Genomic DNA, 112,937 nt, shown 5'->3' with positions numbered 1-112,937 from the left:
GCTGAAACGCCGCAAACCATCTCCGTGGTGACCAAGGCCGCCATCGACGACTCCGGCCTGACCGACCTGAAACAAATCCTGGGCGCGCAGCCCGGCGTAACCCTGGGCACCGGCGAAAACGGCAACGCCTTCGGCGACCGCTACATCATCCGTGGCCAGGAAGCCCGCAGCGACGTCTTCGTCGACGGCCTGCGCGACCCCGGCATGAGCACCCGCGAAAGCTTCGCCATCGAGCAGCTGGAAATCTCCAAAGGCCCAAACTCGAGCTTTGCCGGCCGCGGCACCGCCGGCGGCGCCATCAACGCCATCACCAAGCAGGCCACGCTGGACCACGACTTCACCCGCGTTTCCGCCGCCGTCGGCAGCGACAGCCACCACCGCGTGTCGACCGACATCAACAAGGGCTTCGGCGAAAACTTCGCGCTGCGCGCCAACCTGCTGGACGCCAAGGAAGACGTGCCTGACCGCGCGCCGTCGAACCGCCAGCGCCAGGGCGTGGCCATTTCCGGCCTGTACGAAGCGAGCAAGGACCTGTCCGTCACGCTGGACTACTACGGCCTGCGCACGCACGACAAGATGCCGGACCTGGGCACCTACCTGAGCGGCACCGTGCCCAACCGCGTGGCCGTGACCAACATCCCCGTGTACGCCCAGCAGAGCGACTTCCTGAAGTCCGACGTCGACACCGGCACCGCCCGCATCAACTGGACCATCCAGCCCGCCCTGAAGCTGACCAGCCTGACCCGCTACGGCAAGTCCAGCAACGCCTACGTCACCACCGGCGCCTCCGGCGGCACCCGCTACGACGGCGCCACCGGCACCGGCTACACCACCTCCTACATCGACAGCGGCCACACCGGCTGGCAGGACATCGACTACTTCGCGCACCAGAGCAATCTGCGCTGGGACAAGCAGCTGGGCGGCCTCAAGCATGAATTCATCTTCGGCCTGGAATACACCGACCATCAAGTCGTGTCCGGCAACTACGCGCTCAACAACAGCGGCTTCAACTGCAAATCGACCGCCGGCAAGGGCGCCAACAACGCCCTGTGCTTCACCAACAGCGCCGGCGTGCCGGTGGCCAACCTGAGCACGCTGGCCGTGCGCAACGTCCAGCGCCTGGGCTGGAACCAGGACTGGCGCGTGAAGACCACCTCGCTGAGCGCGATGGACACCGTGGACCTGAGCGACAAATTCACCGCCTTCGGCGGCCTGCGCGCCGACTACTTCGACCTGTCGCTGGTCCGCCGCAACAACACCACCGACGTCATCACCGGCAGCTACGGCTACAACGACACCCTGGTCAACGGCCACTTCGGCCTGAGCTACAAGGTGGCCAAGGACGCCATCGTCTACGCCAGCGCCGCCACCGCGCAGGACATCAACGGCGGCGAGGCCGACGCCGGCACCGCCAGCGGCTACGGCGGCGCCGTGCTGTACAACAACCAGATCGCCGGCGCCAAGCCGGAGACCTCGACCAATCTGGAACTGGGCACCAAGTGGGACCTGTTCGACCACAAGCTGCTGGCCACCGCCGCGCTGTTCCAGACCACCAAGAAGGACGTGATGGAAGGCGCCAACTACGACACCATCGGCACCTTCAACACGGGCAAGAACCGCGTGCGTGGCATTGAATTCGGCCTGGTGGGCAACTTCACCGAAAACCTGTCCGGCCAGCTGGGCGGCGCCTTCATGAACTCGAAAGTACTGGCCTCGGCCACCGCCAGCAACCTGAACAACCCGCTGAGCAACTTCGCCAAGCAGACCTACTCGGCCCAGCTGAAGTACCAGGCCACCGACGCCTTCTCCTTCGGCGGCACGGCGCGCCATGAGAGCGACCGCTGCGGCGGCCAGCCCGACACCGGCGCGGCCGTCACCGGCGGCGTGTGCCAGCAGCCGGTGCCTGCCTTCACCGTGTACGACGCCTTCGCCAGCTACCGCTTCAGCCGCCGCTTCGACCTGCGCCTGAACGTGCTCAACCTGAGCAACAAGGACTACTACACCGCCGTCTACCGCGCCGGCTTCTTCATGTACAAGGGCGATGCGCGCGCTGTGCGCCTGACCCTGAACTACGAGCTGTAATCAAGGCGCAGTCCGACGTTCACCGTAGGGCGGGTTAGCGGGCTTTGCCCGCGCAACCCGCCAAAGCGGGCGTGCCGGCGGCGCTGGCGGGTTACGTGCCTGCGGCCCTAACCCGCCCTACAGTAGTTCAGCGTCAGCTACAATGCCGGGTCACGACCCGGCATTTTTTCATTCATGAGCCATTCCATTCCTCCCGACATACGCTGCGCGCAGGACTACGAAGCGCTGGCGCCGCGCCACCTGGCCGCGCCCACCTTCGCCTATGTGGCCGGCGGCAGCGGGCACGACCTCACTGTGGCGGCCAACCGGGCCGCCTTCGAGGAGTGGCATATCGTGCCGCGCCTGTTGCGCGATGTCGGCGCCGGCCATACCCGCATCACACTGGCCGGCGAGGACTACGCCCATCCACTGTTCCTGGCGCCGGTGGCCTTCCACAAGCTGGTGCACGGCGCGGGCGAAATCGACACGGCGCGCGCCGCCCACGCGGTGGACGCCTGCATGATCACCAGCACGCTGGCCTCCTGCACGCTGGAAGACGTGGCGCGCGCGGGCGGGCCGCAGCGCTGGTTCCAGCTCTACTTCCAGCCGCAGCGCGAAGCCACGCTGGACCTGCTGCGACGCGCCGAGGCCGCCGGCTACGGCGCCATCGTGGTGACGCTGGACGCACCCATCCAGGTAGCCAGCCGGGGCGCCCTGGCGCTGGACTTCCGGCTGCCGCCGGAATGCGTGGCGGCCAGCCTGGCGCCCTACCCCGCCGCCGCCCCGGCCCAGCTGGCGGACGGCGAGAGCCGCATCTTCCAGGGCGTGATGCGCAGCGCCCCCACCTGGGACGACCTGGCTTGGCTGCAGGCGCAGGCCCGCGTGCCGGTGTGGGTGAAAGGCGTGCTGCACCCGGACGACGCCACCGCCCTGCGCAGCGCGGGCGTGGCCGGCATCGTGGTGTCCAACCACGGCGGCCGCAGCCTGGACGGCGCGCCTGCCAGCCTGGACGCCCTGCCCGCCATCCGCGCCGCGCTGGGACCGGATTTTCCGCTGCTGTTCGACGGTGGCATCCGTTCCGGCGCGGACATCTTCAAGGCGCTGGCCCTGGGCGCCAGCGCCGCCGCCGTGGGCCGCCTGCAGCTGTACGCGCTGAGCGTGGCCGGCGCGCTGGGCGTGGCCCATATGATGAAACTGCTGCTGGAGGAACTGGAAGTGTGCATGGCCCTGGCGGGCTGCGCCACGGTGGACCAGATCACCGCCAGCGCCCTGCAAGCGAAAAGGACGCCATGCTGATTACCATAGACAATGTGCTGAGCAAGGACGAAGTGGGCCAGTTCCGGGCCTGGCTGGACCGCGCCGAATGGCAGGACGGCGCCACCACCAGCGGCAGCCAGGCGCGCCGCGTGAAGCACAACCTGCAGCTGGCCGACGGCGTGGAACCGGCCGTCAGCCTGGGCAACCATATCCTGCGCGCGGTGGCCAGCCATCCGCTGTTCGTGTCGGCAGCGCTGCCGCGCCGCATCTACCCGCCCAAGTTCAACCGCTACCAGGACGGCGGCACCTACGGCACCCACGTGGATAGCGCGGTGATGCAGCTGCCCGGCGGCGGACACGCGCTGCGCAGCGACCTGTCGGCCACGCTGTTCCTGGCCGAGCCGGACGAATATGAAGGCGGCGAATTGGAAATCGAGGGCGAGTTCGGCGTGCAGGCGGTCAAGCTGGCGGCGGGCAGCCTGGTGCTGTACCCGTCGTCCAGCCTGCACCGCGTGGCGCCGGTGACGGCCGGCGCGCGCCTGGCCTCCTTCTTCTGGATCGAAAGCCTGGTGGCGGACGACGGCGAGCGCAGCATGCTGTTCGACCTCGACCAGTCCATCCAGCGCCTGACACCGGCGCTGGAGCAGCATCAGCGGGAACTGGTCAAGCTGACCGGGATCTACCATAATCTCTTACGGCGCTGGGCCACCACCTGAAGCAGCGCCATACATAACATTCCAAGGACAAGCCATGAAATCGAAAATCATCCTGCCGCTGCTGCTCGCACTGGCCACCAGCGGCGCCTGGGCGCACGGCGACGTGAAATGCACCAAGGCTCCGAAAACCGAGTGGAAATCGCACGAGGAACTGGCGCAGAAACTGACCAAGGAAGGCTGGCAGATCCGCCGCATGGAAGCCACCACTTCCTGCTACGAGGTGTACGCCAAAGACCCCAAGGGCAAGCGTGTGGAAGCCTTTTTCGACCCTGTGACTTTCGCCCGCGTTGAAGAATAAGCTGAAAATCTGGGACCTGCCGGTGCGCCTGCTGCACTGGCTGCTGGTATCGAGCATCGCCGCCGCCTGGTACACCAGCGAGGACATCGGCCCGCTGCACGAGTACTGCGGCTACTCGGCCGCGTTTGCCGTCGCGGCGCGCTTGCTGTGGAGTTTTGCCGGCAGCAGCTATGCGCGCTTTCCGCAGTTCGTGCTGGGCGCGGGGCCGACCATGGCCTATCTGCGCCAGGTGCTGGCCGGCACGGCGCCGCGCTACCTGGGCCACAATCCGCTGGGCGGATGGATGGTGGTGGCGCTGCTGTCCTGCGTGGGCCTGGTGGCGTTCACCGGCTGGCTCACCACCACCGAGCTGCTGTGGGGCTACGCCTGGCCGGTGCGCATCCATGAAAGCCTGGCCTGGCTGCTGGTGGCGCTGATCGCTGCCCATGTGGGCGGTGTCATCTTCACCAGCTGGCAGCACCGCGAGAACCTGGTTGCCGCCATGTTCAGCGGTAATAAGTCCCCCGAAGAGTCCCCCGAAACGCCCGCCGACTAGCCGCCGCCGGTGCGCGACTGCTTGGGCAGCGGCGTGCCGACTTTCCACGCGGCCGACAGCGCCTGCCCTTCCTCGATCTGCTCCGGCGTCATCTTCCGCACCACGGCCGCGCGCTGCTCGGCCGCGTTCATGGAGCCGCTGGCGGCCGCCAGGTTCCACAGCATATAGGCCAGCACGTTATCCTGCGGCATGCCGCCGATGTGATAGCGGTACATCAGCCCCAGCGTCTGCTGCGCATCCGGGTGGCCCTGCTCGGCGGCCTTGCGGAACCAGATCACCGCCTGCTTGTGGTCCTGGATCACGGCGTTGCCGGTGTAGTACATGGCGCCCACCACGTATTGCGCGTCCGCCTTGCCCTTCACGGCCGCCTTGCGGTGCCAGTTCAGCGCCTGCTTGTAGTCCTGCGGCACGCCGCGGCCCATGTAATACATCAAGCCGAGCAGGTGCTCGGCGTCCGTGTTGCCGTTGCGCGCCAGCGGTTCGATTTCCTTGTACGCCAGGCTGTAGTTCCGGTTGTTGTAGGCCGTGGCCCCTTCCGCGAAGCCGGCCTGCGCGGCGCCTTGGGCGCCCAGCACCAGACCGATCGCGATCATCGCTAGTAGTAGTTTTTTCATGTTGCTCAAGAAATGGGTACTTGTATCCGTACTTGTGTTTTATTGCCGCGCCAGCGCGCGGCACCATTTACTTCCAGCTGACTTTGCCCAGGCCGTCCACGCTGACATTGCGGCTGGCCGGCTTGCCATAGACTGTGACCGAGCCCAGACCGGAGAGGTTCAACGTGGCGTTGTCGCGCGCGGTGACGGTGGCGTTGCCCAGGCCGCTCAGCTCCAGGTTCACGCTGTCGGCCTGGAACTGCTGCGCGTTCAGGCCGCCCAGGCCGCCCAGCGTGGCCTTCAGCATCTTGCTGCGCCCGCCGATGGTGACGTAGCCGGCGCCCTGCAGGTCCAGTTCCACGCTGTCGTTCTCGCTGGCCCACACGTGCATGCTGCCCACGCCGCCCAGGTTGACGCGCATCGTTCGGTAGTCACACACCACCTTCATGCTGCCGGCGCCCTCCAGCGTCAGCTCGATGTCGTCGCCGCTGAAACCCGTCACTTCGGTCGTGCCCACGCCGTCCGACACCACCTGGCGCAGATTCGGCAGCACCAGCTCGGCGCGCACCAGGCTGTGGTTGAACTTGAAGCTGCGCACGTCCGACTCCAGATGCAGCGTGTCGCCCGACTGGGCGCTGGTGATTTTGCCCATGTAGCGCTTGTCGGCGATGATGGTGAGCGAAGGCGTGTCGCCTCGTCGCAGTTTCAGGTCCAGCACCCCATCCAGCTTGACCCGCACCACGCGCGCATCGACGGCGCGGCTCTCGGTGACGGTATCGTCGGCGGCGCGGGCGCCCGGCAGCAGCAGGCCGAAAGCGGCCAAAATCAGGCCCAGGCGGAACAGAATACGGGAAGAAATGGTCATATCAGGAATCCTCGGTAGGCGGGATGGCCGCGCATTATCGGTATTCCAGCACTATACCCAAGCCGATGCCGCCCCGGCCGCTTTTGCGACGAACTGCAAAAAACGCGGGGCAGATTACAGTTCAGGTCACCCAGTCTGCTGGGGCGCAGCCGGTGCGGAGGTGCCGCAGGCGTGGCAGAAGCGGCTGAAGGCGCTCTTGCGGGTCTGGCAGTGGCCGCAGTGGTCGAACAGGCCAATGCCGCAGTGCGGGCAGAAGTCGATGGACGGGTCTTTCAGGTCGACCTTGCGCTCGCAGCCGGGGCACACGCTTTTGGCCAGCCGCGCCAGCGCCACGTCGTATTGCAGCGTTTCGCGGCGTTCGCGGTCCGGCATGGCTTCGGCGGCCTTTTGCCGCTCCAGGTAGCGCTGCAGCGAGACTATCGCCTGCCGCCCCACCAGCACCGTCAGCGCAATGCCCACGATGTAGCGCACATAGCCGCCGTAGCTGGGCAGATAGGGCACAAGCTCGACGAAGAAGGCGAATCCGGCAAAGATGATGAAGCCCCACACGAAAGGCCAGTACTTGCCCTTGCGCCGGGTCTTGAACAGCCAGCCCGCCAGCGCCAGCAGCGGCAGCGTGAGCAGCAGGCGATAGCCGAACACGCGCAGCTCCCTGGCCCGCAGCGCGTCGCCGTAGGGTTCGCGCGCGGCCTCCTCCAGCTCCTGCCATTGCGCCTGCGCCTTGTCGGTGGCCTGGCTGGCGTCCAGGTAGGCCTGCTCCTGGGCCTCGACCAGCGCCAGCGCCTGGCGCTCGGCGCCGGCCAGCCCGTCCAGTTCGCGGGTGCGTTTGATCACTTCCGGATCCTGCTCCGAGCGCGCGGTGACGCTGCGGGTGGCCAGCCAGTTGTCAAAGGTCTCGCGCGCGCTGTGGCTGTTGGCGACCGCCACATGGTGCTTCTGGCGCGCCTGCAAGAGGGCCGCGTTGGCCTCGGCCTGACGCTGGCGCTGATGCGCCAGCGTGGCCTTGAGCTGGCCGGCGCGCGGCTGCTGCATGAACTGCTCCACCGTCAGCGTGTCCTCCACGCCGCCCAGGTTGCCGACGATCTTGCCACCCAGGCCGATCAGGAACCACGCAAACGCCAGCGCCACCAGCCACAGCCCGCGCTGGAACCATTTCTCGGACAACCGCAGTGATTTGCTCATGCCTGCCTTTCAAAGTGGAACGAAGGCGCCGCCCGGCAAAACGATGGTGGCGCGGAAGCCGCCGCCGGGGGCGTTGGCCAGCAGCAGTTCGCCGCCGTGCGCCTGAACGATACCACGGGCGATGCCCAGCCCCAGTCCCATGCCGCTGCTGTTCTGGCTGCGCCCGTGTTCCAGCCGCACATACGGTTCGCACAGGCCGGCCAGCGCGGCCTCGGGCACGCCGGGGCCGTGGTCGCGCACCTCGATTTCAATATTGCCTGACCGCTCGCGCACCGCCAGTTCCACCTTGTCCCCGTAGTGCAGCGCATTGTTCAGCAGGTTGCCGATGGCGCGCTTGAGCGCCAGCGGCTTGGCTGCCACGCTCAGCCCGGAGGCGCTGAACAGCACCGCGTGCCCGGCCAGCTGCGCGTCGCGCACCATGCGGCCCAGCAGCGCGTCCAGCCGCACCTCGGTGGGGTTCTCGTGGATGTCGCTGTCCTTCACGGTTTGCAGCGCGCCCTTCACCATCATGTCCAGTTCGTCCAGGTCGTCGTGGAATTCGCTTTGCATGGCCTCGTCGTCCAGCAGTTCGGTGCGCAGCTTGAGCCGCATGATGGGCGTGCGCAGATCGTGCGAAATGGAGACGAACAGGCGTTCGCGGTCTTCGATGTAGCGCTGGATGCGCTGGCGCATGGCCTCGAAGGCGCGCGCCGTGTTGACGAACTCGCGGCTGCCCGTCTCCGGCAGCGCGGGACCGTGCTCGCCCTTGCCGAAGGCGGTAGCCGCTTCGGACAGCGCGGCCAACGGCCGCGTGATCCAGCGCACCACCATGATGGACAGCAGCAGCACCGCCGCCAGCGACAGCGCCTGCAGCAACAGCCGGTCGCGCGTGAGCGGATTGCCGGTTTCGAGGAAATAGGGATTGGGCATCAGCGTGGCCAGGTAGAGCCAGTGGCCGGGGTCCATTTCCACCTGGATCAGCAGCACCGGCGCCGGCTTGGTCAGCATGATGTGCTGCACCCAGGTGTCCGGCAGGTCGGCGATGGTGGCGCCGTTGTCACCCACCGGCAGCTTGTCCGGCCAGGCAAAGGCCAGCCGCACTTCCGAGATATTGGGCAGGTCTTCCTTCAGCGTGGCGCGCACCTGCTTGAGCGCGGCGTCCGCCAGTTCCTGGCCCGCAATGGCGCGCGCCGGCACCGGCGCCTGGTTGATGTTGACCAGGAAGCGCGTGCCGCCCATCTCGCGGAACTGCTGGATGATCAGCGGCCGGTAATTGGGCGGCAGGCTGAGAAAGAAACGCACCGCGCTGGAAGCACTGTGCGCCAGGTGCTGCGCGGCGGTGCCGGTTTCGCTGAGCGCCTCCGCGCGGCGCTGCGCGGCCCAGATGAAGTTGCCCACCAGCTGGGTCAGCAGCACGCCGATCACCATCACCAGCGTGAGGCGGCCTTGCAGGGATTGCGGCAGCAGGCGCGCCAGGAATTTAGGCATTGGAAGCGGTAACGTCGGCCGAGAACACATAGCCCGCGCCGCGCACCGTCTTGATGAGCAGCGGATTGCGGCCGCCGTCGTTCAGGCGCAGGCGCAAGCGGCTGATCTGCACGTCGAGGAAGCGGTCCAGCGGCCCGGAGTCGCGCCCGCGCGTGCCTTCGCACAGCGCGCTGCGGTCCAGGATGTCGCCCGCGTGCTCGACGAAGTATTTCAGCAGCTGGAAGTCCAGCCCCGTCAGCGGCACGATCTCGCCGTCCGCGCCGGTGACGGTGCGCGCCACCGTGTCCAGCGTGAAGCCGACAAAGCGGTAGTAGCGCGGCGCGGCCGCGTTGTCCATGCCTGTGCGGCGGTGGATGGCCTTGATGCGCGCCAGCAGCTCGCGCGGGCTGTAGGGCTTGGACACATAATCGTCCGCGCCCAGTTCCAGGCCCACCACGCGGTCGGTCTCGTCCGAGCTGGCGGTGAGCATGATGATGGGCACATTGGAGCGGCTGCGCACCGCCTTGCACAGCGCGAAGCCGTCCGTATCGGGCAGCATCACGTCCAGTATCACCAGCGACAATTCGTCGGCGTAGCGGTTGAACTCGGCCATGAAGGTCTGGCCGTCCTGGGCCAGGCCGACGTCGTACTGGTTTTTCTCCAGGTAGGCCTTCAGCAGGGTCCGCGTTTTTTGGTCGTCGTCGACGATCAGGATCTTGCGCATGATGAGCTTCTATTTTGTCTTGGTAAAAGTGCGGGCGATGGCGGCCAGCCTGCGCTGGGTGTCGGCCACACCGGCATTGTCGTCCAGGAAGTAGCGGTGCACCTCGGCCACGATGGCGTCGCGCACCACTTCCTCGGTCGCCATGCGGTGCACCAGGCTGGGCACCAGCGCTTCCGGGCCGCTGTTAAAGAGCTTCCACGAGGCGCGCGCGCACACGTCCATCTTCGCCAGCGCAGGATTGCGCAGCACGGGGATGGAGCCCTTGATCTGATTGTAGTCGTTCTGCACGGCGGGCGACATGATGAGCGCGGCCAGCTTTTCCTGCGCCATGCGGTGCGGCTCGCGCGTGGCCAGCATGCCCAGCGTGTCGATGTTGTACAGGTGGTAGCTGGCGGTGCCGGGCGCGGCGGCGCAGCCGAAGCCCTCCTCCACCGTCAGCCCGCGCGACACCAGTTCGCCCTTGGCCCAGTCGCCCATCACCATGAAGGCGGCGCGGCCGTCCGCCAGTTCGCGCACGCCCTCGTCCCAGCTGCGCTCGACGATGGGGCTGCCCATCCATTTCTTCAGGCCGCGCAGGCGCTGCAAGGCCGCAGCCAGGCGCGGGTCGGCATAGGCGGCGGCATTGCGGCGCTGGAACAGGTCGCGGTGGAACTCGGCGCCTTCGGACAGCACCAGCGCTTCGAACAAGGTGGTCACCTGCCACGGCTCGCTGCTTTGCGCCAGCGGCACCACGCCAGCCTGGTGCAGCCTGGCGGCGGCCTGCTCGAACTGCGCCCAGGTCTCCGGCACGGCCAGGTTCAGGCGCGCCAGCAGCTTGCGGTTGTAGAACATGGTGTTCATGCGGTGGACGCCCAGCGGCGCCGCATACACATGGCCGTCCGACTTGATGGCGTCGGCCACGGTGGGCAATAACTGTTTATCCCATTTTCCGGCCGCAGCCACGGCGTCCAGGTCCAGCAGCAGGTCCAGCCTGGCCCAGTCACGGATGACGATGCCGTTCACCTGCGCCACCTCCGGCGCGTCCTTGGCCAGCATGCGGCTGCGCAGCACGATGCCGGCGCCCGCGCCCGAGCCGCTGGGGATCATGCTGTCGCGCCAGCCGATGTCGGACTCCGCCAGCCGCAGCGCGATCAGGTCGACAGCACGGCGCTCGCTGACGGACTTCCACCAGTGCAGTACCTGCAGGGACTCCGCACGCGCACCGGCACACGCCATGATCGATAGCAGAATGGATAGCAAGCAGGCGGCCAAGCGCAGCTTGTGGCTGATGGTTTCCGTCATGTCTCTGAGATTTTTTTGTAGCCATTCCAGGATGGCGTTTTGTGTGCCCAGACTATAACCCAAAGCATTCTTGAAACGATGGTAAGGATGCAAAGCATTTTGCAAGAAAGCGTATGGATTTATTGCGAAATGTTGCAGCCGCTGCGGCGCAGCACACTGGGGCTGTGTAAGTTTATGTTAGCGCCGCGACTGCGGCGAAAGTACTATTTTTCATAAAAATCAACTACTTAAGTAACACTTTCCTGCCCTCCGTGCGCCTGCTGGAATCACATTTCGGCCGGTGCTACTGTCCGTCCCGGTAGCAAAAAACACAAAACAAACTTATACCGGAGACCTGACCTTATGATGACCCGATTCGTCCGCCTTTCCCTGCCCGCCGCCATTGCGCTGGCCCTGTCCTGCGGCGCCGCTTACGCCGGCGACCATGAAACCGAAGGCTTCCACGGCTATCTGCGCGCCGGCGGCGGCACCAGCAACCACGGCGGCACGCAAAGCTGCTACGGCCTGGGCGGCATCACCATGTCCTACCGCCTCGGCAACGAGTGCGACAGCTTCACCGAGCTGGGCTACACCAAGGAGCTGGCCAAGTCCGCCAACGGCGCCAGCTTCGTCGGCACCTTCTGGGCCGACGCTTACAAGAACAGTTCCGACTTCGGCGACGCCAAGCTGGGCGTGTCCAAGGCCTATATCGAAGCGAAGAACCTGCCCTTCATGGACGGCGGCATCGTCTGGGTCGGCAAGCGCCATTACTACCGTCCTGATATCCACATGCTGGATATGCAGTACATCAATATGAACGGCACCGGCGGCGGCATAGACGGCTACCCCCTGGGCGCGGGCAAGATCAGCTACGCCGTCTTCAAGGACAACGACTTCAACACCACCGACCCGGCCACCGGCAAGGTCATCGACTCGCCGTCCGCGCTGCGCCAGAACCTGGTGTACGAAGGCCTGCCGGTCAACCCCAACGGCACGCTGGACTTCGCCGCCTCCGTCATCTCGGCCCAGGGCCAGGACAAGACCACGCACGACGGCTGGCAGCTGTCGGTGTTCCACCGCCAGGCCAAGGTCTTCGGCGGGGGCAACACCGTTGGCGTGCAATACGGCGTCGGCCCCGGCACCGGCATCAACGGCCCGTGCTGCGCGCGCATCGGCCCGTCGGGCAGCACGCTGCTGGGATCGGACTACACCCGCCTGCGCATATTCGACGACGTGGTGATACAGCCCACCCGCGACTTCAGCATGGAGTTCGTGGCCCTGTACCAGCGCGACAAGAACGACAAGGACGGCGCCACCACCTGGACCACCGTCGGCGCCCGCCCCGTGTACGCGCTGGCCGAGAACTTCAAGCTGCAGGCCGAACTCGGCGTGACGCAGCTGAAGGCCGACAAGACGCCCGGCACGCAGCGCCTGACCAAGCTGACCATCGCTCCCACCATCAGCCTGGCGCGCGACTACTTCGCCCGTCCCGAGCTGCGCTTCTTCGTCAGCTACGGCAAGTGGAACGACGCGGCCAGCAAGTCGGTCAACGCGTCCAACAACTCCGGCGCGGTGTACGGCAGCGACACCAGCGGCGTTTCCTACGGCATCCATATGGAAGCCTGGTGGTAAGCGCTGGCAGTAAGACCCGGCACCAAGACCTTCACTCATAAAATTCAACAGGAGACACACAATGAAACTGCATCCACTGGCGCTGAGCGCGCTCGCCTTCGCCCTGAGCACCGCCACCCTGGCCCAGGCCGCGCCGCAAGTCGAAGTACTGCACTACTGGACCTCGGGCGGCGAAGCAAAGTCCATCGCTGAACTGAAGAAGATGATGGAGGCAAAAGGCGTGGCCTGGAAAGACTTCGCGGTGGCGGGCGGCGCAGGCGAGAACGCCACCACCGCGCTGAAGGCGCGCGTGATGGCGGGCAGCGCCCCGGCCGCAGCCCAGATCAAAGGCCCGGCCATCCAGGAATGGGGCCAGGAAGGCGTGCTGGCCAATATCGACGCGGCCGCCGCCGAGGGCAAGTGGGAATCGGTGCTGCCGCCGGTGGTCACCAATGTGATGAAGTACAAAGGCCATTACGTGGCGGTGCCGGTGAATGTGCACCGCGTGAACTGGCTGTGGGTGAACCCGGAAGTACTGGCCAAGGCCGGCGCCAAGGCGCCCACCAACTTCGCCGAGTTCTTCGACGCGGCCGACAAGATCAAGAAGGCAGGCCTGGTGGCCGTGGCCCACGGCGGCCAGCCATGGCAGGACGCCACCGTGTTCGAGTCCGTGGTGCTGGGCGTGGGCGGCGCGGACTTCTACCGCAAGGCGCTGGTGCAGCTGGACCAGGCCAGCCTGTCCAGCCCCACCATGATCAAGTCCTTTGAAACGCTGGCCCGCATCAAGACCTACATCGACAAGGACGCGGCGGGCCGCGACTGGAACCTGGCCACAGCCATGGTCATCAACGGCAAGGCCGGCATGCAGTTCATGGGTGACTGGGCCAAGGGCGAATTCACGGCTGCGGGCAAGGTCGCGGGCAAGGACTTCCTGTGCGTGCCGGCGCCGGGCACCGGCAATGCCTACACCTTCAACATCGACTCGCTGGCCATGTTCAAGGTCAAGAGCGCGGAAGAGCAGAAGTCGCAGCTGACGCTGGCCGGCGCCGTGATGAGCCCCGAGTTCCAGGAAGTGTTCAACCTGAACAAAGGTTCGATTCCGGTGCGCTCGGGCGTCTCCCGCGCCAAGTTCGACAGCTGCGCCACCCGCTCGATGGACGACATGGCGGCCACCAGCAAGGCCAACGCGCTGCTGCCGTCGCTGGCGCACGGCATGGCCATCGACAGCGCCAAGGCCGGCGCCATCCAGGACGTGATCGCCAAGTTCATGAACTCGAACATGACGCCGCAAGCCGCCGCGCAAGCGCTGGCCAAAGCCGCCAAAACCATGTAAGCCGCCGTACCGAGGCAAAGCAACACCGTAGGGCGGGTTAGCGCGCAGCGCGTAACCCGCCGGCGCCGCCGCAACGCACGCACAGGCGGGTTACGCGTTCCGCCAACCCGCCCTACGGATACCGCCTCACGCTCTGGAGAATTCGCATCATGTCCGCCATACCGCTTCACCCTGTTTCACCCGCCGCGCGCGCCAAACAGCGCGCCGCCAGCCGCTTCGGCGCGCTGGCCGACGCCTGGCTGCCGCGCCTCGTGCTGTCCCCCACCATCATCGCCTCGCTGGTCTTCGTCTACGGCTTCATCGCCCTGACTGCCTACCTCTCGCTGACCGAGTCGCGCATGATGCCCAACTTCGAGTACGCCGGCTTCGCCCAGTACGAACGCCTGTTCGGCATCGAACGCTGGTGGGTTTCGGCCAGCAATCTCGGCCTGTTCGGCGCGCTGTTCATCATCGGCTGCCTGATCATCGGCCTCACCATGGCCATCCTGCTGGACCAGCGCATCCGCCACGAAGGCGCGCTGCGCGCCATCTATCTCTACCCAATGGCGTTGTCCTTCATCGTCACCGGCGCGGCGTGGAAGTGGATACTGAACCCCGGCCTCGGCCTGGAAAAAATGATGCACGACTGGGGCTACACCAATTTCACCTTCGGCTGGCTGGTGGACTCCGACATGGCCATCTACACCGTCGTCATCGCCGGCGTGTGGCAGTCGTCCGGCTTCGTCATGGCCCTGTTCCTGGCCGGCCTGCGCAGCGTGGACGACAGCATCATCAAGGCCGCGCAAGTGGACGGCGCCAGCCTGCCGACCATCTACCGCCGCATCGTCATCCCCTCGCTGCGGCCTGTGTTCTTCAGCGTGCTGCTGGTGCTGGCCCACATCGCCATCAAGAGCTTCGACCTTGTGATGGCATTGACCGCCGGCGGCCCCGGCACCTCGTCCGACGTTCCGGCCATTTTTATGTACCAGTTTTCCTTCACGCGCGGCCAGCTGGGCCTGGGCGCCGCCTCGGCCATGATGATGCTGGCCACCGTGCTGGCCGTGCTGGTGCCGCTGATGTACCTCGAAACGAAAGGAGCGCGCCATGGCCGCTGACCTGAACCACGACGGCAGCCGCGTCACGCCCGGCCGCCTGATGCTTTATGCTTTACTGGTGCTGGTGGCGCTGTACTACCTGGCGCCGCTGTACGTGATGCTGACCACCTCCGTGAAAACGCTGGACCAGATCCGCGACGGCAACCTGCTCGACTTCCCGCTCGCGCCCACCACGGCGGCCTGGGGCAAAGCCTGGTCGCAAGCCTGCACCGGCGTGCGCTGCGAAGGGCTGGCGCCCTACTTCTGGAACTCGGTCCGGATGGCGATACCGGCCGTGCTGATCTCCAGCCTGATCGGATCGCTGAACGGCTATGTGCTGGCGCACTGGCGCTTCCCCGGCCACAACGCCGTCTTCACCGCGCTCATGGTGGGCTGCTTCATCCCCTTCCAGGTGGTGATACTGCCGATGGCGCGCCTGCTGGGCATGGCCGAACTGGCCAACACCACCAGCGGACTGGTGGTGGTCCACATCATCTACGGCATCGCATTCACCACGCTGTTTTTCCGCAATTACTACGTGACCGTGCCGGAGGAACTGGTGAACGCCGCGCGCATCGACGGCGCGGGCTTCTTCATGATCTACCGCCGCATTATCTTCCCGCTGTCGCTGCCCATCTTCATGGTGTGCTTCATCTGGCAGTTCACGCAGATCTGGAACGACTTCCTGTTCGGCGTGGTGTTCGGCGGCTCGGACGCGCAACCCGTGACGGTGGCGCTGAACAACCTGGTCAACACCTCCACCGGCGTGACCGAATACAACGTGAACATGGCGGCGGCCATTATCGCCGCGCTGCCCACCCTGCTGATCTACCTGGTGGCAGGCAAATACTTCGTGCGCGGCCTCACCGCCGGCGCCGTCAAAGGTTAAGGAGACTCTCATGGCAAGCTTATCTATCCGCAATGTGCGCAAGGTGTATCCCAACGGCGCCGAAATCCTCAAGGGCATCGACCTCGATATCGAAGACGGCCAGTTCCTGATACTGGTGGGCGGGTCCGGCTGCGGCAAGTCCACCCTGCTGAACATGATAGCCGGCCTGGAAAACATCTCGCAGGGCGAAATCCGCATCGGCGAGCGCGTGGTGAACAATGTGCCGCCCAAGGAGCGCGACATCGCGATGGTGTTCCAGTCCTACGCGCTCTACCCCACCATGACGGTGCGCGAGAACATCTCTTTCGGCCTGGGCATCCGCAAGGTGCCCAAGGCCGAGCAGGAGATCATCGTCAACCGCGTGGCAGAGACGCTGCAGATGAAGCACCTGCTGGACCGCAAGCCGGCCATGCTGTCCGGCGGCCAGCGCCAGCGCGTGGCCATGGGCCGCGCCATTGCGCGCGATCCCTCGCTGTTCCTGTTCGACGAACCGCTGTCCAACCTGGACGCCAAGCTGCGCGTGGAAATGCGCGCCGAGATCAAGCTGCTGCACCAGCGCTTGGGCGCCACCATCGTCTACGTGACGCACGACCAGATCGAGGCGATGACCCTGGGCGACCGCATCGCCGTCATGCGCGACGGCGTGGTGCAGCAGTTCGGCAGCCCGCAGGAAATCTACGACCAGCCGGACAATCTGTACGTGGCCGGCTTTATCGGCTCGCCGTCGATGAATTTCCTGCGCGGCAAGCTGATGGCCCACGCTGCGGGCGCAGCCTTCGCGCTGGAGCACCAGGGCACGACCACGCTGCTGCCGCTGCCGGCCAACCACGCCGCCGCCGGCCACTTCGGCGCCTGGCTGGGCCGCGACCTGATCCTGGGCATCCGCCCCGAGCACGTGACCGACGCGCTGAGCGCGCGCCGCGCCGAAACGCCGGAAGGCTACCACCCGATGGAAGTGCCCTGCACCATAGAGATGACCGAGCCCACCGGCCCGGACACCCTGGCCTTCGCCTGGTTCAACGGCGTGCGCGCCACCTGCCGCACCCACCCGCGCGCAGGCGCCGAGCCGGGCGCGAGCATTCCGCTGGCCTTCGACCTCTCCAAAGCCATCCTGTTCGACCCGGCCTCGGAGATGCGCCTGGGCGCCTGAGGCGATGCACCTCCGTTTTACCGCTGTACCCTCTTTTGACCGGCAAACGCCGGTCTTTTTTTGCCCTGCTCTTCTCCCGGCTGATACATTTTGATACTTACCACACAAATGAATTTATCGATGCAGATGTCGAGAAAACGCCGCAGCGCGCCGAGGGCTTTATCGCCGAATCTGAAAAAGCATGGCAACAGTACCTCGCCCTGCCACGCGACGCCGAGGAGGACGCCATGGCCAAGGCCGTGGAGCAGCAGCGCAAGCTCTACATCAACGACGGCCTGCTGGCGCTCAGCAAAGCCGTGCGCGAACGCAATGCGGAGCAGATCGAGCTGCTGTCCATGAAAAAACTGCAGTCTGCCTTCGGCGGCTTCAACGCGGCTTCCGACAAACTGGATGAGGAACAGATGCGCGGCGCGCGCGAGAACTACGACTCCAGCCAGAAGCTGTTCCGCAACATGATGCTGGTGTCCATCGCCGGCGGCGTGGTCGGCATCGTGCTGCTGGTGCTGGCTTCGGCGCAACTGCTGCGCGCCATCCTGCGCCCGCTGAACCAGGCCCTGCGCCACTTCGACGCCATGGCGGCGGGCGACCTGTCGCGCGCCGTGCAGGTCGAGAGCAAGGATGAAATGGGCCGCCTGCTGCAGGGCTTGTCCACCATGCAGCAGCAGCTCGCGGCCACGGTGCGCAGCGTGCGCGACGGCAGCAGCGCCATCGCCAGCGCCAGCAGCGAGATCGCCTCCGGCAATATGGACCTGTCGCGCCGCACCGAGCAGCAGGCAGCCTGGAAGAGACCGCGTCCTCGCTGGAGGAAATGACCAGCACCGTGCGCCAGAACGCCGACAATGCGCGCCAGGCCAACAAGCTGGCCGCCAGCGCGTCCAGCGTGGCGGTGCGCGGCGGCCAGATCGTGTCGCAGGTGGTCGACACCATGGATGAAATCAACAGCTCGTCCCGGCGCATCGTCGACATTATTTCCGTCATCGACGGCATTGCTTTCCAGACCAATATCCTGGCGCTGAACGCCACCGTAGAAGCGGCGCGCGCTGGCGAACAGGGCCGCGGCTTCGCCGTGGTCGCCAGCGAAGTATCGAGCAGATCAACCAGGCCGTGGCGCAGATGGATGAAGTAACGCAGCAAAATGCCTCGCTGGTGGAGGAAGCGGCGGCGGCGGCCGAATCGCTGCAGGACCAGGCCCATGCGCTGGAACGCGTGGTCCGTGTTTTCAAAGTTGACCACAGTGTTGCCGGAAGTGCATTAGCAATCCGCAAATGAGTGCACACTCACCCCGCGCACGATTGCCGTGACGGTTGACCAGGCGGTGCCACGGGCTGAATACTGACCAGCCCGATTCCTCGTAGGCACCGCGACATGGCAACCGTATCCGAAGTCAAAAGCACCACCCTCTCCGGCCTGAACCACATCGATGCACTCCTGAATAATTTGCCGAACTGGAATTACCAGACCGCCGGCGGTAACACCCTCTACTACAGTTTTTCCACGGCGGCCGGCCTTGAATCCGGCAACAGCGCCATCCTGGGCACGCCGCAGGCCTTCAGCGCCGCGCAGCAGGCGGCCACGCGCGGCGCGCTGGCCTATGTTGCGCAGCTGACCGGCATCCAGTTCGCCGAAACCGGCGACGGCAGCGCCGCGCAGATCCACTTTGCCAACGCCAACATCAACGGCGCCAGCACCACCGGCCTGGACAGTTCCCGCTACAGCTATTCCTACAACAGCAGCAATGTGGTGACCAAGTTCACCGCCGCGACCTGGGTCTACCTGGACAACGCGGAATGGGCCGGCATGAACGCCAATCTGGCCATCGGCACGCAGGGCTACGAAACGCTGCTGCATGAACTGGGGCACGCGATGGGGCTGAAGCACTCCTTCGAGGGTACGATCAAGCTGCCCGCCGCGACCGACAGCACGGCCTATACGCTGATGTCCTACACCCATGGCGGCGGCGTGCACTTCACCTTCGGCGAGTACGATATCGCCGCGCTGAAATGGCTGTACGGCGGCGACGGGCTGGGCGGCGCGCTGGGCGTGAACTCGGCCGGCGGCGGACGCTACATCACCGGCACCAGCCAGGCCGACACACTGACCGGCACCGCCGCCAACGACATGCTGGAAGGCGGCGCGGGCAATGACATCCTGAACGGCGGCGCCGGCACCGACACGGCCTTCTACAATGGCGCGCACACGGCCTACACCGTGTCGCAGCTCAGTGCCGACAGCTGGCGCGTGAGCGGCGCGCAGGGCACGGACACGCTCAGCGGCATCGAGCGGCTGCGCTTCAGCGACGGCGTGTTCGCCATCGCCGCCACGGCGCCGCAGCCGGACGTCACCGCGCCGGCGCAGCCCACGCTGGTCTTCACCAAGGACGGCTCGGCTGCGGCCAGCGGCAACCATCCCACCTTCAGCGGCGTGGCCGAAGCGGGGGCAAAAGTGGAGATTTTCAACGGCGCCGCCAGCATGGGCGTGGGCACGGCGGCGGCCAACGGCAGCTGGAGCATCACGCCGGTGGCGGTGGGCAATGGCAGCTATCACGTGACGGCCAAGGCGACCGACGCGGCGGGCAACGTGTCGCTGGCCTCGGCGGCGCAGGACTTTACCGTGCTGAGCGCGCGCAACGTCACCGGCACGGCCGGCAACGACACGCTGAATGCGCTAACCGCCAACAACTACATCGACGGCGGCGCCGGCGTCGACACCGTGGTGTACGGCGGTGTGCGCGCCAACTACACCGTGGGCAAGACCGCCTACGGCTACAAGGTGACCGACGTGGCGGGCACCGGCGGCGGCAGCGACCTGCTGGTGCGTAGCGAGTTCATCAAGTTCGCGGACCAGACCATCGCGCTCGACAACAGCGGCATCGTGGTCCAGTCCGCCAGCGCGATGGCGCTCGACCTGGCGCCGCAGCACGAGGTCCAGCTCATCGGCCGCCACGAGCATGCGGCCGAGCACGCACACTTCGCCTGAACCCGGGCCTATGCCTGCTTAGGCGCCGTAAGGCAGCGGTGCGTTGTCGGCCACCAGTTTTTCGGCGCGCAGCGCGTGCCAGAATTCGGCGGGGATCTTCTCCGCCATGGCCGCAGCGTCTTCCGCGATGCGCTCCGGACGGCTGGCGCCGGGGATCACCGCCGCCACGGCCGGATTGGCCAGCGCGAACTGAAGCGCCGCCGCCTTGATGCTCACGCCGTGGCGCTGCGCCAGTGCTTTCAGGCGCGCCACCTTGGCAAGGATTTCAGGCGAGGCTTGCTGATACTCGAAGTTCTGGCCGCCGGCCAGCACGCCCGAGCTGTAAGGGCCGCCCACCACGATCTCGGCGCCGTGCTCCAGCGAGAGCGGCATCACGCGTTGCAAGGCGCTGGCGTGGTCCAGCAGGGTGTAGCGGCCAGCCAGCAGGAAGCCGTCCGGCTTCGGTTCGTCCAGCGCCAGCGTCAGCTCGATAGGCTCGACGCGGTTCACGCCCAAGCCCCAGGCCTTGATCACGCCTTCCTGCTTCAGGCGGGCCAGCGTGCGGAATGCGCCGGTGCGCGCGCTTTCGAAGTAAGACAGCCACTCGTCGCCAAAGAAGTCCTGCGCCACGTCGTGCACCCAGACGATGTCCAGGCGGTCCGTCTTCAGGCGCTTCAGGCTGCCTTCGATGGAGCGCAGGGTGGCGTCGGCCGAGTAGTCGTTGACGATCTTGTTGCGGTTGCCATGCTCGAACAGGCCGCCCTTCTCGCCCATGCTGCGCTGGGATGGATCTTCCAGCTCGTCCAGGATCAAACGGCCCACCTTGGTGCTCACCACGTAGTCGTCGCGCTTGCGCTTGCTCAGCGCTTCGCCCAGGCGGATTTCGGCCAGGCCAGCGCCGTACAGCGGCGCCGCGTCGAAGAAGCGCACGCCGTGGTCCCAAGCCGCGTCCACCGTCGCCAGCGCTTCGGCTTCCGGAATGTTGCGGAACATATTACCTAGAGGAGCGGTGCCGAAACCCAGTTGGCCTGGCAGTTTGTCTTTGAGACTCATTGCATTTCCTTTCGAGAAGTTAGTGATGAAATCTTAGCTTGCCAAGTTAATGCAGTCCAAGACATAATTTGCACAACTTAAGTCTCAACGGGTCTGACATGCTGGACATACGCCAACTCAACTATTTCGTCGCCGTGGCCGAAGAGGAACACGTGGGGCGCGCAGCAGAACGCTTGCACATTTCGCAATCCCCGCTCAGCAGGCAGATTGCCCAGCTGGAGGAAAGGCTGGGATTAACACTATTCGAACGCAGCCAGCAGCGCATCCGTCTTACGGCGGATGGCAAAACCTTTCTGGCCGAAACGCGGGCTTTTCTGACGCACGGACATCGGCTGGAATCGCTCGGGCGCAGGCTGGGCCAGGGCGACGAGGGCGGGCTGTGCATAGGCTATGTGGAAAACGCCATGCATTCCGGCGTGCTGCCGGCCGCCCTGCGCGCCATCCGCAGCACGCGGCCGGCGGTGCATGTGGCGCTGTACAACCAGCAGTCGTCCGACCAGCTGGAGGGCCTGCGCCAGCGCAGCCTGGACGTGGCCCTGGTCTGCGCGCCGCCGGCGGCGGACGACGAGGAACTGGACCGGCTGCAAGTGGTGAGCGACCCCATGCTGCTGGCGCTGCCCGCCGGCCATCCGCTCGCGCAGGCGGACGCCCTGGCGCGGCCGCTGGCGGTGGAAGAGCTGCGCAACCAGGAGTGGATCGCCATCCACCACAAGGACGGCGCTTTCGAGCACGACCACCTGACCGTCACCTGCGCCAAGGCAGGCTTTACGCCGGACGTGCGCATGCGCGCGCCCGAGCCGATGACAGCGCTGGGCCTGGTGGCGGCCGGCCTGGGCATCGCCATGATCCAGCAAAGCCTGCGCCACCAGACCCCGCCCGGCGTGGTGCTGCGCGAAGCGCCCTGGTTCGACTACCGCACGCCGCTGTGGGTGGTGTGGCACCGCGTTTCCCTGCGGCCGCTGGTGGACATCTTCCGGAAAATACTGGTGGACTAAGCCATCGCGCCGGCTTACGGCAGAAACTGTTCGTCGCGCAGTTGCGCCATGCTCCAGGGGCAGCGCTCGGGCAGCGTGGCGGGGTCCAGGCCGGTTTCGCGCGCGGTGCGGTCGACCGCGTCGTCCCAGTTTTCCTCCTGCCACTCGGGATCGTCCAGCAGGTGGCGCAGGCTGGGCGTGCGCTTGAGGATGCGCTCAATCGCGCGGCGCTGGACGCGGATGGTATTGCGCCAGCTGGCGCTGCACCGTTCGGGCTGGTACTGCCACTTGAGCAAATGATGCTGCAGCACGACGAAGCGGCTGGAGATGCCGCGCCGTTCGCTCAGGCTCAGGCCTATCAATTCCTCGGCAATCTGCTCGGCGTCGATCAGCCCCAGCTGGCCCGCGCGCAGCAGTTGCGCCTGCTCAAGCGCCCATGCGGCGATGTCGTCGTCATAAGCCGTGGTGTCCATAGCGTCCTCCCGTATCGGTGGAACAGCCGCGCGGCGAAAAAGTTCCCTGCGGCGGCGGCTGGATGGCGGTAAGATGCGCGCATCCCAACAACAACATTCCACTTGCCATGAACAAGTCCCTACGAGTACGCCTTGCCGCGCTGTTGTGCCTGTCCGCGCTGGCGCCGCTTGCCGCGCACGCCGCCATCAGCGCCGGCGAAAAACTGTACCAGGCGCATTGCGCCGCCTGCCACGGCGTGAAACTGGAAGGCACCACCGGCCCCAGCCTGATCGACCAGGTATGGCTGCACGGCGCGCCGACCAAGGCCAACCTCATCACCGTCATCAGCAAGGGCGTGGCCGACAAGGGCATGCCACCCTGGTCGCCTACGCTGAACGCGACGCAGATCGCGCAACTGGCCGACTACGTGGCGCTGTCGGCACGCACCGGCGGCAAGACGGCCGCTGCCGCCGCGCCTGCGGCAACTGCCGCCCCCGCTGCGCCCGCAGCCCCGTCCGACAAAACCGCCGCCATCCTGAGCGGGCTGAAGCTGCCGAAAGGCTTCCGCATCGCCGTCTACGCCGACAAGGTGGAAACCGCGCGCTCGATGGCCGTATCCGGCAGCGGCGTGGTCTACGTGGGCTCGCGCAAGGCCGGCAAGGTGTACGCGCTGGTGGACGAGAACAAGGACGGCGTGGCCGAAAAAGTGATCACCATCGCCGAAGGCCTGCAAAATCCGATCGGCGTGACGCTGCTCAACGGCGCGCTGTACGTGGCTGAAATCTCGCGCATTATCCGCTTCGACAATATCGACGCCACCTATGCCGCCAAACCGGCCTACAAGGTGGTGAAGGACGACCTGCCGAAGGAAACCTGGCACGGCGAGAAATTCATCAAGGCCGGTCCGGACGGCAAGATCTACGTGCCGATAGGCGCGCCGTGCAACACCTGCAACAAGGAAGACCAGCCCTATTCCAAACTCTGGCGCATGAATGCGGACGGCAGCAATTTCGAGGAATACGCGCGCGGCATCCGCAACACGGTGGGCTTCGCCTGGCACCCGGTCACCAAGGAAATGTGGTTCACCGATAACGGTCCGGACATGATGGGCGACAACTCGCCGTCGTGCGAACTGAACGTGGCGCCGAAAGCCGGCCTGCATTTCGGCTTCCCTTACTGCCACGGCGGCGTGCTGCCCGATCCAGAGTTCGGCAAGCTGCAGTCCTGCGAGCAGTTCGTGGCGCCGGTGGCCAAGCTGGGCCCGCACGTGGCGCCGCTGGGCCTGGGCTTCTACACCGGCACCCAGTTCCCGGCGCAGTACCGCAACAACCTGTTCATCGCCGAACATGGCTCGTGGAACCGCGAGAACAAGATAGGCTACAAGGTCAGCCTGGTGACGCTGTACAACAGCAAAGTGGTGAGCATCACCACCTTTATCGACGGCTTCCTGCGCGACGGCGACGAAGTGGTGGGCCGCCCGGTCGATATCGCCGTGCTGGCGGACGGCTCCATGCTGGTGTCCGACGACCACGGCGGCCGCGTCTACCGCGTCACCTACGCCGGGAAATAATCACCGCACCGTGCGCAGATACGCCAGCAGGTTGGCGATCTGCTGCTCGTCCCCGATACCCCAGAAGCGCATCTGGTTATCGGGGACCACCTTCTTGGGCGACTTCAGGAAAGCCGCCAGCGTCTGCTCCGTCCACACGATGCCGGAGCGCTTCATGGCCGGCGAATAGCTGAAATCCGTAGTCGATCCCGCCTTGCGGCCCACGATGCCATTCAGCTGCGGCCCAAACGCCCCGCGCGCCGACGGCCCCACCTGGTGGCAGGACGCGCAGCGCATAAACGCCCGCTTCCCCGCCGCCGCATCTCCCTCCGCCCCCATCGCCAGCGCGGGCAGCATCAGCAATATCAATACTCGCAGCATCACGAACCTTCCACTTCCGTCAGTTCCAGCAGTCTAGCACTCCGTCCCAAATCTCATACGCAGGCAGCAAAAGCCGTCCAAATACCAGGACAACAAAATTGCCAAATGGCATATCACCGCAAAACCCCATCTTATAAATCAATAACTTAGCGTTATCGCCTCCTAAAAAAACGGCGGGCATACGGCTTGCTATTGAGGCTGAACCCCGCCTACCGCGCGGGGATCTGACTACAACGGAGACCGGTATGCAAAAGAAGCGCCCCCTCACCCTCTATATCCTGGTTGCGATGCTGCTCGGCATTGCCGTCGGCTACGCCTGCCACACGGTGTTCCCCGACAAGAAACTCACCGCCGATATTTCCTCCCACATCTCGCTGGTGACCGACATCTTCCTGCGCCTGATCAAGATGATCATCGCGCTGCTGGTGTTTTCCACCCTCACGGTGGGCATCGCCAACCTGAGCGACGGCAAGGCCGCCGGCCGCATCGGCGCCAAGGCCTTTGCCTGGTTTATCGCCGCCTCCATGGTCTCGCTCGCGCTCGGCATGCTGCTGTCGAACCTGATGCAGCTCGGCACCAACCTGGGCCTGCCGCTGCCCGCCATCGACGCCAGCACCGGCCTGAAAACCTCGGCCTTCACCTTGAAGGACTTCATCAGCCACGTCGTGCCCAAGTCGCCCATCGAAGCGATGGCCAACAACGAGATCCTGCAGGTGCTGGTGTTCTCCATCTTCTTCGGCTCCGCACTGGGTGCGCTTGGCGAGTCCGGCAAGCGCCTGCTGGGCGTGGTCGATGAACTGGCCCAGGTGATGCTGCGCATTACCGGCGCCATCATGAACATGGCGCCGCTGGCCGTGTTCGCCGCCATGGCCTCGGTGGTCACCACCAACGGCCTCGGCATCCTGGCCACGTTCGCCAAATTCATAGGCGGCTTCTACCTGGGCCTATTCTGCCTGTGGGCCTTGCTGATCGCGGCCGGTTTCGCCGTGCTGGGGCCGCGCGTGCTGCGCCTGGTCGGCCTGATCCGCGAGCCCTTCCTGCTGGCCTTCTCCACCGCCAGCTCCGAGGCGGCCTACCCGAAACTGCTGGTGGCGCTGGATAAATTCGGCGTGCAGCGCCGCATCTCCAGCTTCGTGCTGCCGATGGGCTACTCCTTCAATCTGGACGGCTCGATGATGTACTGCACCTTCGCCGTGCTGTTCATCGCCCAGGCCTACGGCATCGACCTGTCGCTCGGCACCCAGATCACCATGCTGCTGCTGTTGATGCTGACCTCGAAAGGCATGGCCGGCGTGCCGCGCGCTTCGCTGGTGGTGATCGCCGCCACGCTGACCCAGTTCCACATTCCCGAGGCCGGCTTGCTGCTGCTGATGGGCGTGGACCAGTTCCTCGACATGGGCCGCTCGGCCACCAACGCGGTGGGCAACGCCATCGCCACCGCCGTGGTCGCCAAGTGGGAAGGCGCGCTGGGCGAGGAAGAAGAACAAAACGGCGAACACGCTTACGCGCGCGCCGCATAAAAATAAATACACAAGGAGACCTGATGAAATACGCAATAACCCCTTTGCTGGCGCTGGCCTGCTGCGCCGCGCAAGCGCAGTCCGCCGTGAAAATCTACGGCGTGGCGGACGCCGGCCTGGTGTTCGAACGCGGCGGCCCCGCCGGCGGCACCAGCTATGTAAGCAGCGGCGTGGCCTCCGGCTCGCGCCTCGGCTTCAAGGGCACGGAAGACCTGGGCGGCGGCATGTCGGCCGGCTTCGTGCTCGAAAGCGGCATCAGCATCGACAGCGGCGCCTCCGGCCAGGGAGGGCTGACCTTCGGCCGCCAGTCCTTCGTGTCGCTGGGCGGCGCGCTCGGCACGCTGAGCGCGGGCCGCCAGTACTCGCCCTACTTCAAGGCCCTGCGCGACATTGCCGATCCCTTCAGCGACGGCCTGGCCGGCCAGGCCGCCAACCTGATGGCGCCCAACCGCCGCATGGACAACTCGCTGGTCTACGCCTCGCCCAAGGTGGCGGGCTGGTCCACCGACCTGGCCTACAGCGCCGGCGAGGTGGCGGGCGACAGCACCCGCAAGCGCGCGCTGAGCGGCGCCGTCAATTTCGCGGCGGGGCCGCTGGCGCTGGTGCTGTCGCACTACCGCCGCGAGGACGCCGCCGCCAGCCTGCACGCGCGCAACAGCCTGCTGGCCGCGCGCTACACGCTGGGCGCCTACCAGCTGCACGCCGCCTACGCCGTCAACCGCGGCATGGGCACCGTGGGCGGCGGCGGTACGCTGGCCTTCACGGCGGGCGGCGCCGGTGCTGCCGTCGGCACGCTGGCGGCAGGAGGCGCCATCGCCAGCGGCCCTGTGGGCGCGCCGGGCGCGGCCAGCCGCGACATCGTGCTGGGCCTGTGCGCCACCTTCGGCCCGCACCGCTACGCCGCGTCGGTGGTGCAGCACCTGGACCGCAGCCCGGCCAACAAGGACGCGCGCCAGTTCGGCGTGGGCTATCTGTACGGCCTGTCCAAGCGCACCGACCTGTACGCCGCATACGGCCGGGTCAGCAACAGCAACGGCGCCACCTTCACCATCGGCAACGCCACCGACGACGGCAAGGGGCACAGCGCAATCAATCTCGGCCTGCGCCACCTGCTGTAAAAGCATTGCACGCGCGCAGTTTGCTATAGTTGCCCATGATGCCAGCCCAGTCCTCCGCCCCCGCAACGCCCCAGGCGCAGCCGCGCCGGCCGCAGCACGTCCGCACGGTCTGGGGCCTGGTGCTGCTGGCGGGGCTTGCCCTGCCCTATCTGGCCTATTGGTGGGTGAACCTGGTCACCACCGAGCGCCTGCGCGCAGCCGGTGCGCAGCGGCTGGAGGTGTACGCCACCAGCCTGGAAAACCTGCTCGACAAATACGACCTGGTGCCGCGCATGCTGGAGCTGGACAAGGACGTGCTGGGCTTGCTGGAAAAGCCCGGCGACGAGGACTTGCGCAACAACGTCAATGAATACCTGGAAGGCTTGAACCAGAAGGCCGGCTCCAGCAATATCTACATCGTCAACCTGCAGGGCCGCACGCAAGCGGCCAGCAACTGGCGCCAGAAGGACAGTTTCGTCGGCGACGACGTCAACTTCCGGCCCTATATCCGCAACGCCCTGCGCGGGCATCCAGGCGGCTTCTATGGCGTGGGCACCACCAGCCTGGAGCCGGGGTACTTCTACGCGCACGGCATCTACAAGAACGGCCGCATGCTGGGCGTGGCCGCCATCAAGGTCAGCATCGAGAGCCAGCAGCTGAGCTGGGCACAGGGTGCGGACAAGGTGATGCTGGTGGACAGCAACGGCGTCATCTTCCTCACCTCCGCCTCGGCCTGGAAATTCAAGACCCTGCAGCCGCTGGCAGCCAGCGTGCGCGCCGAACTGGAGCAGACCCGTCAGTACCACGAACAGGCGCTGCCCCCGCTGACGCTGGCGCACGACGAAGCGCTGGCCAACGGCACCCGATTGCTCGCCATCCGCGACGGCAACGCCGGCCTGGCCGCCGCCCCGCCGCGCATGCTGGCGCAAACCCGCTCGCTGGCGCCGCGCGACTGGACCTTCATCTACCTGTCGGACCTGAACGCGGCGCGCGCCAACGCCCGCGTGGCCTTCCTGTTCGCGCTGCTGGCCTACGGCTTCCTGGTGCTGCTGTTCCTGTTCTGGCGCCAGCGCCTGCGCGCCAAGGAAGACCTGCAGCACGCCTACGACGGCCTGGAGCGCATGGTGGACGAGCGCACCGCCAGCCTGGCGCGCATGGCGCAGGACCTGAGCAAGGAAGTGGACGTGCGGCGCCAGGCCGAGCAGCAGCTGCACATCACCCAGAACGAGCTGTTCCAGGCCGGGAAAATGGCCGTGCTGGGGCAGATGTCGGCCAGCATCACGCACGAGCTGAACCAGCCGCTGACGGCGCTGCGCACCATGTCCGACAACGCCGTGCTGCTGTTCGAGCGCGGCCGCATGGACGACGTGCGCAACAACCTGAAAACCATCTCCCAGGTGGTGGCGCGCATGGGCACCATCACCGGCAAGCTGAAAAGCTTTGCCCGCAAGTCGAATGCGGAGCTGGCGGCGGTGTCCATCCACACCTCGATCTCCAACGCCCTGGTGCTGGTGGAGCGCCGCCTGCAGCTCGACAAGGTGAGCTTCCAGCTGCATATCGACCAGGCCGACATCTACGCGCTGTGCGACAGCAACCGGCTCGAGCAGGTGCTGCTGAACCTGATGACCAACGCGCTCGACTCCATGGCGGGCAGCCCGGTGCGCGAGCTGCGCGTGGACGTCAACAGCACGCCGCAGCGCGTGTTCATCCGCGTGGCCGACAGCGGCCCCGGCCTGAGCGACGAAGCGCGCACGCGCCTGTTCGAGCCCTTCTACACCTCCAAGCCGCAAGGCGAAGGGCTGGGCCTGGGGCTGGCCATTTCGGAACAAATCATCCGCGACTTCGGCGGCAGCCTGCAAGCGGAACAGGCCAGTGCCGGCGCCTGCTTCGTGATCGAACTCAAAGCGGCACAGGAGACGTGATGGACGATGCAATGAACGATATCCGGGTGATCCTGGTCGAGGACGATCCCACCGTGCGCGCCGGCAGCGCCCAGGCGCTGGACCTGGCCGGATTCACTGTGCGCAGTTTCGACAGCGCCGAGCCGGTGGCCAAGCTGCTGGAGCCGCACTGCGCGGCAGTGCTGGTGAGCGACGTGCGCCTGCCCGGCATGAGCGGCCTCGATCTGCTGGCCGCCGCGCGCGCCATCGACCCGGAACTGCCGGTGATACTGGTGACGGGCCACGGTGACATCGCCATGGCCGTGCAGGCCATGCATGACGGCGCCTACGATTTTATCGAAAAGCCCTACTCGTCCGAACAGCTGGCCGACGTGGTGCGCCGCGCGGCCGACAAGCGCCGCTTGCAGCTCGAAGTGCACGCGCTGCGCCAGCGGCTGGCGCACAGCGAGGGCATCGCCGCCTACCTGCTGGGCAATGCGCCCGCCATGCAGGCGCTGAGGCAAGTGATACTGGACGTGGCCGGGCAGCCTGCGGACGTGCTGATCTACGGCGAAACCGGCACCGGCAAGGAGCTGGTGGCGCGCTGCCTGCACCAGTTCGGCGAGCGCGCCAGGCACCACTACGTGCCCATCAATTGCGGCGCCATTCCGGAAACCATTTTCGAGAGCGAGCTGTTCGGCCATGAACAAGGCGCCTTTACCGGCGCGGCCAAGCGGCAGATCGGCAAGATCGAGCATGCGTCGCAGGGCACGCTGTTCCTGGACGAGATAGAAAGCCTGCCGCTGGCCATGCAGGTCAAGCTGCTGCGCGTGCTGCAGGAGCGCTGCATCCAGCGCCTGGGATCGAACACGCCAGTGCCGCTGGACGTGCGCGTGATCGCCGCGTCGAAGGAGGATTTGAAGGCCTGGTCGGACCAGGGCAAGTTCCGCAGCGACCTGTATTACCGGCTGAACCTGATCATGCTGCGCATTCCGCCGCTGCGCGAACGGCGCGAGGACATTCCGCTGCTGTTCGAGCACTTTCTGCTGGACGCGGCGGCGCGCTACAAGCGGCCTTGCCCCGTGGTCCCGGCGGCGCAGATGCAGCAGCTGATGGCGCAGGACTGGCCCGGCAATGTGCGCGAGCTGCGCAATGCGGCGGACCGGTTTGTGCTGGGCCTGCCGGCCAGCGAGGCAGCCGCGCCGGTGCTGCCGCTGGCGGACCAGGTGGGCGCTTTTGAACGCATGCTGATCGAGCAGGCCCTGCGCGCAGCCAGCGGCAATGTGGGCGACGCTTGCGCGGCGCTGGGTCTGCCCAAGCAGACCATGTACCACAAGATGCAAAAATACGGGCTCGCCGCCGAGGATTATCGCTAGCGGTTTGGGCGGCGCCGGCGGGTTACGCAGTTCGCGCTCGGCGCGCCCCGCTAACCCGCCCTACGGGAAGAATTCCTGCGATTGAATTTGTTTGCGATATCCTGGTCGTATAGCGTTCCCATGACGGCCTCCGGTTGGAGGAGACAAGCAAGCACCGCCTTGGTTCCGTAAGGACGTAAAAAAGCCGCCAGGGCTTGCGCGCTGGCGGCTCTTTAAGCGGAGAAGATTACTGCGCGGCGGCTGGCGCTGCGCCTTCTTCGGCGGCGGCTTTCATCGACAGCTTCAGGCGGCCGCGGTCGTCGGTTTCCAGAACCTTGACGCGCACTTGCTGGCCTTCTTTCAGGTAGTCGGCAACGGCGTTCACGCGCTCGTTGGCGATCTGCGAGATGTGCAGCAGGCCGTCTTTGCCCGGCATGACCTGGACGATGGCGCCGAAGTCCAGCAGCTTCAGCACGGTGCCGTCGTAGGTCTTGCCCACTTCGACCGACGCGGTCAGCTCTTCGATGCGGCGCTTGGCTTCCTGGCCGGCAGCAGCGTCAACGGAAGCGATGGTGACCACGCCTTCGTCGCTGATGTCGATCTGGGTGCCGGTCTCTTCGGTCAGCGCGCGGATCACTGCGCCGCCTTTGCCGATCACGTCACGGATCTTCTCCGGGTTGATCTTGATGGTGATCAGGCGCGGTGCGAAATCGGACAGTTCCGTTTTCACGTGCGGCATGGCTTTCTGCATTTCACCCAGGATGTGCTCGCGGCCTTCTTTGGCTTGCGCCAGCGCCACTTGCATGATTTCCTTGGTGATGCCCTGGATCTTGATGTCCATCTGCAGCGCGGTAATGCCATTGGCGGTACCGGCTACCTTGAAGTCCATGTCGCCCAGGTGGTCTTCATCGCCCAGGATGTCGGACAGAACAGCGAAACGGCCGCCTTCCTTGATCAGGCCCATGGCGATACCGGCCACGTGTGCTTTCATCGGCACGCCGGCGTCCATCAGTGCCAGGCAGCCGCCGCAGACCGAAGCCATCGACGAGGAACCGTTCGATTCGGTGATTTCCGATACCAGACGCACCGAGTAGCTGAACTCGTCAGCTGCCGGCAGCGCGGCGATCAGCGCGCGCTTGGCCAGGCGGCCGTGGCCCACTTCGCGGCGCTTCGGCGTACCGACGCGGCCGGTTTCGCCGGTGGCGAACGGAGGCATGTTGTAGTGCAGCATGAAGTCGTCGGTGTACTCGCCCATCAGCGCGTCGATCTTCTGCGAATCGCGGGCGGTGCCCAGGGTCGCGACGACCAGCGCCTGGGTTTCGCCGCGGGTGAACAGGGCCGAACCGTGGGTGCGCGGCAGGACCGAGGTGCGGATCGAAATCGGACGCACGGTGCGGGTGTCGCGGCCGTCGATACGTGGCTCGCCTTCCAGGATCTGCGAACGCACAACCTTGGCTTCCATGTCGAACAGGATGTTGCCCACGTCCACGCCGTTTGGCGCTTCGGCGCCGTTGGCGGCAGCGTCGGCTGCCAGGTCGGCTACGACTTCGGCGGACATGGCGCGCAGCTTGTCGGTACGGGCTTGCTTGTCTTTGGTCTGGTAGGCTTCGCGGATTTTCGACTCGGCGAACTGCGCCACTTTGGCGATCAGCGCTTCGTTCTTCGGCGCCGGCGCCCACTGCATTTCAGGCTTGCCGCCGTCGCGCACCAGGTCGTGGATCGCGTCGATGACTGCTTTCATTTCGGTGTGGCCGAACACGACCGCGCCCAGCATGATTTCTTCGGACAGCTGCTTGGCTTCCGATTCCACCATCAGCACGGCGGTTTCGGTACCGGCCACAACCAGATCCATCTGCGAGGTTTTCAGCTGGGTGGTGGTCGGGTTCAGGATGTACTGGCCGTTGGCGTAACCCACGCGGGCGGCGCCGATCGGGCCGTTGAACGGCAGGCCGGCCACGCACAGGGCGGCCGAGGCGCCGATCATCGAGGCGATGTCAGGATCGATTTCCGGGTTGACCGACAGCACGTGAATGATCACTTGCACTTCGTTCATGTAGCCTTCCGGGAACAGAGGGCGGATAGGACGGTCGATCAGGCGGGACGTCAGCGTTTCTTTTTCGGAAGGACGGCCTTCGCGCTTGAAGAAACCGCCAGGGATTTTACCGGCCGCGTAGGTCTTTTCGAGGTAGTCAACGGTCAGCGGGAAGAAGTCCTGGCCAGGCTTGGCTTCTTTGCGCGCCACGACGGTTGCCAGCACGACGGTGTCTTCGATCGACACCATCACCGCGCCGGATGCCTGGCGAGCGATCTCGCCGGTTTCCAGGGTCACGGTGTGTTGGCCGTACTGGAAGGTTTTCGTAACTTTGTTAAACATGGGTAATCCCTTTCTATTTGCCGACAGATTTTCAGGAGCTGTCGTTCACCTCACCACAGACAGCGGCCGGGGCCGCCGCCTTTACTACTTTTGCTACAGGTATTGCCGGATTGCCCTATTTCCCCCGCTCAGAATGACAAAATGCCCGCGGCAGAGAACTGACGCAGGCATTTCGGCTCAAGCCGGGACGTACAAAGATTACTTACGCAGACCCAGTTTAGCGATCAGATCGCGGTAACGGGTTGCATCTTTGTTCTTCAGGTAGGACAGCAGCGATTTACGACGGTTAACCATCATGATCAGGCCACGACGGCTGTGGTGATCTTTGCTGTGGGCTTTGAAGTGACCGTTCAGTTCGTTGATGCGTGCGGTCAGCAGCGCAACTTGAACTTCTGGGGAGCCGGTGTCGTTCTGGCCACGTGCGTTGTCCGCGATGATCGCGGCTTTGTTGATGTTTTCTACGGTCATGATATTACCTTTCACATGCGGTATGCGGAGTCTGAACCCTGCGCACCGTGATATCGATTAAAAATATACTGATCCAAAGACCAGACCCGCGAGTATAACGGAATACACCACGGATGGCTAGAATTACCCGTAGACGGAGAGCGCGAGGGTTGCAACCATGAGAAAAATGATCACAACGGCAATATTGCCACTGCTATTGGCGGCCTGCGCCGGCCCGGGCGGCACGCCGCCGGCCCTCGGCGAGCGCATGGACGCCGTCAAGGCCAGGCTGGGCCAGCCCGGCGCCAGCTACCAGCTGGGCGGCGACACGTTGCTCGAATACACCACCCAGCCCTTCGGCCAATACGCCTACATGGCCCGCTTCGGGCCGGACGGCGCGCTGAAATCCTACGAGCAGGTGCTGACGGACGAAAAATTCGCCACCCTCACAGTGGGCATCGCCACCCGCGACGACGTGCTGCGCACCATAGGCCACCCGGCCGAGACCAGCTACCTGGCGCTGCGCGACCTCACGGTCTGGTCCTACCGCTACAAGCAGTCCGGCGTGTGGAACTCCATGATGCACGTGCATTTCGACCAGGCCGGCATCGTGCGCGAAATGATGGCCGGGCCGGACCCGGCCTACGACGACAAGCCGCGCTTCTTCCGCTAGCCCTGGGGTCTGACCCGGCGGGTCAGACCCCGACCTCACTCGGTTTGCGGGTTGACGCGCTCGATCTTGGAATGCAGCTTGTTCAGGCCGGACAAGTAGGCCTTGGCCGAGGCCACCACGATGTCCGGATCCGAGCCGACGCCGTTGACGATGCGCCCGGCGTTCGACAGCCGCATCGTCACCTCCCCCTGCGACTGGGTGCCGGTGCTGATGGCGTTAATCGAGAACAGCACCAGCTCGGCCCCGCTCCTGGCCTGGCATTCGATGGCGTTGACCATGGCGTCCACCGGGCCGTCGCCCTCCCCGTCGCAGCTGTATTCCTTGCCGCCCATGGAGAACACTACCTTGGCGGTAGGCGTTTCGCCGGTCTCGGAGCGCTGCGCCAGCGACACGAAGCGGTAGTACTCGTTCTCCTGCGCCGTTTCCTCGTCCGACACCAGGGCCATGATGTCCTCGTCGAAGATTTCGGCCTTGCGGTCCGCCAGCTCCTTGAAGCGGCCGAAGGCGGCGTTCACTTCCGCTTCCGACTCCATTTCTATGCCCAGCTCCTGCAGGCGCTGCTTGAAGGCGTTGCGGCCGGACAGCTTGCCGAGCACGATCTTGTTGGCGGTCCAGCCCACGTCCTCGGCGCGCATGATCTCGTAGGTTTCGCGCGCTTTCAGTATGCCGTCCTGGTGGATGCCGGACGCGTGCGCGAAGGCGTTGGCGCCCACCACCGCCTTGTTCGGCTGCACCGCGAAGCCGGTGATCTGCGACACCATCTTGGACGCGGCCACGATCTGCGTGGTGTCTATGCCCACGGTCAGGTTGTAATAGGCTTGCCGCGTGCGCAGCGCCATCACCACTTCCTCCAGCGCGGTGTTGCCGGCGCGCTCGCCCAGGCCGTTGATGGTGCACTCGATCTGCCGCGCGCCGCCTATCATCACGCCGGCCAGCGAGTTGGCCACCGCCAGTCCCAGGTCGTTGTGGCAGTGCACCGACCACACGGCCTTGTCCGAATTGGGGATGCGTTCGCGCAGGCGCTTGATGGTGGCGCCGAACATTTCCGGCACGGCGTAGCCCACCGTGTCGGGGAAATTGATGGTGGTGGCGCCTTCGGCGATCACGCCCTCCAGCACGCGGCACAGGAAGTCTTCTTCCGAGCGGCTGCCGTCTTCCGGGCTGAATTCGATATCGTCCGTGTGCTGGCGGGCGAAGCGCACGGCCAGCTTGGCCTGTTCCAGCACCTGCGCCGGCTCCATGCGCAGCTTCATCTGCATGTGCAGCGGCGAGGTGGCGATGAAGGTGTGGATGCGCTTGCGCTCGGCGGGCGCCAGCGCTTCGGCGGCGCGGGCGATGTCGCGGTCATTGGCGCGCGACAGGGAGCAGACCGTGGAGTCGCGCACGTGCGCGGCGATGGACTTGATGGATTCGAAGTCGCCCTGCGAGGCGGCGGCGAAGCCCGCTTCGATGACGTCCACCTTCAGCCGTTCCAGCTGCTTGGCGATGCGCAGCTTCTCTTCGCGCGTCATCGAGGCGCCCGGCGATTGCTCGCCGTCGCGCAGGGTGGTGTCGAAAATAATGAGGCGGTTGCTGAGGCTCATAACGATGTCTCCTTATGGCTAGGGTTGAACCGCCCCGTACTTGCTAGCGGCGTTCGCTCTCGTCCACCGGTTCGTGGCCGGTCTGCACGATGCTGACCGGCTTGCCTTTGGCCATGCGCCAGAAGAACACCGCGTAGCCGGACAGGCCGTACACGATGAACAGCGGGAACAGCACTTTGGGCGGATCGATCGACACCAGCGCGAAGAACAGTGCAATCAGGAATACGGCGATAAAGGGCACGGACTTGCGGAAGTTCAGTTCCTTGAAGCTGTAGAACGGCACGTTGGTGACCATGGTGAGCCCCGCGAACAGCGCAATGGCGAACGAGGTCCACGACAGCTGCAGGCCGGGCACTTCCATGTCCACCATCAGCAGCACGAAGCCGCCCACGATGGCCGCCGCGGCCGGGCTGGGCAGGCCCTGGAAGAAGCGCTTGTCGACCACTTCGATATTGGTGTTGAAGCGCGCCAGGCGCAGCGCGGCGCCGGCGCAGTAGACGAAGGCGGCGATCCAGCCCAGCTTGCCCATGCCGCGCAGCGACCATTCGTAAATCACCAGCGCCGGGGCGGCGCCGAAGGACACCATGTCCGACAGGGAGTCGTACTGGGCGCCGAATTCGCTTTGGGTATTGGTCAGGCGGGCAATGCGGCCGTCCAGGCCGTCCAGCACCATGGCGATGAAAATGGCCCAGGCCGCATGCTCGAAGCGCTGGTTCATGGCCATGACGATGGCGTAGAAGCCGCAAAACAGTGCGCCCGTCGTGAACGCGTTGGGCAGCAAATAGATGCCGCGCGAACGCGGGCCGGCCACGCCGCTCTCGTTCTCGCCACGGGCCTTGCGCGCGAACCGGGCGAAACGCGAGTTCTTGGGCTTGGCCAGGGTTACGCCATTTTTAGGTCTGCGACGGGGGAAATTTGCCATTGGGTTCCATTTCTAGTGCTGCGGTGTGTGCTTTTCCGGCCGCCCGGGCGGCCGGAATCTCCCGCCTATTATATAAGGGAGCACGCAGCAAAGAGAAAGTTTGGCCTATTGAATGCTTATTTGAACTTCACTTTGCCCACGACGCGCATTTCCAGCGTGGTCTCGCCGGGTTCGAAGCTCGGTTCGGACACTTCGGCGCTGTCCATGGCCTTGGCGCGCATCATCATCATGGGCGCCGGCGCGGCCATGGCTTCGCGGGCGTAGGCGCCGGAGCCTTCGAAGTCCACCGTGTCCAGCGTGGCGTCGCTGACCTTGCGGCCCATGGCGGCGGCGATGGAGGCGATGCGCTCGTTCAGGTTCTGGTAGGTGGCGGCGATGCGCTGCTCGTCCAGCTTCTTGGTGGCGGCGGGCGACAGGCCGAAGCTCAGATTGTTCAGGGTCAGCACTTTCTGCGCGGCGGCCACGGTTTTCGGCAGCTTGTCCAGGCTGGTGGTGGTCACTTGCAGGTACTGGCCCACGCGCCAGGCGGTGGGCACGCGCGGCTTGGGCGTGGCGCCGGCCGGCAGCGGGCGCTCGTCCGGGTACACCGGGTAGGTGTAGTAGCCCTGGGTTTTCAGGCTGGCCTGCGGGTCTTCCTTCTTCACGATGTCCAGGCCCTGCTTCATCTTCTGGTTCACGCGCGAGGCGGCGGCGGCCTTGTCCTTGTCCTGCTCCTCGATGGCCAGCGTGGCCACGGCCTGGTCGTTATTGGCGCGTACTTCGCCCTGGGCCGGCACGATGACCAGGGTGCCGCTGGTCGGGGTTTGCTGGGCTTGCGCTTGCGCGCCCAGGATCAGCATGGCGGCGGCGATAAGGGTCTTGGCAGCGGTTTTCTTGGCGGTCATTCTGTTGCTCCTTGGTTAAATCGTGAAGCAACTTTAACCGAATTTCGCGATGCCACAGGCACAACTAAGTGAGCGTTTGTAACAGGGGAAGCCACGCGGACCGTGATAGTATCGACAAGATCACCACCACCACTGGGAGTACGTCATGGGATTGCTCGATCAGCTTGCAGGACAAGTGCTCGGTTCGCTGGGCTCGCAGAAACAGGACCCGGTGCCGCAAGGCGACCTGGTCAACACGGTGATCGGCCTGGTCAACCAGGCTGGCGGTCTGCAGGGGCTGCTGCAGAAATTGCAGGCAAGCGGCCTGGGCGACCAGGTGGCGTCCTGGGTGGGCACCGGCGAGAACCAGGCGGTGTCCGGCAACCAGATTGCGGACGCGCTGGGCAGCGACCAGCTGGCGCAGATCGCGCAGCAGGCCGGCCTGGAGCCTGAGCACGCCAGCACCGGCCTGGCCCAGCTGCTGCCGCAAATTATCGACCAGCTGACGCCGCACGGCGCCGTGCCGCAGGACGATATGGTGGCGCAGGGCCTCAGCCTGCTCAAGGGCAAGCTGTTCGGCTAAGCCCTGCCCCGCGCCGGCCTCAGGCCAGCGCGCGCAGCAGGCGGCGGCCCGCCTGCGCTTCCGCAGCGCCGCCGCCGCACCAGGCCAGGAAGCCGGCCGGCTCTAGCGGACGCGCAAACAGATAGCCTTGCGCCTCGTCGCAGCCGGCCAGTTTCAGAAAGGTCTGCACTTCGCCGCATTCCACGCCTTCGGCCACCACGCGGTGGCCCAGGTCCTGCGTCAGCGAAATCATGGTGCTCACCAGCGACTGCTTGCGCACGTCGTCCTCCAGGCCGATGATGAAGGACTGGTCGATCTTGACCACGTCGGCCGGCATGCTCTGCAAATAGGACAGGCTGCTGTAGCCGGTGCCAAAGTCGTCGATGGCCAGGCGCACGCCGATGGCGGCGATGGCTTGCAGCGTGGCATGGGCGCGCTCCGGGTGTTCCATGATGGCGCTCTCGGTAATCTCCAGCTCCAGGCAGGACGGGGGCAAGTCATACATATTCAGGTAGTGCTCAACCTGGGCCACGAAGTCCGGCTCCAGCAGATTGGCGGCCGACACATTGACCGCCAGCTGCAGCTGCATGCCGGCGTTGCGCCAGGCGCGCTGCTGGCGCAGCGCCGCGTTCAGCACCCAGGCCGTGGTGGCCTGCGCCAGTCCGGAACGCTCAATCACGGGAATGAACTCGCCGGGCGACACATTGCCCAGTTCGGGATGCGTCCAGCGCAGCAGCGCCTCGGCGCCCACGCAGGCACCGCTTTCCATGTCCACGCGCGGCTGGAACACCAGGCGCAGCTGGCTGCTGCTTTCCAGCGCGCCGCCAAACTCGTTGAGCAGGCGGAAGCGGCGCTGGCAAGCGTCGTCGTCGCTACGCGAATAGATGGCAATACGGCTGGACTGGAAAATGGCGCCGTGGGCCGCGCTCTGCGCGGTGCGCAGCACGTCCAGGCAGTCGGCCCCGCCCAGCACGAAGGGCGCGACGCCTATGGTCGGCGTGGCGATATGGCGCGACTTGGCCAGGCTGGACGCCCGGGCCAGCTTTTCCTTCAGCACCGGCAGGTATTCCTCCAGCGTGGTGCAAGGCGGGGCGAACAGCGCGAACTGGGCGTCGCCCACATGGTAGACCTGGCGGCCCGGACCGAGCTGGGAGCGTATCCATTGGCTGGCCTCGGTCACCAGTTCATCCAGGTAGGACGAGCTGCGCACCCGCGCCGCGCTGCCCAGCTGCTCGGGCGTGGCCAGGTTGACCACCACCGCCAGGCGCAGCTCGTCCGGCGGGCAGTCGTTCTTCATGTCCTGGAAGTCCTCGATGAACTGGCTGCGGTTGGGCAGGCCGCTGAGCGGGTCCACCCGCCCTGCCGTATGCCGCAGCTCGATCTGCGCCATCACCATCTCCGCCAGGTCAGACAGGCAGGCGACCTCCTCGGGCGTGGTGTGGCGCCGCTCGTAGCCCATCACGCACAGGGCGCCCAGGCAATGGCCGTCGGCCGTGATCAGCGGCGCGCCGGCGTAGTAGCGCACGCCGCTGGCGGCCAGCGCGCCGTGGCGGAAATAGTGGTCTTCCAGCAGATCGGCAATGACCAGCGCGCCGCCGGTGTCCACCACTTCGGCGCAAGGCGCTTTCAGGCGCGGAATGGAGTTCTGCTCCAGGCCCAGGCGGGACTTGAACCACTGCCGGTCGCTGTCGGTGAGGGAAATGGCCGCGATCTCCAGACCGAATATGCGCGCAGCCAGGCGCGTGATGCGGTCAAAGGCTTTGCTCGGGCGGGTGTCGAGCAATTGCAGTTTATACAGGGCGTCGAGACGGGCTGCTTCGGTTTGGCAAGAAATAGTCATGGCTGGTCCGGTCAGGGTCGATACGGCGCGCGCAGCAAGGCAGCGGCGGGGTAGTCAATGCGGGACTGGGCACTGGCACGTGCCGGCGGCGGCACGAGAAATCGGGTAAAACTGAGCGGGAGTAGGGCTCGGAGGGGCGCTGCTTTATTACTTATTGCTGAGTTGCAGAATAGCATGAGACACAAAAAACTGCACGTTCAAAATGCAAGCCGTGCGCCATGCAGGCCTGACAGCGAAAGGTTTGCGCTGAGACAAATCGCCCTGACCGCTGCAACGGTAAAGTCTAATGACCTTCCAACCATTTCTTTAGAGCAAGAAAGGAAAGTCATGCCATATACCTATTCCAAAGTCGATGATCTGCAAAAAACCGACATGGTCGGCTCCCATCAGTGCGTTGCTCTCGTGCAAGTCTATGCAGGAGCGCCATCGACACTGGCGTGGCGTAAAGGAGATGATGTCGTTGGCAACGCTGCAATTAAGAAAGGCACAGCAATCGCAACCTTCATCGATGCGAAATATCCCAACCGCAGTACTGGCAACCATGCCGCGTTCTATCTGAAGGACGGTGTCGGCGGGATCTACATCATGGACCAATGGAAGACGAAACCTGGCGGCAAGGTATCGTCGCGCTTTATTCCGCGCTTGGGCAAAGACAAAAAAGGACGCTTCATCCGCCCCAGCAATAATGCCGACGCCTACTCCATCATCGAATAGCTATTCATGCGCCCTCTCACCTCAAAAGTATTTCCATTGCCGGCTATCCTAACTCTGACTCTGGGAGTACTAATTCCAGGCAAAGCAATGAGTGCGCAAGCGCTCGAATGCCCAAAGGAGCTCCCTGCCACATCATTCCAGTTGGCAAACGCACCACCTGGCTGGCGGTTCTTTGCGGAACTGCCTCTCTACCTGCATGCGGCAGAGCCAATGAGCGGGCCTCCAGAGCAACTAGGCCATCTGATTGAAGATTCCGTAAAAAAAAATAAGGATCAGTGGACTTACACATACACTCTGGATGGCCCCTTTCCCAATGGAAAATGGCTGCTCTGCTCTTACGGCGCCCATAGCGAAATGACACTCTCGAAACGCATCAGCGACGAAACGCAGATGTGCAAGATAAGCTATCGCAAGGGCAGTAAGGCCGAACAGCGCGAGATAAATATCCATTGCGAATAGCCCGCCGGCTTGCGCGGGCGGGCTGCGGGTGCCTGAGGAGGATTAGAGGAAGAAGGCCTCGGGTTCGGCGACGCCGACCAGCGCGGCGAATTGCGCAACGGGCGGGAACGGGCCTGGGTTCTCGTTCAGGCTCTTGAGCAGGGCTGGCAGCGCGGCAATGGCGCTGGACAGCGTGGCGTCGTCCTGGATGCCGGCCAGCCAGGCCGAGGCGGCCGCCAGGTTCTGCCCGGTGTAGGCCGCTTCCGTTTGCAGCACCGTCAGGCCGGCGGTGAATTCCGCCGCCGCCACGGCCTTGGCTTGCAGCGCCAGCGCGTCGCTGCCCTGCGCCGCCTGCGTCAGCGCGATGGCGGTGCCGCCCAGGGTCAGGTAGCCCTTGGTGATCAATCCGGTCCAATACTGCAAGCCGGCGCTGTCGGCGGCGTGGCCGAACATGTTCAGATACATCTGGTTGACGGCCACGTCAGTTGCCTTCCCGCCGAACTGCTGCTGGAATTCGGCCGACTGCACCAGCGCCGTCTCCAGCACATGCACGCTGCTCTGGGCCTGCCAATAGCCCTGCCCCGCCGGTTCCGCCGGACGGTGCAGGAGGGCCGCGTACAGCTTGCCGACTTCTATTGCGCTGATGGCGGGTACGCCCGCGCCGCTGTTGGCGCGCGCGATGGCGGCCGCGTCGTTCAGGCTGCCGGTGTCGATATCGCCGATGTGCGCGGCCGGCGTGCTCACACCGAGCGCGGAGCCCAGGTAGGACGTCAGCAGCGTTTCCGGATGCCCGCTGGCCATGGCGGCGGCCAGCTTGTCGACCAGCGACGCCTGCAGCACCACCGAGGCCTGGCCGATGTGGGCCAGCGCGCCGTAAATGCCGCCGCCGGCGGTATTGGTTTGCTCGATATTGGCCAGGCCCGCTTCCAGCACCTGGCCGAAAGCCTGCGTCGCCAGGGCGCTCAGTTTTGCGGCAGCCGCCGTCAGGCTGGCATTGCCGGCCTGGGCGACGCTGCTGGCGAGCAGCGCGCTGATGAAGCTGGCGCTGCTCAGGTCGGTGGCGCCGCTGGCGTGCGCGAGGGTGCCTGCCAGCGCGCCGGCAACCGCCTTGAAGGCTTGCGCTTCGCTGAGCTGGCCGGATCCGCCAGCCAGGCTGACCAGCGTGCGGGCCACCGCCAGTTGCAGGCCGTCCAGGCTGGCAGCCACCACTTGCAGGTGCAGCGCTGCCGGCACGGAGGCGGGTGCTCCCGGATCGCTGTCGATGGCGGCGGATAGCGGGCTGGTCTTGCTCACGTCGGTGGCGCCCAGGCCGAACGCTTCAGCCAGGCGGGCGCTGGCCTGGGCCGCGCTCGCGCCCTGCAGCTGCAGCTGCAGGTGCAGCGAGGACAGCGCGTTGACGGCCTTGCTTTGGGTGGTGGCGGCATAGCTGCCGTGCTGCGCCAGGCCGGTGGTGGCGTCGGTGCCGCCGGTGACCAGCAGCGACACGGGAATCTGGCCGGGCGGCACGATGCCGGCATTGGACGCCGTCAGGATGTAGCGGCCTTGGCTGTCCGTGACGGCATTCCATTCGCCCTGGTCGAACTGGCCGTTGCCGTTGGCGTCGTTAAAGACGGTGGCGCCCTGCACATAGCCGGTCGCTTGCACCTGGCCGGTGTAGGCGGTATAGCCCCAGTCCTTGAGCGTGGAAGCCAGGAAGGGCAGCTCGGCCTTGAAGGCAGCCAGCGAAGCGGCGTCGGTGACGCGATCCAGGTAGGCGCCCACGAGGGCAACATTGCTGCCCTGGTAGGCGGCCAGTTCCGGCCCGGTGTCCATTTCTGCGCTGAACGCCAAGGCCGCCGCCGCTTTGCTCTCCAGCGCCGTCTTGTCGCTGCCTTGCGCGCCGAGCGCCAGATAGAGCGGCAATGCGCCGCGGCTGATCGCGCCGCTGTCCAGCAGCGCGGTCCAGTAATTCGCCCCGGCGGCGTCGGCGGCATGGCCGAACAGCTGGTGATAGAAGAAGCGCACCATGGCGGCATTGCTTTCGTCCGCATGCGCAACCTTGAACTCAGGCGAAGCGGCGAGCGTCGCCGCCACCTCCGCGCTGCTCTGGCTGGCGACGAGGGTGATGGTCAGCGCTTCCGGCACGCGGTTGCTGTAGGCGACGAAGAGCTTTGCGATATCGGTCGGTGAGAGGGGCATAGTGGCGCCTGTAAGGTTGAGTAATCGAAACAGCTTGGAGTTATAAGATTGTCATAATTATTAATTTGAGAATGTGCCAGCCATCACAAACATGGCGCGGAAAACTTGCCAAAAGGAACATTGTTTGCGAATATGGTGAATTGTTGTCTTTTTGATAATACATGAAACATTTAGTCCCCCTGCTGCTATTTGCCTGCTGCGCCGCGAGCGCCCAGCAAACCGATGCCAACAGCGATACCGCCGCTCCGGCGGTGGAAGTGGCCAATTTGCGCAATCCGGTGCTGAAGTCCTACAAGACCATGCTGGCTGGGGTGGACATCTACGAACGCATGAAGGCCAGGGCGCCCAACACCACGCTGCGTTTCCGCCTGCTGGCGCCGGACGGCGCGCACGCCAAACCCTTCACCTTGCGCATCGCCAACGATGACACCTCGGTCGGCGTGCCGGTGGAGGCCAACGGCACCTTCGCCCTCCCCCTGCTGCCGGAGCTGAGCGGCGACGCCGAACTGATCGTCAACGCCAAAAAAGGCAGCGTGCGCTGGACTCCGGACATCCGCCCGGCAGGCGAGCCGGACACGGTGCGCCGCCTGGGCGACCTGCGGCTGGAGTGCGAGGTGTGGTGGGTTATCGAGCAGGAGGATATGGGCTTTTTCCGGCGCAAGCTGATGCAGGCCGTGGGCAGCCCTTGCGCCAGCAAGATGAGCACGCTGTTTTACGAGCCGGGGCGCAAGGTGAGCGGCGCCACGCTGGAGCACGGCGGCAAGCGCTTGCCGCTGAAGGTCGTGCGCAACGGTTATGCGTTTGTCCTGCCGCTGCAGGACAAGAGCCTGGAGGATGAGGCGGCCATCGTGATCGAGTATGCGGAGTCCTGAATAAAAAAGCCCGCCGGCTTGCGCGGGCGGGCTCGATGCAGGACGGGCGATCGCCCGCGCCGCATTAGTTCTTCGACTGGTCGACCAGCTTGTTTTTCGCGATCCAAGGCATCATGGCGCGCAGCTTGGCGCCGACTTCTTCGATCGGGTGCTCGGCGGTCAGGCGGCGGCGGGAAATCAGGGTCGGTGCGCCGGCCTTGTTTTCCAGGATGAAGCTCTTCGCGTATTCGCCGGTCTGGATGTCCTTCAGGCACTGGCGCATCGCTTCCTTGGTGGCCGAGGTCACGACTTTCGGCCCGGTCACGTACTCGCCGTATTCGGCGTTGTTCGAGATCGAGTAGTTCATGTTGGCGATGCCGCCTTCGTAGATCAGGTCGACGATCAGTTTCAGCTCGTGCAGGCACTCGAAGTAAGCCATTTCCGGAGCGTAGCCCGCTTCGGTCAGGGTTTCGAAGCCGGCCTTGATCAGCTCGACCGCGCCGCCGCACAGGACCGCTTGTTCGCCGAACAGGTCGGTCTCGGTTTCTTCACGGAAGTTGGTTTCGATGATGCCGGCCTTGCCGCCGCCGTTGGCCGAAGCGTAGGACAGGGCGATGTCGCGGGCGTTGCCGGACTTGTCCTGGTACACGGCGATCAGGTGCGGTACGCCGCCACCCTGGCGGTAGGTGCCGCGCACGGTGTGGCCTGGGGCCTTGGGCGCAACCATGATCACGTCCAGGTCGGCGCGTGGCACGACTTGGCCGTAGTGCACGTTGAAGCCGTGCGCGAAGGCCAGCACTGCGCCCTGCTTGGCGTGCGGGGCCACGTTTTCGTTGTAGACCTGGGCGATGTTCTCGTCCGGCAGCAGGATCATGATGACGTCGGCCGCTTTGACGGCGTCGTTCACTTCAGCCACTTTGATGCCGGCTGCTTCCACTTTCTGCCAGGAGGCGCCGCCTTTGCGCAGGCCGACGGTGACGTTCACGCCGGAGTCGGTCAGGTTTTGCGCGTGCGCGTGGCCCTGCGAGCCGTAGCCGATGATGGCAACGTTTTTGCCCTTGATCAGGGAGAGGTCGGCGTCTTTGTCGTAGAAAACTTTCATGGTCATTCCTTGGTGAGATATTTGGTAAATTTTAAAAATTAAACTTTGAGGATGCGCTCGCCGCGTCCGATGCCCGAGCCGCCGGTACGGACGGTCTCCAGGATCGAGGTGCGGTCGATGGCATCGATGAAGGCGTCCAGCTTGCTCTTGGCGCCCGTCAGCTCAATGGTGTAGGTCTTTTCGGTGACGTCGATAATGCGGCCACGGAAAATGTCGGCGGTGCGCTTCATTTCCTCGCGCTCCTTGCCTACCGCCCTCACCTTGATCAGCATCAGCTCGCGCTCGATGTGCTGGCCTTCGGTCAGGTCAACCACCTTGACCACTTCAATCAGGCGATTGAGGTGCTTGGTGATCTGTTCGATGATGTCGTCCGAGCCGGTGGTGACGATGGTCATGCGCGACAGCGTCGCGTCTTCGGTCGGCGCCACGGTCAGCGTTTCAATGTTGTAGCCGCGCGCCGAGAACAGGCCCACTACGCGGGACAGGGCGCCGGCTTCGTTTTCCAGCAGTACAGAAATAATATGTCGCATTACAGATCCTCCGAACCCAGCAGCATTTCGGAGAGGCCTTTACCCGCCTTCACCATCGGCCACACATTCTCGCTCTGGTCGGTAATGAAATTCATAAAGACCAGCTTGTCCTTCATACGGAAGGCGTCCTTGAGCGCGTTCTCGACGTCGCCCGGCTTCTCGATCTTCATGCCGACGTGGCCGTAGGCCTCGGCCAGCTTCTCGAAGTCCGGCAGCGAATCCATATAGGACTCGGAGTAGCGCGAACCGTAGTCGATCTGCTGCCACTGGCGGACCATGCCCAGGAAGCGGTTGTTGAGCAGGATGATCTTCGGCGTCAGGTGGTACTGTTTGCAGGTCGCGAGTTCCTGGATGTTCATCTGGATCGAGCCTTCGCCGGTGATGCAGGCGACGGTGGCGTCCGGATTGGCCATCTGCACGCCCATGGCGTATGGCAGGCCGACACCCATGGTGCCCAGGCCGCCGGAGTTGATCCAGCGGCGCGGCTTGTCGAACTTGTAGTACTGCGCGGCCCACATCTGGTGCTGGCCCACGTCGGAGGTGACGTAGGCGTCGCCGCCGGTGACCTGCCACAGCTTCTCGACCACGTCCTGCGGCTTGATGACCAGGTCGGAGCCGCTGTATTTCAGGCAGTCCTTGCCGCGCCATTCATTGATCTGCTTCCACCAGTTGCCCACGGCGGGATTCGGCTTCTGCTCGGCCGCGTCCAGCTGGGACAGGAACTCGACCAGCACGTCCTTGACGTTGCCGACGATGGGAATGTCCACTTTCACGCGCTTGGAGATCGACGATGGATCGATGTCCACGTGGATGATCTTGCGCGGGTTGGTGGCGAAGTGTTTCGGGTTGCCGATCACGCGGTCGTCGAAACGGGCGCCGATGGCGATCAGGACGTCGCAGTTCTGCATCGCCATGTTCGCTTCGTAGGTGCCGTGCATGCCGGGCATGCCGACGAACTTGTCGTCGGAGGCGCGGTAGGCGCCCAGGCCCATCAGCGTGTTGGTGACCGGGAAGCCCAGCTTGTCGACCAGCTTGTTCAGCTCGGGCGCGGCATTGGCCAGGATCACGCCGCCGCCGGTGTAGATCATCGGGCGTTCGGCTTGCAGCAGCAGTTGCACGGCCTTGCGGATCTGGCCCGAATGGCCCTTGTCCACTGGCTTGTACGAGCGCATTTCGATCTCCTTGGGATAGGAGAACGGGGCCTTGTGCATGCTGATGTCTTTGGGGATATCGACCAGCACGGGGCCGGGACGGCCGGTGCGGGCGATAAAGAAAGCTTTTTTAATGGTTTCCGCCAGGTCTTTCACGTCCTTGACCAGGAAGTTGTGCTTGACCACAGGGCGGGTGATGCCCACGGTGTCGCATTCCTGGAAGGCGTCCTGGCCGATGGCGTGGCTGGGCACCTGGCCCGAGATCACAACCATGGGGATGGAATCCATGTAGGCGGTGGACAAGCCGGTCACGGCATTGGTCACGCCCGGGCCGGAAGTCACCAGCGCAACGCCCACCTTTTGCGAGCAACGCGAATACGCGTCGGCGGCATGGATGGCGGCCTGCTCGTGGCGAACGAGGATGTGCTGGAATTTGTCCTGCTTGAAGATGGCGTCGTAGATGTAGAGCACTGCGCCGCCGGGGTAGCCAAAGACGTGCTCAACGCCTTCTTCGGCCAGACAACGGACGAGTATCTCTGCGCCCGTGATGGGTGCATTGGCTTCGGTGTTCATAAAACATTCCTTTCAAGGTCCATAGGAGATTGATCGGATGCTCTTTCCTGGCGAAGCTATGCAATGCGGGGCAGTTCTCCTGGCTTCCCTTCTCTCTGCGGTCACGTCACTTCTTCCCGTAGCCATAGATACGGTGCAAAGTGGCGCTAAACGCAACTCGTTTGGCCGGAGTGTCTGCCGCGGTTGTGCATACCTCTCGCGCTTGTGGCGCGGGTTAGAGCAAACTGCTGACAAATGAAAGCGGGAGTTGCCGATGACAGCCTTGTGTGCTGCCGGACAAAACCAAGGACTTCGTGGTGTTCGAAGCGATCTATACGGTACTGCGCCGCACCAATTTGGTCAAGTAAAATAGCGAGCAATCTGCAATTGAGGGGCCATTCTGGTGCATTTACTTGTTGCAAAACGTGAAAAACAAGCGGAAAGGCCCGTTTTTTGCTAGGATGCAGCCTGTTCATCTCCCCCCGGCAGTACGTCCCCGACGCATGGCAACAGATAAAGAATTATCGGATTTTCTCGAGAACGTCGAGCGGCGCGCCTTCAAACAAGCCGTCTACGCGGTGCGCAAGGAAGAAAGCGCGCTGGACATCGTGCAGGACGCGATGATCAAGCTGGCCGAAAAATACGGCGACAAGCCGGCCGCCGAGCTGCCGATGCTGTTCCAGCGCATCCTGCAGACCACCATCCTCGATTATTTCCGCCGCGAAAAGGTGCGCAACACCTGGGTCAGCCTGTTCTCCGGCATGAGCTCCTCGGCCGACGAGCACGACGACTTCGACATCCTGGAGTCCTACGAGGCCGAGCAAGGCTCGCAGGCCGCCGAGTCCAGCGCCGACAAGGTCGAGCGCATGCAGACGCTGAGCGCCATCGATGACGAAGTACAAAAACTGCCCGCGCGTCAACGGGAAGCCTTCCTTATGCGTTACCTACATGATCTGGACGTGGCCGAGACGGCCGAAGCGATGGGATGTTCCGAAGGGAGCGTGAAAACACATTGCTCAAGAGCAACCCACACTCTCGCCGAAGCGCTCAAAGCCAAGGGAATTAAATTATGAATACCGACGATCTGAACTTTGCCTATCGGGTGCGGCACGCACTCAACGAGAAGCTGGACGACCTGCCGGCTTCGACCACCGACCGCCTGGCCGCCGCCCGCAAGGCCGCCATGGCGCGCAAGAAGGCGCACGTGCCGGTGCGCGTGACCCAGGCCGAACTGGCCGGCGCGGGCACGCACGCGGCCGGCTTCTTCAGCAGCCCGTTCAGCTGGCTGGGCCGCATGCGCGTGGCCGTCCCCATGCTGATCCTGGTGGCCGGCATGGTGGGCGTGTACCAGTACGAAGAACAGCAGCGCATCGCCGAACTGGCCGAGCTGGACGCGGCCGTGCTGTCGGACGAGCTGCCGCTGTCGGCCTATCTGGACCACGGCTTCAACGCCTATCTTGAGAATCGCGAGCAATAAGGATGGCGCGTATCAGCCTGATTACTCTGTATCGCTACAAGGGTGAACTGGTCAGCCTGGCACTGTGCGGCTGGGCTGCCGTGGCCGCCGCGCAGGGCGGCGCTGCCACTGCCACGCCGGCCTCCGCGCCGGCGGCGGCGCCCGGCAAGCACGCGGTGGCTCCCATCGCCCTCGAAAAACCGCTGTGGAAAGACCTCACGCCCGCCCAGCAGCGCGCCCTTGAGCCGCTGTCGGCCGAGTGGAACAAGCTGACCGGCCTGCGCAAGCAGAAATGGCTGGAAATCGCCAACCGTTTCGCATCGATGAAGCCGGACGAGCAACAGCGCGTGCATGAGCGCATGCGCGACTGGCTGCGCCTGACGCCGGAGCAGCGCCGCCAGGTGCGCGAGAATTTCGCCCGCTCGCAGAAGATCACGCCGGGCCAGAAATCGGCCCAGTGGGAGCAGTACCAGCAACTGCCGGAAGAAAAGAAAAAACAGCTGGCGGACAAGGCGCCCAAGAAACTGGTTGCCAATCCGCCAACGCCGACCCAAAGCAAGGCGCCGACCGTAGCGCCGGTGAAGTCCAAACTGCCGCCGGCAGCCGGCGCGCAGGTTCCAGGTGTACCGGCCCCAGGCACACCGGCCGCCGCCCCTGCGCCTGGCGCCACGCCGGCCAGCCCTGCAGCCGCCCTGCCCGGCGCGGCCAATGTGGTTCCGGGCGCCGCCCCTGCCACCGTTGCTCCGGTCCCAGCCACTCCGACCCAGCCCACGCCAGCCAATGTCAAATAGCATGCCGATCGAGCAGCCGGCGCCCACCGTCAAGCGCCGCCTGATTTCCATGGTGTACGAATTGCTGCTGGCGTTCGCGGTGCTGTTCCTGCCCTTCCTGATTTTTGAAATCGTCTCCGGCGCATCGCACACGCCGGTAGCCGAGCACATGCGCCAAATGCTGGCCTTCCTGGTGCTGGGCGCCTACTTCATCCACCAATGGGTGCGCGAGGGCCAGACGCTGGCCATGCGCACCTGGCGCATCAAGGTGGTGCTGCCGGGCCATGCCCACGTGCCGCCCAAGATCGCCGCGCTGCGCTATCTGCTCAGCTGGGGCTGGGTGCTGCCCGCGCTGGTGGTCGACTACGCCTTCGGCCTGAGCCGCTGGCAGGCGCTGAACGCCATCGGCGCCGGCATCCTGGCCTGGGCGCTGACCGCCTTCTTCAACAAGGACCGCCAGTTCCTGCACGACCGCATCGCAGGCACCCGCCTGGTCCAGCTGCCCAAGCCGGCCGAAAAGGGCAAAGAGCAGGCCGCAACATGACGATGGAAGGCTTGGCCAGCGCCAGGCCGACGGGTCGCCCCTGCAAATGCCCGCCCGCTGACCTGAACCCGCCTGCCTGACAGGCGACGCTTCCTTACTTCGCAGCGGCACCCGCAAGTTCAGCAAGGATCTGCCGCGCCCGCTCGTTTCGCTCAGCGCTATGGGCTTGCGCCGCCTCCGGACTCTTGAGGTACTTTTCCAAAGCGTCCGCAACGCCTTCCGTGGTACCTGAGCGCAGCAGCACGGTGACGCGCCGGTGCCATGCTTCCCCGTTTGCCGGATATTCGGCATTCAGCATATCCACATAGGTGCGCGCCTGGTCCTGCTGCCAAGTGACGAGCATGACCTCGAGCAGACTCAATAAAGCGCGCTCACGCGTCGCGCCGGTCGTCATAGCGGCCTTGAGCTGCGGAACGGCATCGTCGTAGCGTTCCAGGCGCAAATAGGCTCGCCCGAGCAGCAATTGCGTATCGGCGTCCTTGCTGTCGAGCTGATAGGCTGTAGTCAGCACCACGGCTGCAGCATCCGGCTCGCCCAGGTTCAGCAGATTGCGGCCGGCCTCGCGGCTTGCGAACGGATCGACGCTGAATCGCATCCACTGCAGTTGGAAAGTGAGCGCTTCCCAGCGATCGCCGGTATTCGCGAGCGCGGTATTCATCACCAGAGAGTCGTAGATCTCGTGAAACGGCAAGGCCAGCGCCATTGGCTTCATGAACGTGGCCCTTTCCGCGTGCTGCTCCGTCCTTAACTGCGTATCAACCAGGTCGAGCGGAAGATAGGCCATGCTGTCTGCCACCAGCGGGCGCGCCGCCATATAAGGTTCAAGTTTCCTGGCATAAGCCTGCATAGCCTCATAGCTGCCGCCCCAACGCGGCCTGAGGGCGCGCATCGCGGCAACCGCCAGATGCCGGCAAGCCGGGTCAACAGCTTCCCCCTGCCGCAGCGCATCGGCCTGGACTTTGTCTTCGCTGAGCAGCATGCCGAGAAACAGCGACGTTGCGTGCGCGTCGGTGAGCCGTGGCTCGCGTGCCGCAGCCTGGCCGAGCATGTGCAGCGCCTTGAAGGCGTTGGCCGACATGAGGCGCATTTTCTCGTCCGACGTTTCCGCCGCCGCAGCAGTGCCACGCGCAGCGATCGCGGCTCGGCTGAAGTGCCTGCCACGTGCCGCCAGGGCAAAGGCGCTTTGCGGCGCGTTGTCCAGCCAGGCAGCGCTCAACCGGTCTGACTCGGCGCCGCCGTCAAATATCTCGAAGTCGCGGTGGATGATTTCGCTGGGCTCGCCCTGGACCGGAAAATGCCGCTCCAGGTCACCTTGAAAGAGCGCATCGAGCGCGGCGTATGCCTTACGCTCCACCAGGACTGCCACTTGGGCAGTCGTTACCGAACGGCCAAACAGATATTCACACTGTGCCCTCGCCTGCCCGGCGGGCCAGCGATTACCAGGCAAGTCGGGAAAGGCAAGACAGCGCTGCAAAGGGTCTTTGATGGCATCCGCGTCCATGGCGGCGCGAAGATAGGCTTGCATCGCAGGCGGCGCGCGCGAAAAAATGGCGGCCGGGGTTTGCGCTTGTGCAGCTAGGCAGGCGAGCGCCAGGCCAAGCATCATCACGAATTTGGACATGGCATACCAGCAATATTAAGAACACCATCTTGCCATGCAGCTACTTCGATCGCAACAAATTAAAAGCGCTCGAAGTCCGTCAGGTAGCGCCACTCGCCGACCGGCAGGCTGGACATGGCGATGCGGCCGATGCGGATGCGCTTCATGGCCACCACTTTCAGGCCCACCAGCTTGCACATGTGCTGGATCTGGCCCGGCTTGGGCGCCTTCAGCGCGAAGCGCAGGCGCTTCTCGTTCTGCCAGCTGACCTTGATCGGCGGCAGCGGCTTGCCGTTGTAAGGCAGGCCGTGGTTCAGCAGCGCCAGGCCGTTGTCGGCGATGCTGCCCTCCACTTCCACGATGATTTCCTGCTCCAGTCCCTCGGACAGCTTGCGCGTGACGCGGAAGTCCTGCGTCAGCACCACCAGGCCGCTGGCCATGGTTTCCAGCGGCGACTCCAGCGACAAATTCACCAGGTGGCGCTTGAGGAAGCGCTCGCCGCGCGCGGCCTCGGTGCGCGTGGCCTCGCTGACGCAGCTGAATACCGGCTGGCCGTCCTTGTCGATGCCGGCGCTGATGCCGGCCGGCTTGTTCAGCAGGATGGTGGCCGGCGCGATCTCCAGCAGGGTGGCGTCCTTGTCCAGCTCCACGGTCTGTTCCGGCGCAACGCGCGCGCCCGCCTCCTCGACCAGCACGCCGTCCACGCGGACGAAAGCGCCTTCGATATACAGCTCGGCCTCGCGGCGCGAGCACGGAAGCATGTCCGCCACGCGCTTGGCGAGGCGGACGGTGTTGTCTTGTTCGGTCATAATTTGCTGAAGTAGGCCGCAAAGACTGCGGCGGTGCGTTCGAGGCCGGCGCGCGGCGCGTCGAGATGGGTGACGAGGCGCAGGCGCGGCGCCATGGATACGCGGATGTGCGCAGCCTGCAGCGCTGCCTGCAGCCCTGCCGTGTGCTGCTGCGGCACATCCACGTAGAAGATATTGGTTTGCGGCGTGCTGACTTTCAGGCCGGGGATCTTGGCCAGTTCGACGGCGAGGAAGGCGGCGTTGGCGTGGTCGTCCGCCAGGCGGCCCACATTGTGCTGCAGCGCGTACAGGCCCGCAGCGGCGATGACGCCGGCCTGGCGCATGCCGCCGCCCAGCATCTTGCGCCAGCGCTTGCCCTGCTCTATCAGCGTGCGCGAGCCGCACAGCACCGAGCCCACCGGCGCGCCCAGGCCTTTGGACAGGCACACGGACACGCTGTCGAAGCCCTGCACCGCGTCGCGCAGGCTCACGCCCTGCTGCACGGCGGCGTTGCAGATGCGGGCGCCGTCCAGGTGCGTGGCGAGGCCGCGCTGGTGCGCGTAGGCGGTGGCCTGCGCCACGTAGGCGGCGGGCAGCACGCGGCCGCCTATGGTGTTTTCCAGCGCCAGCAGGCGCGAACGGGCAAAGTGCACGTCGTCCGGCTTGATGTTGGCTTCGACGTCGGCGATGGCGATGCTGCCGTCGGCCTGGTTGGGCAAAGGCTGCGGCTGGATGCTGCCCAGGACCGCCGCGCCGCCGCCTTCGTAGCGGTAGGTGTGCGCTTCCTGGCCGACGATGTATTCGTCGCCGCGGCCGCAGTGGGCCAGCAGCGCGATCAGGTTGGACTGGGTGCCGGAGGGCGCGTACAGGGCCGCCTCAAAGCCGAACAGTTCGGCGGCGGTGTCCTGCAGCAGGTTGACGGTGGGGTCGTCGCCGTAGACGTCGTCGCCGGTGTCGGCGGCGCGCATCGCGTCCAGCATGGCTGGACTGGGGCGGGTTACGGTGTCACTGCGAAGGTCTATCCACTGCTCACTCATGTTCCCGCCCTTTTTCGATTATTCAGCTTTGGCTAACTGCTCCGCAAAGAAGCGATTGCCCATTTCTTCCAGTCCCAGCGTCTCCAGCACTTCCTGCAAGCGCTCCGTCGGACGGCGGCGCGGCAGGTTTTTGTAGCTGGCGATGATGAGTTCATTCTTCATCGAGTGCTCCCACCCAACCAGCTCGGTCACATTCACGTGGTAGCCATGCGCTTCCAGCTGCAGGCAGCGCAGCACGTTGGTGACCTGGCTGCCGAATTCGCGCGTGTGGATGGGGTGGCGCCAGATTTCGGTCAGCGGGCTTTTCAGCTGCCTGGCCTTGTTCTTCTTCAGCACCGTGGCCACTTCGGCCTGGCAGCACGGCACCAGCACCATGAACTTGGCCTTCTTCTTCAGGGCGAAGGCGATGGCGTCGTCGGTGGCGGTGTTACAGGCGTGCAGCGCGGTGACGATGTCGATCTGCTCCGGCAGTTCTTTGGACTCGGTCGATTCCGCCACCGACAGCGGCAGGAAGGACATGCCCTTGAAGCCGAACTTGGCGGCCAGCTCCTGCGAACGCGCCACCAGCTCGGCGCGCGTTTCAATGCCGTAGATGTGCGAGTTGTCTTCCAGGTGCTTGAAGAACAGGTCGTAGATGATGAAGCCGAGGTAGGACTTGCCTGCGCCGTGGTCGACCAGCGACACGCCCGGACCCTGCGCCTGCACTTCCTTCAGCAGCGGCTCGATGAACTGGTACAGGTGGTAGACCTGCTTCAGCTTGCGGCGGCTGTCCTGGTTCAGCTTGCCGTCGCGCGTGAGGATATGCAGTTCCTGCAGCAGCGCGACCGACTGGCCTTCGCGGACCTCGGGCATGTTGGCGGCAGCGGTGACGGTGTCGCCCAGCGGGGCCGGCTTGGCTGGCTTGGCTGCGGTCTTAGGCTGCTTCATCGATCCACGCCTGCTGTATCGCTTCCAGTACCTTCTCGCCGCCACGGGTGTGGTCGTCGTCGAAGCCTTCCAGGTCCACCACCCAGTTGTGCAGGTCGGTGAAGCGGATGGTGATCGGGTCGATCTCGGGGAACTTGTCGTACAGCGCTTCGGCGATGGCCGTAATGTCGCTCCATTTCATGCTGCGCTCCTCAGTGCCCGCCTTCGCTGGCGTGGTTGATGGTGTACTTCGGAATCTCGACCACCAGGTCTTCGTCCGCCACCACCGCCTGGCACGACAGGCGCGACACCGCTTCCAGGCCCCAGGCCTTGTCCAGCAGGTCTTCTTCCGTTTCGCTGGCTTCGCTCAGCGAATCGAAGCCTTCGCGCACCAGCACGTGGCAAGTGGTGCAGGCGCAGCTCTTCTCGCAGGCGTGCTCGATGTGGATGTCATTTTCCAGCATGACGTCGCACAGCGTCTTGCCGGCGGGAGCTTCAACAACGGCGCCTTCGGGGCACAGCTTGGCGTGTGGCAGGAATACGATTTGGGGCATGGTTCTCTTTCGGATTAAACAAGCTGGTCCAGCGATTTGCCGGCCAGTGCGCTGCGCACGCTGCGGTCCATGCGGCGCGATGCGAATTCTTCGGTGCCGCGCGCCAGGGCTTCCACGGCCAGCTTGACGGCGGCGTGGTCGGCCTCGCCGGTGGCGGACTGCGCCAGCACGGTGCGGGTCTGCGCCATCAGCGCGTCCACCTCGGCGCGCTCGGCCTCGTCCAGCAGGGCCGCGTCCTCGTCCAGCGCGGACTGCGTGGCCAGCAGGATGCGCTCGGCTTCCACCTGCTCTTCGCGCAGCGCGCGCGCCTTCATGTCCACGTCGGCGGACTTGTAGGAGTCCTGCAGCATGCGCGCCACGTCGTCGTCGCCCAGGCCGTAGGACGGCTTGACCGAGATCGACGCTTCCACGCCGGAGCGCAGCTCGCGCGCCGACACGGACAGCAGGCCGTCCGCATCGACTTGATAGGTGATGCGGATGCGCGCCGCGCCGGCCGCCATCGGCGGAATGCCGCGCAGCTCGAAGCGCGCCAGCGAACGGCAGTCGGTCACCAGTTCGCGCTCGCCCTGCAGCACGTGCACGGCCAGGGCGGTCTGGCCGTCCTTGAAGGTGGTGAACTCCTGCGCGCGGGCGCAAGGAATGGTGGAGTTGCGCGGGATGATCTTCTCGACCAGGCCGCCCATGGTCTCGATGCCCAGCGACAGCGGGATCACGTCCAGCAGCAGCCAGTCGTCGCCCGGCGCGCGATTGCCGGCCAGCAGATTGGCCTGGATGGCGGCGCCCAGCGCCACCACTTTGTCCGGATCGATATTGGCGTGCGGGATGGTGTGGAAATGCTCGCTCACGGCGCGCTGCACATGCGGCATGCGCGTGGCGCCGCCCACCATGACCACGCCGTCCACGTCGTCCGCGTCCACATTGGCGTCGCGCAGCGCTTTCTTGATGGCGTTCATGGTCTTGCCGACCAAGTGCTTGGTGATCTCGGCGAAGGTCTCGGCGGTCACTTTCAGGTGCACTTCCTCGCCCGAGCCCAGGATGGCGTCCACCGTCACTTCGGACTTGGTGGACAGCAGCTCCTTGGCTTCGCGCGCCTTCACCATCAGCACGGCGGTGTCCTCGTCGGACAGCGGGGCCAGCTTTTCCTGCTCGTGGATCCAGCAGAACAGGCGGTGGTCGAAGTCGTCGCCGCCCAGCGCTGAGTCGCCGCCGGTGGACAGGACTTCAAACACGCCCTTGCTCAGTTTCAGGATGGAGATGTCGAAGGTGCCGCCGCCCAGGTCGTACACGGCGAACAGGCCTTCCGAACCGTTGTCCAGGCCATAGGCGATGGCGGCGGCGGTCGGCTCGCTCAGCAGGCGCAGCACGTTCAGGCCGGCCAGCTGCGCCGCGTCCTTGGTGGCCTGGCGCTGCGCGTCGTCGAAGTAAGCCGGCACGGTGATCACCGCTCCCACCAGGTCGTCACCCAGCGAGTCCTCGGCGCGCTGGCGCAGCGTGGCCAGGATCTGCGCCGAGGTTTCCACCGGCGACTTCACGCCGGCCACGGTTTTCAGCTGCACCATGCCGGGGCCGTCGACGAAGTCGTACGGCAGGTTCTCGGCGTAGGCGATGTCCTTCAGGCCGCGGCCCATGAAGCGCTTGACCGACACGATGGTGTTCTTCGGGTCGGTGGTCTGCGCCGCTTGCGCCTTGTAGCCGATATTGGCGTTGCCGTTCGCAAGGTAGCGCACCACGGAAGGCAGCAGCGGGCGGCCCTCCTCGTCGTTCAGCACTTCGGGAATGCTGTTGCGCACGGTGGCCACCAGCGAATTGGTGGTGCCCAGGTCGATGCCCACCGCCAGGCGGTGCTGGTGCGGCGCGGTCGACATGCCGGGTTCGGAAATCTGCAGTAGTGCCATGGTGTTATATTTCTAAGGCGTCAAAGGCGAAGCGGACTTCTTCGCCGAATTTTTCAAGGAACATCAGGGCGCGCACGCCTTGGGCGGCGGCATGGAAGTCGCCGGCCGTGATGCGGGCCTCGATGTCCTTCAACTGGTCTTTGCGCGCGGCGCGCAACTGGCCGTCCAGCTTCTCCAGCAATGCCATATCCTTGCCGCCGCGCGCGTCGTCCAGCTCCTCTCGCCATTCCATCTGCTGCATGAGGAAGGCCGCCGGCATGGCGGTGTTCGACTCGGTCTGCAGATCCACGCCATTGAGCTCGCACAGGTACTGCGCGCGCTTCTGCGGGTTTTTCAGGGTCTGGTAGGCTTCGTTGGCGCGCGTGGCCCATTGCATGGCGACGCGCTTTTCGGCGTCGGTGGCGTTGACGAAACGGTCGGGATGGACGCGGCTCTGGACGTCGCGGTAGGCGCTGTCAAGCGCCCCCGCGTCGACGGCGAACTGCTGCGGAAGATGGAATAGTTCGAAGTGGTTTTGCACGGCGCATTACTAAGAGAACTGCGGATTTAAATACGGAAGCTTTCGCCGCAGCCGCAGGCGTCTTTTTCGTTCGGGTTGTTGAACTTGAAGCCTTCGTTCAGGCCTTCGCGCGCGAAGTCCAGCTCGGTGCCGTCGATGTAAGGCAGGCTTTTCGGATCGACGAACACCTTCACGCCGTGCGACTCGAACACGCTGTCCTCGTCCGCCACTTCGTCCACATATTCCAGCTTGTAGGCCAGACCGGAGCAGCCCGTGGTGCGCACGCCGAAGCGCAGGCCCAGGCCTTTGCCGCGGCGTTCGATGTAACGGTTGATATGCTTGGCCGCTTTTTCGGTCAGGGTAATTGCCATGCTGTCCTCCGGCGTTTAAGCCGCTTGTGCCGAGTGTTTGGCCTTGTAGTCTTCAACTGCCGCCTTGATGGCGTCTTCAGCCAGGATGGAGCAGTGGATTTTCACCGGTGGCAGCGCCAGTTCTTCGGCGATGGCGGTGTTCTTGATGGCCAGCGCTTCGTCCAGGGTTTTGCCCTTGACCCATTCGGTCACCAGCGACGACGAGGCGATCGCCGAGCCGCAGCCGTAGGTCTTGAACTTTGCATCTTCGATCAGGCCGTCGGCGCCAACCTTGATTTGCAGCTTCATCACGTCGCCGCAGGCCGGCGCGCCGACCATGCCGGTGCCAACCGATTCGTCGCCCTTTTCAAAGGCGCCGACGTTGCGTGGATTTTCGTAGTGGTCCAACACTTTTTCCGAGTAAGCCATTTTGATGCTCCTGTAATCTTTAAATTAGTGCGCTGCCCATTGGATCGAGCTGATATCGATGCCTTCTTTGAACATGTCCCACAGCGGCGACAGTTCGCGCAGCTTGCCGACCTTGGACTTCATCAGCTCGACCGCGAAGTCGATGTCCTTCTCGGTGGTGAAACGGCCGATGGTGAAACGGATGGAGCTGTGCGCCAGTTCGTCGCTGCGGCCCAGGGCGCGCAGCACGTAGGATGGCTCCAGCGAGGCCGAGGTGCAGGCCGAACCGGACGATACCGCCAGGTCCTTCACTGCCATGATCAGCGATTCGCCTTCGACGTAGTTGAAGCTCACGTTCAGGTTGTGCGGCACACGGTGTTCCATGTCGCCGTTGATGTAGGTTTCTTCGATTTCCTGCAGGCCGGCGGCCAGGCGGTCGCGCAGCGCTTTGATGCGGGAGATTTCGCTGTCCATTTCCACTTTCGCCAGGCGGAAGGCTTCGCCCATGCCGACGATCTGGTGGGTAGGCAGGGTGCCGGAGCGCAGGCCGCGCTCGTGGCCGCCGCCGTGCATCTGCGCTTCGATGCGCACGCGCGGCTTGCGGCAAACGTACAGCGCGCCGATGCCTTTCGGGCCGTAGGTCTTGTGGGCGGTGAAGGTCATCAGGTCGACCTTGGTCTTTTGCAGGTCGATCACCACCTTGCCGGTCGCTTGCGCGGCGTCGCAGTGGAAGATGATGCCTTTCGAGCGGCACAGCGCGCCGATTTCGTCGATGGGCTGGATCACGCCGATTTCGTTATTGACCAGCATGACCGAGACCAGGATGGTGTCCGGACGGATCGCCGCTTCCAGCTGGGCGATGGTGATCAGGCCGTTGTCCTGCGGTTCCAGGTAGGTGGCTTCGAAGCCCACGCGCTCCAGTTCGCGCACCGTGTCCAGCACCGCCTTGTGCTCGGTCTTGACGGTGATGATGTGCTTGCCCTTGGTCTTGTAGAACTGCGCCGCGCCCTTGATGGCCAGGTTGTTCGACTCGGTGGCGCCGGAGGTCCAGATGATTTCGCGCGGATCGGCATTCACCAGGGCAGCCACGTGGCCGCGCGCCTCTTCCACCGCTTTTTCAGCGGTCCAGCCGTACATATGGCTGCGGGAGGCGGGATTGCCGAACTGCTCGCGCAGGTAGGGGATCATCATGTCGGCCACGCGCGGGTCGATCGGCGTGGTGGCCGAGTAGTCCATGTAGATCGGGAAGTGCGGGGCGGTCTTGAATTCCACCGGGGCTACCTGGGCGACGTTTTTTTCTGGGGCGTTCATCTATTACTCCAATCAGCGTATCTGCGTATCTTTGTTAGCCGACAGCGGCGTTGCGGTGCATCACCACCACGGCCTGCTCGGCGTGTTTTTGTCTCTGTTGATCGACCAGATCCTGCAGCGATACGGAGTCCAGGTAATCGACCATTTTTTCATTCAGCGTGGCCCACAGCTCATGGGTCATGCAGCGCGCGCCGGTGGCGGCGTCCGCCCCGTGGCAATTCTCTTTGCCGCCGCACTGGGTGGCGTCCAGCGGCTCGTCGACGGCGATGATGATATCGGCCACCGTCACTTTATCGGCGCGGCGGGCCAGGCTGTAGCCACCGCCGGGACCGCGTATCGATTCAACAATCTCGTGGCGGCGCAGCTTGCCGAACAGCTGCTCCAGGTAAGACAGCGAAATGGCCTGGCGCTGCGAAATGCCGGACAGCGTGACCGGGCCTTTGCCTTGGCGCAAAGCCAGATCGATCATCGCAGTCACTGCAAAACGGCCTTTGGTGGTCAGACGCATCACAACCTCGGTTCGGTTAAAATATCGCGCTTGTTTCACGCGATCTCAACTAGCCGAAACACCGATTAGTTGAATGATTTAGTCAAGTATACCAAACTTGACCAATTTTGTCAGGCACCCCGCCAGAAGCTTGCCTGGCAGCGGGTTTTCTTAGGCATGGGGCAAGATTTTACCCGACCCCGGCATTCCTCGCTTGCGCTCACCCGAATACGAGTCCGCCCGCCAGCGCCAGCATGATGGCGCCGGTCAGCCCCTCTATGCCCTTCCATACCAGCGGCCGCTGGAAGACCCCGGACAGGCGGCTGGCGCCGAAGCCCAGCGCGGTAAACCACAGCAGCGACGCGGTCATGGCGCCGACCGCGAAACTGGCGCGCTGGTGGGCCGGATAATTGCCACCCAGCGAGCCGAGCAGCACCAGCGTGTCCAGATAGACATGGGGATTGAGCAGGGACAGCGCCAGCACGCTCACCAGCGCGCGCTGCAGGCTGGGCGGCACGGTGCCGCACTGGGTATCCAGCGCGTCCGCGCGCAGCATGGAGGCCCAGCTGCGCAGCCCGTACCACACCAGGAAGGCCGCCCCGCCCCAGCGCGCCAGCCCCATCAGCAGCGGCGAGCCCTGGATCAGCGCGCCCATGCCGGCCACGCCGGCGGCAATCAGCGCCACGTCAATGACGATGCAGGCGAGCACCGTCACCGCCACGTGCTGGCGGCGCACGCCCACCCGCAATACATGGGCGTTCTGGGCGCCGATGGCCATGATCAGGCTGGCGCCCAGGCCCAGGCCGTTGAGGAATACGTGGGGAGTAAACATGGCAAGCTCGCTGATGAGTGGGGAAGCGGCCATTTTGCGGCGCTTGCCGGCCAAGATGAAGCTGGATTAATATTCTTCACGATAGTTAAGAATTCCTAATCCGGAGACCGCCATGCTGCCCGACGCCCGCCAGGCCGAAGCCCTGCTCGCCATCGTAGCCACCGGCAGCTTTGAACAGGCCGCCGCGCTGCTGCACGTTACGGCCTCGGCCGTGTCGCAGCGCGTCAGCGCCATGGAAGTGGCGCTGGGCACGCCGCTGCTGATACGCAGCCGCCCTTGCCGCCCCACCAGTGCCGGCCAGCGCCTGGTGCAGTACTTGCGCCGCAGCAAATTGCTGGAGGAAGAATTCCTGTCCGGCATGGAGGAAGACGACGCCCGCCCGCTGAGCGTCTCGCTGGCCGTCAACAACGACACCCTGGGCACCTGGCTGCTGCCCGGCCTGGCGCCCTTCCTGATCGCGGAAAACATCCTGCTCGACCTGTCGCTGGACGACCAGGACCACACTTACACACTGATGGAGCGCGGCCAGGCGCTGGCGGCCATCTCCACCGAGCCGCAGCCCATGCGCGGCTGCGTGGCCCAGCCGCTGGGCGTGATGCGCTACCGCATGATGGCCACGCCCGCCTTCGCCGCGCGCTGGCTCCCGGACGGGCTGAACCGCCAGGCCGCGCTGGCCGCCCCCATGATGGTGTTCGACCGCAAGGACTTGCTGCAGTCAAACTTCATGCTGCGCGAATTCGGCCTCACGCCGTTCAGCCACCCCTGTCACTTCATCCCGGCCAACGAAAGCTTTCTGCGCTGCATAGACCTGAGCCTGGGCTACGGCATGGTGGCCGAGCAGCAGATCGGCGAACGCCTGGCCAGCGGCGCCCTGCTCGACCTGGCGCCGGGAAAACACAGCGACATCGCGCTGCACTGGCACACCTGGCGCGTGCAGTCGCCCAAGCTGGAGCGGCTGAGTACGGCCATCGTGGAGGCGGCGCGCAGGGCGTTGCGGCAGTGAGCGGGCGCTCCACGGCAGGAAAAATGGATATACTGACAAGATCAATCCATCTCTCCAGGAGAACCAGTGGCCGAGTCGATCCAGGCATGTTTGCCACCTGCGCGCAACAACCGCGCCGGCAGCCTCAGCTTTCTTGCCGCGCCCGGTGAAATGGGCGCGCGCATCGCCGCCGCCGACTGGACCGCAACCCCGCTGGGCGACCTGCACGCCTGGCCGCAAAGCCTGCGCACCGCCGTCAGCCTGATGCTCAATTCCAGCCACCCCATGTGGATAGGCTGGGGGCCGGACGCCACGTTCCTCTACAACGACGCCTACATCAGCGTGCTGAGCCTGGCCAAGCATCCGCACGCGCTGGGCCGCCCGGCGCGCGAAGTGTGGGCCGAGATCTGGGACTTTTGCGGCCCGCTGGCCGACAAGGTGTTCCGCAACGCCGAAGCCACCTTCGTCGACGACGTGCAGCTGTTCCTGAACCGGGGCAGCTGGCTGGAAGAAACCTGGTACTCGTTTTCCTACAGCCCCATCGTGGACGAGTCAGGTGGCGTGGGCGGCCTGTTCTGTCCCTCCACCGACGCCACGCCCAAGAACCTGAACACGCGCCGCCTGGCCTCGCTGTCGGCCTTGTCGGCATCCGCGCTGCGCGAAAACGGCGTGGCCAGCGCCTGCGAGAAAGCGGTCCAGACCATCGCCCGCAACCCGCACGACATTCCCTTCGCCGCGCTCTACCTGGCGGACGCGGCCGGCAACGCCGTCCTGCAGCAATCCGCCCATTTGCCTTCCGGCGACACGCCAGGGCGCTGGCCGGTGCAGCAGGTGCTCGCCAGCGGCAGCGGCGTGGCGCTGGACGTGGACGGCATGGCCGCCCTGCCGCTGGGCATGGCCGGCCAGCGCATCACGCAGGCGCTGGCGCTGCCGCTGTCCATGCCCGGGCAGGAGCGGCCGGCCGGCGTGCTGGTGATGGGCGTGAGCCCTGCCTGCAAGCTGGACGCCGAGTACAGCACCTTCTTCGAACTGGTGGCGGGCCAGGTGGCGGCCGCCGTGCAGAACGCCATGGGCGCCGAGGCGCAGCGCCAGCGCGCCGACATGCTGGCCGAACTGGACCAGGCCAAGACCGCCTTCTTCTCCAACGTCAGCCACGAATTCCGCACCCCGCTCACGCTGATGCTGGCGCCGCTGGAAGAGGCACTGGCGCAGGACGCCGGCCTGCCGCCGGCGCAGCGCGAGGGCTTGGCGCTGGCGCACCGCAATGCGCTGCGGCTGCAGCGCCTGGTGAACACCCTGCTGGACTTCTCCCGCGTGCAGGCCGGGCGCATGCAGGCGTCCTACGCCGAGGTAGACCTGTCCGCCCTCACGCGCGACCTGGCCAGCGGCTTCCGCTCGATCGTCGAAAGCGCGGGACTGGCGCTGGACGTGCGCTGCGCGCCGCTGTCCGCGCCCGCTTATGTGGACACCTCGCTGTGGGAGAAAATCGTCCTCAACCTGCTGTCGAACGCCTTCAAGTTCACCTTCCAGGGCGGCATCTCCGTCGCGCTGGAACAGGTGGACGGAGATGCCGTGCTCAGGGTGGGCGACAGCGGCGTGGGCATCGCGCCCGAACACCTGGGCCATATCTTCGAGCGCTTCCGGCGCGTGGAAGGCGCGCGCTCGCGTTCGCATGAAGGCACCGGCATCGGCCTGGCGCTGGTGCGCGACTTGGTGGACCTGCACCACGGCGCCATTGCCGTGGACAGCACGCCCGGACAGGGCAGCACCTTCACTGTCGCCATCCCGCTCGGCCGCCGCCATTTGCGCGACGAGCAGCTTGGCGCCCCGCCGGCAGGCGCCGGCGCCAGCAGCACCACGCTGCGCAGCTACACCGCCGAAGCGGAGCACTGGCTGCCCGCCGGCGAGCAGCCGGTCCACATCCCCGCCTCCGCATCCGCCGCTGCGCCGCTCTCCGCCGCCGGCGGCTATGTGCTGGTGGCGGACGACAACGCCGACATGCGCGCCTACATAAGCCGCCTGCTCGGCCAGCGCTGGCAGGTGCAGGCCGTGGCGGACGGCGAACAGGCGCTGCGCGCCGCGCGCATCCGCCAGCCGGAACTCATCGTGTCCGACGTGATGATGCCGGCGCTCGACGGCTTCGGCCTGCTGTCGGCCCTGCGCGCCGACGCCGCGCTGCGCGGCACGCCGGTGCTGCTGCTGTCCGCGCGGGCCGGCGAGGAAGCGCGCATCGAAGGCCTGAACGCCGGCGCGGACGACTACCTGGTCAAGCCCTTCTCCGCCAACGAACTGCTGACCCGGGTGGAGGCGCAGATCATGCGCGGCCGCCTGCGCCAGGCGGAGCGCGCCAACGCCGCGCGCATGGCCGCCGTCTTCAGCCAGGCCCCGGTGGCCATCGCCATTCTGGAGGGCCCGCAGCTGCGCTTCGAACTGCTGAACGAGCGCTACGCCGACATGATACGCCGGCGCGACGTGCTCGGCCTGCCGCTGCGCGAAGCGCTGCCCGAGCTGCAGGGCCAGGGCATTTTCGAAGAGCTGCAGCACGTGCTGGACACCGGCCAACCCTGGCTGGGCAGCGCGCGCCGCGTCATGCTGGCGCGCGGCGAGGAAGGAGAGACGCAGGAATGCTACTTCGACTATGTGTACCAGCCCATGCGCGACGACAGCGGCGCCATCGACCGCGTGGCCGTGGTGGCATTCGAAGTGACCGAGCTGGCGCGCGCGCGGCGCGCGGCCGAAGTGGCCAACCGCGCCAAGGACGAATTCCTGGCCATGCTGGGCCACGAGCTACGCAACCCGCTCTCGCCCATCCTGGTGGCGCTGGAGCTGATGCGCATGAAAGGCGTGCCGGGCGCGGACAAGGAACTGGCCGTCATCGAACGCCAGGCCCGGCACCTGGTGCGGCTGGTGGACGACCTGCTGGACGTGGCCCGCATCACGCAGGGCAAGATCGCGCTGCGCCCGGAACGCGTGGAACTGAGCCAGCTGATGGCGCAGGCGCTGGAAACGGCCAGCCCGCTGATCGAGGAACGGCGCCACCAGCTGGTGGTGGACATGCCGGCCGAAGGCCTGGCGATCGACGCCGACCCGGTGCGCTTCTCGCAGGTGCTGTCCAACTTGCTGAGCAACGCCGCCAAATACACCAACCGGGGCGGCCGCATCGAAGTGGCGGCGCGCGCCGAACACGGCGAGGCGGTGATACGCATCAGTGACAACGGCATCGGCATCTCGGCCGACATGCTGCCGCAGCTGTTCGACAAGTTTGTGCAGGAGCGCCAGGCGCTGGACCGCTCGCGCGGGGGCCTCGGACTGGGCCTGGCCATCGTGCGCAGCCTGCTGGCGCTGCACGGCGGCGCCATCACCGCGCACAGCGAAGGCCAGGGAAAAGGCAGCGAGTTCGAGCTGCGCGTGCCACTGTCCGCCACTGCGGCGAGCACCGCCGCCGCGCCGGACAAGCCAGGCAGGGCCGGCAAGCGCGTGCTGCTGGTGGACGACAATGCGGACATGCTGGCCTCGCTGCGCGGGCTGCTGGAGCTGGAGGGGCACGAAGTGTACGCCCTGCCCGACCCGGCCAGCGCCCTCAAGCTGGCCGACACCATCCAGCCCGACATCGCCATCCTCGACATCGGCCTGCCCGGCATGGACGGCTACGAACTGGCGGCCGAGCTGCGCTGCCGGGGCATGCTGGCCGCCAAGCGCCTGGTGGCGCTCACCGGCTACGGCCAGCCGAACGATGCGCCGCGCGCCGCCGCCGCCGGCTTCAGCGGGCACCTGGTGAAGCCTGTGCATCCTGAAGACCTGAACCGCATTCTGCATACAAAATAATCGCCGAGTGACCCCGATCAATCCCTGCCGAGGTGCGCCTTGCCACAGTCTCCCGATCTCTCCAAGCTGAAAATCGAACGCAACGCGAAAGCGCAAGTGCCGGGCCAGCGCTCGCGCAGGCGCAAGTGGCTCGAGATCGGGCTGGCCGTGCTGGCATTGGCGGCGGCGGCCGTGTTCATCAGCCGCCAGGGCGGCGGCAAGGCGGAGGTCGAGACAGTGACCGTGTCGCAGGCCTACCCATCGCAGAATTACACCCTGCTCAACGCCACCGGCTATGTGGTGGCGCAGCGCAAGGCGGCGCTGTCGTCCAAGGCCACCGGGCGGCTGGAGTGGCTGGGCGTGCTGGAGGGCTCGCGCGTGAAGAAGGACGAGGTCATTGCGCGGCTGGAGAACCGCGACGTGAGCGCCACGCTGGGCCAGGCGCAGGCCAATATCAAGGTGGCGCAGGCCAATCTGGAACAGGGCCAGGCCGAGCTGCTCGATGCGCAGCAGGCGCTCAAGCGCGCCAGCGAGCTGCTGGCGCAGAAATTCATCGCGGCGGCCAGCTACGACAGCGCGCAGGCGCGCTACAACAAGGCCAAGGCGGCCATCTCGGCGCAGCGCGCGGGCATCGCCGCCGCGCAGGCCAGCGCGCAGTCGGCGCAGGTGGCGCTGGACCAGACCGTGATCCGCGCCCCCTTCGACGGCGTGATCCTGACCAAGAGCGCGAACGTGGGCGACAACATCACGCCCTTCTCCTCCGCCGCCGACAGCAAGGGCGCGGTGGTGACCATCGCCGATATGGATACGCTGGAGGTGGAAGCGGACGTGTCCGAGTCCAGCCTGTCCAGGATCAAGGTGGACCAGCCGGCCGAGATCCAGCTCGACGCCTTCCCCGAACTGCGCCTGGCGGGCGTGGTGTCGCGCATGGTGCCGACCGTGGACCGCAGCAAGGCAACCTTGCTGGTAAAGGTGCGCTTTATCGACCACGATCCCCGGGTGCTCCCGGACATGAGCGCCAAGGTGGCCTTCCTGTCCAAGCCCGTGACGGCCGGGGACAAGGCGGCGGTGACGGCAGTGCAGCCCTCCGCCATCGCCACGCGCGAGGGCAAGGCCGTGGTGTTCGTGGTGGCGGACGGCAAGCTGCGGCAGGTGGCCGTATCCAGCGGCCGCAAGGTGGGCGAGCTGGTGGAGGTGGGTGGCGTGAAACCGGGCGACAAGGTGGTGGCGAATCCGGACGCCAAGCTGCACGACGGCCAGCCGGTGTCGGTGGCGAAGAAATGACGGCGCCCGGCGATGCGCCCCTGGTGCGGATCGAGCACCTCGTGAAATCCTACCAGCGCGGCGGCCAGGTGGTGCCGGTGCTGACCGACATCACGCTGGATATCCAGGCCGGAGACTTCACCGCGCTGATGGGGCCTTCCGGCTCGGGCAAGAGCACCCTGCTGAACCTCATCGCCGGCATCGACAAGCCGGACTCCGGCGTCCTGCAGGTGGACGGCCTTGACATTGCGTCCATGTCCGAAACCGGCCTGGCGCACTGGCGGGCCGCCAATGTGGGCTTCATCTTCCAGTTCTACAACCTGATGCCGGTGCTGTCCGCCTTCGAGAACGTGGAGCTGCCGCTGCTGCTGACGGCGCTGTCCCGCCGCGAGCGGCGCGAGCGTGTGGAGCTGACGCTGGCCATGGTCGGCCTGTCCGACCGCATGGACCACACGCCCAACGAACTGTCCGGCGGCCAGCAGCAGCGCGTGGCCATTGCGCGCGCCATCGTCACCGATCCCACCATCATCGTGGCCGACGAACCTACCGGGGACCTGGACCGCCAGTCCGCCACCGAGGTGCTGGCGCTGCTGCAGCAGCTGAACCGGGAGCTGGGCAAGACCATCATCATGGTCACGCACGACGCGCACGCGGCGGCGCAGGCGCGCACGCTGATCCACCTTGAAAAAGGTGAACTGATTTCCGCGCCGGCCTGAGGCTGCGGCATGTATCTGCTCAAGCTGATCTCCAAGAACGCCCTGCGCCACAAGCTGCGCACGGCGCTGACGGTGCTCGGCCTGGTGGTGGCCACGCTATCCTTCGGCCTGCTGCAAACCGTGGTGGACGCGTGGTATGCGGGCGCCGAGGGCGCCTCCAACACCACCCTCGTCACGCGCAACGCCACCTCGCTGGTGTTCCCGCTGCCGCTGGCCTACCAGGCCCGCATCCGCGCCGTGGAGGGCGTGACCGGCGTGGGCTACGCGAGCTGGTTCGGCGGCGTGTACAAGGATCCGAAAAACTTCTTCGCGCAGTTCGCCATTTCCGGCCAGAGCTACCTGGACATCTATCCCGACTACCTGCTGCCGGAAGACGAGCGCGCCGCCTTCCTGCGCGACCGCAAAGGCGCCATCGTGGGCCGCAAGCTGGCGAACCAGTACGGCTTCAAGGTGGGCGACACCATTCCCATCAAGGGCACCATCTATCCCGGCCAGTGGGAGTTCGTGGTGCGCGGCATCTATGACGGCAAACAGGACTCGACCAACACCGCCACCATGTTCTTCCACTGGGACTATGTGAACGAGGGCCTGAAGAAGATCTACCCGCGCCGCGCCAACCAGGTGGGCGTGTACGTGGTGCGCATCGCCCGCGCGGAAGACGCCGCCGCCACCTCCGGCGTGATCGACGGCCAGTTCCGCAACTCGCTGGCGGAGACGCTGACCGAGACCGAGAAGGCCTTCCAGCTCGGCTTTGTGTCGATGTCCGAGGCAATTGTGGTGGCGGTGCGCGTGGTGTCCTTCGTGGTCATCGTCATCATCATGGCGGTGATGGCCAACACCATGGCCATGAGCGCGCGCGAGCGGCTGGGCGAATACGCCACGCTAAAGGTACTGGGCTTCGGCCCCGGCTACCTGGCGGCGCTGATCTTCGGCGAATCGCTGCTGCTGTCGCTGTTCGGGGCTGCGCTCGGCATCGCGCTGCTGTTCCCGCTGGCGGCCATTATCGGCTCGGCCATGGGCACCATGTTCCCGGTGTTCCAGGTGGCGCCGCTGACGTTGCTGCTGCAGGCGCTGGCGGCGCTGTTGATCGGCGTGGTGGCCGGCATCGCTCCCACCCTGCGCGCGGTGCGCGTCAACATCGTCGAGGGACTGAGGAGCATAGGCTGATGCGCATTCCCCTCTCCTACATCGCACGCAACCTGTGGGCGCGGCGCCTGACCACGGCGCTCACCGCCAGCGGGCTGGCGCTGGTGGTGTTCGTGTTCGCCACCGTGCTGATGCTGGACGAGGGCCTGCGCACCACCCTGGTCACCACCGGCGAGTACGACAACGTGATCCTGATACGCCGCTCGGCGGAAAGCGAAGTGCAGAGCGGCGTGGACCGCGTGCAGGCCAACATCGCCTCCAGCCACCCGGCCATTGCGCTGGGCGCGGACGGCCAGCGCATGGTGTCCAAGGAGACGGTGGTGCTCATATCGCTGCGCAAACGTGGTTCCGACAAGCCGTCCAACGTGGTGATACGCGGCATAGACCAGCGCGGCCTGGTGCTGCGCCCGCAGGTGAAGCTGAGCGCGGGCCGCATGTTCCGCCTCGGCGCGTCCGAGATCGTGGCCGGGGCCAGCATCGCCAAGCGCTTCGCCGGCGCGGGCATAGGCGAAAAGCTGCGCTTCGGCCAGCGCGAATGGACCGTGGTGGGCCTGTTCGACGCCGGCAACAGCGGCTTTGACTCCGAAATCTGGGGCGATGCGGACCAGCTGATGCAGGCCTTCCGCCGCAACGGCTATTCATCCATGGTGCTGCGGCTGGCGGACAGCACGCTGTTCGAGCGCTTCAAGCAGGACATGGAATCGGACCAGCGCCTGACGCTGGAGGCCAAGCGCGAGCAGACCTTCTATTCGGACCAGTCGCGCGCACTGTCCACCTTCATCAGCATCCTGGGGCTGACGCTGTCCATCATCTTTTCCATCGGCGCCATGATAGGCGCGGCCATCACCATGTACGCGTCCGTGGCCAACCGCACCGGCGAGATCGGCACGCTGCGCGCGCTGGGCTACCAGCGGCGCAACATCCTGGCCGCCTTCCTGGCCGAGTCCATGCTGCTGGCGGTGGCCGGCGGCGCGGTGGGACTCGGGTTTGCATCATTCATGCAGTTCCTGTCTTTTTCGACCACCAATTTCCAGTCCTTCTCCGAACTGGCGTTCGGCTTCCGGCTGAATGCCGCCATTGTGGCCAAGACCTTGCTGTTCTCGCTGGTGATGGGCTTTATCGGCGGCTTCCTGCCGGCCGTGCGCGCCGCGCGCATGAAAATCGTGGACGCATTGCGCGCAGCCTAGGCTGGAGCCAGCCAGCGCCGCGAGACAAATGTCAACAGCCATAGATACTTTGTGTCAAACTGTCTTGTTCGTCAGACAAACGCCGTTTTATGGAACATCCGCCCCTTTTCAGCCCCCTCTTGCGCCGCGCCGGCTGGCTGCTGGCCGCTTGCGCACTGTGCCTGCTGGCGGTGCTGGCTGCGGGCCAGGCCCGCGCGGCCGAGCAGCGCAAGGTGCTGGTGCTGTATTCGCTGGGATCGGAAGCCTCGTCGGCGTGGCAGCGGCTGGTGCACAAGGGCCTGCACGATGAAATGGCCAGCAGGCGCTGGAGCGAGGCTCCCAACGTTTTCGAGGAGCGCTTCGACTTTATCCGCGTGGGCGAGCAGGCTTCGCTGGACAGCATGGAGCCCTATCTGCGCACCAAATACGCTGGCGTGAAGCTGGACGCCATCGTGACCGAAAACTACCTGGCGGCGGGATTCCTGAATAGCCACCCCGGCTTGTTCCCCGGCGTGCCGCGCTACTACGTGAATCACGGCCGCCGCAACTGGCGGCCGGGCGACGGCGAAGCGCTGGAAGTGGCGCCGGACTACGGGCGCATCGTGGGCGCCATTCCGCTGGTGGCGCCGAATGTGAAGCGCGTGGTGGTGGTGGGCGACCCGACGCCGCGCGTGCAGGAATGGATAGCCGGCGTGCGCGCCGCGTCGCGCCCCTATAGCAAGCAGATCACCTTCGACTACTGGGACAGGCAGAGCTTTGCCGACTTGTACCGCCGTGCCGGCATGCTGGGCGACGACACCGCCGTCCTGCTGCTCGCGACCTACAGCGACAGCACCGGCGCCCGCGCCTCGCCGGCGGAGGTGGCGCGCAAGCTGGCGGCGGTGTCGCCGGCGCCGGTGTTTACGCATGTGGAGTCGCTGATCTATCCCGGCATCCTGGGCGGCTATGTGCTGAGCGGCGAGGCGATAGGCCGCGTCATTGCGCGCATCCTGCATGGACAGCCGGCCGATCTGGGCGGCGTGCAGCGCTATATTTTCGACTACCCTGCGGCCGAACGCCATCAGCTGTACAAGCTGCCGCCGGACGCGGTGCTGCTGAACCGGCCGATGGGTGTGTGGGAACTGTACCGCTGGCAGATTATCCTGGTCGGAACGCTGATCCTGATCCAGGCGGCGCTGATCACGGTGCTGGTGCGCGTGCTGCGCTCGCGGCGCGTGGCGCTGGCGGCGCTGAACGACGAACGCAACAACCTGGAGGACCGGGTGCTGCAGCGCACGCTGGAACTGCTGATGGCCAACACCAAGCTGGAACAGCTGGCCACCACCGATCCGCTCACCGGCATTGCCAACCGGCGCCGCATGACGGAGCAGATCGCCAAGGAGCTGGACCGCGCGCGGCGCTACCGGCATCCGCTGGCGCTGCTGATGGTGGACATCGACCACTTCAAGCGCATCAACGACACCTATGGGCATGACGTGGGCGACCAGGCCATCGTGGCGGTGGCGGGCGCGCTATCGGCCGGCCTGCGCAGCATAGACCTGGTGGCTCGCTTCGGCGGGGAGGAGTTTGTGCTGCTGATGCCGGAAGCATCGCTGGAGACGGCGGGCGGCGCGGCGGAGCGGCTGCGCGAGACGGTGTCGCAGTTGCGCATCGAGATTGATGGCGGGCTGGAAGTGTCACTGACCATCAGCGTGGGCGTGGCTGCCTCTTATTTGCAGGAGGCGCCGGATTCGCCCTCGTCCCTGCTGATGCGGGCGGATAAGGCCTTGTATCAGGCGAAGAACGAGGGGCGCGACCGGGTGGTGCTGGGGACCGCGTGACGGCAGGCTGCGGCGGGTTACGCTGCGCTAACCCGCCCTACGCAAGAACGACGGCCTGGTAAGCCCGTAGGGCGGGTTAGGCGCTAGCCGTAACCCGCCATCACTCGGCGTCCGGCTGCTGCGACGGGTGCGCGGCATGGAAGGCCGGCAGTGCGGCGCAATTGGCGGCAATGCGCGCGATATTCGGATACGGCGCCAGGTCCACTTCGAACCGCTCCGCATTGAACACCTGCGGCACCAGGCAGCAATCTGCCAGCGTGGGCGTGTCGCCGTGGCAGAAGCGGCCGGTGGCGCCGTCGCGCGCCAGATGCGCTTCGAAGGTGGCCAGGCCCAGGCGCATCCAGTGCCGTATCCAGTCCAGCTTGGCCGCTTCGTCCAGCTTGAGCGTGTGCACCAGATACCTGAGCACGCGCAGATTGCTGAGCGGGTGCGTGTCGCAGGCGATGGTCATGGCCAGCGCGCGCACGCGGGCGCGGCCCGCTGCGTCGGCCGGCAGCAGGGCCGTCTGCGGATGCGTCTCCTCCAGGTATTCCACGATGGCCAGCGACTGCGTCAGCAGCGCGCCCTCATCCTCCAGCGCGGGCAGCAGCGCGCCCGGATTGATGTCGCGGTAAGCCTCTCCCAGCTGCTCGCCGCCGTTGCGCAGCAGGTGCACCGGCACCGCCTCGTAGGGCAGCCCCTTCAAGTTGAGCGCGATGCGGACGCGGTAGGCGGCCGAGCTGCGGAAGTAGGTATAAAGTTTCATCAGCCCCGCTCCTGGTAGTGCGCCACGGTCTGGTCGATGGCGCCGAACACGCTGGCGCCCTGCCCGTCGAACATCTCGATGCGCACTGTGTCGCCGAACTTGAGGAAGCCAGTGGCCGGCTTGCCGCCTTCGATGGTTTCATACATGCGCACTTCGGCCAGGCAGCAGTAGCCCACGCCGCCGTTGGCGATGCTCGATCCGTGCAGGCTGCCCTGCTTGTTGGACACGGTGCCGGAACCGATGATGGTGCCGGCCGCCAGCTCGCGCGTCTTGGCGGCGTGCGCCACCAGCTGGGCGAAGCTGAAGGTCATGTCTTCGCCCGCGTTGGGCTTGCCGAAAGGCTGCTGGTTCAGGTGCACGGTGAGCGGCAGGTGCAGCTTGTTGTCCGCCCAGTGCGCGCCCAGTTCGTCCGGCGTGACGGCCACCGGCGAGAAGGCGCTGGCCGGCTTCGAGTTGAAGAAGCCGAAGCCCTTGGCCAGTTCGTTCGGGATCAGGTTGCGCAGGGAGACGTCGTTTACCAGCATCACCAGGCGGATCGCGCCGGCGGCGTCGGCGTCGCTGGCGCCCATCTTCACGTCGCCGGTGATCACGGCCACTTCGGCTTCCAGGTCGATGCCCCAGTCTTCGCTCAGCGCGTAGATGCTGTCGCGCGGGCCGACAAAACTGTCCGAGCCGCCCTGGTACATCAGCGGGTCGGTGTAGAAGGAGGCCGGCACTTCGGCGTTGCGCGCCTTGCGCACCAGTTCCACGTGGTTGATGTAGGCGGAGCCGTCGGCCCACTGGTAGGCGCGCGGCAGCGGCGAATGGCAGGCGCTTTCGTCGAAAGGCTGCGCATCGGCGGCGCGGCCTTCGTTCAGGGCGGCGTACAGCGCGGCCAGCTGCGGCGCGGTGTACTCCCAATTGTCCAGCGCCGCTTGCAGCGTGGGGGCGGCGCCGCCGGCGCTCACGTAGTGCTTCAGGTCTCGGCTGACGACCACCAGGGTTCCGTCACGGCTGCCGTTTTTCAGGGTGGCTAATTTCATTGCTTATTCTCCGGTGGCGGGGGCGTGCATCCAGGCGGCGTGCTTGGGCGCTTTTTTGGTTTTGGACCATTCTTCCAGCATGTCCCATTTGACTTCGTCCAGCTTGCGCATCATTTCCGGCGTGCCGGTGTTGACGGACAGCTCCAGGCGGTGGCCGTTGGGGTCGAAGAAGTAGATCGACTTGAAGATGGTGTGGTTGACCGGGCCGATCACATCGATGCCGGCGGCCGTCAGACGCTCTTTCGCTTCCAGCAGCTCGTCCATGCTGTCCACTTCCATGGCCAGGTGCTGCACCCATGCCGGGGTGTTGTGGTCGCGGTCCATGGCGGGCTGGGTTGGCAGCTCGAAGAAGGCCAGCACATTGCCGTGGCCCGCATCCAGGAACACGTGCATATACGGATCCGGCGCCTTGGTGGACGGCACTTCGTCTTCGGCGATGGCCAGCACGAAGTCCATATTCAGGTGCTTGACGTACCACTCGACGGTTTGCTTGGCGTCCTTGCAGCGGTAGGCGACGTGGTGGATTTGCTTGATTTTCATGGTGGTCTCTCCAAGAGTATGCCGATATTAGAATCCAGAATGAGATATCATACAAACGGTATTTTTCAATCGATTTATCGGATTTCCCTATGAGTCCCACACTGCGCCAGATGCGCGCCCTCGTCGCCATCGCCCGCACCGGCAGCTTTACGCTGGCCGCCGAATTGCTGAACCTGACGCAGTCCTCGCTGAGCGGCCAGATCAAGGAGCTGGAGCAGGTACTGGGCGTGAAGGTGGTGGAGCGCAACACGCGGCGCGCGCAGCTGTCCGAACTGGGACGCGAACTGTATCCGCTGTTCGACAAGATGCTGCAGGACCTGGACGGCGCCATGGCCGACATTGCCAACCGCAAGGCGCTGAAAAAAGGCACGGTGCGCGTGGCGGCGCCGCAAATGATGGCCTGCACCCTGCTGCCGGAGGTGATCGCCGCCTACCGCGCGGCCTACCCGTCGGTGCAGGTGATGCTGGTGGACTGCCCGGTGGAGAACGTGTCCGGCCGCGTGTTCAGCGGCGAGGTGGATTTCGGCATCGGTCCGGAGCGCGATCCGGCGGCAGAAATCGCGGCGCAGCTGCTGTTCGAGATGCCCTTCGTGCTGGTGCTGCCGGTGGCGCATCCGCTGGCGGGCAAGGACAGCGTGACCTGGGGCGATGTCAACGAGCATCCGCTGATCGCGCTGCAGGGCCAGTTCACCGAGCGCCTGCTGCGCGACGTGGCGCTCAATCCCTACAACGAAGTCACTTTCATGACCACCGCGCTGGCGATGGTGAACGCGGGCCTGGGCGTGACGGCCTGCCTGCCCTACGCGGAGCCCATGGTCAAGCTGTACGGCTTGCAGATGCGCTTGCTGCGCGAGCCGGAGCTGACGCGGCGCTTCTTTGTCTACACCAAGAGCGCGCGTTCGCTGTCGCCCGCCGCGCAGAGCTTTGCCGACTTCCTGTTCCAGTTCGTGGCGGCGCACGAGTGGAACATTCCGCAGTCCTGATTTTTTACTAGGCCAGGCAACTGTTGCTTTCGTAGCCCAGCACCAGCTCGTCGAGCAGGCCGCGCACTGCGGGCACCAGGCCCCGGCGCGAGGGGAACACCGCATGCACCAGGCGGAAAGGGAAATTAAGCTGCGGCAGCACGCGCTCGAGCAGGCCGCTGTCCAGGTCGGCTTGCACTTGGGCCTGCGGCAGCTGCGCCACGCCGAGGCCGTCGACGGCGGCCAGCTTCAGCGTGGGCATATCGTCCGTCACCATGCGCGGCGCATGCGTGACGGTGACGCTGGCGCCGGCCACATTGATAAAGTTCCACACGAATTTGTCGCCGGGGTGGGCCATGGCCAGCGTGGGCAGCTGCGCCAGCCCGGCCGCATCCGTGGGGCGCGGGTAGTGCGCGAACAGGCGCGGGCTGGCCACCAGGATGGGCTCGGAGCGCGCCAGCACGCGCACGGCCAGGTCGCTGTCGTCCAGCGGCGGCGTGCGCACGCGCAGCGCGATGTCTATGCCTTCTTCGATGACGTCGACGCGGCGGTTGGTGGCGTCGATGGCGATGCGCACCAGCGGATTGGCGGCCAGATAGGCGGAAATAATGCATCCCACGCCGTTTTGCAGCAGACCCAGCGGCGCGCTCAGGCGCACCAGGCCCTGCGGCGTGGAGCGGGTGCGCTCGATGGCGTCGCGCGCGGCCTGGGCCTCGGCCACCACGGCGGCGCAGTGGCGATAGTAGGTTTGGCCCGCTTCTGTGACGGAAATACGACGCGTGGTGCGGTTTAGCAGGCGCACGCCCAAATCCTTTTCCAGCGCTACAATGTGCCTGCTGAGGCGGGACGCCTGCATGCCCAAAGCGGCCGCCGCCGCGCTGTAGCCGCCATGTTCGACAACTTTAGCGAACAAATACATGTCGTTAAGGTTTTCAGCCGCCATTGTGTCACCCGGATTATTCTAATTTTGCAAAACTAATTTGCATTATCGCCTCTTTCGCGATGATTGTTGCAGGTATAAGCTGCCCGCATTCGTTTTTTATTGCGCTCATCATGAATATCTTGCATATCGACTCAGCTTGCCTGGGCGACAACTCCGCTTCCAGGCAGCTGAGCGCCGCCGCCGTGGAAGCGCTACGCGCCGGCAACGAGCAGGCCTGCGTTATCTACCGCGACCTGTCGGCTTCGCCACTGTCGCATGTTAACGGTCCGCTGATGCAAGTAATGCGGTCCGAATGGAACACCGCCCTGCCGATGAACGCGGAGCTGAGCGCCGAGGCACTGCTGTCCGAGTCCCTGCTGTCCGAATTCCTGGCGGCCGACGTGCTGGTGCTGGGCGCGCCGATGTTCAACCTGTCGGTGCCGTCCACGCTGAAAGCCTGGCTGGACCGCGTGCTGCAGCAGGGCCGCACCTATGACGTGGGCGCGGACGGCCGCACCGTGGGCCTGGCGGCGGGCAAGCGCGTGGTGCTGGTGTCGACGCGCGGCGGCCAGCCGCACGAAATGCTGGCCGACCACCAGGAGTCCTACCTCAAGGCGGTGTTCTCCATCATGGGCATTGCGCAGGTGGACGTGGTGCGCGCCGAAGGCATCGCGCTGGGCGCCGAGCTGCGCGCGCAGGCCATCCAGGGCGCACTGCGGCAGGCTGCCGAACTGCGCCCGGCCTGATAGCGCTACAGCGCTGGGCAGTACGGCGCGGTTCGCTATAATTCAGCCATGTCAGCCAACACGATCGCGATCAACCAGCAGATGGACTTCACCGGTCACGCCAGCGTGTGGGTGTTCGGCTACGGTTCGCTGATCTACAAGGCGGACTTCCCCTACCTGCAGCGGCGCCCGGCCCATATCGAAGGCTGGTCGCGCCGCTTCTGGCAGGGTTCGCACGACCATCGCGGCACGCCGGCCGCGCCGGGGCGGGTGGTCACCATCATCCCCGAGGCCGGCGCGGTCTGCCATGGCATGGCTTACCTGATTACACCGGAAGTGTTCGGCCACCTGGATTACCGGGAGAAAAACGGCTACCTGCGGGTGGCCGTGGAGATGGCGTTCGACGACGTGGAAGGCGAGGCGGCCGAAGGCGTGGTCTATGTGGCGCGGGAAGACAACGAAGCCTTCCTGGGCGAAGCGAGCGAAGAAGAAATCGCCCGCCACATCGCGCGCTCCGCCGGCCCCAGCGGCCCCAATAGCGACTACCTCACCCACCTGGCCCTGGCCCTGCGCGAGCTGGGCAAGCACGACGCCCACGTCTTCGCCATCGAACAATACCTGGTGGAGCTGATCGCCTCGCGCACCTGAGTGGCGTGCTCACAGCAGCGGCAACAGCCCTGTCGCCTCAGAACAGATCCATCTGCCCCGCCGCGGCGGCGGCTTTGGCTTTGGCGCCGGCCGGGGGCACTACCTGGGGACGCTTGAACTGGCTGGCGTCGAGCTGGCGGAAGCGGCTGCCGCGCTTTTCCATGCCGAAGCGGCGGATCGCTTTTTCGGCGCGCTGGCGTATCAAATCGGCCCACACGCCCTCGCCTTTCATGCGCTTGCCGAAGTCGCTTTCGTAGTCCTTGCCGCCGCGCATGTCGCGCACGCGGTTCATCACGCGCTGGGCGCGGTCGGGGAAATGCGCCTCCAGCCATTGCTGGAACAGCGGGTTCACCTCCCACGGCAGCCTGAGCACGATGTAGTTGGCGTGCATGGCCCCCGCCTTGAACGCCGCCTCCATCACCCGTTCCAGGTCCGGCTCGGTCACGAAGGGGATGACCGGCGCAATGCTCACGCCGACCGGAATGCCCGCGTCGGCCAGCATGCGGATGGTGCGCAGGCGCCGCGCCGGGGCGGCCGCGCGCGGCTCCAGCGTGCGCGCGATGGCCGGGTCCAGCGTGGTGATGGTGATGGCGGCCGAAGCCTGCCCTTTGGCCGCCATGGCGGACAGCAGGTCGATGTCGCGCTCGATCAGCGCGGACTTGGTGATCAGCCCCACCGGATGCCCGCACTCGTGCAGCACCTCCAGCACGCGCCGCGTGATGCGCAGGCCGCGCTCGCAGGGCTGGTAGGCGTCCGTATTGACGCCCAGCGCGATCGGCTCGGGCACATAGGACGGCCGCGCCAGCTCCTGCCGCAGCAGTTCGGGCGCGTTCACCTTGGCGAAGATCTTGCTCTCGAAATCCATGCCCGGCGACAGGCCCAGGTAGCTGTGCGTGGGCCGCGCAAAGCAGTAAATGCAGCCGTGCTCGCAGCCCCGGTAGGGATTGAGCGACACGTCGAAGGGCACGTCCGGCGAACTGTTGCGGGTGAGGATGGATTTGGCGATCTCGTCCGTGACGTGCGTCTTCCACACGCGCGGCTCGCCGTCCTCCTCCTGCTCCCAGCCATCATCGAACTGCTCGCGGCCGTGCATTTCGTAGCGGCCCTGCAGATTGCTGACCGCGCCGCGCCCTTTCTGCGCCCGCAGCGGCGCCGGCGGCAGCATGGCTTGCCCTTCAAGCTGTTCGTCGTCCATGGTGCCCTCGATGGTGGTTGAATACTGTGTTTATATACAGTATTCTATGCCTGATGGCGCGTCGGCGCAATGGTGGATATTGGTGATAATTGGAGAGAATGTGTCGCAAGGCGGCAGCGCATAATTAACGAGGTCACCCGATAAAACCGACAGGGAATTCCCATGCTGAAAAACCTGAAGATCGCCACCCGCCTCGGCTTAGGCTTTGGCAGCGTTGTTGTGCTGCTATTGATTTTGTCCGTCATCAGTGTCCAGCGCCTGGGCACGGTCAACGAAAGCAGCCGCGTCATGTACGAGGAGCACTATGCCAAGGTCGTCCTGATCAACGAGGTATTGAAAGACAGCATGGACAACGCGCGCCAGATGCGCAATATGCTGCTCTCCAGCAGCGACGCCGAGGTCGACAAGTACCGCCGCCTGGTGGACACCAATCGCGGCGAGATGAACGAAGGCCTGGCCAAAGTGCAAAAGCTGCTCAGCACGGAAGCGGGCAAGCAGATGTACAAGACCATCCTCGACAAGCGCGAGCTGGTGGCGGCCAAGTACGAGCCCTTCTACGCGCTGGTGAAGTCGGACCGCAAGGGCGCGATCGACTACCTGAAAACCGAGTTCGCCCCCACCAACGACCAGTTCTGGCAGGCGCTCGAGGCCTTGGCCAAATCGCAAGGCGAGCTGATGGACAAGGCCGCCGACGATGCCACCGCCACCTATGAATCCACCCGCACGCTGGTAATCGCACTGGCAGCCGGGGCCATACTGCTGGCGGTGGGGATCGCGGCCTGGATCACCCTCAGCATCGTGCGGCCGATCCGGCAGGCGGTGCAGGTGGCCGAGCGGCTGGAGGCCGGCGACCTGTCGATCGACATCAAGGACGAGTCCAGGGACGAAACCGGCCAGCTGCTGCGCGCCATGCGCAACCTGGTGGCCAAGCTGAACCAGGTGATCTCCGGCCAGAAACGCGCGGTGGAAGCGGCCAACCGGGGCAATTTCGAGGTCCGCATCGACTTGACCGGCCTGCAGGGCTTCCAGCAGGAACTGGGCGCGGGCCTGAACCAGCTGATGGAGACCACCGGCGCCAGCATTGCCGACGTGGTGCGCGTGATGGGGGCGCTGTCGGAAGGCGACCTGAGCAAGACCATCACCAAGCCCTACGAGGGCGAATTCGACGAGCTGAAGCGCTTTGCCAACAACACCGTGAACAAGCTGAGCCAGGTGATCGAGGGCCAGCAGCGCGTGGTGGGCGCGGCCAACCAGGGCAACTTCGAAGCGCGCGTGGAGCTGACCGGGCTGCAGGGCTTCCAGAAGGAGCTGGGCGAAGGCCTGAACCGGCTGATGGCCACCACCGGCGCCAGCATTGCGGACGTGGTGCGCGTGATGGGCGCGCTGGCGGACGGCGACCTGAGCAAGACCATAGACAAGCAGTACGAGGGCAGTTTCGCCGAACTGAAGGAATACGCCAACAACACCATGGCCAAGCTGCTGCAGGTGGTCACCGAGGTCAACTCGGGCGCGCAGTCGCTGGCCAGCGCGTCCGAGCAGGTCAGCGCGACGGCGCAGGCGCTGTCGCAGGCGTCCAGCGAACAGGCGGCCAGCGTGGAGGAAACCAGCGCGTCCATCGAACAGATGACCTCCTCCATCGCCCAGAACACCGACAACGCCAAGGCCACCGACGGTATGGCGGCCAAGGCCTCGCAGGAGGCCACCGAGGGCGGCGAGGCGGTCGACGCCACCGTGGCGGCGATGAAGCAGATCGCGCGCAAGATCGGCATCATCGACGACATCGCCTACCAGACCAATCTGCTGGCGCTGAACGCGGCCATCGAGGCGGCGCGGGCCGGCGAGCACGGCAAGTGCTTCGCCGTGGTGGCGGCCGAGGTGCGCAAGCTGGCCGAGCGCAGCCAGGTGGCGGCGCAGGAGATCGGCGAGGTGGCCACCAATAGCGTGGAGCTGGCCGAACGGGCCGGCATCCTGCTGGAGCAGATGGTGCCGAACATCAAGAAAACGTCGGGGCTGGTGCAGGAGATTGCCGCCGCGTCCGAGGAGCAGTCGGCCGGCGTGGCGCAGATCAATTCTGCCGTGAACCAGCTCAGCCAGACCACGCAGCAGAACGCCAGCAGCTCGGAGGAGCTGGCCGCCACCGCCGAGGAGATGAGCGGCCAGGCCGAACAGCTGCAGCAGACCATGGGCTTCTTCAAGGTGAACGCCGCGCCGCAGCGCCGGCAGGCCCCCGCCCCGGCCGCGCGCAGGCCGGCCCCCGTCAAAATGTTGCGCAGCAAGGAAGTCTATCCATCCCTGGCCCAGCAGGGCGAGGACATGGACGAGGCGGAGTTCGTGCGCTTCTGAGGGGCCGGGCGGCTGCGTTTTATGGCCGCACCGGTATCACTGTCTGGCCGCCCAGCACCTGGCGCACCGTCGCCGTGACCGGCGCCCGCATGGCCGCCGGGATCGGCAATACAACGAATTTGGTGTCGCCGGCCACCAGCAGGGTCTGGTCGTCGTCCGTGATGGCCATCGTGGTGCTGAAGGGGAAACACCGCTCCTGGTCCCAGTTATAGCTGTACGGACAATTAGGCAAATCGTCGAATTCAATATAGCCCAGCAGCGGGAAGTTGATCGCGGTGGTCAGCGCAGCGCTGGTGTCGTACACGTAGACGCGTGGCTTCATTTGCGGGTCCTCATGATGATAGACATAAAAGTACAGGCGCGAGCCATCGCGGGAAAAAACGCTAACCCGTGAGAATGCACCAGCCGGCAGGACGACGCTGCCCAGCAGCGTCATGTCAAAATCGACCACCTTGTTGTTGAACTGCCATTTGCTGCCGTCGTGGTTGACTGAAAAGTCGTAGAAATAAGTGGCGTTATCCGCCGGCATCCCAAAGGGTGTGTACTTGCCGCCGATCAGGTCGATCCACATTATCGGGTTGCGCGGCGTGTAGTAGCCGGAGGCAGGCCACAGCGCCCGCATGCCATTGCCCGACACTGCAAGCCAGTCGGCCTGGCCGTAGATCTCCGTATACCGGGAAAACTCCGCCTGCGTACTGGCGCCCGTGTCCAGGTCCACCCAGAACCCGCCTTGCATGAGCCGGTTGTCGCCAGTGATAGGCAACGGGCCAGGCAAATCGTTTTGATAGCCGCTGCCCGTTCCCAGGTTGAACATGGAAATTATCGACAAGTCGGCAGGCGATAATTTGTAGATCTTGGTGGCGCCCGAGCGCAGGATCAGCGCGCTGCGGTCTGGCGCCATGGCGATACTGTCCACAAATTCAAGACTACGCGTGGCGGCCAGCTGGAAGCGGCCATTGACGGCTGCATAGCGCATCACGCTCTTGAGGGTACGGTTGAGCACGAAGGCGCTCTTGCTGACCGCGTCCCACACCACCATCCTCTTCTCGCCCTGCGTGCCAAGCGCCTGGTAGCCGTAAGTGTCGCGCGTGGTGACCTTGATGGATTTGCCGCGCATGGCAGCGCCGGATGCGGAACGCAGGGTGACTTCGTAGCTGCCGGCCTGCAGCACCGGCATCGTCAATCGCAGCACGCGAGCGCTCAACAGCTTGACGGCGGTAGGCTGCGCGCCTGCCACCACGACGGCGGCAGGCGGCAGCTTGTCGAATCCGCGGCCATAAAGCAGTACGTCGCCGCCCTGCCCCGCCAGCAGCGCCACGGTATCCAGGCCACTGATTTCCGCCAGATTTTTCTGCATATCCAGCGTCCAGGTTTTGGGCGGCAGCGCGGCATCGGTCTTGACGGTGACCACTGCCGTGTAGCGTTGGCCATTGGCCAGTAGCGCAAAGGCGGCCGGGTCGATGCGCCAGGCCGGCAAGGTGGCGATGCCGCCGCTGGCGCTGACCAGCTGAAGCCAGCTCTGATTGCTGCTGGCGGTCCAGGTGCTGGCGGTGGCGCCGGGCGCCATGGCCAACGCTATTGTGCCTTGCATCTCTTGTGCGGTGGTGCCGCTGTCTATGCTCAGCGTGGCGCGCTCAGGCACACTCAAGCCACTAGCCACTGTCAGGCTGACAGGGATCTCGACGAACTGCGACTTGGCCGGCACGCTCAGCGTCAACTTGGCCTGGTAGGTCCCGGCCAGCAGCGTTTTCGCCGACGCTTGCACAGTGAGCTTCGCGCCATTGATTTGGGCAGTGAGCCAGCCGCTGGCGCCGGCAACGTAGCTCACGGTGGCATTGACTGCGGCACCGGGACCCGGCAGCACCAAGGAGACCGGCGTGGCTACACTGCTGCCGCTCTCCGGCGCGGCCAGGTCCAGCGACACAGGATCGGCCTTCAGGCGTGGATAAACAGTTACCGTATAGGGCAGCGTATAGGGCGAAGCCAGATGCTGCAAGCTGCAGTCGCTATTGGCGCAGGCCGTCAATTTCACGTTGCCCGTGTAGACGCCCGCCTTCAATCCGTATGCAGGCGTGGCCGTGATGGTGGCTTTTTTCGACGTGGAATCAACCGCCATCCGCAAGGGCAGAGCCAGGGCTTCGCCGCTCAATTCGGCGCGCATGGACACGGCGCGGTTGGTGTTACCGTTGGCCTGGGCCGTGACGGTCTGCGAAACAGGGTCCTGGCCTTCATCCATCGTGAAGCTGAGCGAGGTGTTACTGTAGCCCATGGTAGCCAGCACCGGCGCCTCCGGCGGGCGCACGGTTACTTTGTAGGTCACTTCGTAGGGCGAGCCGTTATGGTGCTGCTGGCAGTTCTGCGTGGTGCAGGCCGACATCTTGATGGTACCGCCATATGTGCCGGCCTTCAGGCCGCGCGCCGGAGTGACCGTAATACTCGCCGTGCGCGAGGCAAGATTGACCACGACAGAAATGGGCAAGGCAAGACCGGTACCGCTCACTTCCGCCCCTATCAGAATGTTCTGATCGCTATTGCCGCTGGCCGACGCCGACATGCTCTGCGAGCGCGGCTCTTCCCCTTCCACGTACTCGAAATTCAGCGTGGACGTGCTGAACGTCACGCTCAGCAGCCCTGCTTTGGTGCCGGACTGGCCGCCGCCGTCCCCTCCTCCTCCGCCACCTCCGCAGGCGGCCAGCACAAGCAACAGAACGATCGAAATTATGTTCTTCATCAAAAAATATCCAGAAATGGTAATGCGGCCACTGCCGTGGCATGGGCTTTAGTCAGTACAGGGGGGGGCGCAGCCAAAAGCTGTGCAAAGGGAATTAAATGTTGATATGTATCAACAAGATTAATCTTACAACAAAGAAACATGTTCAAAAGTCACCAATTGTCACTTTGCAGAAATGCATGACAGACAATGGCAGGTTTCAGTGCAAGGCGAGTAGCTGGTATCATGCGCATTGTCCCAGGCGCACGTGCGCCCGGCGCCCCGCGCCGCGCACGCTCTCCGATGTCACCAACACCGCCAGCCCATGGCCGCGCTCCCTGCTGCGGCGGGCTGATTTTTGACCCGAATTGACCACAACATGACCAATACCAACACCAACCTGCCCTCGCTGGGAAGCCGCATCGCGCTCGCCTTCGGCACTTTCTTCCGCACCCTGTCGGACCCGCAGTTCGCCGCCCGCCTGCAGCGCATCAACCAGCGCGTGGCCGGCGCCACGGCCGCAGCACCGGCTGCCGCACCGACCGCAGCACCAACGGCTGCACCGACTGCTGCACCAACGGCAGCCCCTACCGCAGCTCCCACCGCGCCGCCGGCCCCGGTGATCCTACGCGAAGCCACGCCGGACGCCGCGCTGCAGCTGCTTAGCCTGCTGCAGCGCGAAGCGCGCCTGATCGACTTCACCCAGGAAAACCTGAGCGCCTACGCAGACGCCGACATCGGCGCCGCCGCGCGCGTGGTGCACGAAGGCTGCGCCAAGGTGCTGCGCGAACACTTCACCATCGAGCCTGTGCGCGCGGAAGCCGAAGGCTCGCGCGTCACGCTGGAGGAAGGCTTCGACGCCGCCGCCGTGCGCTTGACCGGCAACGTGGTCGGCAAAGCCCCGTTCAAGGGCAGCCTGAGCCATCGCGGCTGGCGCGCCACCAGCGTGCGCCTGCCGAAACTGGCCGAAGCGCATGACGCCAAGGTACTGGCCCCGGCGGAGGTGGAACTGTGAACGGCGATATGAACAACAACGCGAACAGCCCGCGCTACGCTATCGGCATCGACCTGGGCACCACGCACAGCGCGCTGTCCTATGTGGACCTGCAGGCCAGCGACGGCGAGAAAACCGCGCAGTCCGTGCTGGGCGTACCGCAGCTGACCGCGCCGGGCACGGTGGAAGAACTGCCGCTGCTACCGTCCTTCCTGTACCTGCCGCATCCGGACGAAATGGCGCCGGGCCAGCTGGCGCTGCCCTGGCAGGCCGACGGACAGGGCGCATCGCCAGCCGCCGTGGCCGGCGAAATGGCGCGCAGCCGTGGCGCCACCACGCCTATCCGCCTGGTCTCCAGCGCCAAGAGCTGGCTGTGCCACCCCGGCGTGGACCGCCGCGCCGCCATCCTGCCGAACGACGCGCCGGAAGAAGTGACGCGCGTGTCGCCGCTGGAGGCGTCCACCCGCTACCTGTCGCACCTGCGCCAGGCCTGGGACGCGGCGCATCCGGACGCGCCATTCACCGAGCAGGCAGTCACCGTCACCATCCCGGCCTCCTTCGACCCGGCCGCGCGCGAGCTGACCGCCGACGCGGCCAAGGCCGCCGGCTATCAGGCACTGACGCTGCTGGAAGAGCCGCAGGCGGCGCTGTACAGCTGGATCCAGGGCAGCGAAGGCCGCTGGCGCAAGGAAGTCAAGCCGGGCGACATCATCCTGGTGGTGGACGTGGGCGGCGGCACCAGCGACTTCTCGCTGATCGCCGTGCTGGAACGCGACGGCGTGCTGGAACCGCACCGCGTGGCGGTGGGCGACCATATCCTGCTGGGCGGCGACAATATGGACCTGGCGCTGGCCCACCTGGTGGCGCGCAAGCTGGCCGCCAACGGCACGCAGCTGGACGCGTGGCAGCTGCGCGCCCTCACCTACGGCTGCCGCGCCGCCAAGGAAGCCCTGCTGGCCGACGCCAGCGTGGAGAGCTGGCCCATCGTGGTGCCGAGCCGCGGCTCGAGACTGATCGGCGGTTCCATCCGCACCGAGCTGACCCGCACCGAAGTGACGACCTTCATCCTGGACGGCTTCTTCCCGCAAGTGGAAGCGTCCGCCCGTCCCGCCGTGCGCACCCGCGCCGGCCTGACGCAGCTTGGCCTGCCGTACGCGCAGGACGCGGGCGTCACGCGCCACCTGGCCTCCTTCCTGGCGCGCCAGCTGGGCGCCACCAGCGAGCTGCAAGGCTACGAAGGCAAGCAGAATCCGGACGCGACCTTCCTGCATCCCACCGCCGTGCTGTTCAACGGCGGCGTGTTCAAGTCCGAGCTGCTGGCCAAGCGCGTGATGGACACCATCAACGACTGGCTCTACCTGGAAGGCGCGGAACCTGCGCGCATGCTGGGCGGCGCGGACCTGGACCTGGCCGTGGCGCGCGGCGCGGCCTACTACAGCTACGTGCGCCGTGGCAGCGGCGTGCGCATCCGTGGTGGCACTGCGCGTTCCTACTACGTGGCGGTGGAGTCGTCCATGCCTGCCATCCCGGGCATGGACCCGCCTATCCAGGCGCTGTGCGTGGCGCCGTTCGGCATGGAGGAAGGCAGCGAGATGGAACTGCCAGGCCAGGAATTCGGCCTGGTGGTCGGCGAACCGGTGGACTTCCGCTTCTTCGGCTCGTCCACCCGCCGCCAGGACCAGATCGGCGAGCTGCTGGACTTCTGGGGTCCGGAAGAACTGGTGGAGCTGAACGCGATCCAGATGACGCTGTCGCCGGAAGGGCGCCAGCCGGGCGACGTGGTGCAGGTGCGCCTGCACGCGCAGGCTACCGAATCGGGCACGCTGGAGCTGCTGGCCGTCTCCAACGATAATGGCCAGCGCTGGAAGGTGGAGTTCGACGTCCGCGCAGCCACTGCGGAGTAACGCCAGCGCATGAAGCAATACCTCGTCAGCATCGACCTCGGCACCACAAACACGGTGCTGGCCTATTCCGAGCCCGGCTCGGAGGCAGTGCAGCTGTTCGCCATTGAGCAGCTGGTGGCGCCGGGTGAAGTGGGCACGGCGGCGCTGCTGCCGTCGCTGCGCTACCATCCGGCCGAGGGCGAGCTGGCGGCGGGCGAATTGCAGCTGCCGTGGCGCCTGCCCGACGTGGCGGGCGTGGCCGAAGTGGCGGGCGGGCAGCTGGCGCGCAAGCTGGGCGCGCAAGTGCCGGGCCGCCTCGTGGCCAGCGCCAAGAGCTGGCTGTCGCATCCCGGCGTGGACCGCATGGCAGCCATCCTGCCGTGGGGCGCCGAGGATGATGTGGCCAAGGTGTCCCCAGTGGCCGCCAGTGCCAGCTACCTGGCGCACGTGCGGGCGGCGTGGAACCAGCGTTTTCCCAAACACGCTTTCGAACAGCAGCAGATCGTGCTCACCATCCCCGCGTCCTTCGACGAGGGTGCTCGCGCGCTCACGCTGGAGGCGGCGCGCATGGCGGGCCTGCCCAAGCTGCGGCTGCTGGAAGAGCCGCAGGCCGCCTTCTACGACTGGCTGTACCGGCACCGCGCCACGCTGGAGCAGGAACTGGCGCACACGCGCCTGGTGCTGGTGTGCGACGTGGGCGGCGGCACCACGGACTTCAGTTTGATCAAGGTGGAGCTGCCGGCCGGTGGCGGCGATCCCGTACTGACCCGCATCGGTGTGGGCAACCACCTGATACTGGGCGGAGACAATATGGACCTGGCGCTGGCGCGGCTGGTGGAAGCGCGGCTGGCCGGAGACGGCGAGCAGGCGGCGCAAGCCACCCGGCTGTCGGCGGCGCGCATGGCGCAGCTTACGGAGCGCTGCCGCGCGGCCAAGGAACAACTGCTGGCGGCGGACGCGCCGGAGCGCGTGTCCGTCACGCTGCTGGGCACGGGCTCCAAGCTGATAGGCGGCACGCGCTCGGCCGACCTTGCGCGCGAGGACGTGGAACGCATGGTGGTAGACGGTTTCTTCCCCATGGGCGAGCCGCACGAGGAGGCCCGGCGCACGCGCGGCGGCATCGTCGAATTCGGCCTGCCCTACGCGACCGACGCCGCCATCACGCGCCACCTGGCCAGCTTCCTGCGCCAGCACGCGGCGGCCGCGCGCGAAGCACTGGGCATGGCTGTTGATGATGGCAGCGGCGATGCCAGCCTGCCGGTTCCGGACACGCTGCTGCTGAACGGCGGCGTGTTCCGCGCTGACGCGCTGGCCAGGCGCCTGGAAGCCACCTTGTCCGCCTGGCGCGGCCAGCCGATCCAGGTGCTGCACAACGAGAACCCGGATGTGGCGGTGGCGCGCGGCGGTGTGGCCTACGCCATCGGCAAGCAGGGCCGCGCGCCGACCATCGGCGGCGGCTCACCGCGCTCCTACTTCCTGCTGCTGGACGGTGAAGCGGGCGATAACAAGCAGGACAGCCGCCGCGCCGTCTGCATCCTGCCGCGCGGCGCCGAAACCGGCGTCGAACTGCGCCTGGCGGACCGCAGCTTCGCGCTGCGCCTGGGCCGCCCGGTACGCTTCCACATTGTGTCCCTGACCGCTGACGCAGGCACGCCGCCGCGCGCAGGCGACCTGGCCGATCTAGATGCATCCTCCTTCGTGCGCCTGCCGCCCATTGCCACCGTGCTGCGCGACAGCGGCGACGCGGCCGCCCTCAAGGAGATCCCGGTGCAGCTGGCTGCTTCGCTGAGCGAAGTGGGCACGCTGGAAGTGCATTGCGTGGCGAACGAAGGCGGCAAGCCGCAGCGCTGGCTGCTGGAGTTCCAGCTGCGCGGCCACGGCGCGGCCGGCGGCGCAGAAGGCGCGGAAGAAATCGCGCTGCCGCCCCGCTACAAGGACGCGCTGGAAAAAATCGACCGCATCTTCGGCAGCCGCGCGCAGCAGGTGGACAGCAAGGAAGTGCGCCAGCTGGGCCGCCAGCTGGACCACCTGCTGGGCGCGCGCGAAAGCTGGCCCACGCCGTTGCTGCGCCACCTGTTCGACGCGCTGCTGCAGCGCGCCAAGGGCCGCCGCCGCTCGGCCGAACACGAACGCGCCTGGCTCAACCTGGCCGGCTACTGCCTGCGCCCGGGCTTCGGCCATGCGCTGGACGCGTGGCGCATCGAACAGCTGTGGGCCATGTTTGAGACCGGCCTGCAGTACCACAAGGACAGCCAGGCCTGCTCGGAATGGTGGACCTTGTGGCGCCGCGTGTCGGGCGGCCTGGACGCGACGCAGCAACTGCGCCTGCTGGACGATTTCGCCTTCAACCTGCAAGCGGACGAGCAGGAACGCGGCCGCCGCCCCGTCACGCTGGTGAACGGCAGCGAGGAAGACATGCTGCGCCTGGGTGCGTCGCTGGAGCGCATTCCATCCGCCTACAAGGGCGAGATCGGCGAATGGCTGCTGGGCCAGGTGCAGGAATTGGCCACCGCGTCCGCCGCCAAGGCGGACAAGGCGGAAGCCGCGCTGGGCCGCTTCCTGTGGGCGCTGGGCCGTGTGGGTTCGCGCCAGCCCTTCCACGGCAGCGCGCACGACGTGGCGCCAGTGGCGGCGGTGGAACAGTGGCTGGCGGTGCTGCTCACGCTGGACTGGAAGAAGGTGGAGCCGGCCGGCTTCGCCGCAGCGCATCTGGCGCGCATGACCGGCGACCGCACGCGCGACATCAGCGAGGAATTGCGCGCGCAGATATTGCAGCGCATGGAAGCATCCCGCGCGCCCGCCACGTGGAGCGCCATGGTGCGCGAGGTGGTGCAGCTGGACCAGGCGATGGAGAAGCGCATGCTGGGCGAGGCGCTGCCGCCGGGATTGAAGCTGCTAAGCTGAATAACTTGGCTAAGCCGCACCCGCCGGCGCATAGCCCTGCCGCTGCGCCACAAAGCCATCGAATGCCGTGATCAGCGGCGCATACTTATCCTCATTCCCTTCCAGCTGCGCCAGCGCATACGCCGTGGCCTCCAGCGTGGACAGCTGGTCCGGCGCATGCGCCTTGCGTATCAGGTAGTGCGACGCCGGCGTATCGCGCAGCGGCAAGCGGGGCAAGCGCTGCAAGGCGGGATTCAGATACAGCATCTTGCGGCTCTTGCGCCAGGTGGCGTCCAGCACCACCAGCAGCAGGCCGGAGGGCTCGTCCGCCCAGGCCGTATCGAACGGCGGCGCGGGCGCGATGCCCATCGACGCGTCGCCCGGCGTATCGGGATACAACAGCACCGGCCGCAGCGCAGACGGCCCGGCCAGCAATGCCTCCAACCGCGCCGGATCGAACGCTTCGCCCACTTCCAGGCGGCTGTTCGGCAAGCACATATGCAGCAGCAGCCCGCTGTTCTTGGCGTTCGCCACTTCCATGGGATGCTGCAATATCAGCACGCGCGCCGCGCTGGGCACAGGCGCCACCCAGCGGCAGATGCACGCCGCCTGCGCCCGCAGGCAGGCCGCGCACATGGGGCGTTTATTGGAGGGAGTCTTGGCGGAAGGCTGGTCGGGAGGCATGGCGCGATTGTAGCCGTAGCGGCAGGCCGCGCGCCAGCCCGTGCACCTTAAGTCAGCCTCGCCACTTCGCGCCCGGACACCGCGCGCCGCGCAGCACGGCCGGGCAGCGCCGCACCGCCCCGCTCATGCATTTGCATATCCGTCAGCTTGAACACGCTGACCGACTGTGCCAGCTGCGCCGCCTGGTCCTGCATGGCTGCTGCTGCGGCGGCGGCCTGCTCCACCAGCGCCGCGTTCTGCTGCGTCACCTGGTCCATCTGCGTAATGGCGAAGTTCACTTGCTCGATGCCCGTGCGCTGTTCCTCGCTGGCGTTCGCGATCTCGCTCATGATGCCGGACACCTTGGCAATGCTGGCCACGATGTCGTCCATGGTGCGTCCCGCCTTGTCCACCAGGCCGGTGCCGGCTTCCACCTGGTGCACCGAGGTGTTGATCAGCTCCTTGATCTCCTTGGCGGCCGAGGCCGAGCGCTGCGCCAGGTTGCGCACTTCGGACGCCACCACGGCAAAGCCCCGGCCCTGCTCCCCTGCGCGCGCCGCTTCCACCGCCGCGTTCAGCGCCAGGATATTGGTCTGGAAGGCGATGCCGTCGATCACGCTGATGATATCGACAATGCGGCGCGAGGAATCGTTGATCGATCCCATCGTGGCCACCACTTCCGACACCACCGCGCCGCCGTGGCTGGCGATTTCGGAAGCGTCCACCGCCAGCTGGCAGGCCTGGCGCGCGTTCTCGGCGTTGATCTTCACCGTCGCCGTCAGCTGCTCCATCGACGAGGCGGTTTCCTCCAGCGCACTGGCCTGCTCCTCGGTGCGCGAGGACAAGTCCATATTGCCCGCCGCGATTTCGCTGGAGGCGTTGGACATGGTGTCCGTCCCGCCGCGCACCTGGCCGACGATGTTGACCAGGTTGCTGTTCATATTCTTCAGCGCGTGCATCAGCTGCCCGGTCTCGTCCTTGCTCGCCACGACGATGTCGCTGGTGAGGTCGCCGGCGGAGACCGACTCGGCCACCTTGACGGCCTCGCTGAGCGGGCTGGTGATGGTGTGCGTGATGTACCAGGCGAAGCCCACGCCCAGCGCCACGGCGGCCACACCCAGCAGGATGAGCATATTGCGGCCGCTCGCGTTGCCGCTCTGGATCTGGTCCGCCTTGGCGTCGAGCTGCGCGCGCTGCGTGTCGACCAGCTTTTGCAGCGCCGCCAGGTAGACCACGCGGTTGCGTTCCATGTCCTGCTCGAAGAGGCGCTTGCCCAGTTCCAGGTCGCCGTCGGCCTTGGCCTTGAACACGGCTTTGCGGGCGTCCACGTAGGCTTTGCGGGAGGCGAGGATGGCGGCGTGCTGCTCTTTGCCGACAGGGTCCTGCAGGATGGTGCCGAGGGCGTCCTGCAGCTCGGTGGCGCGGCTGGAGGCCTGCGCCATCTGCTGTTCAAAGCCTTTCTGGTCGGCCGGATCCTGCACCTTCCAGGCGGCCGTGGTGCGGGCGGCGTTCACTTCCACCACCTTCTGCCACTCGGTTGCCATGCGCTCGACGCGCAGATGGTCCTGCAGCAGCGATTCGGTCATGGCGCTGGCTTGCTGCATGCGGGCGATGCCTACCAGCGTTAGCGCCGTCAACAATAACAGCACCACGGTAAAAGCCAGACCCAGCCTGACGCCGATCCTCAAATTCTTCATACCAGTCTCCTCGTGCCGAATTTATCGTGCTTTTTGGGCAGTCTGAGCGCATTTCCATTGGATTGCAACAATTACCATAAGGAAATTTTTTGAGACTGGGATTCGATCAGCATGATGATCAAAGCGCGGGCGGCGCCGCAACACCTAGCAATTCATCCATTTGGGCGATGGCGCCGGGCTCCTTCAGCACGTCGCGCAGCCACAAGTGCAGCGGCAGTTCGCCCCAGCCGGCGGCCTTGTCGGCCAGGTAGGCGACCGGGCTGTGCGGCTCGGTGCGGCGGAAAAATTCCGCCACCAGCCGAAGCTGGGCCAGCGCCTGCGAGCGGTTCAGCGGCGGGCCGGAAGGCATACGCCCCGGGCCTTCCGCGCCGCCGGGCGTGTTCCCGGCGCCTTGCCCGACGCCGGAATCGGTGCCGCCCTCCTCGCCGGACGGCGTGGCCAGCGGCTCGATAAAATCGATGGCGTTCAGCAGCGCCTCGCGGGCGGCGCCGAAGCCCGGCCCGTCCACGCCCAGCCGCTCATCCACAGCGCGCTCCAGCTCCTGCAGAGACGCCAGGCAGTAGCGCGCATCCGCCAGCAAAGTGTTGTTGAATTGAGACGAATTGCGGCGCCGCTCGGCATCCAGCTCGGCCAATCCCGGCCCTTCAGGCGCCGCCACGGCGGGCGTGGGCCAGCCGCCGCTGCCTGCCGCAGCGCTGGCGCTGCTGGCCATGGCCACGCGCTGGCGCGCCGCATCGAAGCTGGCCATGGATACGCCGCCGCTCTCCGTTACCGGCATCTCCTTCACCAGCTGCGGCGTGCGCGCCAGCAGCCAGTACAGATTGCCCACGCGCTGCTCGGCGTCGCCGTCGTCGATGGCCGGGTGCAGGCAATCCCAATAGCGGGCGCACAGGCCGGCCAGCAGCGCGTAGCCGTCGCCCAGGCCACGGAATCCGCGCGTCTTGGCCTGCGCTTCCGCCAGCCAGACCGCCAGCCGCAAGTCCTTGCTGCGGCCTTCTATCAGCGCTGCGCAGCGCGCGGAGACGAAAGGCCAGTCGGCCTCCTTCAGCGTGGTCACCCAGGCGCCCTGGTCCAGCGTGGGGTCGTCCGCCAGCCGCGCCTTGACGATTTCATCCACCTCGCTGCCGAAGGAAATATCCTCTCCGCAGGCTTGCTGTACGCTGATGGGCTGGAGCAGTTGCGCAATATTGAACATGTGCCGCCTCCTCTATTTAACGGTGTATTTGAACTGTCCCTGGCGGCTGGCGCCGGCCTTGATGCTGGCGATCGCCACGCCATCCGCCATGCGCGCCAGCACCGCCTCCGCTATCGCCGGCAGCAGGCTGCCGTTCAGGATGTGGTCCACATTGCGCGCGCCGGAATCGACTTCGGTGCAGCGCGCCAGCACGGCGTCCACCACGGCACTGTCATAGCTGAATTCAGCGTGGTGGCTGGCGCGGATGCGCTGCCCGATGCGGTCCAGCTTGAGCGCGATGATGCGCGCCAGTACCTCGTCGGCTATCGGATAAAACGGCACCAGCTGCATGCGGCCCAGGAAGGCGGGCTTGAAATGCTTCATCAGCTGCGGCCTGGCCAGCTCCTCCAGCTCCGCAGGCGCGGGCCGTCCGGACACGGGCTTGTTCAGGCAGGCCTGCATGATGGCGGACGAGGCCACATTGGATGTGGCGATAATGATGGTGTTGCGGAAGTCGATCTCGCGTCCCTCCGCGTCGTCCAGCACGCCCTTGTCGAACACTTGGAAGAACAGCTCGGCCACGTCCGGGTGGGCCTTTTCTATTTCGTCGAGCAGCACCACGCTGTAGGGCGCGCGCCGCACCGCCTCGGTCAGCACGCCGCCCTCGCCGTAGCCCACGTAGCCGGGCGGCGAGCCTATCAGGCCCGAGACGCTGTGCGCCTCCTGGTATTCGCTCATATTGATGGTGATGAGTTTGCGCTCGCCGCCGTAGAGCAGTTCCGCCAGCGCCAGCGCCATCTCGGTTTTTCCCACGCCGGAAGGACCGGTGAACAGGAACACGCCCTGCGGCTTGTTGGGGTCGTCCAGGCCGGCGCGCGCGGTGCGCACCCGCTGCGCCACGGCGGCCACGGCGTGCGGCTGGCCGAGGACGCGCGCCTGCAGCGCGGCTTCCAGCTTCTGCACGGCGCGGATCTCGTCGCGCACCATCTTCCCGAGCGGGATGCCGGTCCAGCCGGACACGATGGCGGCGACCGTGTGCGCGTCCACACGCTGCGGCGCCATCGGCTCGCTGCCCTGCAGCGCCGCCAGTTCCTCCTCCAGCGCCGCCATGGAAACCCCGCCGCCCACCGGCGGATAGCTGTCGCGCTGCACCGCCATGGCGGCATGCAGCGCCTTTTCGCGCTCCCAGCGTTCCAGGTGCTTCTGGTGCTCCTGCATCAGCGTTTCGCGCGCTACGCGCAGCTCGCGCAGGCGCGCGGCGGTGCGTCCGTCCTGGGGGCCACTCCCCTGTTCGCGCTCCAGCGCGGCGATTTCAAAGCCGATGCGCTCCACGTGCTTCTGCGCCTGCTCCACTTGCTGCGGCGCGGCGCTGCGGGCCAGGGCCACGCGGGCGCAGGCGGTATCGAGCACACTGACCGCCTTGTCCGGCAACTGGCGCCCGCTGATGTAGCGGTGCGACAGGCTGACCGCCGCCACCACCGCCTCGTCGCTGATGCGGATGCCGAAGTGCTTCTCCATCAACGGCGCCATCGCGCGCAGCATGGCGCAGGCGATTTCCTCGCTGGGCTCCTCCACCTTCACCACCTGGAAGCGGCGCGCCAGCGCGGCGTCCTTCTCGAAGTACTTCTTGTATTCGCTCCAGGTGGTGGCGGCAATGGTGCGCAGCTCGCCGCGCGCCAGCGCCGGCTTGAGCAGGTTGGCCGCGTCGTTCTGTCCGGCCTGGCCGCCAGCGCCTATCATGGTGTGGGCCTCATCGATGAACAGCACGATGGCGTGCGCGCTCTTGCGCACTTCGTCGATCACGGCCTTGAGGCGGTTTTCGAACTCGCCCTTCACGCTGGCGCCGGCCTGCAGCAGGCCCATGTCCAGCGCGCGTATCTCCACGCCCCGCAGGACTTCCGGCACGTCGCCCGCCACGATACGCAGCGCCAGGCCTTCCACCACGGCGGTCTTGCCCACGCCGGCCTCGCCGGTCAGGATCGGATTGTTCTGGCGCCGCCGCATCAGGATGTCCATCGCCTGGCGGATCTCGGCCTCGCGGCCTATCACCGGATCGAGCTTGCCGTCGCGCGCCTGCTGCGTGAGGCTGGTGGTGTACTGGTCCAGCGCTGGGGTCTTCGCGTCCAACTGCCGGAGCGGATCGGCGGCCAGCAGCGCGGCTTCCTTGTCTGCTTCCGGCGCGGCGCTGCGTTCCTCCTGCGAGCCGCGCGTGTACTTGTCCATATTGTGCTTGAGCTCATCGACCGGGAAGCGCGCGAACAGCCTCGATCCGCGCGCGGCCAGCTGGGCCAGGCCAGGCTCGGTCAGGAGGGCCAGCAGCAGATGGCCGCTGCGTATCAGGTCCGGCTGCGGCAGCGACAGCGAGGAGATCAGCCACGCATGCTCCAGCAGCACGGGCAAATGCGCGGAGAATACCGGCGTGCGCGCGCTGCCGCTCTTGAAGCGTGCAATCTCCTTGCGTAGGTCGGCGTCCAGCGCCTCCAGGCTGATGCCGCATTTGCGCGCGATCAGCACGAAGTCGCTCTGTTCCTGCTCCAGCAAGGCCAGGAACAGATGCTCGACGTCGACCTCGTACTGGCCCAGGCCAACGCAGATGCTGGCGGCGCGGGTGGCGGCCAGGCGGGTGGTGTCGTTCAGTTTTGCGATCAGGGTTTTCAGATTGATGCTCATGCCTGTGCTCCGCTGTGGTGGATGGCGTAGTGCAGCGTGGACGGCTGCAGCACGGCGTCGAAATTGACGGGTTCAAACACGGGAAAGACCGCCAGCACGCCGCTGATGACGAAGTTGACGCGGTTGATGCTGCCGGCCTGCTGTTCGATGCGGGCCTGCACCTGCCGCAGGCGCGGCTCGTGGCGTTCGATGGCCGCCTTCAGGCTGGCACAGATGCGGCTCCGGTCGTCGCTGCTGCTCAGGCACATGCCCGCGAAGTCGACCAGGCCGTAATTGAGGATGGAGGCGGCGCATTCCGGGTAGTCGGCCAGCAGCGCTTCGGGCAGTGCGGCGCGGGTGTTCAGCAGGTCTTCCAGGTCGCGCGCGACTGCGTCCTTCAGCTGCGCGGCCGTGAAACCGGCGGCCGCGTTGCCGCGCGCGCCCAGCAGGCGGTCCATCAGGCCGGGGGCGAAACCGCTCATGGCTGCTCCTTTCAAAAAAAAATACCGCAGTGGCTGGCACTGCGGCATGCGGCGCACCAGCCGGTCAGGCGATGCGGTTGGCGGACAGGTCCCATCCGCCGGAGGTGTTGCCGCCGGCGCCGCCGCTGATCTTCTGCTGCGTGTATTTCCAGCGCACCTTGGAGAACTTGAAGCCGACTTCTTCGGTCAGGATGTCGCCCTCCTCCACCGCCGGCGCCACCGCGCCGATCAGCACGTTTTCGATTTCGATCTCGAAGTACTTCACGCGCTCGCCCTGCGCGTCCGCGCGCATGAACTCGAACTTGGCCTTGGGGATGGTGCGTCCGGCCGCGCAGGTTTGCAGCAGGATGGGCGAGGCCAGGTCGGCCAGCTTGGAGATCACGATGTCGCGGTGTTCGCAGCGTTCCGCCGTGTGGCCGCCGCCGGTGGAGGCGGTGGCGGACTTGGGCTGCTCCACGCCGAAGTTGACCGATTTGCACTCGATCCAGTCCTTGTGGCGGTCATCCGCCGATTCGCCCTTGATGCCATCAATGTACAGATAGACGTCGATTGCCATTGCATGCTCCTAGGTTGTGGTTGATGGTGCTTAGCATTTGGTCGGTTGAGGCAACTCCGCGACCAGTCGGAGGGAAACGGACAGCTCGTCGAGCTGGAAATGCGGCCGCAGGAAGGACACCGCGCGGTACACGCCGGGCCGCCCCGGCACTTCGTGCACCTGCACCGAGGCCTCGCGCAGCGGGAAGCGGGCCTTCTGGTCCTGGCTGGCGTTATCGTCCAGCAGCACGTACTTCATCAGCCAGCGGTTGAGGAAGTCCTCCACGCCGGAGGCGGCGGCGAAGCTGCCCACCTTGTCGCGCATCATGGCCTTCATGTAGTGGGCGATGCGCGACACGGCGAAGATGTATTGCAGCTGGGACGACAGCACGGCGTTGGCGTTGGCCGCCTCCGAACTGTACTTGCGCGCCTTCTGCGCCGACTGCGCGCCGAAGAAGGCTGCGTAGGCGGTGTTCTTGCAGTGCACCAGCGAGATGAAACCGAGGTCGCTCAGTTCCTTCTCGCGGCGGTCGGTGATCGCCACTTCGGTGGGGCACTTGAGCGCCACTTCACCCTCGTCGGTCTTGAAGGTATGGGTGGGCAGGTCGTCCACCAGGCCGCCGCCCTCCACGCCGCGGATGGCGGCGCACCAGCCAAACTCGCCGAAGGCCTTGGTGAGCTTGGCGCCGAAGGCGTAGGCCGCGTTGCACCACAGGTATTTGTGGTGGTCGGTGCCATCCACTTCCTCGACGAAATTGAAGCCCTCCACGCTGTTGCCGTCCACCGGGTTGAACGGCAGGCGGCCCAGGAAACGCGGCAGCGTCAGTCCCACGTAGCGCGCGTCTTCGGATTCGCGGAAGGCTTTCCACTTGGCGTATTCCACCGTGTCGAACACCTTGGCCAGGTCGCGCGGCTTGCCCAGCTCGCCATAGCTCTCCAGCCCGAACAGCTCGGGCGAGCCGGCGCTGATAAAGGGGGCGTGCGACGCCGCCGCCACGTGCGACATCTGCTCGATGAAGTACATGTCCTCGGGCTGGCGTGAAATCTCGAAGTCGCCCAACAGCGCGGCGTAGGGCGCGCCGCCGAAGGTGCCGAACTCCTCCTCGTAGACCTTCTTGAACATGGTGCTCTGGTCGAACTCCAGCGCGCTCTGGAAGTCCTTCACCAGTTCGCGCTTGGTGGCGTTGAGCATGCGGATCTTCAGGTTCTGGCCGGTGGCGGAGTTCTTCACCAGGTAGTGCAAGCCGGTCCAGCTGCGCTCCAGCTTCTGGAATTCCGGCGCATGCATGATGGCGCTGAGCTGCCTGGAAATCAGGCTGTCCAGTTCCGCCACGCGCGCGTCCAGCGTGCCGCTCAGGTTGTGCGACACCGGCATGCTGCCTTCCAGCACCTGGCTCACCAGCTCGCCGATGATGTCCTTGGCGCGCTCGTGCTCCACGCTGGACTTTGCCACCTTGCTTTGCTCGACGATCTCGTCGAGCAGGGAAACCTCGGCCACGGCGCTTCCGTGCGCGGCTTGCGGCTGCGCCGCCTGCATTTGTGCCGACATATCAGTCCCCCTTCTTTTCAGCGTGCGGCGCCAGGCGGTTAAGCTGGTCCGTGTTGTGCAGCACATTGGTCAGGATGTCTTCCAGCCTGTCGTTGCCGGCCAGCTTGTTGCGCAGGTCGGCCAGCTTGCTGCGCGCATCGAGCAGGCGGCTGAGCGGCTCCACCTGGCGCACAACGGACTCGGGACGGAAGTCGGCCATGGTGCGGAACTGCAGTTCAACCGGGAACTCGCCGCCACCGGCCAGCTCGTTGGCAACCTGGAAGCGCGCCGACGGCGCCACGCCGGCCAGCACTTCGTCGAAATTGTCGCTGTCGATGTTGACGAACTTGCGGTCCTTCAGGCGCTTCTGCGCCGCGTGCGGATTGCCGCCGAAGTCGCCCACCACACCAACCACGAAGGGCAGCTCCTTGTTCTCCATGGCGTCGCCGATCTCGACGTCATAACTCATTTGCACGCGCGGAGCGCGCACCTTGCCCAGCCGTTTCTGTACGCTTTCGCCACTGGCCATCTTGGTTCTCCTTCAGGTTAACGAATGGCGCCGAATGGATCGGCGGAGGATGCCGCGCCCGGCTTCACCGGCGCCATGCGCTTGGCGGGCGCTAGCGGCGCTTTGCGCGCCACTGCCGGCGGCGGCACCAGCACGTCCTCGCCCAGGCTGGTGCGCAGCACGCGCGCCAGGTCCTGCGCTTCGGTGCGCAGCGAGCCGCTCAGATTGTTCTGCTGGCTCAGGTCCGCCAGCGCCCTGGTGGACAGGCGCAAGCCGCTCACGGCGATGATGCTGTTGCCCACCTGGTCGGACGGATCGCGCTGCAAGGCTTCCTGCGCATGCAATATGGCCTCGCCGTAGCTGGCGCGGTCGAACTTCATCTGCGCCATCGCCAGCCACGGCGCCTTGTCGGCGGGGTAGCTCCCGGCCGCGCTGCGCAGCAGGGTCACCGCCTTGTCCTGCTGGCCGCCGGCGGCCAAGCGGTTCGCTTCGGCCAGCGCGCTGTCCAGCGTGACAACACTGGATTTTTCAGGCCGCAGCAGCGGCGCATCGGTAGCGCAGGCCGACAGCAGCAGCGCGCAGGCCAGGCCGGGGATGGATGTTCCAAGTTTCATCATGGTCTCCTTCGGTACGGGTGGAGGCCATTATTGAGGCTGGAAATGCAACAGCGATTGCGTTTGCGCAAAGCTTGCGCTTGCCCGCGCAGCAAGGCGGTCCACGGCTTGCGCCGCCTCAAACCCGCGTGCGCCGCGCTTGGATTTAATGATTGAACCGCCTCCCGCGAAAGGACGTCCTGATGAAAGCCGCAGCCTTGCCCGCGCCATTTACGATGGCGCCTCTTTTTGCCGTTGCATTCACGCTCACCGGCTGCGCAGCAGGCTCGATCGCGGGCGCCGCCATGGAACTGGCCGGGATACGCAAACCGCCCGAACTGCCGGAACTCCAGAAGCCGCCAAGACAGATCGCCATTCATCTGCACGCCGGGGGCAATCTGAACGCGGGCGCCGGCGGCCAGCCGCTGGCGCTGGCGGCGCGCATCTACAAGCTGCGCCAAAGCGCGGCCTTCGAGCGCGCCAGCTACAGCGGCTTTCTCAACGCGCAGACCGAGCGCGAGCTGCTGGGCGCAGACTTGGTGGAAGTGAAGGAAGTACAGCTGATACCCGGCCAGCGCTATGACGTGATAGAAAGCGTGAGCCGTGAAGCGGCCCACATCGGCGTTGTAGCGCTGTTCCGCAAACCGGCGCCGCAGCACTGGCGCGCCGCGTTCTCCGCCAGCGAAGCGGAAAAATCCGGCATCACCATAGGCCTGCACGCGTGCGCGCTCACCGTGCAGGGCCAGTCCCTGGTTGGCACCCGCTGCCAGCCCTGACATCACCTTGGGAGCATCCATGAGCACAGCAGCAAAAGTACTCTGGGGCGAGGGCCTGTTCCTGCGCCCCCAGCATTTCCAGCAGCAGGACCGCTATCACGAAGCGCGCTTGCGGCAAACCGCGCAAGCGCTGCAGCCCTATTTGTGGGGCGTGCTGGCGGTGGAGTGGGACACGGCGGCACTGCAGGCCGGCATACTGCGCCTGCACGCGCTGTCCGCCATGTTCCGCGACGGCGAATTGAGCGATGCACCCGCCAGCGATCCGCTGCCGCCTGCGGTGGACCTGGGCGCGCTGCCTCCCAATGTGCAAGAAGTGACCTACTATGCCGCCCTGCCCTCGCTGGCGCCGGACAATAGCAACTGCGCTCCGGCAGGCACTCAGCACCACGGCGCGCGCTACGCGCAGGCCGAGCGCACCACGGCGGACATCTACACCGAGGCCGCGCCGGCAGAGCTGAGCTATCTGCGCAAGGCCGTGCGCCTGGTGTCCGACCGGGAACCGCGCGGCGGCTACGAGTGCTTTCCGCTGATACGGCTGCGCCGCATCGTGTCGGGCGGATTCGAGGCCGATCCCGCTTTCATTCCTCCCAGCCTCTCCGTGGCCGGCGCGCCGCGCCTGAAGATCCAGCTGGAGCAGTTGATGGACGCGCTGCAGGCCAAGGTCAACGCGCTGCAAGGACATATGCGGGAACCCAGCCGCAACGTGATCGAATTCCGTTCCGGCGACGTTTCCGCCTTCTGGCTGCTGCATACCGTGAGCACGGCCAGCGCCACGCTGATGCACTACCTGCGCCACCCGGCGCTGCACCCCGAGCGCCTGTTCGAAGCCATGCTGGGCCTGGCCGGCGCGCTGATGACCTATTCCAAAGCCTACACGTTGACCAGCCTTCCCGCCTACCAGCACGAACAGCCCGGCGCCTGCTTCGCGCAACTGGACGCCATCGTGCGCGATCTTCTCGATACGGTCATCTCCGCGCGCTACTTCTCGATTGCACTGAGCGAGGAGAAGCCCTGCTACCACAAGGGCAAGCTGGACTCGGGCAAGATCGACCAGAAGACCACGCTCTATCTGGCTATCGGCGCGGCCATGCCCGCCATGGAGCTGGTGGAGGTGGCGCCGCTGCGCATCAAGGCCGGCGCGCCGGACGACGTGGACCAGTGCGTGCTGTCCGCCATGCCCGGCGTGAAGCTGTCGCACGCGCCGCAGGTGCCGGCCGCCATCCCGGTGCGGCCAGACACCTGCTACTTCGTGCTGGAGAACAAAGGCGTGCTGTATGAGCAGATGCTGAAGGCGCAGTCGATCTCGATCTATGTGCCGGCCGGCATCCGCGACCTGCGCCTCGAACTGATCGCGGTGACGGCATGAGCGCCCAGATCGAACGCCGCGCCGCGCCTACCCTGTTCGGCGGCCGCGCGGCGCCGGGCGCCACAGCCGGCCCGCGCATCGAGTCCTTGCTGGACCTCATGCACGAGGGCTTCTACGTCTTGTTCATGCTGAAGAACGGTTCCGCGCCGCCGGGCGAGCATGAATTTGCGGACAAGGTGGCGCAGTTCCTGTCCGGCTTCGAGAACGAGGCGCGGCGCCTGCGCGCCAGCGCCGAGGACATCGAGGCGGCCAAGTACGCCTACTGCGCCGCGCTGGACGAAATTATCCTGGCGTCCGGCTTCCCCATCCGCGCCCCCTGGGAGCGGCGGCCCTTGCAGCTCACCGTGTTCGGCGACCAGCTGGCGGGCGAGCACTTCTTCGACCGGCTGGAGGCGCTGCGCAGCCAGGGCGGCGCGCGCCTGCAGGCGCTGCAGGTCTTCCATCTGTGCCTGCTGCTGGGCTTCAAGGGCAAGTTCGCGCTCGACAGCAGCGACAAGCTGGCCTGCCTGACCGCGCGCCTGGGCGACGAGATCGCCCACATCAAGGGTAAAAGCCGCGGCTTCGCACCCCGCGCCGAGCGGCCGGACCAGGTGGCGCACAAGCTGCGCAGCGATGTGCCGCTGTGGACCTTGTCCGCCTTGTTCGCGCTGGCGGCGCTGGGCGTCTACATCGGCATGAAATCGTCGCTGGACCAGGCCACGCAGCAAAGCATGGCGGGCTACGGCAACCTGGTGAAGCTGGCGCCACGCCCCGCAAACCTGACCGTCACGCTGCCCTGACACGCTGACGCCGGGGCGCAGGCCCGGCGTTGGCCTGCATCCCAGGCCGTTACTGCGCGATGCGGAATTCAATGCGGCGGTTGCGCGCGCGGCCTTCGCTGGCGGAGTTGTCCGCCACCGGGCGATCCGGTCCCTGGCCGGACACTGTGATCATCTCCGGGCTGATGCCCTTCTGCGCCAGGTAGCCGCGCACCGCTTCCGCGCGGGCCAGGCTAAGAGCCACGTTGCTGTCCCGCAGGCCGACATTGTCGGTGTGGCCTATCACCTCCACCTTCTTCCCCCTCACCTTTTGCAGCGCGCCGGCCATCTCGTCCAGGATGTCCTTGCCGGACGGGCGTATCGCCGCCTGTCCGCTTTCGAATTCGATAATGCGCCTGGCCAGCGTGGCGTCCAGCAGCTCCTGCTCGGCCGCGCTCACGCGCAAGCCGTTGTTGATGGTGTAGCTGGGATTCAGGCTGGTCGCCGCGTCGCTGGCAATCTGCTGCCGCTGCGCCTCGTTGGCGACCTCGCCGCGCAAGGTGACATTATTACCCTCCACTTTCAGCTCGCCCTTGCTGATCAGCTTGAGATTGGGGCCGATCAGCTTCTGCACATAGCCGCTCCAGTTTGGCGGCAGCGCCACGTTGCCGATGCCGATCTGGTCCACCACGCGCTCGGCGCCGTACAGCTCGCGCAAGCGCTGCAGCATGGCGGCCTTGCTGGCCTCATCCGGCACGGTGCCCGTCACAACAACCTGCCCGGGCCGGGGCGTGGCGGGCAAAGGATACTGGGCATAAGCATGGACGGCGGCGCTGCACAGCAATGCGGCTGCAAGGTAACGCATGGTTCGCTCCTCAGGCAAAGGTTTCGTGAAACAGCGCGCAGGCCGATTTGAGCGACAAGCGCTCCTGCTCCAGGCACGCCGACAGGCGCAGCACCTTGCGATCGCTGGCGATCATGTCGTCCACCCAGCCGGTGCTGTCGAAAGTGATCTGCTGCGCCTGGGCGAACTGCGGGTCGATCGCGCCGCGCAGCGTGGCGGGCGACGCGCCGCTGAAGCCCAGCACCAGCATGGGCCGCCCGGCCTGCTCGCACACCAGCAGCGCCAGTTCCACGTCCGCCTGGCGCAGAAAGGGCTCGGCCAGCGACAGCCACAGTGCGGCTGCTGCGGGACGGTGCAGGGGATTGCGCGGCAGCGGCAGCGCCAGACTGCGGTCCAGCCGCGTGCTGCCTGTCCAGCCGAATGGCTGCAGCAGCAGGCCCACGGCCAGCATCATGCGCCGCGCCGAATAGCTTGCGCCATCCTGGGCCAGCATTGCCTCCAGCCCGCCCAGCGAAGTATGCTCGATGAAGTCGTCCAGCGCGGCGGCATGGCCCGCGTCGTGCGGCCCGACCTCCAGCACGGAGCTGGACAGGGCGTATAAATGCGGCGCCGGATGCAGCGCCATTGCCGCCGCCGCCGCGCCATCCGCCAGCGCGGCCCAGAACGGGGCCAGGGCGATGGGGCTGTGGCGCAGGAAGTCGCCCGGTTCATCCACCTCCAGGGCGCTCATGGCCAGGAAGGGAAAACGCCGCTGCGACTGGTCGCTGCTGGCCACCAGGTGGCCTGCAATGGCGCGCTTGCTGCGTGTGCCCACGAAGGCGAAATGCAGCGGCTGCACGGCGTCGTAGTGCTGCTTCCAGCGTGGCTCCGTGGTCAGTTCCGTCATGGTGTCGGCCAGCCAGCCGTCCAGCAGCTCGGCCAGCGCATGGTTGTCCCCGGCCTTGATAAAGTCGCTGCGCGCGGGGATTTTCCCGAAGTAGCCCACGCGGACCATCTGCGGCGCGCGGTTCATTGCTGCGCTCCTTGCTGCGCCGTCTGCGGCAGCGCAGCCAAGGTGGATGGCGCCGCGCCGACTATCGCCTCCGGCAGCTTCATGCCCCGGAAGCCCTGGTCCTGCGGCCCGGCGTCGCCGCCGCTGGCCTCCGGGCTGCTGGTGATTTTCAGTTCGAGCGCCACGCTGATGGCACCATTGGTCCAGCGCAGTTCATGCACGCCCTCCTCCTTGCGCTTGCGCGTGGCCGCGTCGATCATGCGCTTCAGCCCGAACTGCCCCGGTTCGTTGAACAGCTCCACACTGCGGCCATCGAACGCCACCGCCGTGATGCGCGCGCCCGGCACGCCCTGCGGGCTGGGATGGACCATGCTGGTCCACTGCGCAGGCGTGTTCCGGTAGCGCAGCAGCTGGCCGTCTATCTCCACCGTGTATTCCAGCGTACCCGGCGCGGGCAGCGGCTGGATCTGGAACACGGTCTGTGCGGCGGCCGAGGGAGCGGCGATGCCGCCGGCGCCCAGCGGCGCGATCCAGCCGGGGAAGCGCGCCACGGCCTGCGGCGACAGCGCAATGCCCATGTCGGCCCAGGTGCGCGGCGCCAGCACATCGCCGCGCCGCACCACCAACGGCCCCATGGACGTGGTGACAAACTTCGCCACCAGGCCGTCGGGGCCAAAGAACTGGCCTATCTCGGCGCTGCTGGCTTCGATTTTCGCACCCGGCGAGAACGGGTACTTGGCCGCCAGCGTGCGCTGGAACGGTTCGTACACCTGCGCCAGCCAGGTCTTGTTGATCTCCGCCTCGGCCGGGGCGACGATGACGGCGAAGGTCTGCATCAGCGGACGCACCAGGATGGGCCGTATCGCGCGCTTCTGGGTGTCGCTCATCCCGGTCAGCATCTGCTCATCGACAAAGCGCAGCGCGTCGGCCAGCTCGGAGCCCGTCCCCTCCAGCGTCTGCTGCATGAACTGGCGCGCGCCGGGGCCGGGGTCGCCCTGGTTCTTCAGCGTGTTGAGCCGCGTGCGCAAGCGCGACAAGGTATCCATATAACCGCGCAGCAGCGTGGCGTCCTTGTCCCTGGACCCAACCAGTTTGGCCACCGCCGCAAACTCGCGCCCCACCGCGCCCATGGGACGCTCCATCCGGGCAGGATCCAGCTGCAGATTCACATTGACCGGTACCGGCGCGCGGCGCAGCACGGTTTGCATCATCCACTCCTTGAAGCCCTGCTGGACCTTCTGCGCTTCCGCGTTGGCCTGCGTGGGATTGTCCCAGGAAGTCTGCTCGCTGATGGTTCCGAGCAGCTTGATGATGGGCGAAGACTGCGGATCGCCCAGGCGGTTCATGGCCGCCACCGCGCCGTTGAAGCCGCCCAGGTCCGCCACCGCCACGCCTTGCACGAACTTCTGCCACTCCCTGGCGTAATCAGCCTTGTACATCTCCACCAGGTTTTTCTGGATCTGCTCGGGGCTGCCCTCCAGCGTCAGGTCATCCTTGGTGGAGGTTTTCAGCACCCAGTCCGTGCTTTGCAGTTCGCGGCTGGCCGCGTCGCGGAATGCGCCCTGGACGTACTTCTCCCAGGCCTCGCGCGTGAACGCGCCGGGAATCGCGTAGCTGCCCGCGATAAGCGCCTGGTCCTGCTCGCCGACGATGCGCACCACCGTCATCGCAGGAAAGCGCGTGCCGGCGCGCGCCTTGATGTCCGCATACACGCGGTCTCGCGCGGGCATGCCGCGCACCACCCGCCGCAGATTCTCGCGCGCCTGGTCCACCAGCGCCAGCTTCTGCTCTATGCGCGGCCAGGACGGGTCGCTGGATTGCGCCAGGTAGTAAGTCAGCAGGCGCTCGGCGCTGCGTATCATCTGCTCGCGCGGCATGGCGCCGCGATTGGCTTCCAGCCAGCCGCGCCAGTAGCGCGTAAGCTGGTCGTTCAGGTGGCCCGCTTCGGCGTGCGGCGTGTCGGCCAGCATCAGATAGGTCTTGAGGGCGTTGTACGCGTCTTCAACGCTGCGCGGATTCGCTTCGGCATATTGGCGCGGGGCCGCAGCGGCGGGCGACGCGATGGCAGCCGTGGCCGCCGCCGGCGTGGCCAGCTGGTCCGCATTGGCGTTCATCTCGAACAGCAGCGCCTCCAGGCTGGCCGCCACCGGCTTGACCATCACCTCCTTGATGCCCGCGTAGTACTCCTCGCGCAGTTTGCGCTCCAGCAGGCCGCCCTGGTACAGCCCCATGCCCAGCAACCATGGCCGCTCGCGGCCGAATTTTTCAAGCTGTTCGATACGGTCCTGCAGGATCTCAAGCGCTTCAAGACGAGATTGCAGGTCCAGCCGCTTGTCCTGCAGCTTCACCACTTTGTCCAGGTCCGCCTGCACATTGGCCGCCAGCTGGCGGTTGCCCATATAGGACCAGGTCCATCCGCCCAGCGCACCGCCCAGCAGCAGCACCGCACCGAAGAAGGCAGCGTACCTCAGACGCGCGCTGGCGCGGCTGGCATACTGCGACACCAGCGCCTTGTCCGCAAACACCACGTCGCGGAAAAGCTTGAGCAGGAAGTAGCCGCCGGCCGAGCCATATGGCATGGGTGCGGCCTCCTGCTGCTCCGGCTTGAGCGCCAGTTCAAAACGTTCAGCGATGCGCTGCGATTGCGCGCTGACCGGCTGCCCTTCCTGCAAGGCGCTGGTGAAGTAGAAGCCCCGGAACACCGGCTTGTACTGAAACGGGTTTTCCTCGAACAGCGTGGCCAGGAAGGCCCGCAGCGGCGCGCGCAAGGAGACGAACTCCAGCGGAAAAGTGAACACGCCCGGCGCCATGCGCGTGCGGCGCGGCTGCGCCATATTCGCCATGCTCATCTCGACCAGGCCAGCGTGCAGTTCGTCGAAGCCCTGGTCGAAGAAGGCCAGCAGTTCCTCGCTGCCGGCCTTGCGCCGGTAAGGCATGGTGGCGCCCCACACGCGCTCGCGTTCACTGCGTTCGCACTGGCAGAAAAAGTCGCTGAAGCCCGCGATCAGATCCGCCTTGGTGAACAGCACATACACCGGCGCATAGACTTCCAGCCGCTCGATCAGGTCCTGCACCCGCTTGCGCAGGCTGCGCGCGAGCTTCAGCGCGCCATCCGGATCGCTGCGCAGCTCGGCGATGCTGACCGCCACGATAATGCCGTTCACCGGTGCGCGCCTGCGGTACTTCTTCAGCAAGTCCAGGAAGCCGCGCCACTCCGCCAGATGCTCGTCCTCCACAGCATAGCGCCCGGCCGTGTCGAGTACGATGCCGTCCGTGGTGAAGAACCAGTCGCAATTGCGCGTGCCGCCCACGCCGTGCACGACGCGCGCGTCCGCAAACGGGAACTGCAAGCCGGAGTTGACTATGGCGCTGCTTTTGCCTGCGGACGGATTCCCGATGATCATATACCAGGGCAGCTCGTACAGCACCCGCGAGCCCGGCATGCGTCCCAGCTTGGAGCCCTTGATGGTGGCGATGGCCTTCAGCATGCCACTGCGGATCGCATCCACTTCGTGGCGGCTGGCGACGTCTTCGGCCGGCCCGGTTTCGGCGGGGACCATCGCATCCGCCAGGCCGGCGGTGGCGCGCGCGGCGTAGCGCCGCCGCAGCCAGCGCGCCAGCAGCCAGGCAAGCAAGGCGGCCGCCAGTGCGACTACGGCCCATATCAATGCAAGCTCCAGCAGCTCGGCGCCAAGGTAAAACAGCGCCGCCATGGCCACAAAGCCGGCGATGGTGAGGTTGCGGGAGTCGGTCAAAAACAGCCAGGTTCGTCGCATCATGATAGCTCCGGGGCGCCAGTCGGCAGACCCGAGCTATGGTGCCACCTGCCTTGCCATGCATTCTTGAGGCAGAACAAGCCTCAGCGTTTGCGCTGCATGGTTCCAGGCAAACGCAGCTCGGCGTGGCCGAAGTCCATCATGGTCCAGCGTCCGCCCCAGCTCAGCCCTGCCGCTTCCGCGGCTTCGCCGTACAGGCGGTAGCCGCGCATGGCCCAGGGGTCTTTTTCGGAGATCACCAGTTTGCCGTCGCGCAGGAAGGCGCAGTCGGCGGCGAGACCGAACTGATGATAGCTCTGGAAGGCGCGCGCGTTGGTGACGCTGGCGCCGGCGCTGGCCAGCAAGTCCTGGCGCTCCGGACTGCGGTAGCCTTCGAGCAGCGCCATGTCGTAGCCGTGCTGCTCCTTCATGATGCGGAACACCATCAGCAGGCGCTGCTCGAAGTCCGGATGGAACAGCTGCCAGCTGCGGTTCGCCCCCGCCAGCAGGGGCCGCGCGCGCACGACTTCCACCGTGGTGAAAGCCAGCGGCGGCAGCGACGGAGGCGGCACCAGCTGCTCGCCTTGCAGCAGCTCCGCCACCTGGCTGTTCACCGCGCGCCCGTCATAGTCGAAGGCGGGCAGCGCCACGCGGCGCACCGCCACCAACGCCAGCATGGGCGGCAGCACCAGCATCAGCGCGCCGCCGGCCAGCAGCCATGCATAGCGCTGGCGCAGCAGGATGCGGCAGCGCGGCATCAGAGCCGCAGTCAAGGCCTCGCGCCGGACCGGAAACAGCAGCAGCCATCCGCTGGCGCACACCAATACAAACAACACCATCAAGGAAACGACAAGCATAGTGCGCTCCGTCAAAGCGTGGCCGGGCGGCTGGCCGCACACTGATGGCGGCAGTACCGGAATCGCTCCATCGTATGCCGTTGACAGGCATGCCATTCCGAAGAAAATCAAACCTTGGGAGGATAGATTGGACAAATCCACACCGACGCAGCGGCCGGACCTGTTCTGCGCCGCGCAATCCGGCGGCGGCAGCCGGCGCATACTGGCCAGCCTGGAAAACAGCGGCAAGGCGCAGTCGCCGGCTGCGCGCCTGGCGCGGATACGGCCCAGCTATCTGGTGATGCTGCTCATGCTGCTTGCCATCCTGTCGGCTGGCGTCGCAAGCATCAGCTACTACGGCATGGCGCCTGTGCAGCACAGCCGGGCATGGGCGCCCGCAGTGCCGCTCTCGAATCACGCGCCGCAACCGGCGCCTATGGATACGCCGGAGGAAGTGCAGCGGCTCGCCGCCGCCATCGTCAACGAGCCGCTGCCGGCGATTGTGCCGGCCCGGCACAGGCCGGCCGCTCCCCAGGCGCTGCGTGCGGAGCGCAGTCCGCATGCGCGGCCCGGCATCCAGGGAAGCAAGACGCAGGGCACGCAGCATGAAGGCCCGCGAAGCCTAGCCACCGCCGCGCCGCCGGACAGCGACGTGACCCTGCTCGCTGCGCTGGTCGCCCACAGCGGCGCCCAGCAGTCCACCATGCACTACAGCCGCGACGTGGTGGAGCGCCGCGACGGCGACAGCACCGACGCACTGCTGCGCCGCTGCCAGCGCCTCGGCGGCGCCGAAGCAGGCCTGTGCCGCGCGCGTATCTGCAACGGCCAGTGGCTGCACGAAGCGGCCTGCCGCCTGCCGGTCAGCGACTGAGGCGCCCAGCTAGGCGCGTTCCGATATCTCGATCAGGTTCTGGTCCGGGTCGCGCAGGTAGACCGAGCGGATAGGCCAGTTGGCGCCGGTGCGGGCCACCGGCCCTTCTTCGACCGGCACGCCGAGCTGCTTCAGCCGCGCGATCACCTCGTCCAGCGGAATGGACGCGATAAAGCACAGATCCAGCGAGCCCGGAGTCGGCTGCGCCGCCTTGGGCAGAAATTCCTTGCCGTATTCGTGCAGATTGATCTTCTGTTCGCCGTACTTGAACGCCACACGGCCGGCCCCGAATGCCTCCAGCGTCATGCCCAGCACCCGCGTATAGAAATCGATGCAGCGCTCACGGTCGCGCGTAGTCAGCACCAGATGATCCAGGTGGTCTATCATTTTCTCTCAAGCTCCTTGATGAATTGCGCCATCACCTCCAGCACCGCTTCCGGCTGCTCCTGGTGCGGCGTGTGGCCGCAGTCGGGCAGCATCGCCATGCGCGCGCACGGCGCCTGCGCTTCAATGGCGTGCAGCTGGGCCGCTGTGCCGTACTGGTCGCCGCTGCCCTGCAAGGCCAACACCGGGCAGGCTATCGACGGCAACAGGTATTCAATATTCCAGCGGCTGAAGGCAGGCGCCAGCCAGGTGTCGGCCCACGCACCGAAAATCTGCGCCGTCTTGGCGCCGTGGTAGCGTTCCAGGCCACGCAGCTTGCCCTCGCCGTAGGCCAGCTTCGCCTCGCGTATGCCCGCCAGCGTCACGTCCTCCACAAACACATGCGCCGCCTCGGTCACCACGCCCAGCAAGCCCGGCACCTGTTCCGCCGCGTGGAGCAACGCGATGCTGCCGCCGTCCGAATGGCCGACCACCACATACGGCCGCCCCGCCAGCAGCGCCAGCACCTGCGGCAGCTCATCCAGCGCATAGCGGTGCAGATAATGGATGCTGCGGCCAACACGCAGCGGATCGGACTGGCCATAGCCGCGCCGGTCATAGACCAGCCCCGCGCAGCCAAGCCGCGCACACAGGCGCGCAGGAAAATCCTTCCACATGGCCGTGCAGCCCAGGCCCTCGTGCAGGAAGACCAGCACCGGCTTGCGCGCGCCTTCATCCGCGCCATTCGCCCCTATCCACTCGTAATACAGCCGGCCGCCCTCGGCCAGTTCCAGCATCGCCATTGCCATCTCCTCCGTTACGCCAGGCTACAGATTACACTGCCTCCCGCCAGCCGCGCCACGCAGCAGCACCAGCGCGTACAGCAGCAGGCAAGCGCCGGCCAGCGCCATGGCGCGCGGCACGCCCGCCAATTCAGCCGCAGCGCCCCACAGCAGGCTGCCGCCGGTCTGCCCGAGCGCCATCGCCATCAGGTAGACCGACAGCGTGCGCGCCCGCAGCGCGCTTGGGAAGGACAATTGCGCCGCGCTGTTGAGCGACGTGACCATGGTGGACCATGCCACGCCGCCCAGCGCAGACAAAGCCATCAGCACCGCCCAGGCCCGCACCAGCGGCAGGATCAGCAGCATGGCGCCGAAGATGGCCACTGCACCGGCCAGCAAATGCCGCCGCTCGAAGCGCGCGCGCAATTCCGGCAGCACGAAGGCTGCCAGAACCGCCCCGCCGCCCACGCAGGCCATCAGGCTGCCGAACGCGCCGCCTTCCCTCAGCAGCACGTCGCGCACGAACAGCGGCAGCAGCGCCGTATAAGCAATGGCCGCGCCGAAGATGCAGACCGTATGCCGCAGCAGCCTGCGGAACGAGGCCGATCCCCAAGCCGCCTGCAGCCCGGTGCGCAAGCCCTGCAAGGTGATGCCGCCTGCCGCTGCGGGCCGCTGCGCCTGGCCGTCTTCCTTGCCGCCGCTGCGCATCCAGTCCAGGTACACCAGCAGCAAGCCGGTAAAGGACAAGGCGTTGAACAGGAACAGCGGCGCCGCCCCCACCATGACGAACAGGGCGCCGCCCAGCGCGGGACCGGCAGCAGCCGCGAAATTGAAGCTCAGGTTATTCAGCGAGGCCGCAGCCTCCACTTCATCCGGCTGCACCAGCCCGGACATGGCGGCCTGCCATGCCGGCCACATAAAGGCTGAGCCGGAACCCATCATGAACACCAGCGCCAGCACGGCGGCAGGCGATGCGGCGCCGCTGGTGGCCAGCGCCGCCATGCCGGCCGCTGCCAGCGCCATGAAGGCGTTCACGGCGAACAGCAATTTTGCGCGCGGCACCGCGTCCGCCACCACGCCTGCCAGCAGGCCGAACATCAGCATGGGGGCATAGCTGGCGGCGGGCACCAGCGCCGTGGCCTGGGTGCTGTGCGATATGCTCGCCACCAGCCAGGCGGCGGCGAAGGTCTGGGTCCAGGTGCCAAGGTTGGACAGCAGGTTGGACAGCCAAAGCAGGCGGTAGCGCCGGTGCCGCAGCGGCTGCAGCATGGGGACTTTGCGGCGCGCCGGTGGCGCGGAAGGCGTTGCGGGTGGTGTGGTGTTGTGCATACAATGAGTCTATGCGGCGCGGGAAAACTGCGTCAATCTTGACTCCGGCAATCAACATAAATAAAAGCGGTGCATGAATAAAGAACTCACGTCCAGGGAAGCGGCGGCCCTGCTGGGCGTATCGGCCGCCACGCTGTACGCCTATGTCAGCCGCGGCTTGCTCACATCCATTCCCGATGGCGCGGCGCGCAGCAAGCGCTATGCGCGCGAGGAAGTGCTGCGCCTGGCCGCGCGCAAGGCCGACGGCAAGCGCGCTGGCCACGCAGTCGCCGCCGCCATGCACTGGGGCGTGCCGGTGCTGGAGTCGCGCATCTCGCTGATCGCCGACGGCAAACTGTTTTATCGCGGCCGCGACAGCAGCGAACTGGCCGCCCATGCGACGCTGGAACAAACCGCCGCCATCTTGCGGGACGAACCGGCTGCGCCCACTGCGGCGTCCAGCGCCGTTCCCACGTTGCCGCCGGCAGTGGCGGCGCTGGGACACGCCATGCCGCCACTGGAGCGCGCCATGGCCTTCCTGCCCGTGCTGGCCGCAAAGCCCGCCACTCCGGCGGAACTGATGCGCATGCTCGCAGCCCTGCTGCTCGACACGGAGATGAGCAGCGCGCCGCTGCATGAACAGGTAGCGCGCGCGTGGGGCGTTGACGGCGCGGGAAAGGAGTTGCTGCGCGCCGCGCTGGTGCTGCTGGCGGACCACGAACTCAATACCTCCGCCTTCACGGTGCGCTGCGTGGCCTCCACCGGCGCCGCCTTGCCTGCGGTGCTGTGCGCCGGCCTGGCCGCGCTTTCGGGGCGCGAACACGGTGGCCACTACCTGATGGCGAAAGAAGTGCTGGAAGCGCAACTCGGCGGCGAGACGGAATTGCCGCTGCCCCCCATGCAGCCCGGCTTCGGCCATCCGCTCTATCCCGGCGGCGACCCGCGCGCGGTGCTGCTGCTGGAAATGATGCGCCCTTTGCCGCAAGCGGCCGGCGTGCTTGCGCTGGCGGCCAGGGCAGCAGCCATCAAAGGCGCGGAGCCGAATTCAGACTATGCGCTGGCGGCGCTGGAACTGGTGCTGGATTTGCCGGCCCACAGCGGCATCATCCTGTTCGCGCTGGCCCGCTCCGCAGGCTGGCTGGCGCACGCCGCCGAACAGGCTGCGGACGGCGCCATGATACGGCCGCGCGCCCGCTACGTTGGCCACTACAGCGCTGGCTAAGCTCAAGCTTGGAAGCGCATCAGCCGCGCTTGCGTTCCTTGGCCTGGTTCTGCTGCGCGAACTCCAGCTCCTCGTACAGCGCCAGGAATTCCTGCGACAGTTTGTGGCGGCCGTCCAGATGTATCATCGGCAGGCAGCGCTCGTGCGATTCGCGCACCTTGATGGAGCTCGACAGCTTGCTCTGCAAAACAGGCAGCCCTTCGGCCAGCAGCTCGTCCACCATGCGCTGCGGCAGATTGGCGCGCGGCTGGAACTGGTTGACGATGATGCCTTCTATTTCCAGCGCGGGATTGTGGTCCGCCTTGATCTCGCCCACATTGTTCATCAGCGTGTACAAGGCCTGGCGCGAAAAATCGTCGCAG

General features: G+C 65.9%; 100 protein-coding genes and 1 pseudogene (2 of these 101 running past the window's edge). 46 read left to right on the top strand and 55 right to left on the bottom strand.

Features of this window, described 5'->3' with window-relative positions; genetic code table 11:
• The 5 genes from KT882_RS11030 to KT882_RS11010 all read left to right on the top strand — a co-directional run.
• Nucleotides 1-2,082, top strand: partial view of a TonB-dependent receptor gene (locus tag KT882_RS11030; RefSeq protein ID WP_228895763.1) — the 3' portion only. The gene continues 285 nt to the left of window position 1, outside the view; the window shows 2,082 of its 2,367 coding nt (coding positions 286-2,367); its start codon lies beyond the left edge, outside the window; it ends in the stop codon at nt 2,080-2,082.
• Nucleotides 2,083-2,256: 174 nt separating this feature from the next.
• The gene (locus KT882_RS11025; RefSeq protein WP_228895761.1) at nt 2,257-3,357 is read left to right on the top strand and encodes an alpha-hydroxy acid oxidase; all 1,101 of its coding nucleotides are present in this window, start codon (nt 2,257-2,259) and stop codon (nt 3,355-3,357) included.
• Nucleotides 3,351-4,034: a Fe2+-dependent dioxygenase gene (locus tag KT882_RS11020; RefSeq protein ID WP_228895759.1), complete on the top strand. Its 684-nt coding sequence runs from the start codon at nt 3,351-3,353 to the stop codon at nt 4,032-4,034. The genes KT882_RS11025 and KT882_RS11020 overlap by 7 nt, the downstream gene beginning before the upstream one ends.
• Before the next feature lie 34 nt (nt 4,035-4,068).
• On the top strand, nt 4,069-4,332 hold the full coding sequence (locus tag KT882_RS11015; protein ID WP_228895756.1) for a PepSY domain-containing protein: 264 nt from the start codon (nt 4,069-4,071) through the stop codon (nt 4,330-4,332).
• A complete protein-coding gene (locus tag KT882_RS11010) occupies nt 4,322-4,867 on the top strand; it encodes a cytochrome b/b6 domain-containing protein (RefSeq protein WP_228895754.1) in 546 nt (181 codons plus the stop codon). The genes KT882_RS11015 and KT882_RS11010 overlap by 11 nt, the downstream gene beginning before the upstream one ends.
• On the opposite strand, the gene KT882_RS11005 is transcribed toward KT882_RS11010, so the two are convergent.
• From KT882_RS11005 to KT882_RS10980, 6 genes are all read right to left on the bottom strand, one after another.
• Entirely contained in the window at nt 4,864-5,481 is a 618-nt protein-coding gene (locus KT882_RS11005) for a tetratricopeptide repeat protein (RefSeq protein WP_161071948.1), read from the bottom strand. The genes KT882_RS11010 and KT882_RS11005 overlap by 4 nt on opposite strands.
• Before the next feature lie 67 nt (nt 5,482-5,548).
• A complete protein-coding gene (locus KT882_RS11000) occupies nt 5,549-6,325 on the bottom strand; it encodes a GIN domain-containing protein (RefSeq protein ID WP_228895753.1) in 777 nt (258 codons plus the stop codon).
• A 126-nt stretch (nt 6,326-6,451) separates the two neighbouring features.
• Complete coding sequence (locus KT882_RS10995) at nt 6,452-7,507, bottom strand: zinc ribbon domain-containing protein (protein WP_228895751.1); 1,056 nt, start codon at nt 7,505-7,507, stop codon at nt 6,452-6,454.
• 9 nt (nt 7,508-7,516) lie between these two features.
• Complete coding sequence (locus KT882_RS10990; protein ID WP_228895748.1) at nt 7,517-8,974, bottom strand: ATP-binding protein; 1,458 nt, start codon at nt 8,972-8,974, stop codon at nt 7,517-7,519.
• The gene (locus tag KT882_RS10985; RefSeq protein WP_321170365.1) at nt 8,967-9,680 is read right to left on the bottom strand and encodes a response regulator transcription factor; all 714 of its coding nucleotides are present in this window, start codon (nt 9,678-9,680) and stop codon (nt 8,967-8,969) included. The genes KT882_RS10990 and KT882_RS10985 overlap by 8 nt, the downstream gene beginning before the upstream one ends.
• 6 nt (nt 9,681-9,686) lie before the next feature.
• Complete coding sequence (locus KT882_RS10980; RefSeq protein ID WP_228895746.1) at nt 9,687-10,958, bottom strand: ABC transporter substrate-binding protein; 1,272 nt, start codon at nt 10,956-10,958, stop codon at nt 9,687-9,689.
• Between the two features lie 342 nt (nt 10,959-11,300).
• Here KT882_RS10980 and KT882_RS10975 point away from each other — a divergent pair, with 342 nt between their 5' ends.
• The 7 genes and pseudogenes from KT882_RS10975 (at nt 11,301) to KT882_RS10945 (ending at nt 19,969) form a co-directional block, all read left to right on the top strand.
• The gene (locus tag KT882_RS10975) at nt 11,301-12,569 is read left to right on the top strand and encodes a maltoporin (RefSeq protein ID WP_228895744.1); all 1,269 of its coding nucleotides are present in this window, start codon (nt 11,301-11,303) and stop codon (nt 12,567-12,569) included.
• Nucleotides 12,570-12,630: 61 nt separating this feature from the next.
• Nucleotides 12,631-13,881 carry an ABC transporter substrate-binding protein gene (locus KT882_RS10970; protein ID WP_161071953.1) on the top strand — a complete coding sequence of 417 codons (1,251 nt, stop codon included), beginning with the start codon at nt 12,631-12,633 and terminating at the stop codon, nt 13,879-13,881.
• 149 nt (nt 13,882-14,030) lie between these two features.
• Complete coding sequence (locus tag KT882_RS10965; protein ID WP_228895742.1) at nt 14,031-14,975, top strand: carbohydrate ABC transporter permease; 945 nt, start codon at nt 14,031-14,033, stop codon at nt 14,973-14,975.
• Complete coding sequence (locus KT882_RS10960) at nt 14,965-15,843, top strand: carbohydrate ABC transporter permease (RefSeq protein ID WP_161071955.1); 879 nt, start codon at nt 14,965-14,967, stop codon at nt 15,841-15,843. The genes KT882_RS10965 and KT882_RS10960 overlap by 11 nt, the downstream gene beginning before the upstream one ends.
• 10 nt (nt 15,844-15,853) lie before the next feature.
• Nucleotides 15,854-16,993 (top strand): ABC transporter ATP-binding protein, encoded by a 1,140-nt coding sequence (locus KT882_RS10955; RefSeq protein ID WP_228895740.1) that lies wholly within the window; start codon nt 15,854-15,856, stop codon nt 16,991-16,993.
• Nucleotides 16,994-17,163: 170 nt separating this feature from the next.
• Nucleotides 17,164-18,262: pseudogene (locus KT882_RS30880) on the top strand (methyl-accepting chemotaxis protein); the annotation flags it as partial.
• Nucleotides 18,263-18,358: 96 nt separating this feature from the next.
• Nucleotides 18,359-19,969, top strand: a complete 1,611-nt coding sequence (locus KT882_RS10945; RefSeq protein ID WP_228895738.1) for an Ig-like domain-containing protein — start codon at nt 18,359-18,361, stop codon at nt 19,967-19,969.
• Between the two features lie 18 nt (nt 19,970-19,987).
• Here KT882_RS10945 and KT882_RS10940 read toward each other — a convergent pair whose 3' ends face one another.
• Entirely contained in the window at nt 19,988-21,001 is a 1,014-nt protein-coding gene (locus KT882_RS10940) for an aldo/keto reductase (RefSeq protein WP_228895736.1), read from the bottom strand.
• Between the two features lie 98 nt (nt 21,002-21,099).
• Between KT882_RS10940 and KT882_RS10935 the strand changes: the two genes are divergently transcribed.
• A complete protein-coding gene (locus KT882_RS10935) occupies nt 21,100-21,996 on the top strand; it encodes a LysR substrate-binding domain-containing protein (RefSeq protein ID WP_228895735.1) in 897 nt (298 codons plus the stop codon).
• Between the two features lie 14 nt (nt 21,997-22,010).
• Here KT882_RS10935 and KT882_RS10930 read toward each other — a convergent pair whose 3' ends face one another.
• Nucleotides 22,011-22,448 (bottom strand): DUF29 domain-containing protein, encoded by a 438-nt coding sequence (locus tag KT882_RS10930; protein WP_228895733.1) that lies wholly within the window; start codon nt 22,446-22,448, stop codon nt 22,011-22,013.
• Between the two features lie 107 nt (nt 22,449-22,555).
• On the opposite strand from KT882_RS10930, the gene KT882_RS10925 reads away from it, so the two are divergent.
• Nucleotides 22,556-23,998 (top strand): c-type cytochrome, encoded by a 1,443-nt coding sequence (locus KT882_RS10925; protein ID WP_228895731.1) that lies wholly within the window; start codon nt 22,556-22,558, stop codon nt 23,996-23,998.
• Here the strand turns inward: KT882_RS10925 and KT882_RS10920 are convergent, their stop codons facing one another.
• Entirely contained in the window at nt 23,999-24,358 is a 360-nt protein-coding gene (locus KT882_RS10920) for a c-type cytochrome (protein ID WP_161071965.1), read from the bottom strand.
• Between the two features lie 245 nt (nt 24,359-24,603).
• On the opposite strand from KT882_RS10920, the gene KT882_RS10915 reads away from it, so the two are divergent.
• Genes KT882_RS10915 through KT882_RS10900 form a run of 4 tightly spaced genes read left to right on the top strand, consistent with a single transcriptional unit; the run spans nt 24,604 to nt 30,231 of the window.
• Entirely contained in the window at nt 24,604-25,878 is a 1,275-nt protein-coding gene (locus KT882_RS10915; RefSeq protein WP_228895729.1) for a dicarboxylate/amino acid:cation symporter, read from the top strand.
• A gap of 23 nt (nt 25,879-25,901) precedes the next feature.
• Nucleotides 25,902-26,996 (top strand): porin, encoded by a 1,095-nt coding sequence (locus KT882_RS10910; RefSeq protein ID WP_228895727.1) that lies wholly within the window; start codon nt 25,902-25,904, stop codon nt 26,994-26,996.
• A 35-nt stretch (nt 26,997-27,031) separates the two neighbouring features.
• Nucleotides 27,032-28,897, top strand: coding sequence for a sensor histidine kinase (locus KT882_RS10905; protein ID WP_228895724.1), 1,866 nt, complete (start codon nt 27,032-27,034; stop codon nt 28,895-28,897).
• Complete coding sequence (locus KT882_RS10900; protein ID WP_228895722.1) at nt 28,897-30,231, top strand: sigma-54-dependent transcriptional regulator; 1,335 nt, start codon at nt 28,897-28,899, stop codon at nt 30,229-30,231. The genes KT882_RS10905 and KT882_RS10900 overlap by 1 nt, the downstream gene beginning before the upstream one ends.
• Before the next feature lie 226 nt (nt 30,232-30,457).
• Here the strand turns inward: KT882_RS10900 and pnp are convergent, their stop codons facing one another.
• The gene (gene pnp, locus KT882_RS10895) at nt 30,458-32,584 is read right to left on the bottom strand and encodes a polyribonucleotide nucleotidyltransferase (protein ID WP_161071969.1); all 2,127 of its coding nucleotides are present in this window, start codon (nt 32,582-32,584) and stop codon (nt 30,458-30,460) included.
• 198 nt (nt 32,585-32,782) lie between these two features.
• Entirely contained in the window at nt 32,783-33,052 is a 270-nt protein-coding gene (gene rpsO / locus KT882_RS10890; RefSeq protein ID WP_056405183.1) for a 30S ribosomal protein S15, read from the bottom strand.
• 166 nt (nt 33,053-33,218) lie between these two features.
• Between rpsO and bamE the strand changes: the two genes are divergently transcribed.
• Nucleotides 33,219-33,704, top strand: coding sequence for an outer membrane protein assembly factor BamE domain-containing protein (gene bamE, locus KT882_RS10885; protein WP_321170351.1), 486 nt, complete (start codon nt 33,219-33,221; stop codon nt 33,702-33,704).
• Nucleotides 33,705-33,739: 35 nt separating this feature from the next.
• Here the strand turns inward: bamE and KT882_RS10880 are convergent, their stop codons facing one another.
• From KT882_RS10880 to KT882_RS10870, 3 genes are all read right to left on the bottom strand, one after another.
• On the bottom strand, nt 33,740-35,287 hold the full coding sequence (locus tag KT882_RS10880) for a 2-isopropylmalate synthase (RefSeq protein WP_161071971.1): 1,548 nt from the start codon (nt 35,285-35,287) through the stop codon (nt 33,740-33,742).
• Between the two features lie 43 nt (nt 35,288-35,330).
• A complete protein-coding gene (gene pssA, locus KT882_RS10875; RefSeq protein WP_161071972.1) occupies nt 35,331-36,209 on the bottom strand; it encodes a CDP-diacylglycerol--serine O-phosphatidyltransferase in 879 nt (292 codons plus the stop codon).
• A gap of 116 nt (nt 36,210-36,325) precedes the next feature.
• On the bottom strand, nt 36,326-37,093 hold the full coding sequence (locus KT882_RS10870; RefSeq protein WP_161071973.1) for an SIMPL domain-containing protein: 768 nt from the start codon (nt 37,091-37,093) through the stop codon (nt 36,326-36,328).
• A 145-nt stretch (nt 37,094-37,238) separates the two neighbouring features.
• On the opposite strand from KT882_RS10870, the gene KT882_RS10865 reads away from it, so the two are divergent.
• Complete coding sequence (locus KT882_RS10865) at nt 37,239-37,655, top strand: YidB family protein (protein WP_228895718.1); 417 nt, start codon at nt 37,239-37,241, stop codon at nt 37,653-37,655.
• A 19-nt stretch (nt 37,656-37,674) separates the two neighbouring features.
• Here KT882_RS10865 and KT882_RS10860 read toward each other — a convergent pair whose 3' ends face one another.
• Entirely contained in the window at nt 37,675-39,474 is a 1,800-nt protein-coding gene (locus KT882_RS10860) for a putative bifunctional diguanylate cyclase/phosphodiesterase (protein WP_228895716.1), read from the bottom strand.
• A gap of 174 nt (nt 39,475-39,648) precedes the next feature.
• Here KT882_RS10860 and KT882_RS10855 point away from each other — a divergent pair, with 174 nt between their 5' ends.
• The gene (locus tag KT882_RS10855; RefSeq protein WP_228895715.1) at nt 39,649-40,188 is read left to right on the top strand and encodes a BPSL0067 family protein; all 540 of its coding nucleotides are present in this window, start codon (nt 39,649-39,651) and stop codon (nt 40,186-40,188) included.
• 6 nt (nt 40,189-40,194) lie between these two features.
• Entirely contained in the window at nt 40,195-40,647 is a 453-nt protein-coding gene (locus tag KT882_RS10850; RefSeq protein WP_308807706.1) for an STY0301 family protein, read from the top strand.
• 42 nt (nt 40,648-40,689) lie between these two features.
• On the opposite strand, the gene KT882_RS10845 is transcribed toward KT882_RS10850, so the two are convergent.
• Nucleotides 40,690-42,804, bottom strand: a complete 2,115-nt coding sequence (locus KT882_RS10845; RefSeq protein WP_228895713.1) for a DUF4214 domain-containing protein — start codon at nt 42,802-42,804, stop codon at nt 40,690-40,692.
• A gap of 161 nt (nt 42,805-42,965) precedes the next feature.
• On the opposite strand from KT882_RS10845, the gene KT882_RS10840 reads away from it, so the two are divergent.
• On the top strand, nt 42,966-43,676 hold the full coding sequence (locus KT882_RS10840) for a hypothetical protein (RefSeq protein ID WP_228895711.1): 711 nt from the start codon (nt 42,966-42,968) through the stop codon (nt 43,674-43,676).
• A gap of 64 nt (nt 43,677-43,740) precedes the next feature.
• On the opposite strand, the gene ilvC is transcribed toward KT882_RS10840, so the two are convergent.
• Genes ilvC through KT882_RS10825 form a run of 3 tightly spaced genes read right to left on the bottom strand, consistent with a single transcriptional unit; the run spans nt 43,741 to nt 47,011 of the window.
• The gene (gene ilvC, locus KT882_RS10835) at nt 43,741-44,757 is read right to left on the bottom strand and encodes a ketol-acid reductoisomerase (protein WP_161071979.1); all 1,017 of its coding nucleotides are present in this window, start codon (nt 44,755-44,757) and stop codon (nt 43,741-43,743) included.
• 38 nt (nt 44,758-44,795) lie between these two features.
• Nucleotides 44,796-45,287: an acetolactate synthase small subunit gene (gene ilvN, locus KT882_RS10830; RefSeq protein ID WP_055935546.1), complete on the bottom strand. Its 492-nt coding sequence runs from the start codon at nt 45,285-45,287 to the stop codon at nt 44,796-44,798.
• Nucleotides 45,287-47,011 carry an acetolactate synthase 3 catalytic subunit gene (locus KT882_RS10825; protein WP_161071980.1) on the bottom strand — a complete coding sequence of 575 codons (1,725 nt, stop codon included), beginning with the start codon at nt 47,009-47,011 and terminating at the stop codon, nt 45,287-45,289. Before KT882_RS10825 ends, ilvN begins: the two co-directional genes overlap by 1 nt.
• Before the next feature lie 482 nt (nt 47,012-47,493).
• Here KT882_RS10825 and KT882_RS10820 point away from each other — a divergent pair, with 482 nt between their 5' ends.
• From KT882_RS10820 to KT882_RS10805, 4 genes are read left to right on the top strand one after another with little or no spacing between them, the layout of a single operon-like run.
• A complete protein-coding gene (locus KT882_RS10820) occupies nt 47,494-48,063 on the top strand; it encodes an RNA polymerase sigma factor (RefSeq protein WP_161071981.1) in 570 nt (189 codons plus the stop codon).
• The gene (locus KT882_RS10815) at nt 48,060-48,467 is read left to right on the top strand and encodes a DUF3619 family protein (RefSeq protein ID WP_161071982.1); all 408 of its coding nucleotides are present in this window, start codon (nt 48,060-48,062) and stop codon (nt 48,465-48,467) included. Before KT882_RS10820 ends, KT882_RS10815 begins: the two co-directional genes overlap by 4 nt.
• Before the next feature lie 2 nt (nt 48,468-48,469).
• Nucleotides 48,470-49,237: a DUF3106 domain-containing protein gene (locus KT882_RS10810; protein WP_228895709.1), complete on the top strand. Its 768-nt coding sequence runs from the start codon at nt 48,470-48,472 to the stop codon at nt 49,235-49,237.
• A gap of 1 nt (nt 49,238) precedes the next feature.
• Complete coding sequence (locus KT882_RS10805) at nt 49,239-49,760, top strand: RDD family protein (protein ID WP_228895707.1); 522 nt, start codon at nt 49,239-49,241, stop codon at nt 49,758-49,760.
• Nucleotides 49,761-49,854: 94 nt separating this feature from the next.
• On the opposite strand, the gene KT882_RS10800 is transcribed toward KT882_RS10805, so the two are convergent.
• The 13 genes from KT882_RS10800 to KT882_RS10740 form a co-directional block, all read right to left on the bottom strand.
• Complete coding sequence (locus KT882_RS10800) at nt 49,855-51,381, bottom strand: tetratricopeptide repeat protein (RefSeq protein WP_228895705.1); 1,527 nt, start codon at nt 51,379-51,381, stop codon at nt 49,855-49,857.
• Between the two features lie 59 nt (nt 51,382-51,440).
• Nucleotides 51,441-52,169, bottom strand: a complete 729-nt coding sequence (locus tag KT882_RS10795) for an rRNA pseudouridine synthase (protein WP_228895704.1) — start codon at nt 52,167-52,169, stop codon at nt 51,441-51,443.
• Entirely contained in the window at nt 52,166-53,185 is a 1,020-nt protein-coding gene (ltaE, locus tag KT882_RS10790; protein WP_228895702.1) for a low-specificity L-threonine aldolase, read from the bottom strand. Before ltaE ends, KT882_RS10795 begins: the two co-directional genes overlap by 4 nt.
• 18 nt (nt 53,186-53,203) lie before the next feature.
• The gene (locus KT882_RS10785; RefSeq protein WP_161071988.1) at nt 53,204-54,112 is read right to left on the bottom strand and encodes a class I SAM-dependent methyltransferase; all 909 of its coding nucleotides are present in this window, start codon (nt 54,110-54,112) and stop codon (nt 53,204-53,206) included.
• The gene (iscX, locus tag KT882_RS10780) at nt 54,099-54,293 is read right to left on the bottom strand and encodes a Fe-S cluster assembly protein IscX (protein WP_228895700.1); all 195 of its coding nucleotides are present in this window, start codon (nt 54,291-54,293) and stop codon (nt 54,099-54,101) included. The genes KT882_RS10785 and iscX overlap by 14 nt, the downstream gene beginning before the upstream one ends.
• Nucleotides 54,294-54,303: 10 nt before the next feature.
• Complete coding sequence (gene fdx / locus KT882_RS10775) at nt 54,304-54,645, bottom strand: ISC system 2Fe-2S type ferredoxin (RefSeq protein WP_228895698.1); 342 nt, start codon at nt 54,643-54,645, stop codon at nt 54,304-54,306.
• A 14-nt stretch (nt 54,646-54,659) separates the two neighbouring features.
• Nucleotides 54,660-56,540, bottom strand: a complete 1,881-nt coding sequence (gene hscA, locus KT882_RS10770; protein ID WP_161071990.1) for a Fe-S protein assembly chaperone HscA — start codon at nt 56,538-56,540, stop codon at nt 54,660-54,662.
• 4 nt (nt 56,541-56,544) lie between these two features.
• On the bottom strand, nt 56,545-57,060 hold the full coding sequence (gene hscB, locus KT882_RS10765; RefSeq protein WP_161071991.1) for a Fe-S protein assembly co-chaperone HscB: 516 nt from the start codon (nt 57,058-57,060) through the stop codon (nt 56,545-56,547).
• Between the two features lie 26 nt (nt 57,061-57,086).
• Nucleotides 57,087-57,410, bottom strand: coding sequence for an iron-sulfur cluster assembly protein IscA (gene iscA / locus KT882_RS10760; protein ID WP_161071992.1), 324 nt, complete (start codon nt 57,408-57,410; stop codon nt 57,087-57,089).
• A 15-nt stretch (nt 57,411-57,425) separates the two neighbouring features.
• Nucleotides 57,426-57,818 carry a Fe-S cluster assembly scaffold IscU gene (iscU, locus tag KT882_RS10755; RefSeq protein ID WP_161071993.1) on the bottom strand — a complete coding sequence of 131 codons (393 nt, stop codon included), beginning with the start codon at nt 57,816-57,818 and terminating at the stop codon, nt 57,426-57,428.
• Between the two features lie 24 nt (nt 57,819-57,842).
• On the bottom strand, nt 57,843-59,108 hold the full coding sequence (locus KT882_RS10750; protein ID WP_161071994.1) for an IscS subfamily cysteine desulfurase: 1,266 nt from the start codon (nt 59,106-59,108) through the stop codon (nt 57,843-57,845).
• Nucleotides 59,109-59,142: 34 nt separating this feature from the next.
• Nucleotides 59,143-59,616, bottom strand: a complete 474-nt coding sequence (gene iscR, locus KT882_RS10745; protein ID WP_056405225.1) for a Fe-S cluster assembly transcriptional regulator IscR — start codon at nt 59,614-59,616, stop codon at nt 59,143-59,145.
• A 199-nt stretch (nt 59,617-59,815) separates the two neighbouring features.
• Nucleotides 59,816-60,427, bottom strand: a complete 612-nt coding sequence (locus tag KT882_RS10740; RefSeq protein WP_228895696.1) for a LysE/ArgO family amino acid transporter — start codon at nt 60,425-60,427, stop codon at nt 59,816-59,818.
• 112 nt (nt 60,428-60,539) lie between these two features.
• Here KT882_RS10740 and argP point away from each other — a divergent pair, with 112 nt between their 5' ends.
• The 7 genes from argP to KT882_RS10705 all read left to right on the top strand — a co-directional run bounded on the left by argP (nt 60,540) and on the right by KT882_RS10705 (nt 71,324).
• Nucleotides 60,540-61,430 carry an HTH-type transcriptional regulator ArgP gene (gene argP / locus KT882_RS10735; RefSeq protein WP_228895694.1) on the top strand — a complete coding sequence of 297 codons (891 nt, stop codon included), beginning with the start codon at nt 60,540-60,542 and terminating at the stop codon, nt 61,428-61,430.
• A 66-nt stretch (nt 61,431-61,496) separates the two neighbouring features.
• Complete coding sequence (locus tag KT882_RS10730; protein ID WP_228895692.1) at nt 61,497-65,234, top strand: ATP-binding protein; 3,738 nt, start codon at nt 61,497-61,499, stop codon at nt 65,232-65,234.
• A gap of 39 nt (nt 65,235-65,273) precedes the next feature.
• A complete protein-coding gene (locus KT882_RS10725) occupies nt 65,274-66,497 on the top strand; it encodes an efflux RND transporter periplasmic adaptor subunit (RefSeq protein ID WP_228895690.1) in 1,224 nt (407 codons plus the stop codon).
• Entirely contained in the window at nt 66,494-67,192 is a 699-nt protein-coding gene (locus KT882_RS10720; RefSeq protein ID WP_161071997.1) for an ABC transporter ATP-binding protein, read from the top strand. The genes KT882_RS10725 and KT882_RS10720 overlap by 4 nt, the downstream gene beginning before the upstream one ends.
• Nucleotides 67,193-67,201: 9 nt before the next feature.
• Nucleotides 67,202-68,359: an ABC transporter permease gene (locus KT882_RS10715; RefSeq protein ID WP_161071998.1), complete on the top strand. Its 1,158-nt coding sequence runs from the start codon at nt 67,202-67,204 to the stop codon at nt 68,357-68,359.
• On the top strand, nt 68,359-69,525 hold the full coding sequence (locus tag KT882_RS10710) for an ABC transporter permease (RefSeq protein ID WP_228895689.1): 1,167 nt from the start codon (nt 68,359-68,361) through the stop codon (nt 69,523-69,525). The genes KT882_RS10715 and KT882_RS10710 overlap by 1 nt, the downstream gene beginning before the upstream one ends.
• 89 nt (nt 69,526-69,614) lie before the next feature.
• Entirely contained in the window at nt 69,615-71,324 is a 1,710-nt protein-coding gene (locus KT882_RS10705; RefSeq protein ID WP_228895687.1) for a diguanylate cyclase, read from the top strand.
• A gap of 100 nt (nt 71,325-71,424) precedes the next feature.
• On the opposite strand, the gene maiA is transcribed toward KT882_RS10705, so the two are convergent.
• The 3 genes from maiA to KT882_RS10690 are packed head-to-tail and all read right to left on the bottom strand — an operon-like array spanning nt 71,425 to nt 73,631.
• Nucleotides 71,425-72,069, bottom strand: a complete 645-nt coding sequence (maiA, locus tag KT882_RS10700) for a maleylacetoacetate isomerase (protein ID WP_161072000.1) — start codon at nt 72,067-72,069, stop codon at nt 71,425-71,427.
• On the bottom strand, nt 72,069-73,091 hold the full coding sequence (locus KT882_RS10695) for a fumarylacetoacetate hydrolase family protein (RefSeq protein WP_161072001.1): 1,023 nt from the start codon (nt 73,089-73,091) through the stop codon (nt 72,069-72,071). The genes maiA and KT882_RS10695 overlap by 1 nt, the downstream gene beginning before the upstream one ends.
• Nucleotides 73,092-73,094: 3 nt before the next feature.
• Nucleotides 73,095-73,631 (bottom strand): VOC family protein, encoded by a 537-nt coding sequence (locus tag KT882_RS10690; RefSeq protein ID WP_161072002.1) that lies wholly within the window; start codon nt 73,629-73,631, stop codon nt 73,095-73,097.
• Between the two features lie 89 nt (nt 73,632-73,720).
• On the opposite strand from KT882_RS10690, the gene KT882_RS10685 reads away from it, so the two are divergent.
• On the top strand, nt 73,721-74,614 hold the full coding sequence (locus KT882_RS10685; protein ID WP_161072003.1) for a LysR family transcriptional regulator: 894 nt from the start codon (nt 73,721-73,723) through the stop codon (nt 74,612-74,614).
• A 7-nt stretch (nt 74,615-74,621) separates the two neighbouring features.
• Here the strand turns inward: KT882_RS10685 and KT882_RS10680 are convergent, their stop codons facing one another.
• A complete protein-coding gene (locus tag KT882_RS10680) occupies nt 74,622-75,512 on the bottom strand; it encodes a LysR family transcriptional regulator (protein WP_321170364.1) in 891 nt (296 codons plus the stop codon).
• 134 nt (nt 75,513-75,646) lie between these two features.
• Here KT882_RS10680 and KT882_RS10675 point away from each other — a divergent pair, with 134 nt between their 5' ends.
• Both KT882_RS10675 and KT882_RS10670 read left to right on the top strand, forming a co-directional pair.
• Nucleotides 75,647-76,261: an FMN-dependent NADH-azoreductase gene (locus tag KT882_RS10675; RefSeq protein WP_161072005.1), complete on the top strand. Its 615-nt coding sequence runs from the start codon at nt 75,647-75,649 to the stop codon at nt 76,259-76,261.
• Nucleotides 76,262-76,309: 48 nt separating this feature from the next.
• Nucleotides 76,310-76,888, top strand: a complete 579-nt coding sequence (locus KT882_RS10670) for a gamma-glutamylcyclotransferase (RefSeq protein ID WP_228895685.1) — start codon at nt 76,310-76,312, stop codon at nt 76,886-76,888.
• 37 nt (nt 76,889-76,925) lie between these two features.
• On the opposite strand, the gene KT882_RS10665 is transcribed toward KT882_RS10670, so the two are convergent.
• Nucleotides 76,926-78,083, bottom strand: a complete 1,158-nt coding sequence (locus tag KT882_RS10665; RefSeq protein ID WP_228895682.1) for a PA0069 family radical SAM protein — start codon at nt 78,081-78,083, stop codon at nt 76,926-76,928.
• A gap of 162 nt (nt 78,084-78,245) precedes the next feature.
• On the opposite strand from KT882_RS10665, the gene KT882_RS10660 reads away from it, so the two are divergent.
• Nucleotides 78,246-80,426, top strand: a complete 2,181-nt coding sequence (locus KT882_RS10660; RefSeq protein WP_228895680.1) for a methyl-accepting chemotaxis protein — start codon at nt 78,246-78,248, stop codon at nt 80,424-80,426.
• A gap of 19 nt (nt 80,427-80,445) precedes the next feature.
• Here the strand turns inward: KT882_RS10660 and KT882_RS10655 are convergent, their stop codons facing one another.
• On the bottom strand, nt 80,446-83,157 hold the full coding sequence (locus tag KT882_RS10655) for a COG1470 family protein (protein WP_228895678.1): 2,712 nt from the start codon (nt 83,155-83,157) through the stop codon (nt 80,446-80,448).
• 358 nt (nt 83,158-83,515) lie between these two features.
• Between KT882_RS10655 and KT882_RS10650 the strand changes: the two genes are divergently transcribed.
• Genes KT882_RS10650 through KT882_RS10640 form a run of 3 tightly spaced genes read left to right on the top strand, consistent with a single transcriptional unit; the run spans nt 83,516 to nt 88,917 of the window.
• Complete coding sequence (locus KT882_RS10650) at nt 83,516-84,151, top strand: DUF2760 domain-containing protein (RefSeq protein WP_161072008.1); 636 nt, start codon at nt 83,516-83,518, stop codon at nt 84,149-84,151.
• A gap of 8 nt (nt 84,152-84,159) precedes the next feature.
• Nucleotides 84,160-86,034: an Hsp70 family protein gene (locus KT882_RS10645; protein ID WP_228895676.1), complete on the top strand. Its 1,875-nt coding sequence runs from the start codon at nt 84,160-84,162 to the stop codon at nt 86,032-86,034.
• A 9-nt stretch (nt 86,035-86,043) separates the two neighbouring features.
• On the top strand, nt 86,044-88,917 hold the full coding sequence (locus KT882_RS10640; RefSeq protein ID WP_161072010.1) for an Hsp70 family protein: 2,874 nt from the start codon (nt 86,044-86,046) through the stop codon (nt 88,915-88,917).
• A gap of 9 nt (nt 88,918-88,926) precedes the next feature.
• Here KT882_RS10640 and KT882_RS10635 read toward each other — a convergent pair whose 3' ends face one another.
• From KT882_RS10635 to KT882_RS10595, 9 genes are all read right to left on the bottom strand, one after another.
• A complete protein-coding gene (locus tag KT882_RS10635) occupies nt 88,927-89,580 on the bottom strand; it encodes a tRNA-uridine aminocarboxypropyltransferase (RefSeq protein WP_228895674.1) in 654 nt (217 codons plus the stop codon).
• A gap of 47 nt (nt 89,581-89,627) precedes the next feature.
• Nucleotides 89,628-91,256 carry a methyl-accepting chemotaxis protein gene (locus KT882_RS10630; RefSeq protein WP_228895672.1) on the bottom strand — a complete coding sequence of 543 codons (1,629 nt, stop codon included), beginning with the start codon at nt 91,254-91,256 and terminating at the stop codon, nt 89,628-89,630.
• A 118-nt stretch (nt 91,257-91,374) separates the two neighbouring features.
• Nucleotides 91,375-92,451 carry a type VI secretion system protein TssA gene (gene tssA, locus KT882_RS10625; protein WP_228895670.1) on the bottom strand — a complete coding sequence of 359 codons (1,077 nt, stop codon included), beginning with the start codon at nt 92,449-92,451 and terminating at the stop codon, nt 91,375-91,377.
• A 12-nt stretch (nt 92,452-92,463) separates the two neighbouring features.
• Nucleotides 92,464-95,100 carry a type VI secretion system ATPase TssH gene (tssH, locus tag KT882_RS10620; RefSeq protein WP_228895667.1) on the bottom strand — a complete coding sequence of 879 codons (2,637 nt, stop codon included), beginning with the start codon at nt 95,098-95,100 and terminating at the stop codon, nt 92,464-92,466.
• Nucleotides 95,097-95,561: a type VI secretion system baseplate subunit TssE gene (gene tssE / locus KT882_RS10615; protein ID WP_228895665.1), complete on the bottom strand. Its 465-nt coding sequence runs from the start codon at nt 95,559-95,561 to the stop codon at nt 95,097-95,099. The genes tssH and tssE overlap by 4 nt, the downstream gene beginning before the upstream one ends.
• Before the next feature lie 64 nt (nt 95,562-95,625).
• Nucleotides 95,626-96,117, bottom strand: a complete 492-nt coding sequence (locus tag KT882_RS10610) for an Hcp family type VI secretion system effector (RefSeq protein ID WP_056405272.1) — start codon at nt 96,115-96,117, stop codon at nt 95,626-95,628.
• 30 nt (nt 96,118-96,147) lie between these two features.
• Complete coding sequence (gene tssC / locus KT882_RS10605) at nt 96,148-97,644, bottom strand: type VI secretion system contractile sheath large subunit (RefSeq protein ID WP_161072016.1); 1,497 nt, start codon at nt 97,642-97,644, stop codon at nt 96,148-96,150.
• A 1-nt stretch (nt 97,645) separates the two neighbouring features.
• Nucleotides 97,646-98,152, bottom strand: a complete 507-nt coding sequence (gene tssB, locus KT882_RS10600) for a type VI secretion system contractile sheath small subunit (protein WP_161072017.1) — start codon at nt 98,150-98,152, stop codon at nt 97,646-97,648.
• Between the two features lie 17 nt (nt 98,153-98,169).
• Entirely contained in the window at nt 98,170-98,748 is a 579-nt protein-coding gene (locus KT882_RS10595) for a hypothetical protein (RefSeq protein ID WP_161072018.1), read from the bottom strand.
• A gap of 179 nt (nt 98,749-98,927) precedes the next feature.
• Here KT882_RS10595 and tssJ point away from each other — a divergent pair, with 179 nt between their 5' ends.
• Genes tssJ through icmH form a run of 3 tightly spaced genes read left to right on the top strand, consistent with a single transcriptional unit; the run spans nt 98,928 to nt 101,645 of the window.
• Entirely contained in the window at nt 98,928-99,500 is a 573-nt protein-coding gene (gene tssJ, locus KT882_RS10590) for a type VI secretion system lipoprotein TssJ (RefSeq protein ID WP_228895663.1), read from the top strand.
• Between the two features lie 19 nt (nt 99,501-99,519).
• Nucleotides 99,520-100,866, top strand: a complete 1,347-nt coding sequence (tssK, locus tag KT882_RS10585; RefSeq protein ID WP_161072019.1) for a type VI secretion system baseplate subunit TssK — start codon at nt 99,520-99,522, stop codon at nt 100,864-100,866.
• Nucleotides 100,863-101,645 carry a type IVB secretion system protein IcmH/DotU gene (icmH, locus tag KT882_RS10580; RefSeq protein ID WP_161072020.1) on the top strand — a complete coding sequence of 261 codons (783 nt, stop codon included), beginning with the start codon at nt 100,863-100,865 and terminating at the stop codon, nt 101,643-101,645. Before tssK ends, icmH begins: the two co-directional genes overlap by 4 nt.
• Nucleotides 101,646-101,694: 49 nt before the next feature.
• Here icmH and KT882_RS10575 read toward each other — a convergent pair whose 3' ends face one another.
• From KT882_RS10575 to KT882_RS10560, 4 genes are all read right to left on the bottom strand, one after another.
• A complete protein-coding gene (locus KT882_RS10575; protein WP_161072021.1) occupies nt 101,695-102,468 on the bottom strand; it encodes an OmpA family protein in 774 nt (257 codons plus the stop codon).
• A 10-nt stretch (nt 102,469-102,478) separates the two neighbouring features.
• Nucleotides 102,479-103,459, bottom strand: a complete 981-nt coding sequence (gene tagF, locus KT882_RS10570) for a type VI secretion system-associated protein TagF (RefSeq protein WP_228895661.1) — start codon at nt 103,457-103,459, stop codon at nt 102,479-102,481.
• Nucleotides 103,456-107,214, bottom strand: a complete 3,759-nt coding sequence (tssM, locus tag KT882_RS10565) for a type VI secretion system membrane subunit TssM (RefSeq protein ID WP_228896606.1) — start codon at nt 107,212-107,214, stop codon at nt 103,456-103,458. The genes tagF and tssM overlap by 4 nt, the downstream gene beginning before the upstream one ends.
• Nucleotides 107,215-107,297: 83 nt before the next feature.
• Nucleotides 107,298-108,050 (bottom strand): M15 family metallopeptidase, encoded by a 753-nt coding sequence (locus KT882_RS10560; protein ID WP_161072023.1) that lies wholly within the window; start codon nt 108,048-108,050, stop codon nt 107,298-107,300.
• A gap of 127 nt (nt 108,051-108,177) precedes the next feature.
• On the opposite strand from KT882_RS10560, the gene KT882_RS10555 reads away from it, so the two are divergent.
• Nucleotides 108,178-108,900 carry a hypothetical protein gene (locus KT882_RS10555; RefSeq protein WP_228895658.1) on the top strand — a complete coding sequence of 241 codons (723 nt, stop codon included), beginning with the start codon at nt 108,178-108,180 and terminating at the stop codon, nt 108,898-108,900.
• A 9-nt stretch (nt 108,901-108,909) separates the two neighbouring features.
• Here the strand turns inward: KT882_RS10555 and KT882_RS10550 are convergent, their stop codons facing one another.
• From KT882_RS10550 to KT882_RS10540, 3 genes are read right to left on the bottom strand one after another with little or no spacing between them, the layout of a single operon-like run.
• Nucleotides 108,910-109,287, bottom strand: coding sequence for a VOC family protein (locus tag KT882_RS10550; protein WP_161072025.1), 378 nt, complete (start codon nt 109,285-109,287; stop codon nt 108,910-108,912).
• Complete coding sequence (locus KT882_RS10545) at nt 109,284-110,066, bottom strand: alpha/beta fold hydrolase (protein WP_161072026.1); 783 nt, start codon at nt 110,064-110,066, stop codon at nt 109,284-109,286. The genes KT882_RS10550 and KT882_RS10545 overlap by 4 nt, the downstream gene beginning before the upstream one ends.
• A 24-nt stretch (nt 110,067-110,090) precedes the next feature.
• Complete coding sequence (locus KT882_RS10540) at nt 110,091-111,374, bottom strand: MFS transporter (protein WP_228895656.1); 1,284 nt, start codon at nt 111,372-111,374, stop codon at nt 110,091-110,093.
• 73 nt (nt 111,375-111,447) lie between these two features.
• Here KT882_RS10540 and KT882_RS10535 point away from each other — a divergent pair, with 73 nt between their 5' ends.
• On the top strand, nt 111,448-112,575 hold the full coding sequence (locus KT882_RS10535) for a citrate synthase family protein (RefSeq protein WP_228895654.1): 1,128 nt from the start codon (nt 111,448-111,450) through the stop codon (nt 112,573-112,575).
• 19 nt (nt 112,576-112,594) lie between these two features.
• On the opposite strand, the gene KT882_RS10530 is transcribed toward KT882_RS10535, so the two are convergent.
• Nucleotides 112,595-112,937, bottom strand: the 3' end of a protein-coding gene (locus KT882_RS10530) for a ParA family protein (protein ID WP_161072029.1). Its footprint extends 461 nt past the window's final position; only the last 343 of its 804 coding nucleotides appear in the window; its start codon lies beyond the right edge, outside the window; it ends in the stop codon at nt 112,595-112,597.

This window comes from Pseudoduganella aquatica (genome assembly GCF_020865585.1).
In the GTDB taxonomy this organism is placed as follows: domain Bacteria; phylum Pseudomonadota; class Gammaproteobacteria; order Burkholderiales; family Burkholderiaceae_D; genus Rugamonas; species Rugamonas aquatica_A.
This window is presented reverse-complemented; position numbering and strand designations above follow the sequence as displayed.

Excerpts from the sequence above, each read along its gene's own strand:
- KT882_RS10795 (WP_228895704.1), bottom strand. The coding sequence starts at position 52,169 with ATGACCGAACAAGACAACACCGTCCGCCTCGCCAAGCGCGTGGCGGAC.
- KT882_RS10970 (WP_161071953.1), top strand. The coding sequence starts at position 12,631 with ATGAAACTGCATCCACTGGCGCTGAGCGCGCTCGCCTTCGCCCTGAGC.
- KT882_RS10545 (WP_161072026.1), bottom strand. The coding sequence starts at position 110,066 with ATGGCGATGCTGGAACTGGCCGAGGGCGGCCGGCTGTATTACGAGTGG.
- KT882_RS11005 (WP_161071948.1), bottom strand. The coding sequence starts at position 5,481 with ATGAAAAAACTACTACTAGCGATGATCGCGATCGGTCTGGTGCTGGGC.
- KT882_RS10915 (WP_228895729.1), top strand. The coding sequence starts at position 24,604 with ATGCAAAAGAAGCGCCCCCTCACCCTCTATATCCTGGTTGCGATGCTG.
- ilvC (WP_161071979.1), bottom strand. The coding sequence starts at position 44,757 with ATGAAAGTTTTCTACGACAAAGACGCCGACCTCTCCCTGATCAAGGGC.
- KT882_RS10665 (WP_228895682.1), bottom strand. The coding sequence starts at position 78,083 with ATGGACGACGAACAGCTTGAAGGGCAAGCCATGCTGCCGCCGGCGCCG.
- KT882_RS10715 (WP_161071998.1), top strand. The coding sequence starts at position 67,202 with ATGTATCTGCTCAAGCTGATCTCCAAGAACGCCCTGCGCCACAAGCTG.
- rpsO (WP_056405183.1), bottom strand. The coding sequence starts at position 33,052 with ATGACCGTAGAAAACATCAACAAAGCCGCGATCATCGCGGACAACGCA.
- hscA (WP_161071990.1), bottom strand. The coding sequence starts at position 56,540 with ATGGCACTACTGCAGATTTCCGAACCCGGCATGTCGACCGCGCCGCAC.
- KT882_RS10935 (WP_228895735.1), top strand. The coding sequence starts at position 21,100 with ATGCTGGACATACGCCAACTCAACTATTTCGTCGCCGTGGCCGAAGAG.
- pssA (WP_161071972.1), bottom strand. The coding sequence starts at position 36,209 with ATGGCAAATTTCCCCCGTCGCAGACCTAAAAATGGCGTAACCCTGGCC.
- KT882_RS10675 (WP_161072005.1), top strand. The coding sequence starts at position 75,647 with ATGAATATCTTGCATATCGACTCAGCTTGCCTGGGCGACAACTCCGCT.
- KT882_RS10825 (WP_161071980.1), bottom strand. The coding sequence starts at position 47,011 with ATGAACACCGAAGCCAATGCACCCATCACGGGCGCAGAGATACTCGTC.
- KT882_RS11020 (WP_228895759.1), top strand. The coding sequence starts at position 3,351 with ATGCTGATTACCATAGACAATGTGCTGAGCAAGGACGAAGTGGGCCAG.
- KT882_RS10640 (WP_161072010.1), top strand. The coding sequence starts at position 86,044 with ATGAAGCAATACCTCGTCAGCATCGACCTCGGCACCACAAACACGGTG.
- ilvN (WP_055935546.1), bottom strand. The coding sequence starts at position 45,287 with ATGCGACATATTATTTCTGTACTGCTGGAAAACGAAGCCGGCGCCCTG.
- KT882_RS10655 (WP_228895678.1), bottom strand. The coding sequence starts at position 83,157 with ATGAAGAACATAATTTCGATCGTTCTGTTGCTTGTGCTGGCCGCCTGC.
- KT882_RS10645 (WP_228895676.1), top strand. The coding sequence starts at position 84,160 with ATGAACAACAACGCGAACAGCCCGCGCTACGCTATCGGCATCGACCTG.
- KT882_RS10880 (WP_161071971.1), bottom strand. The coding sequence starts at position 35,287 with ATGAGCCTCAGCAACCGCCTCATTATTTTCGACACCACCCTGCGCGAC.
- KT882_RS10965 (WP_228895742.1), top strand. The coding sequence starts at position 14,031 with ATGTCCGCCATACCGCTTCACCCTGTTTCACCCGCCGCGCGCGCCAAA.
- tssH (WP_228895667.1), bottom strand. The coding sequence starts at position 95,100 with ATGAGCATCAATCTGAAAACCCTGATCGCAAAACTGAACGACACCACC.
- KT882_RS10945 (WP_228895738.1), top strand. The coding sequence starts at position 18,359 with ATGGCAACCGTATCCGAAGTCAAAAGCACCACCCTCTCCGGCCTGAAC.
- KT882_RS10865 (WP_228895718.1), top strand. The coding sequence starts at position 37,239 with ATGGGATTGCTCGATCAGCTTGCAGGACAAGTGCTCGGTTCGCTGGGC.
- tssC (WP_161072016.1), bottom strand. The coding sequence starts at position 97,644 with ATGTCGGCACAAATGCAGGCGGCGCAGCCGCAAGCCGCGCACGGAAGC.
- tssA (WP_228895670.1), bottom strand. The coding sequence starts at position 92,451 with ATGTTCAATATTGCGCAACTGCTCCAGCCCATCAGCGTACAGCAAGCC.
- KT882_RS10930 (WP_228895733.1), bottom strand. The coding sequence starts at position 22,448 with ATGGACACCACGGCTTATGACGACGACATCGCCGCATGGGCGCTTGAG.
- KT882_RS10560 (WP_161072023.1), bottom strand. The coding sequence starts at position 108,050 with ATGCTTGTCGTTTCCTTGATGGTGTTGTTTGTATTGGTGTGCGCCAGC.
- KT882_RS10900 (WP_228895722.1), top strand. The coding sequence starts at position 28,897 with ATGGACGATGCAATGAACGATATCCGGGTGATCCTGGTCGAGGACGAT.
- KT882_RS10635 (WP_228895674.1), bottom strand. The coding sequence starts at position 89,580 with ATGCCTCCCGACCAGCCTTCCGCCAAGACTCCCTCCAATAAACGCCCC.
- KT882_RS10670 (WP_228895685.1), top strand. The coding sequence starts at position 76,310 with ATGTCAGCCAACACGATCGCGATCAACCAGCAGATGGACTTCACCGGT.
- KT882_RS11015 (WP_228895756.1), top strand. The coding sequence starts at position 4,069 with ATGAAATCGAAAATCATCCTGCCGCTGCTGCTCGCACTGGCCACCAGC.
- KT882_RS10955 (WP_228895740.1), top strand. The coding sequence starts at position 15,854 with ATGGCAAGCTTATCTATCCGCAATGTGCGCAAGGTGTATCCCAACGGC.
- KT882_RS10705 (WP_228895687.1), top strand. The coding sequence starts at position 69,615 with ATGGAACATCCGCCCCTTTTCAGCCCCCTCTTGCGCCGCGCCGGCTGG.
- KT882_RS10740 (WP_228895696.1), bottom strand. The coding sequence starts at position 60,427 with ATGTTTACTCCCCACGTATTCCTCAACGGCCTGGGCCTGGGCGCCAGC.
- tssE (WP_228895665.1), bottom strand. The coding sequence starts at position 95,561 with ATGAGCGGTTTCGCCCCCGGCCTGATGGACCGCCTGCTGGGCGCGCGC.
- KT882_RS10680 (WP_321170364.1), bottom strand. The coding sequence starts at position 75,512 with ATGTATTTGTTCGCTAAAGTTGTCGAACATGGCGGCTACAGCGCGGCG.
- KT882_RS10695 (WP_161072001.1), bottom strand. The coding sequence starts at position 73,091 with ATGAAATTAGCCACCCTGAAAAACGGCAGCCGTGACGGAACCCTGGTG.
- KT882_RS10820 (WP_161071981.1), top strand. The coding sequence starts at position 47,494 with ATGGCAACAGATAAAGAATTATCGGATTTTCTCGAGAACGTCGAGCGG.
- iscX (WP_228895700.1), bottom strand. The coding sequence starts at position 54,293 with ATGAAATGGAGCGACATTACGGCCATCGCCGAAGCGCTGTACGACAAG.
- iscU (WP_161071993.1), bottom strand. The coding sequence starts at position 57,818 with ATGGCTTACTCGGAAAAAGTGTTGGACCACTACGAAAATCCACGCAAC.
- KT882_RS10540 (WP_228895656.1), bottom strand. The coding sequence starts at position 111,374 with ATGCACAACACCACACCACCCGCAACGCCTTCCGCGCCACCGGCGCGC.
- tagF (WP_228895661.1), bottom strand. The coding sequence starts at position 103,459 with ATGAACCGCGCGCCGCAGATGGTCCGCGTGGGCTACTTCGGGAAAATC.
- KT882_RS10595 (WP_161072018.1), bottom strand. The coding sequence starts at position 98,748 with ATGATGAAACTTGGAACATCCATCCCCGGCCTGGCCTGCGCGCTGCTG.
- KT882_RS10845 (WP_228895713.1), bottom strand. The coding sequence starts at position 42,804 with ATGCCCCTCTCACCGACCGATATCGCAAAGCTCTTCGTCGCCTACAGC.
- KT882_RS10610 (WP_056405272.1), bottom strand. The coding sequence starts at position 96,117 with ATGGCAATCGACGTCTATCTGTACATTGATGGCATCAAGGGCGAATCG.
- KT882_RS10815 (WP_161071982.1), top strand. The coding sequence starts at position 48,060 with ATGAATACCGACGATCTGAACTTTGCCTATCGGGTGCGGCACGCACTC.
- icmH (WP_161072020.1), top strand. The coding sequence starts at position 100,863 with ATGAGCGCCCAGATCGAACGCCGCGCCGCGCCTACCCTGTTCGGCGGC.
- KT882_RS10660 (WP_228895680.1), top strand. The coding sequence starts at position 78,246 with ATGCTGAAAAACCTGAAGATCGCCACCCGCCTCGGCTTAGGCTTTGGC.
- KT882_RS10855 (WP_228895715.1), top strand. The coding sequence starts at position 39,649 with ATGAGACACAAAAAACTGCACGTTCAAAATGCAAGCCGTGCGCCATGC.
- maiA (WP_161072000.1), bottom strand. The coding sequence starts at position 72,069 with ATGAAACTTTATACCTACTTCCGCAGCTCGGCCGCCTACCGCGTCCGC.
- KT882_RS10550 (WP_161072025.1), bottom strand. The coding sequence starts at position 109,287 with ATGATAGACCACCTGGATCATCTGGTGCTGACTACGCGCGACCGTGAG.
- KT882_RS10535 (WP_228895654.1), top strand. The coding sequence starts at position 111,448 with ATGAATAAAGAACTCACGTCCAGGGAAGCGGCGGCCCTGCTGGGCGTA.
- KT882_RS10720 (WP_161071997.1), top strand. The coding sequence starts at position 66,494 with ATGACGGCGCCCGGCGATGCGCCCCTGGTGCGGATCGAGCACCTCGTG.
- tssB (WP_161072017.1), bottom strand. The coding sequence starts at position 98,152 with ATGGCCAGTGGCGAAAGCGTACAGAAACGGCTGGGCAAGGTGCGCGCT.
- tssM (WP_228896606.1), bottom strand. The coding sequence starts at position 107,214 with ATGCGACGAACCTGGCTGTTTTTGACCGACTCCCGCAACCTCACCATC.
- KT882_RS10870 (WP_161071973.1), bottom strand. The coding sequence starts at position 37,093 with ATGACCGCCAAGAAAACCGCTGCCAAGACCCTTATCGCCGCCGCCATG.
- KT882_RS10860 (WP_228895716.1), bottom strand. The coding sequence starts at position 39,474 with ATGACTATTTCTTGCCAAACCGAAGCAGCCCGTCTCGACGCCCTGTAT.
- KT882_RS10995 (WP_228895751.1), bottom strand. The coding sequence starts at position 7,507 with ATGAGCAAATCACTGCGGTTGTCCGAGAAATGGTTCCAGCGCGGGCTG.
- KT882_RS10690 (WP_161072002.1), bottom strand. The coding sequence starts at position 73,631 with ATGAAAATCAAGCAAATCCACCACGTCGCCTACCGCTGCAAGGACGCC.
- KT882_RS10920 (WP_161071965.1), bottom strand. The coding sequence starts at position 24,358 with ATGCTGCGAGTATTGATATTGCTGATGCTGCCCGCGCTGGCGATGGGG.
- KT882_RS10710 (WP_228895689.1), top strand. The coding sequence starts at position 68,359 with ATGCGCATTCCCCTCTCCTACATCGCACGCAACCTGTGGGCGCGGCGC.
- KT882_RS10960 (WP_161071955.1), top strand. The coding sequence starts at position 14,965 with ATGGCCGCTGACCTGAACCACGACGGCAGCCGCGTCACGCCCGGCCGC.
- KT882_RS10685 (WP_161072003.1), top strand. The coding sequence starts at position 73,721 with ATGAGTCCCACACTGCGCCAGATGCGCGCCCTCGTCGCCATCGCCCGC.
- KT882_RS10630 (WP_228895672.1), bottom strand. The coding sequence starts at position 91,256 with ATGAAGAATTTGAGGATCGGCGTCAGGCTGGGTCTGGCTTTTACCGTG.
- KT882_RS10990 (WP_228895748.1), bottom strand. The coding sequence starts at position 8,974 with ATGCCTAAATTCCTGGCGCGCCTGCTGCCGCAATCCCTGCAAGGCCGC.
- KT882_RS11025 (WP_228895761.1), top strand. The coding sequence starts at position 2,257 with ATGAGCCATTCCATTCCTCCCGACATACGCTGCGCGCAGGACTACGAA.
- KT882_RS10805 (WP_228895707.1), top strand. The coding sequence starts at position 49,239 with ATGCCGATCGAGCAGCCGGCGCCCACCGTCAAGCGCCGCCTGATTTCC.
- KT882_RS10940 (WP_228895736.1), bottom strand. The coding sequence starts at position 21,001 with ATGAGTCTCAAAGACAAACTGCCAGGCCAACTGGGTTTCGGCACCGCT.
- bamE (WP_321170351.1), top strand. The coding sequence starts at position 33,219 with ATGATCACAACGGCAATATTGCCACTGCTATTGGCGGCCTGCGCCGGC.
- fdx (WP_228895698.1), bottom strand. The coding sequence starts at position 54,645 with ATGCCCCAAATCGTATTCCTGCCACACGCCAAGCTGTGCCCCGAAGGC.
- KT882_RS10925 (WP_228895731.1), top strand. The coding sequence starts at position 22,556 with ATGAACAAGTCCCTACGAGTACGCCTTGCCGCGCTGTTGTGCCTGTCC.
- KT882_RS10980 (WP_228895746.1), bottom strand. The coding sequence starts at position 10,958 with ATGACGGAAACCATCAGCCACAAGCTGCGCTTGGCCGCCTGCTTGCTA.
- KT882_RS10650 (WP_161072008.1), top strand. The coding sequence starts at position 83,516 with ATGACCAATACCAACACCAACCTGCCCTCGCTGGGAAGCCGCATCGCG.
- KT882_RS10750 (WP_161071994.1), bottom strand. The coding sequence starts at position 59,108 with ATGAACGCCCCAGAAAAAAACGTCGCCCAGGTAGCCCCGGTGGAATTC.
- iscA (WP_161071992.1), bottom strand. The coding sequence starts at position 57,410 with ATGGCAATTACCCTGACCGAAAAAGCGGCCAAGCATATCAACCGTTAC.
- pnp (WP_161071969.1), bottom strand. The coding sequence starts at position 32,584 with ATGTTTAACAAAGTTACGAAAACCTTCCAGTACGGCCAACACACCGTG.
- KT882_RS10810 (WP_228895709.1), top strand. The coding sequence starts at position 48,470 with ATGGCGCGTATCAGCCTGATTACTCTGTATCGCTACAAGGGTGAACTG.
- KT882_RS10910 (WP_228895727.1), top strand. The coding sequence starts at position 25,902 with ATGAAATACGCAATAACCCCTTTGCTGGCGCTGGCCTGCTGCGCCGCG.
- argP (WP_228895694.1), top strand. The coding sequence starts at position 60,540 with ATGCTGCCCGACGCCCGCCAGGCCGAAGCCCTGCTCGCCATCGTAGCC.
- KT882_RS11000 (WP_228895753.1), bottom strand. The coding sequence starts at position 6,325 with ATGACCATTTCTTCCCGTATTCTGTTCCGCCTGGGCCTGATTTTGGCC.
- KT882_RS10800 (WP_228895705.1), bottom strand. The coding sequence starts at position 51,381 with ATGTCCAAATTCGTGATGATGCTTGGCCTGGCGCTCGCCTGCCTAGCT.
- tssJ (WP_228895663.1), top strand. The coding sequence starts at position 98,928 with ATGAAAGCCGCAGCCTTGCCCGCGCCATTTACGATGGCGCCTCTTTTT.
- iscR (WP_056405225.1), bottom strand. The coding sequence starts at position 59,616 with ATGCGTCTGACCACCAAAGGCCGTTTTGCAGTGACTGCGATGATCGAT.
- ltaE (WP_228895702.1), bottom strand. The coding sequence starts at position 53,185 with ATGAGTGAGCAGTGGATAGACCTTCGCAGTGACACCGTAACCCGCCCC.
- KT882_RS10850 (WP_308807706.1), top strand. The coding sequence starts at position 40,195 with ATGCGCCCTCTCACCTCAAAAGTATTTCCATTGCCGGCTATCCTAACT.
- KT882_RS10975 (WP_228895744.1), top strand. The coding sequence starts at position 11,301 with ATGATGACCCGATTCGTCCGCCTTTCCCTGCCCGCCGCCATTGCGCTG.
- KT882_RS10905 (WP_228895724.1), top strand. The coding sequence starts at position 27,032 with ATGATGCCAGCCCAGTCCTCCGCCCCCGCAACGCCCCAGGCGCAGCCG.
- KT882_RS10575 (WP_161072021.1), bottom strand. The coding sequence starts at position 102,468 with ATGCGTTACCTTGCAGCCGCATTGCTGTGCAGCGCCGCCGTCCATGCT.
- KT882_RS10785 (WP_161071988.1), bottom strand. The coding sequence starts at position 54,112 with ATGAAGCAGCCTAAGACCGCAGCCAAGCCAGCCAAGCCGGCCCCGCTG.
- tssK (WP_161072019.1), top strand. The coding sequence starts at position 99,520 with ATGAGCACAGCAGCAAAAGTACTCTGGGGCGAGGGCCTGTTCCTGCGC.
- KT882_RS10840 (WP_228895711.1), top strand. The coding sequence starts at position 42,966 with ATGAAACATTTAGTCCCCCTGCTGCTATTTGCCTGCTGCGCCGCGAGC.